Annotated in this window: 110 protein-coding genes (2 of these 110 cut by a window edge); 50 read left to right on the top strand and 60 right to left on the bottom strand. The window is 30.1% G+C overall.

From position 1 onward, the window contains the following. The 3 genes in view from B4H69_RS13845 to B4H69_RS13835 are tightly spaced (at most 56 nt apart) and all read right to left on the bottom strand, a layout consistent with a single transcriptional unit that may run on beyond the window. Positions 1-309, bottom strand: partial view of a hypothetical protein gene (locus tag B4H69_RS13845; RefSeq protein WP_180904448.1) — the 5' portion only. Its footprint begins 6 nt before the window's first position; only the first 309 of its 315 coding nucleotides appear in the window; the start codon lies at positions 307-309; its stop codon lies off the left edge, out of view. 2 nt (positions 310-311) lie between these two features. Further along, positions 312-758, bottom strand: coding sequence for a KTSC domain-containing protein (locus B4H69_RS13840; protein WP_038330588.1), 447 nt, complete (start codon positions 756-758; stop codon positions 312-314). 56 nt (positions 759-814) lie between these two features. Further along, positions 815-1,420 (bottom strand): hypothetical protein, encoded by a 606-nt coding sequence (locus B4H69_RS13835; protein WP_180904447.1) that lies wholly within the window; start codon positions 1,418-1,420, stop codon positions 815-817. Between the two features lie 120 nt (positions 1,421-1,540). Between B4H69_RS13835 and B4H69_RS13830 the strand changes: the two genes are divergently transcribed. From B4H69_RS13830 to B4H69_RS13810, 5 genes are all read left to right on the top strand, one after another. Beyond that, positions 1,541-2,101 (top strand): hypothetical protein, encoded by a 561-nt coding sequence (locus B4H69_RS13830; protein ID WP_180904446.1) that lies wholly within the window; start codon positions 1,541-1,543, stop codon positions 2,099-2,101. 228 nt (positions 2,102-2,329) lie between these two features. Further along, complete coding sequence (locus B4H69_RS13825; protein WP_038330593.1) at positions 2,330-2,824, top strand: GbsR/MarR family transcriptional regulator; 495 nt, start codon at positions 2,330-2,332, stop codon at positions 2,822-2,824. Between the two features lie 7 nt (positions 2,825-2,831). Next, on the top strand, positions 2,832-4,073 hold the full coding sequence (locus B4H69_RS13820; RefSeq protein ID WP_180904445.1) for an efflux RND transporter periplasmic adaptor subunit: 1,242 nt from the start codon (positions 2,832-2,834) through the stop codon (positions 4,071-4,073). Positions 4,074-4,086: 13 nt separating this feature from the next. Continuing rightward, on the top strand, positions 4,087-7,242 hold the full coding sequence (locus B4H69_RS13815) for an efflux RND transporter permease subunit (protein WP_180904444.1): 3,156 nt from the start codon (positions 4,087-4,089) through the stop codon (positions 7,240-7,242). 2 nt (positions 7,243-7,244) lie between these two features. Then, the gene (locus B4H69_RS13810; RefSeq protein ID WP_291094479.1) at positions 7,245-8,651 is read left to right on the top strand and encodes an efflux transporter outer membrane subunit; all 1,407 of its coding nucleotides are present in this window, start codon (positions 7,245-7,247) and stop codon (positions 8,649-8,651) included. Positions 8,652-8,700: 49 nt separating this feature from the next. On the opposite strand, the gene B4H69_RS13805 is transcribed toward B4H69_RS13810, so the two are convergent. The 6 genes from B4H69_RS13805 to B4H69_RS13780 all read right to left on the bottom strand — a co-directional run bounded on the left by B4H69_RS13805 (position 8,701) and on the right by B4H69_RS13780 (position 13,942). Further along, on the bottom strand, positions 8,701-9,051 hold the full coding sequence (locus B4H69_RS13805) for a hypothetical protein (protein ID WP_180904442.1): 351 nt from the start codon (positions 9,049-9,051) through the stop codon (positions 8,701-8,703). Positions 9,052-9,072: 21 nt separating this feature from the next. Then, positions 9,073-10,755 (bottom strand): RluA family pseudouridine synthase, encoded by a 1,683-nt coding sequence (locus B4H69_RS13800; protein WP_180904441.1) that lies wholly within the window; start codon positions 10,753-10,755, stop codon positions 9,073-9,075. Positions 10,756-10,856: 101 nt separating this feature from the next. Then, the gene (locus tag B4H69_RS13795) at positions 10,857-11,684 is read right to left on the bottom strand and encodes a hypothetical protein (protein ID WP_236688212.1); all 828 of its coding nucleotides are present in this window, start codon (positions 11,682-11,684) and stop codon (positions 10,857-10,859) included. Between the two features lie 105 nt (positions 11,685-11,789). Further along, the gene (locus B4H69_RS13790) at positions 11,790-12,554 is read right to left on the bottom strand and encodes a hypothetical protein (RefSeq protein WP_180904440.1); all 765 of its coding nucleotides are present in this window, start codon (positions 12,552-12,554) and stop codon (positions 11,790-11,792) included. Positions 12,555-12,561: 7 nt separating this feature from the next. Next, on the bottom strand, positions 12,562-13,449 hold the full coding sequence (locus tag B4H69_RS13785) for a glycosyltransferase (protein WP_180904439.1): 888 nt from the start codon (positions 13,447-13,449) through the stop codon (positions 12,562-12,564). After that, a complete protein-coding gene (locus B4H69_RS13780) occupies positions 13,409-13,942 on the bottom strand; it encodes a methyltransferase (RefSeq protein ID WP_180904438.1) in 534 nt (177 codons plus the stop codon). Before B4H69_RS13780 ends, B4H69_RS13785 begins: the two co-directional genes overlap by 41 nt. Positions 13,943-14,031: 89 nt before the next feature. Here B4H69_RS13780 and B4H69_RS13775 point away from each other — a divergent pair, with 89 nt between their 5' ends. The 7 genes from B4H69_RS13775 to B4H69_RS13745 all read left to right on the top strand — a co-directional run bounded on the left by B4H69_RS13775 (position 14,032) and on the right by B4H69_RS13745 (position 24,906). After that, the gene (locus B4H69_RS13775; RefSeq protein WP_038335734.1) at positions 14,032-14,424 is read left to right on the top strand and encodes a hypothetical protein; all 393 of its coding nucleotides are present in this window, start codon (positions 14,032-14,034) and stop codon (positions 14,422-14,424) included. Positions 14,425-14,470: 46 nt separating this feature from the next. Continuing rightward, on the top strand, positions 14,471-14,962 hold the full coding sequence (locus B4H69_RS13770; protein WP_180904437.1) for a nuclear transport factor 2 family protein: 492 nt from the start codon (positions 14,471-14,473) through the stop codon (positions 14,960-14,962). 305 nt (positions 14,963-15,267) lie between these two features. Then, positions 15,268-16,737, top strand: coding sequence for a histidine kinase (locus tag B4H69_RS13765; RefSeq protein ID WP_291094470.1), 1,470 nt, complete (start codon positions 15,268-15,270; stop codon positions 16,735-16,737). Positions 16,738-16,873: 136 nt separating this feature from the next. After that, on the top strand, positions 16,874-19,378 hold the full coding sequence (locus tag B4H69_RS13760; RefSeq protein WP_291094510.1) for a zinc-dependent metalloprotease: 2,505 nt from the start codon (positions 16,874-16,876) through the stop codon (positions 19,376-19,378). Between the two features lie 9 nt (positions 19,379-19,387). Continuing rightward, entirely contained in the window at positions 19,388-22,756 is a 3,369-nt protein-coding gene (locus tag B4H69_RS13755; RefSeq protein WP_291094468.1) for a SusC/RagA family TonB-linked outer membrane protein, read from the top strand. A gap of 12 nt (positions 22,757-22,768) precedes the next feature. Beyond that, positions 22,769-24,088, top strand: coding sequence for a RagB/SusD family nutrient uptake outer membrane protein (locus tag B4H69_RS13750; protein WP_280035633.1), 1,320 nt, complete (start codon positions 22,769-22,771; stop codon positions 24,086-24,088). Between the two features lie 56 nt (positions 24,089-24,144). Next, positions 24,145-24,906, top strand: a complete 762-nt coding sequence (locus B4H69_RS13745) for a LytR/AlgR family response regulator transcription factor (RefSeq protein WP_291094466.1) — start codon at positions 24,145-24,147, stop codon at positions 24,904-24,906. Positions 24,907-25,026: 120 nt separating this feature from the next. Here the strand turns inward: B4H69_RS13745 and B4H69_RS13740 are convergent, their stop codons facing one another. The 3 genes from B4H69_RS13740 to B4H69_RS13730 all read right to left on the bottom strand — a co-directional run bounded on the left by B4H69_RS13740 (position 25,027) and on the right by B4H69_RS13730 (position 27,335). Continuing rightward, complete coding sequence (locus B4H69_RS13740; RefSeq protein ID WP_180904431.1) at positions 25,027-25,290, bottom strand: hypothetical protein; 264 nt, start codon at positions 25,288-25,290, stop codon at positions 25,027-25,029. Continuing rightward, positions 25,278-26,372 carry a hypothetical protein gene (locus tag B4H69_RS13735; RefSeq protein WP_180904430.1) on the bottom strand — a complete coding sequence of 365 codons (1,095 nt, stop codon included), beginning with the start codon at positions 26,370-26,372 and terminating at the stop codon, positions 25,278-25,280. The genes B4H69_RS13740 and B4H69_RS13735 overlap by 13 nt, the downstream gene beginning before the upstream one ends. 123 nt (positions 26,373-26,495) lie before the next feature. Further along, positions 26,496-27,335, bottom strand: coding sequence for an aldo/keto reductase (locus tag B4H69_RS13730; protein ID WP_180904429.1), 840 nt, complete (start codon positions 27,333-27,335; stop codon positions 26,496-26,498). 169 nt (positions 27,336-27,504) lie between these two features. Between B4H69_RS13730 and B4H69_RS13725 the strand changes: the two genes are divergently transcribed. The 4 genes from B4H69_RS13725 (at position 27,505) to B4H69_RS13710 (ending at position 30,838) form a co-directional block, all read left to right on the top strand. After that, entirely contained in the window at positions 27,505-27,807 is a 303-nt protein-coding gene (locus B4H69_RS13725) for a hypothetical protein (protein ID WP_038334436.1), read from the top strand. Positions 27,808-27,812: 5 nt separating this feature from the next. Continuing rightward, the gene (locus B4H69_RS13720; protein ID WP_180904428.1) at positions 27,813-28,295 is read left to right on the top strand and encodes a hypothetical protein; all 483 of its coding nucleotides are present in this window, start codon (positions 27,813-27,815) and stop codon (positions 28,293-28,295) included. Positions 28,296-28,319: 24 nt separating this feature from the next. Then, positions 28,320-29,123, top strand: a complete 804-nt coding sequence (locus tag B4H69_RS13715) for a helix-turn-helix domain-containing protein (RefSeq protein ID WP_180904427.1) — start codon at positions 28,320-28,322, stop codon at positions 29,121-29,123. A gap of 62 nt (positions 29,124-29,185) precedes the next feature. Then, a complete protein-coding gene (locus tag B4H69_RS13710) occupies positions 29,186-30,838 on the top strand; it encodes an alpha/beta hydrolase-fold protein (RefSeq protein ID WP_291094461.1) in 1,653 nt (550 codons plus the stop codon). A gap of 2 nt (positions 30,839-30,840) precedes the next feature. Here the strand turns inward: B4H69_RS13710 and B4H69_RS13705 are convergent, their stop codons facing one another. Further along, a complete protein-coding gene (locus B4H69_RS13705) occupies positions 30,841-31,992 on the bottom strand; it encodes an FAD-dependent monooxygenase (RefSeq protein ID WP_291094459.1) in 1,152 nt (383 codons plus the stop codon). A gap of 96 nt (positions 31,993-32,088) precedes the next feature. After that, a complete protein-coding gene (locus B4H69_RS13700; RefSeq protein ID WP_038334410.1) occupies positions 32,089-33,471 on the bottom strand; it encodes a dipeptidase in 1,383 nt (460 codons plus the stop codon). Positions 33,472-33,582: 111 nt separating this feature from the next. Between B4H69_RS13700 and B4H69_RS13695 the strand changes: the two genes are divergently transcribed. Further along, positions 33,583-33,897 (top strand): DUF4286 family protein, encoded by a 315-nt coding sequence (locus B4H69_RS13695; protein WP_180904424.1) that lies wholly within the window; start codon positions 33,583-33,585, stop codon positions 33,895-33,897. Positions 33,898-33,940: 43 nt separating this feature from the next. Here B4H69_RS13695 and hemL read toward each other — a convergent pair whose 3' ends face one another. Both hemL and B4H69_RS13685 read right to left on the bottom strand, forming a co-directional pair. Next, positions 33,941-35,224, bottom strand: coding sequence for a glutamate-1-semialdehyde 2,1-aminomutase (hemL, locus tag B4H69_RS13690; RefSeq protein ID WP_180904423.1), 1,284 nt, complete (start codon positions 35,222-35,224; stop codon positions 33,941-33,943). A gap of 62 nt (positions 35,225-35,286) precedes the next feature. Beyond that, positions 35,287-38,733, bottom strand: coding sequence for an ATP-dependent helicase (locus B4H69_RS13685; RefSeq protein WP_180904422.1), 3,447 nt, complete (start codon positions 38,731-38,733; stop codon positions 35,287-35,289). 357 nt (positions 38,734-39,090) lie between these two features. Here B4H69_RS13685 and B4H69_RS13680 point away from each other — a divergent pair, with 357 nt between their 5' ends. Next, on the top strand, positions 39,091-40,263 hold the full coding sequence (locus tag B4H69_RS13680) for a T9SS type A sorting domain-containing protein (RefSeq protein WP_180904421.1): 1,173 nt from the start codon (positions 39,091-39,093) through the stop codon (positions 40,261-40,263). Between the two features lie 42 nt (positions 40,264-40,305). Here the strand turns inward: B4H69_RS13680 and B4H69_RS13675 are convergent, their stop codons facing one another. Then, positions 40,306-41,118 carry a DUF4846 domain-containing protein gene (locus B4H69_RS13675; RefSeq protein WP_180904420.1) on the bottom strand — a complete coding sequence of 271 codons (813 nt, stop codon included), beginning with the start codon at positions 41,116-41,118 and terminating at the stop codon, positions 40,306-40,308. Next, positions 41,119-41,496, bottom strand: coding sequence for a VOC family protein (locus B4H69_RS13670; RefSeq protein WP_180904419.1), 378 nt, complete (start codon positions 41,494-41,496; stop codon positions 41,119-41,121). Between the two features lie 327 nt (positions 41,497-41,823). On the opposite strand from B4H69_RS13670, the gene B4H69_RS13665 reads away from it, so the two are divergent. After that, positions 41,824-42,330 carry a hypothetical protein gene (locus B4H69_RS13665; RefSeq protein ID WP_180904418.1) on the top strand — a complete coding sequence of 169 codons (507 nt, stop codon included), beginning with the start codon at positions 41,824-41,826 and terminating at the stop codon, positions 42,328-42,330. Positions 42,331-42,534: 204 nt separating this feature from the next. Then, positions 42,535-43,008 carry a hypothetical protein gene (locus B4H69_RS13660; protein WP_180904417.1) on the top strand — a complete coding sequence of 158 codons (474 nt, stop codon included), beginning with the start codon at positions 42,535-42,537 and terminating at the stop codon, positions 43,006-43,008. Between the two features lie 31 nt (positions 43,009-43,039). On the opposite strand, the gene B4H69_RS13655 is transcribed toward B4H69_RS13660, so the two are convergent. Further along, positions 43,040-43,597: a hypothetical protein gene (locus B4H69_RS13655; protein WP_180904416.1), complete on the bottom strand. Its 558-nt coding sequence runs from the start codon at positions 43,595-43,597 to the stop codon at positions 43,040-43,042. Beyond that, on the bottom strand, positions 43,597-45,591 hold the full coding sequence (gene ligA, locus B4H69_RS13650) for an NAD-dependent DNA ligase LigA (protein ID WP_291094450.1): 1,995 nt from the start codon (positions 45,589-45,591) through the stop codon (positions 43,597-43,599). The genes B4H69_RS13655 and ligA overlap by 1 nt, the downstream gene beginning before the upstream one ends. 120 nt (positions 45,592-45,711) lie before the next feature. Between ligA and B4H69_RS13645 the strand changes: the two genes are divergently transcribed. From B4H69_RS13645 to B4H69_RS13615, 7 genes are all read left to right on the top strand, one after another. Continuing rightward, a complete protein-coding gene (locus B4H69_RS13645; protein WP_125349396.1) occupies positions 45,712-45,966 on the top strand; it encodes a hypothetical protein in 255 nt (84 codons plus the stop codon). Further along, the gene (locus B4H69_RS13640) at positions 45,944-46,393 is read left to right on the top strand and encodes a hypothetical protein (protein WP_180904413.1); all 450 of its coding nucleotides are present in this window, start codon (positions 45,944-45,946) and stop codon (positions 46,391-46,393) included. Before B4H69_RS13645 ends, B4H69_RS13640 begins: the two co-directional genes overlap by 23 nt. Before the next feature lie 370 nt (positions 46,394-46,763). After that, positions 46,764-47,468 (top strand): phosphoadenylyl-sulfate reductase, encoded by a 705-nt coding sequence (locus tag B4H69_RS13635; RefSeq protein ID WP_180904412.1) that lies wholly within the window; start codon positions 46,764-46,766, stop codon positions 47,466-47,468. An 83-nt stretch (positions 47,469-47,551) separates the two neighbouring features. Beyond that, entirely contained in the window at positions 47,552-48,112 is a 561-nt protein-coding gene (locus B4H69_RS13630) for a Crp/Fnr family transcriptional regulator (RefSeq protein WP_038334366.1), read from the top strand. Positions 48,113-48,186: 74 nt separating this feature from the next. After that, a complete protein-coding gene (locus B4H69_RS13625) occupies positions 48,187-48,513 on the top strand; it encodes a DMT family transporter (RefSeq protein WP_115000591.1) in 327 nt (108 codons plus the stop codon). A gap of 27 nt (positions 48,514-48,540) precedes the next feature. Beyond that, entirely contained in the window at positions 48,541-48,684 is a 144-nt protein-coding gene (locus tag B4H69_RS13620; RefSeq protein WP_180904411.1) for a hypothetical protein, read from the top strand. A gap of 95 nt (positions 48,685-48,779) precedes the next feature. After that, positions 48,780-49,106, top strand: a complete 327-nt coding sequence (locus tag B4H69_RS13615) for a DUF493 family protein (protein WP_038334352.1) — start codon at positions 48,780-48,782, stop codon at positions 49,104-49,106. Between the two features lie 500 nt (positions 49,107-49,606). On the opposite strand, the gene B4H69_RS13610 is transcribed toward B4H69_RS13615, so the two are convergent. The 6 genes from B4H69_RS13610 to B4H69_RS13585 form a co-directional block, all read right to left on the bottom strand. Continuing rightward, positions 49,607-50,098, bottom strand: a complete 492-nt coding sequence (locus B4H69_RS13610; protein ID WP_038334348.1) for a 3'-5' exonuclease — start codon at positions 50,096-50,098, stop codon at positions 49,607-49,609. Between the two features lie 3 nt (positions 50,099-50,101). Continuing rightward, positions 50,102-51,016, bottom strand: a complete 915-nt coding sequence (gene miaA / locus B4H69_RS13605) for a tRNA (adenosine(37)-N6)-dimethylallyltransferase MiaA (protein WP_125349391.1) — start codon at positions 51,014-51,016, stop codon at positions 50,102-50,104. A 95-nt stretch (positions 51,017-51,111) separates the two neighbouring features. Further along, the gene (locus B4H69_RS13600) at positions 51,112-51,573 is read right to left on the bottom strand and encodes a MaoC family dehydratase (protein ID WP_038334338.1); all 462 of its coding nucleotides are present in this window, start codon (positions 51,571-51,573) and stop codon (positions 51,112-51,114) included. A 163-nt stretch (positions 51,574-51,736) separates the two neighbouring features. Continuing rightward, entirely contained in the window at positions 51,737-52,090 is a 354-nt protein-coding gene (locus B4H69_RS13595) for a YkvA family protein (RefSeq protein WP_115000587.1), read from the bottom strand. Between the two features lie 101 nt (positions 52,091-52,191). Then, positions 52,192-52,836 carry a peptidylprolyl isomerase gene (locus B4H69_RS13590; protein ID WP_291094444.1) on the bottom strand — a complete coding sequence of 215 codons (645 nt, stop codon included), beginning with the start codon at positions 52,834-52,836 and terminating at the stop codon, positions 52,192-52,194. Positions 52,837-52,896: 60 nt separating this feature from the next. Beyond that, entirely contained in the window at positions 52,897-53,112 is a 216-nt protein-coding gene (locus tag B4H69_RS13585; protein WP_038334324.1) for a hypothetical protein, read from the bottom strand. A 111-nt stretch (positions 53,113-53,223) separates the two neighbouring features. Between B4H69_RS13585 and B4H69_RS13580 the strand changes: the two genes are divergently transcribed. From B4H69_RS13580 to B4H69_RS13570, 3 genes are all read left to right on the top strand, one after another. Further along, positions 53,224-53,925: a DUF1826 domain-containing protein gene (locus B4H69_RS13580; RefSeq protein ID WP_180904408.1), complete on the top strand. Its 702-nt coding sequence runs from the start codon at positions 53,224-53,226 to the stop codon at positions 53,923-53,925. 60 nt (positions 53,926-53,985) lie between these two features. After that, positions 53,986-54,315 (top strand): translation initiation factor, encoded by a 330-nt coding sequence (locus B4H69_RS13575; protein WP_180904407.1) that lies wholly within the window; start codon positions 53,986-53,988, stop codon positions 54,313-54,315. Between the two features lie 64 nt (positions 54,316-54,379). Further along, positions 54,380-55,252: a nucleoside phosphorylase gene (locus B4H69_RS13570; protein ID WP_180904406.1), complete on the top strand. Its 873-nt coding sequence runs from the start codon at positions 54,380-54,382 to the stop codon at positions 55,250-55,252. 76 nt (positions 55,253-55,328) lie between these two features. Here the strand turns inward: B4H69_RS13570 and recN are convergent, their stop codons facing one another. From recN to B4H69_RS13530, 8 genes are all read right to left on the bottom strand, one after another. Beyond that, positions 55,329-56,987: a DNA repair protein RecN gene (gene recN, locus B4H69_RS13565; protein WP_180904405.1), complete on the bottom strand. Its 1,659-nt coding sequence runs from the start codon at positions 56,985-56,987 to the stop codon at positions 55,329-55,331. After that, complete coding sequence (locus tag B4H69_RS13560) at positions 56,988-57,896, bottom strand: DUF4835 family protein (protein WP_038334260.1); 909 nt, start codon at positions 57,894-57,896, stop codon at positions 56,988-56,990. Between the two features lie 8 nt (positions 57,897-57,904). After that, positions 57,905-59,104, bottom strand: coding sequence for a bifunctional phosphopantothenoylcysteine decarboxylase/phosphopantothenate--cysteine ligase CoaBC (gene coaBC / locus B4H69_RS13555; RefSeq protein WP_180904403.1), 1,200 nt, complete (start codon positions 59,102-59,104; stop codon positions 57,905-57,907). Further along, complete coding sequence (locus B4H69_RS13550; protein WP_180904402.1) at positions 59,104-59,427, bottom strand: DNA-directed RNA polymerase subunit omega; 324 nt, start codon at positions 59,425-59,427, stop codon at positions 59,104-59,106. Before B4H69_RS13550 ends, coaBC begins: the two co-directional genes overlap by 1 nt. 27 nt (positions 59,428-59,454) lie before the next feature. Beyond that, positions 59,455-60,336: an outer membrane protein assembly factor BamD gene (locus tag B4H69_RS13545; protein ID WP_180904401.1), complete on the bottom strand. Its 882-nt coding sequence runs from the start codon at positions 60,334-60,336 to the stop codon at positions 59,455-59,457. Between the two features lie 81 nt (positions 60,337-60,417). After that, entirely contained in the window at positions 60,418-60,924 is a 507-nt protein-coding gene (locus tag B4H69_RS13540; protein WP_280045600.1) for a ferritin, read from the bottom strand. Between the two features lie 12 nt (positions 60,925-60,936). Next, positions 60,937-61,815, bottom strand: a complete 879-nt coding sequence (gene dapA, locus B4H69_RS13535; protein WP_180904400.1) for a 4-hydroxy-tetrahydrodipicolinate synthase — start codon at positions 61,813-61,815, stop codon at positions 60,937-60,939. 224 nt (positions 61,816-62,039) lie between these two features. Then, on the bottom strand, positions 62,040-62,507 hold the full coding sequence (locus B4H69_RS13530; RefSeq protein WP_180904399.1) for a hypothetical protein: 468 nt from the start codon (positions 62,505-62,507) through the stop codon (positions 62,040-62,042). A 219-nt stretch (positions 62,508-62,726) separates the two neighbouring features. Between B4H69_RS13530 and B4H69_RS13525 the strand changes: the two genes are divergently transcribed. Beyond that, positions 62,727-63,383, top strand: a complete 657-nt coding sequence (locus tag B4H69_RS13525; RefSeq protein ID WP_180904398.1) for an HAD family hydrolase — start codon at positions 62,727-62,729, stop codon at positions 63,381-63,383. Between the two features lie 10 nt (positions 63,384-63,393). Here the strand turns inward: B4H69_RS13525 and B4H69_RS13520 are convergent, their stop codons facing one another. The 5 genes from B4H69_RS13520 to B4H69_RS13500 form a co-directional block, all read right to left on the bottom strand. Further along, positions 63,394-65,163, bottom strand: coding sequence for a MutS-related protein (locus B4H69_RS13520; protein WP_180904397.1), 1,770 nt, complete (start codon positions 65,161-65,163; stop codon positions 63,394-63,396). 66 nt (positions 65,164-65,229) lie between these two features. Continuing rightward, on the bottom strand, positions 65,230-65,688 hold the full coding sequence (locus tag B4H69_RS13515) for a hypothetical protein (protein ID WP_152606127.1): 459 nt from the start codon (positions 65,686-65,688) through the stop codon (positions 65,230-65,232). 9 nt (positions 65,689-65,697) lie between these two features. Beyond that, positions 65,698-66,306 carry a fumarylacetoacetate hydrolase family protein gene (locus tag B4H69_RS13510; RefSeq protein ID WP_038334221.1) on the bottom strand — a complete coding sequence of 203 codons (609 nt, stop codon included), beginning with the start codon at positions 66,304-66,306 and terminating at the stop codon, positions 65,698-65,700. A 3-nt stretch (positions 66,307-66,309) separates the two neighbouring features. Further along, positions 66,310-67,068, bottom strand: a complete 759-nt coding sequence (locus B4H69_RS13505) for a 3'-5' exonuclease (protein WP_180904396.1) — start codon at positions 67,066-67,068, stop codon at positions 66,310-66,312. After that, positions 67,065-67,805, bottom strand: a complete 741-nt coding sequence (locus B4H69_RS13500) for a CDP-alcohol phosphatidyltransferase family protein (RefSeq protein WP_221627906.1) — start codon at positions 67,803-67,805, stop codon at positions 67,065-67,067. Before B4H69_RS13500 ends, B4H69_RS13505 begins: the two co-directional genes overlap by 4 nt. A gap of 105 nt (positions 67,806-67,910) precedes the next feature. On the opposite strand from B4H69_RS13500, the gene B4H69_RS13495 reads away from it, so the two are divergent. Further along, entirely contained in the window at positions 67,911-69,011 is a 1,101-nt protein-coding gene (locus tag B4H69_RS13495) for a PorV/PorQ family protein (RefSeq protein ID WP_038334464.1), read from the top strand. A gap of 72 nt (positions 69,012-69,083) precedes the next feature. Here the strand turns inward: B4H69_RS13495 and B4H69_RS13490 are convergent, their stop codons facing one another. Continuing rightward, positions 69,084-71,510: an outer membrane beta-barrel family protein gene (locus B4H69_RS13490; protein ID WP_244957938.1), complete on the bottom strand. Its 2,427-nt coding sequence runs from the start codon at positions 71,508-71,510 to the stop codon at positions 69,084-69,086. Between the two features lie 236 nt (positions 71,511-71,746). Here B4H69_RS13490 and B4H69_RS13485 point away from each other — a divergent pair, with 236 nt between their 5' ends. After that, positions 71,747-73,507 carry a VanW family protein gene (locus B4H69_RS13485; RefSeq protein ID WP_180904395.1) on the top strand — a complete coding sequence of 587 codons (1,761 nt, stop codon included), beginning with the start codon at positions 71,747-71,749 and terminating at the stop codon, positions 73,505-73,507. Here B4H69_RS13485 and B4H69_RS13480 read toward each other — a convergent pair. The 7 genes from B4H69_RS13480 to pafA all read right to left on the bottom strand — a co-directional run bounded on the left by B4H69_RS13480 (position 73,450) and on the right by pafA (position 80,362). Then, positions 73,450-74,283: a sulfurtransferase gene (locus tag B4H69_RS13480; protein WP_244957937.1), complete on the bottom strand. Its 834-nt coding sequence runs from the start codon at positions 74,281-74,283 to the stop codon at positions 73,450-73,452. The two genes, B4H69_RS13485 and B4H69_RS13480, sit on opposite strands and share 58 nt — an antisense overlap. A 68-nt stretch (positions 74,284-74,351) precedes the next feature. Next, positions 74,352-74,789, bottom strand: coding sequence for a copper resistance protein NlpE (locus B4H69_RS13475; RefSeq protein ID WP_180904393.1), 438 nt, complete (start codon positions 74,787-74,789; stop codon positions 74,352-74,354). A 21-nt stretch (positions 74,790-74,810) separates the two neighbouring features. After that, on the bottom strand, positions 74,811-75,587 hold the full coding sequence (locus tag B4H69_RS13470) for a hypothetical protein (RefSeq protein ID WP_180904392.1): 777 nt from the start codon (positions 75,585-75,587) through the stop codon (positions 74,811-74,813). 69 nt (positions 75,588-75,656) lie between these two features. Then, a complete protein-coding gene (locus B4H69_RS13465) occupies positions 75,657-76,826 on the bottom strand; it encodes a porin (protein WP_221627905.1) in 1,170 nt (389 codons plus the stop codon). A 55-nt stretch (positions 76,827-76,881) separates the two neighbouring features. Next, complete coding sequence (locus B4H69_RS13460) at positions 76,882-77,943, bottom strand: linear amide C-N hydrolase (RefSeq protein ID WP_180904391.1); 1,062 nt, start codon at positions 77,941-77,943, stop codon at positions 76,882-76,884. An 83-nt stretch (positions 77,944-78,026) separates the two neighbouring features. Beyond that, positions 78,027-78,449, bottom strand: coding sequence for a transposase (locus B4H69_RS13455; protein WP_180904390.1), 423 nt, complete (start codon positions 78,447-78,449; stop codon positions 78,027-78,029). Positions 78,450-78,715: 266 nt separating this feature from the next. Continuing rightward, on the bottom strand, positions 78,716-80,362 hold the full coding sequence (gene pafA, locus B4H69_RS13450) for an alkaline phosphatase PafA (protein WP_180904389.1): 1,647 nt from the start codon (positions 80,360-80,362) through the stop codon (positions 78,716-78,718). Between the two features lie 103 nt (positions 80,363-80,465). On the opposite strand from pafA, the gene B4H69_RS13445 reads away from it, so the two are divergent. Then, a complete protein-coding gene (locus B4H69_RS13445; protein ID WP_280045602.1) occupies positions 80,466-80,918 on the top strand; it encodes an SRPBCC family protein in 453 nt (150 codons plus the stop codon). Between the two features lie 49 nt (positions 80,919-80,967). Here the strand turns inward: B4H69_RS13445 and B4H69_RS13440 are convergent, their stop codons facing one another. Continuing rightward, on the bottom strand, positions 80,968-81,174 hold the full coding sequence (locus B4H69_RS13440) for a hypothetical protein (RefSeq protein WP_038334195.1): 207 nt from the start codon (positions 81,172-81,174) through the stop codon (positions 80,968-80,970). A 136-nt stretch (positions 81,175-81,310) separates the two neighbouring features. Between B4H69_RS13440 and fumC the strand changes: the two genes are divergently transcribed. The 3 genes from fumC to B4H69_RS13425 all read left to right on the top strand — a co-directional run bounded on the left by fumC (position 81,311) and on the right by B4H69_RS13425 (position 83,728). Then, positions 81,311-82,708, top strand: a complete 1,398-nt coding sequence (gene fumC, locus B4H69_RS13435; protein WP_280045603.1) for a class II fumarate hydratase — start codon at positions 81,311-81,313, stop codon at positions 82,706-82,708. 130 nt (positions 82,709-82,838) lie between these two features. Then, a complete protein-coding gene (locus B4H69_RS13430; RefSeq protein ID WP_038334185.1) occupies positions 82,839-83,273 on the top strand; it encodes an antitoxin Xre/MbcA/ParS toxin-binding domain-containing protein in 435 nt (144 codons plus the stop codon). Between the two features lie 2 nt (positions 83,274-83,275). Further along, a complete protein-coding gene (locus tag B4H69_RS13425) occupies positions 83,276-83,728 on the top strand; it encodes an RES family NAD+ phosphorylase (RefSeq protein WP_280045604.1) in 453 nt (150 codons plus the stop codon). Between the two features lie 56 nt (positions 83,729-83,784). Here the strand turns inward: B4H69_RS13425 and B4H69_RS13420 are convergent, their stop codons facing one another. The 3 genes from B4H69_RS13420 to B4H69_RS13410 all read right to left on the bottom strand — a co-directional run bounded on the left by B4H69_RS13420 (position 83,785) and on the right by B4H69_RS13410 (position 88,964). Then, positions 83,785-86,193 (bottom strand): heavy metal translocating P-type ATPase, encoded by a 2,409-nt coding sequence (locus tag B4H69_RS13420; protein ID WP_291094438.1) that lies wholly within the window; start codon positions 86,191-86,193, stop codon positions 83,785-83,787. A 102-nt stretch (positions 86,194-86,295) separates the two neighbouring features. Further along, positions 86,296-87,618, bottom strand: coding sequence for a sensor histidine kinase (locus B4H69_RS13415; RefSeq protein WP_180904384.1), 1,323 nt, complete (start codon positions 87,616-87,618; stop codon positions 86,296-86,298). Continuing rightward, positions 87,618-88,964, bottom strand: coding sequence for a sigma-54-dependent transcriptional regulator (locus B4H69_RS13410; RefSeq protein ID WP_180906826.1), 1,347 nt, complete (start codon positions 88,962-88,964; stop codon positions 87,618-87,620). The genes B4H69_RS13415 and B4H69_RS13410 overlap by 1 nt, the downstream gene beginning before the upstream one ends. A 191-nt stretch (positions 88,965-89,155) precedes the next feature. Here B4H69_RS13410 and B4H69_RS13405 point away from each other — a divergent pair, with 191 nt between their 5' ends. From B4H69_RS13405 to B4H69_RS13380, 6 genes are read left to right on the top strand one after another with little or no spacing between them, the layout of a single operon-like run. Further along, positions 89,156-90,397: an efflux RND transporter periplasmic adaptor subunit gene (locus B4H69_RS13405; protein WP_180904383.1), complete on the top strand. Its 1,242-nt coding sequence runs from the start codon at positions 89,156-89,158 to the stop codon at positions 90,395-90,397. A gap of 4 nt (positions 90,398-90,401) precedes the next feature. Further along, complete coding sequence (locus B4H69_RS13400; RefSeq protein ID WP_180904382.1) at positions 90,402-91,112, top strand: ABC transporter ATP-binding protein; 711 nt, start codon at positions 90,402-90,404, stop codon at positions 91,110-91,112. A gap of 11 nt (positions 91,113-91,123) precedes the next feature. Beyond that, positions 91,124-91,942 (top strand): GIN domain-containing protein, encoded by an 819-nt coding sequence (locus tag B4H69_RS13395; protein ID WP_180904381.1) that lies wholly within the window; start codon positions 91,124-91,126, stop codon positions 91,940-91,942. 22 nt (positions 91,943-91,964) lie between these two features. Next, positions 91,965-94,385: an ABC transporter permease gene (locus tag B4H69_RS13390; RefSeq protein ID WP_180904380.1), complete on the top strand. Its 2,421-nt coding sequence runs from the start codon at positions 91,965-91,967 to the stop codon at positions 94,383-94,385. Between the two features lie 2 nt (positions 94,386-94,387). Continuing rightward, on the top strand, positions 94,388-96,787 hold the full coding sequence (locus B4H69_RS13385) for an ABC transporter permease (RefSeq protein ID WP_291094433.1): 2,400 nt from the start codon (positions 94,388-94,390) through the stop codon (positions 96,785-96,787). A gap of 10 nt (positions 96,788-96,797) precedes the next feature. Continuing rightward, on the top strand, positions 96,798-98,087 hold the full coding sequence (locus B4H69_RS13380; protein ID WP_180904378.1) for a TolC family protein: 1,290 nt from the start codon (positions 96,798-96,800) through the stop codon (positions 98,085-98,087). A gap of 57 nt (positions 98,088-98,144) precedes the next feature. Here B4H69_RS13380 and B4H69_RS13375 read toward each other — a convergent pair whose 3' ends face one another. From B4H69_RS13375 to B4H69_RS13360, 4 genes are read right to left on the bottom strand one after another with little or no spacing between them, the layout of a single operon-like run. Beyond that, on the bottom strand, positions 98,145-99,293 hold the full coding sequence (locus B4H69_RS13375) for a cytochrome-c peroxidase (RefSeq protein WP_180906825.1): 1,149 nt from the start codon (positions 99,291-99,293) through the stop codon (positions 98,145-98,147). A gap of 7 nt (positions 99,294-99,300) precedes the next feature. Beyond that, positions 99,301-100,899 (bottom strand): DUF6850 family outer membrane beta-barrel protein, encoded by a 1,599-nt coding sequence (locus B4H69_RS13370; protein ID WP_180904377.1) that lies wholly within the window; start codon positions 100,897-100,899, stop codon positions 99,301-99,303. Positions 100,900-100,912: 13 nt separating this feature from the next. Next, positions 100,913-102,241 carry a DUF4876 domain-containing protein gene (locus B4H69_RS13365; protein WP_180904376.1) on the bottom strand — a complete coding sequence of 443 codons (1,329 nt, stop codon included), beginning with the start codon at positions 102,239-102,241 and terminating at the stop codon, positions 100,913-100,915. 27 nt (positions 102,242-102,268) lie between these two features. Further along, positions 102,269-104,968: a TonB-dependent receptor gene (locus tag B4H69_RS13360; protein WP_291094430.1), complete on the bottom strand. Its 2,700-nt coding sequence runs from the start codon at positions 104,966-104,968 to the stop codon at positions 102,269-102,271. Between the two features lie 275 nt (positions 104,969-105,243). On the opposite strand from B4H69_RS13360, the gene B4H69_RS13355 reads away from it, so the two are divergent. Then, positions 105,244-105,384 (top strand): hypothetical protein, encoded by a 141-nt coding sequence (locus B4H69_RS13355; RefSeq protein WP_181816309.1) that lies wholly within the window; start codon positions 105,244-105,246, stop codon positions 105,382-105,384. 453 nt (positions 105,385-105,837) lie between these two features. Here the strand turns inward: B4H69_RS13355 and ffh are convergent, their stop codons facing one another. Further along, the gene (ffh, locus tag B4H69_RS13350) at positions 105,838-107,199 is read right to left on the bottom strand and encodes a signal recognition particle protein (RefSeq protein ID WP_291094428.1); all 1,362 of its coding nucleotides are present in this window, start codon (positions 107,197-107,199) and stop codon (positions 105,838-105,840) included. Positions 107,200-107,315: 116 nt separating this feature from the next. Here ffh and B4H69_RS13345 point away from each other — a divergent pair, with 116 nt between their 5' ends. Continuing rightward, the gene (locus tag B4H69_RS13345) at positions 107,316-107,678 is read left to right on the top strand and encodes a hypothetical protein (RefSeq protein ID WP_291094426.1); all 363 of its coding nucleotides are present in this window, start codon (positions 107,316-107,318) and stop codon (positions 107,676-107,678) included. 54 nt (positions 107,679-107,732) lie between these two features. Here B4H69_RS13345 and hemB read toward each other — a convergent pair whose 3' ends face one another. Next, positions 107,733-108,728, bottom strand: a complete 996-nt coding sequence (gene hemB, locus B4H69_RS13340) for a porphobilinogen synthase (protein WP_038334133.1) — start codon at positions 108,726-108,728, stop codon at positions 107,733-107,735. 252 nt (positions 108,729-108,980) lie between these two features. Here hemB and trmD point away from each other — a divergent pair, with 252 nt between their 5' ends. Further along, positions 108,981-109,667: a tRNA (guanosine(37)-N1)-methyltransferase TrmD gene (trmD, locus tag B4H69_RS13335; protein ID WP_115000229.1), complete on the top strand. Its 687-nt coding sequence runs from the start codon at positions 108,981-108,983 to the stop codon at positions 109,665-109,667. A 72-nt stretch (positions 109,668-109,739) separates the two neighbouring features. After that, positions 109,740-110,849, top strand: coding sequence for a DUF6438 domain-containing protein (locus B4H69_RS13330; RefSeq protein WP_291094423.1), 1,110 nt, complete (start codon positions 109,740-109,742; stop codon positions 110,847-110,849). 36 nt (positions 110,850-110,885) lie between these two features. On the opposite strand, the gene B4H69_RS13325 is transcribed toward B4H69_RS13330, so the two are convergent. From B4H69_RS13325 to B4H69_RS13315, 3 genes are all read right to left on the bottom strand, one after another. Continuing rightward, positions 110,886-111,671, bottom strand: coding sequence for an alpha/beta fold hydrolase (locus B4H69_RS13325; protein WP_125349375.1), 786 nt, complete (start codon positions 111,669-111,671; stop codon positions 110,886-110,888). A gap of 76 nt (positions 111,672-111,747) precedes the next feature. Continuing rightward, the gene (gene def / locus B4H69_RS13320) at positions 111,748-112,449 is read right to left on the bottom strand and encodes a peptide deformylase (protein WP_180904371.1); all 702 of its coding nucleotides are present in this window, start codon (positions 112,447-112,449) and stop codon (positions 111,748-111,750) included. Next, positions 112,446-112,859, bottom strand: coding sequence for a DoxX family protein (locus B4H69_RS13315; RefSeq protein WP_180904370.1), 414 nt, complete (start codon positions 112,857-112,859; stop codon positions 112,446-112,448). Before B4H69_RS13315 ends, def begins: the two co-directional genes overlap by 4 nt. Before the next feature lie 122 nt (positions 112,860-112,981). Here B4H69_RS13315 and B4H69_RS13310 point away from each other — a divergent pair, with 122 nt between their 5' ends. From B4H69_RS13310 to B4H69_RS13300, 3 genes are all read left to right on the top strand, one after another. Then, positions 112,982-113,797 (top strand): hypothetical protein, encoded by an 816-nt coding sequence (locus B4H69_RS13310; protein ID WP_180904369.1) that lies wholly within the window; start codon positions 112,982-112,984, stop codon positions 113,795-113,797. Positions 113,798-113,893: 96 nt separating this feature from the next. Further along, the gene (locus B4H69_RS13305) at positions 113,894-114,322 is read left to right on the top strand and encodes a hypothetical protein (protein ID WP_291094420.1); all 429 of its coding nucleotides are present in this window, start codon (positions 113,894-113,896) and stop codon (positions 114,320-114,322) included. A 73-nt stretch (positions 114,323-114,395) separates the two neighbouring features. Then, positions 114,396-115,343 carry the 5' portion of a putative DNA modification/repair radical SAM protein gene (locus B4H69_RS13300; protein WP_180904368.1) on the top strand. The gene runs 318 nt beyond the window's last position, so the window shows 948 of its 1,266 coding nt (coding positions 1-948); the start codon lies at positions 114,396-114,398; its stop codon lies off the right edge, out of view.

Here is a 115,343-nt window from a genome sequence, read left to right as displayed (position 1 = left end):
TTTAGAATATTCTTCTAGAAAAAAGAGATAATATTTTTCTAGAGATTTAAATCGTTTTTTACTTAATAAACTATATAAATTTACATTTTTAGCTCTATTATCTTCATATATATTAATTTTGGATAAATACTCTTCGTTAAATTTATTCCAAAATTCATTTGCTTCATCAGATAAATTAGCAGTTTTAGAGGCTAAATAACACGATATTATTTTTTCTTGGCATTCTGATAATCTTTCTTTTGAGTTGCCTGAAGAAATATATAATTTTTCGACTAGTGAGCAGATTTTTTCATTATAATATTGAGACATAATTAATCTTTCATTGCTTCACCAGCTTTTCTATGTGTAAATTTTCCATAGATATGTCTTCTAGCAAAACGGCTTGGAGAGTCAGAATTTACCATTTTGATGTACGTGTTTTTAGGAACACCGAAATATTCGTAATGATTTCCATCTAAATGTTCTACTTTCAAAATTTGTTCATCCATATAAAAATCATGAATGTTGGATTTTGCAGTTGTAATCGTATATTCTTCTTTGTTTTTTTCGTGCGTTTCAGGATTAATACTTACTAAAAAGTGGTACGCTTCGATCACAACTTTACTTTTTTCTTCGGCTTCTATTTTACCTGCTTCGTCGTTGATAAATTTATCAGGATGCGCATCTTTCATCGTATTTCTGTAAATTGTTTTCAACTCTTTTAGAGTAACATTTTTATCAACTCCAAGTAATTTTCTGTGTTCTACAACGCTTTTCATAATTATAATCCTTTTTTCGGAGTGCAAAAGTACGGATTATAAATCACGAAATACGTTTAATATCCATAAGTTTCGTTAAGATTATGATAAATAATTTTCTTTTTGTTGAGAATTTGATATTCAATGCCAATACTATCCTTGTTTACAGAAACCAATTTAGCTTGTTGAATAGGTTCGTTTTCGTATTCATATAACTTTGGATCATCAAAATTAATATTTAATGTTTCAGAAACAATGTCACTATAATCTGGTCTCGCAATATTTTGTGATTTTTCTAAAATAAGAAATTTAGATTCAGAATTGTAGATATAGGCACGTTTCTTTGCCATAACTTTTTTCATAACCACTATTTTGTATTCGTCGTTCATTTTAATGGTTTGAATTGTATCCAAATTAAATAAAAAACTAAGGATTGCAATAAACGGAATTGCCATTGGTAAAATGCTTAATCCAACTAAAGCAAAAAGCAAAAATCCATAAATTTTGATATAGATGATTTTCCAAAATTTAATAATGATGTAAAAGGTGAAAATAATCCAAGTCCAAGCTAGAATTTGATAGGTATATTCTCCTTTTAAATTCAAACCAATAAGGCTTAAACTCAACAAAAAAAGAATGAAAAGAACAGAGGAAATGATGTAGGTTTTGAGTGATTTTGGCATTTAGGTTATGATTTATTTTTTCGAATATACATTATTTATATGATTTAATCGTTTTGGATAAAACGAATTTTCTCGAATATTTTTGTAATTTTAAACAAGCTAACAGCAAACAAAATAAGTATGAAATTGAAAGACGTTCCTGAATTGAAAAATTCTATTTTAGATCTTCCTTCAAAAGAAAAGGATAAACTTCTTTTACGTCTTATCAATAAAGATGAAACCTTGGTAGAGCATTTACATTTTCAATTATTAGAAGATGAAAGTGATTTGCAGGAACGTGTAAAAAATATTTATGAAAAGATTGATTTACAGTTTAAAAAGTCTCATCACTTAATTAATCAGATTAATATAAATAGAAGTCATCGTCAATTGTTGTTGACGCTAAAAACATTGAGTGGAATTGTGAATTATCATGTTCAAATTACGAAAGATAAAGTGTCAGAATTTGAATTGAGAAAATATATCATTCAAGAATCTTTTAGTCGTTATCCTTATCTTTTTGAAACTTATACAACGGGAGATAATGCAGAAAAATTATACAACTATCAACTTGGGAGATTGAAATTGATTTTTTCTATTTTTGAAAAATTTCATGAAGATTTAAAATTTGATTACCAGAACGATGTTGATGAAATTAATAATTTTTTAACAAAAACTCCTATAAATTTCAAACCTCAATAGCTCTTTAAAACAAAAGGTTGTTTATATAATATTGTGTAAAATAATAATTAATTATGCTATAATAGCTTTATTTTTAATTTGTTTGGTCTATTTTTTGTTAGGATTTTAGGTATGAATTAACAAATTATTAATTTAATTAATTGTTAAATATCGAAAAAAGTATAGTTAGTTCTGTGTAAACCGAACTAACTATTTTATATTTGCATGGTTTTGTAGATTATACACATTATGAATATAAAAAATCAAGCATGTAATTCGGATCTTTTTTGCAGCTTTAGCGCTTTTCTGGAGAGAACCTATAGTTTTCCTCCATTGACGGCTAAATTGCAAGCATACATGATTTTAGAATCGGATGAGGAGGGGTTTACGTTTGAAGAACTTCTTGAGATTTTTAATGTTAGTAAAAGTTCCTTATCAAACTCTATTAACTACTTACTATCGATGAAACACATCGAATACATAAATAAAATTAACTCTAGAAAAAGATATTTTAGATTAAATTTTAATTATTTGACAGAGAAATTAGATTTTTTATTTGAAATGATTTCTCAAGATATAGGTTATACAAATCGAATAAAAGAACATAAACTAGCGAATAATACGCTTTCTAAAAATGTTGAAAATAGAGTAGTTGATATCTATTTGGAACATCTTAATCAAACGAAAGTGATATTAGACGAAACAATACAAAAAATAAATAAAATTCAACTAGAAAATAAGTAAAAGTAATATGAAAAACGTTAACGTTATAATGGTTGGTGCTTTGGCAATAGCTTTGAGTTCTTGTGGAAAGAAAGACAATGCTGCTGCTCAACAAGCACAAGGTCCAACACCTTATCCGGTAGTTGATGTGCCTACGAAAGTGGTGACGAGTTATGATGAATACCCTGCAAATATTCAAGGTATCGTAAATAATGATGTTCGTGCAAAAATCCAAGGATACATTACAGAAGTTTATGTTGATGAAGGTCAATATGTACAAGCTGGTCAACCTTTGTTCAAATTAGAAACAAATGTTTTAACTCAAAATGCGGATGCTTTAAAATCTGGTGTTGGTGCAGCGCAAGCTAATGTAAAAGCGGCTCAGGCTAATGTAAGTGCAGCGCAAGCGGCAGTGCAAGCAGCTCAAGTAGAGGTGAACAAATTGACTCCGTTGGTACAAAAAAACATTATTAGTAATGTACAATTAGAAACTGCAAAAGCTAATCTAGCAAAAGCACAAGCGAGTTACAATCAAGCTTTAGCTGCTAAGTCTCAAGCGCAGGCTGGTGTTACTCAAGCTCAATCAAATTACAAAGGAGCTCAAGCAAATGTAGATTATTCTGTTGTTAGAGCACCTATTAGTGGAGTGGTTGGTTCTATTAATTCTCGTCAAGGGACATTAGTTGGTCCTACGGATCAAACTCCAATTACTACAGTCTCAAATACAAGTAGAGTATATGCTTATTTCTCTATGAATGAGAAAGAATATTTAAACTTTATTTCTAAATCAGAAGGAACTACTTTAAAAGATAAATTAAATAAAATTCCAGCAGTAGAATTAGTATTAGCTAATGGAGATGTTTATCCTGAGAAAGGTAAAATACAAACTGTAACTGGTCAAATTAACCCAACAACAGGAACAATCGATTTCCGTGTTACGTTTAACAACGAGGCTAAGCTTTTGGCAAATGGTAATTCAGGACGTATTCGTGTTCCAAAAACTTATGTTGATGTATTGGTTGTACCAGAAGCTGCAACATTTGAACAGCAAGGTATGACTTATGTTTACAAAGTAACAAAAGATACAGCTTATGCAACTCCAATTACTGTTGTAGAAAGAGCGAACAATATGGCAGTTGTAAAAGACGGAGTGAAGAAAGGTGATAAAGTTGTTGCACAAGGTGTAGGTAAATTACGTGATAAAACAGCTGTTAAACCAACTCCAGCAAACTTTGATCAAATCGTAGAATCTACAAAAACGGTATTCTAAATTGTAAATAGATATGTTAAAAAAGTTTATTGAAAGACCCGTACTATCTACGGTAATTTCTATCCTTATATTGATATTGGGGATACTGGGGCTTATATCGCTTCCAGTAACACAATATCCAGATATTGCACCCTCTACTGTAAAAATTTCTGCTTCGTATCCTGGAGCAAATGCAAAGACAGTAATGGAGTCTGTAATTATTCCGATAGAGGAACAGGTGAACGGGGTTGAAGGAATGGATTATATTTCTTCTACTGCCTCTAATAACGGTTCTGCTTCTATCGATGTTGTATTTAAACCAGGTGTAGATGGAGATATCGCACAGGTAAACGTACAAAACCGTGTGGCACGTGCTACACCATTATTACCTTCGGAGGTAACTCGTTCTGGGGTTGTGACACAAAAACAACAGACATCAGCATTGATGTTTGCTTCGTTTAGTTCAACAAACCCTAAATATGATGAGATTTATCTTCAGAATTATTTGAACATCAACATTATTCCAGCCTTAAAACGTGTAAACGGTGTAGGGGATGCAACTGTGTTTGGTGCGATGACTTATTCTATGCGTATTTGGTTAGATCCTTCTCGTATGGCTAGTTATGGTTTAGTTCCTTCTGAAGTTTCTGCAGCTTTATCTCAAGAATCTCTTGAAGCTGCTGCTGGTTCGTTAGGGGAAAACTCTGGACAATCATTCCAATATACAATCACATATTCTGGACGATACAAGACAGAAGATCAATATCGTAATATTGTTATTAAATCTTTACCAAACGGACAGGTTCTTAGATTAAAAGATGTAGCGAATGTAGAATTTGGTGCTCAATCTTATGCAGGACGTTCTGCAATGGATGGAGATCCTTCTGCTGTATTTGCTGTTTATCAAACGCCAGGATCTAATGCACAAGAAATTATTGTAAACTTAAGAGCTGAGTTAGAAAAAGCTTCTAAATTATTACCAGAAGGAGTTTCTTACACTATCTTAATGGATACAAATACATTCTTAGATGCGTCTATTTCTAAAGTTGTTCACACAATGATAGAGGCGTTTATCTTAGTATTTATTGTTGTATATATTTTCTTACAAGATTTCCGTTCTACATTAGTACCATTGATTGCGGTACCAGTGTCTATTATTGGTACATTCTTTTTCCTTAATTTGGCAGGATTCTCGTTAAACTTATTAACGTTATTTGCCTTAGTACTCGCCATTGGTATTGTGGTGGATGATGCCATTGTTGTTGTGGAAGCCGTGCATGCTCGAATGGAGTCTCATCACGAAGCTCCTATGGATGCAACGAAAAATGCGATGGATGAAATTTCTGGAGCGATTATCTCAATTACATTAGTAATGTGTGCGGTGTTCGTACCAGTAACATTTATCTCAGGACCTACTGGAGTATTCTACAAACAATTTGGTATTACTTTAATTGTTGCCATTTTAATTTCGGCATTAAATGCCTTGACATTATCTCCAGCATTGTGTGCTTTATTCTTAAAACCACATCAAGAAGGAGAGCAAAAACGTAACTTTATTCAACGATTCTTTGATGCTTTCAATGCTTCATTTGATCGTATGACACATAAATATGGTAATTCATTCAAATTTTTAATTAAACACAAATGGATTTCATTCTTATTAATTATTCTTAGTGGAGTAGGAATTTGGGGTATTGGAAAAATGATGCCAACAGGTTTCGTGCCAACTGAAGATAACGGATTTATTATTGGTAATATCGAATTACCAGCGGGTGCTTCTATGGACCGTGTGTATGAAGTTGAAAAAGAATTCCAGAAAAAAATTGAAAAAATTCCTGGATTAGATAAAGCAACAATTATCTCAGGTAACTCTATTATTTCTGGAGCTGGTTCTAATTATGGTATGATGTTCATTAAATTGAAACCATTCGAAGAACGTACAACAGACGCTTTATCAGTACAATCAATCATTGGACAATTATTTGGTGCTGCAGCTCAAATTCCTGATGCTCAAATGATTTTCTTCCAACCACCATCAATTCCAGGTTTTGGTATGTCTTCTGGTTTCGAATTGAAATTATTAGATAAAACAGGTGGAGACATTGCTGATTTTGATAAAGTTGCAAAGGAATATATTGGTGCATTAATGCAACGTCCAGAAATTATGTATGCTCAAACTTCTTTAAATACAGGTTTCCCTCAATACGAAATCGATGTTAATATTGAAAGAGCAAAACAATCTGGTGTTTCAGTAAGTTCTATTTTCTCAACTTTACAAGGATATATTGGAGGATTATATGCAGCTGACTTTACACGTTTTGGTAAACAATACCGTGTGTACATTCAAGCTTCGCCAGATGATCGTATCAATGAAACAAGTTTAAATAAAATGTTCGTGAAAACGGATGCAGGTTCAATGACACCAGTTTCACAATTTGTGACTTTAAAACGTGTATATGGTCCTAACTCTGTTAACCGTTTCAACTTATTTACATCAGCTAATATTACAGGAGCTGTAAAACCAGGATTTTCTACAGGTGATGCAATTACAGCAATTAATCAAGTTTCTGAACAAACATTATCTACTTCTTATAGTACTGACTTTACAGGTCTTACTCGTGAAGAGATTAATTCAGGTTCTCAAACAGCAATGATTTTTGCTTTATGTATCGTATTCGTGTACTTTATTTTATCTGCACAATATGAATCTTATGTTTTACCATTCGCAGTATTATTATCTGTTCCTTGTGGTATGATGGGTGCATATTTATCTCAATGGTTAGCTGGATTAGAAAATAATATTTATTTCCAAATTGCCTTAATCATGTTGGTTGGTTTACTCGCCAAAAATGCCATTTTGATTGTAGAGTTTGCATTACAAAGACGTGTACACGGAATGTCAATTATTCAGGCAGCTATAGATGGAGCGAAAGCTCGTTTACGTCCAATTTTGATGACATCTTTTGCCTTCATTTTAGGATTAATGCCATTAGTATTTGCAACAGGTGTATCATCTGCTGGTAACCGTTCTGTAGCAACAGGAGCAGCATTTGGTTTATTAGTAGGTACAATTTTAGGTTTATTTGTTATTCCAGTATTGTTTGTTGTTTTCCAAACATTACAAGAAAAAGTTAAACCAATTAAATTTGATCGTCCACAAGAAGAAATTGAACATAATAATTCAATCTAAAAATGAAAAAGTACAGAATATTTAATATTACTTTAATCGCAGCTGGATTGTTTGCTGTTCAGTCTTGTTTCGTAGCAAAAGATTATCATCGTCCTGAAGCTGTTGTAAATGAAGCAAATTTCATAACAGATGTTATTGCAAAAGACAGTGCAAGTGTTGCAACTGTTTCTTGGAAACAAATTTTTACAGACACTCAATTACAAGCTTTGATTAATCAAGGTTTACAAAATAATTTAGATATACGTTCAGCACTGCAAAATATTGCAGTCGCTGAAGCGTATGCTAAACAAGGTAAAGCAGGTTATTTACCAACTTTATCTGTTGGGCCAAAATATACGTTTACAGAAAACTCTCGTAACACTCAGTTTGGTGCATTGATGTCAAAACGTGCACAAAGTCAATACGAAGTTTCAGGGAACTTAAGTTGGGAAGCAGATATTTGGGGTAAAATTAGAAGTAATCAACGTGCATCAGCTGCAACTTATTTGCAAACTGTAGAAGCGCACAAAGCGGTTAAAACACAAATTGTTGCTTCTATTGCAAATACGTATTACAACTTATTGGCTTTAGATGAGCAAAAAAGAATTTTAGATAAAACTTTAATCAACCGCGAGCAAAGTTTAGAAACAACGAAAGCTTTGAAAGAAGCTGGTAATGTTACAGAAGTTGCAGTTAACCAAACGGAAGCGCAATTGTTCAATGTGAAATCATTATTGGTTGACGTTGAAAATGGAATTAAGATGAACGAAAATGTGATGAGTATTTTGTTAGGAACAAATCCTCAATCTATTAATCGTACAAACTTAGCTTCTCAAAAAATTGACGAAAAATTATCTGTTGGTGTTCCAGCTCAATTATTAGAAAATCGTCCTGATATCAAAGCTGCAGAGTTTGGATTGATGAACGCTTTTGAGAATGTTAACGTTGCGAATGCAAGTTTTTATCCTTCTCTTTCTATTACTGCAACTGGTGGTGTACAAGGAATTGATATCGATAAATTGTTTAGTGCGCAATCTTTATTTGCGACGGTTATCGGTAGCTTAACTCAACCTTTATTACAACAACGTAAATTGCGTACGCAAAAAGAAGTCGCTTTAGCAAATCAAGAAAATGCTTTGATTAATTACAAAAGCAAAATCTTAAATGCAAGTAAAGAGGTTTCTGATGCGTTATACACATACAATGCAGCAACGAAGAAAGCTGAATATAAACAAAAAGAATATCAATTATACAATCAAGCAATTACCTATTCTGAAGAATTGTTAAACTACGGTATGGCAAACTATTTAGAAGTAATTACAGCAAGAGACAATGGGTTAAATGCTGAATTGAATGTTGTTGATGCGAAATTATCATCTTTATCATCAATGGTCGAATTGTATCGTGCTGTTGGAGGTGGATGGCAATAAGCAATTCTAATCTTAATAAAAAAACCTCTCAAATATTTGAGAGGTTTTTTTATTTTTTCAATATTTCATCAAAAAAATCTTTCGAATCGTTATCAAACGTAGGTTTTTGTAACAATAATTGAGAGATCTTTACAATTTTATCAAAATCTTGTTGAGTAAAATATTCACCAAAATGCTCGTTGCAAAAATCACCTAAATTTCCTAAAACGATATTCACTTCCTCTTCGCTCAACTCACCTTTTTGTTTCCAACGTTCACGGAACAAACTTGCTGCTAAATAAGAAGAAATATCGATCAAATCATCTATTGAAATGTTAGATCCGTTTTTCAATTTTGCCATAATCAACGTATCCATATCGCGATAAATCACTTCTCGTATTGTCAAATCTTTATTTTCCATTCTTTGTATTCTTTCACAAAATTAGAGATTAAAATTTGGTTCTACCTGAAATTTCATCAATTCTTTCGTTTTTGGATGTGTAAATTCCAAAGATTCTGCATGTAAATGTAAACGATTTGCTTTTTTTCCATATAAATCATCGCCAATAATTGGCGCATTTAGTCCTAAACGATGCGAAGCATGCATGCGCAATTGATGTGTACGACCAGTAATTGGATAAAAATAAACAAGTGTTTTATTGTCTTTTCTTAAAATGACTTCATATTTTGTTTGCGCCGTTTTTCCATATTCATAACAAACCATTTGTCGTGGTCTGTCGTCCAAATCGACACGCAAAGGCAAATCTATAAAACCGTTATCATGTTCGATATTTCCGTCTAAAAGGGCAATATAACGTTTATGAACTTTACGTTTAATGAATTGTTGTTGAAGAATTTTATGACTCTCTTTATTTAAAGCTAAAACAAGAATTCCAGAAGTTGACATATCCAAACGATGAACAATAATTGGACCTGTAGCCAACGGAAATTGATGTTTAATTCTAAGATAAACCGAATCTTTAATCTCAATTCCAGGAACCGAAAGAAACTCTTCTGGTTTATTGATAACAACCAGATCATCATCTTGATATAAAATTTCTAACTCTTCAATAATTGAATTTTGCTTCAACAATAAGTTTTCATTCAGTTCAATTCCTTGCAACATATGTCCTAAAATAGGCTCACATTTTCCTGTACAAGCTGGATAAAATTGTCCATGTTTTCTAACTTCAGACTTAGGTGAATCTCCCCACCAAAACTCAGCCATACAAATTGGTTCTAAATCATTTTGAAACGCATATTGCAATAATTTGGGTGCAGCACATTCTCCGGCAGCAGCTGGAGGTTGTTGAAAAACAGTGTTCGAAAAAATCTCTAATAATCCTTTTTCTTGCTTAAACTTATTCAAGAACTGATATTGATTAAATAATTGATTTTGAAGTGAATTAGATTTTGTTTTTCGTTCTTCTTTTAAAGAACTGATTTTATTCTCAAAAACATTTATTTCGTTTAATAAAAGCTGTTTTTCAGCATCAAGTTTTTCACTCAAAACTCTGAATTCATATTTATCACGTAAACTTTGTTTTACTAAATCTTCTTCAAAAAATTTAATTTCTTCTTCAGATAAAGTTGATAAAATTGTTTCGCGTTGAGCTTTTCGATCTTTTTTATTTGATTTTAAAAGTTGTTTTCCTTCTTCAATTTTTAATTTAGAATTGATTTCAAATTGAAGAAAATCTTCTTTAAGTTGTAGATAGTTTTGATTATTCTCTAATGATTCTAAAATACGATTGATTTCATTCAAACGTTCTTCTTGTTCTAAGAAAAAACCATTTTTATTCAACATATCAAAAACAGGTGGAACAAAAACTTTGTGCTGATTAGTATTAGCCAATTTCCCCGAAACAGCTGCTAAATAACCAATTTTGTTCTCCTGATTTCGAACAACTAAAACTCCAAACATTTTACCAATTGGAGTAGAAAATACGTCATTTTCTAAACCAAAATTATGTTCAAAATCGATTTGATTTTCCAAGTATTCTTGTACCTCTTTACATGCTTGTTTTGCAATTTCAGTTGGTTCATAATAAAATGGATAATCAAACTTTTCGGGAAGTTCGTATGTTGTAATTGATTGTTTAAAATATTGAAAATAACTGGACATTTGTTTCTTTAAAATCGATGCAAAGATACAGTTTAAGGTATAATTTTAGAAAAGAATAGTTATAAAACACGAAAAAGAGCTTGATTTATCAAGCTCTTTTTTTAATCATCTATCGTATCTTTTTTAATAACTTTTGTATTATTTGGGACTTTTCCGTATAAAAAGTCGAGATATATTTTACTATAAGAATTAAATAATTGGAGTAATTTGAAATAATTTACATCATTCAATTCTATTTTAGATTCGGTATTCGTTAATGCATTATCAATGAAATCTCTGATTTTGAATTTCGGAATTTTTAAATCATTTGTGAAATAATCATCACCAAAATAATTTTTGATTTTTGTAATTTTATCATACTTATCTTCATAATCTAGTAATGCTTTTCGTTGTTTTGCTTTGCCAGAAAAAACATCATAAATACGTCCAATATCCAACCTCGTCAACGTAATATCTCCACTCAAAAATCCAGCTTTCAACGAAGATGTATCTTTTATAGGTTTGATATCAGGATTAACGCCAAGACTTTTATAAAGTTTTGTTACAACATCAGCTTTTTTTCCATTTTTTACATCTTTTTCAAGAATACCTGTCAACTTTTGACCAATATATGCGGTATTCAATTGAATTGTCTGAACAGCTAAATGGACTACAATTGTTTGTTTATTGAACAAATTTGGTCTTAAGATAATTAGTCGATTTTCATACCAATCAGATTGTATTTTTAGCGTGTCATTTACTTTTGCTTGAATAAGAAAAGTTCCTGTAAAATTAGAAATTGTTGTATGATTTGTTCTCAGATTTGTAACGTAAACTCCTTCTGCTGTATCGTCAGAATCATCAATAATAATGTTTCCCTGAACCCATTTTTCTTGTGCAAAAATAAAATTCGATAACAGCAATATTAGAATGGTAAATAGTGATTTCAATTGTTCTTGATTATACGTTTAATTATTTGTACGAAGATAAGTCTTAATAAATTAGCATCAATTTTGTTAACGTTTATTGGCTAAATTTTAAAAATCTATTAAGAATTATTGATTTTTGTTTTGATTTAATTCATTCAAATAATCTTTCGCATAAGATTCTAAATCAATCATTATCGTACCAAATTGTCTACTCAAAACTTTTTCTTGGAGCGGATAACGCGCATTAACATAATATAAAAATTCTTCTATTTTATATTCAGGAATTTGTAATTGATTTGTATAAAAATCTGTTGGATAATAATGTTTAACTTCTTGAACAAGAGAAAGTTTTGTTTCGTAGTTACGTACACGGCGTTGCTCACGATAAAAACCATTCATATGACCAATTAATCGAACAGGATTTAAAACATCCATTGGTTTGAATTTGGCAATATCTCTTTTAGGTTCTAAATCTCGTAAACGTTGATCAAGTCCCATTTTATCGTACAAATCTGTTTTATTATCCGTATGATATTTGGGTTGTAAAGGACCTTTACCAATTGTTGCACCACTCAATTCAATTGTTTCAATATCCAAATGTGCTTGTAAAAAACCTTTGTTGTAAATATTTTGATTGATTACAATTTTTCTAGGAATCAAAAAATCTGCTTCAAACAAAATTGTATCGCCAACATTTGCTTGGATAGAATAATAGCCCGAAGGGCTTGTATATGTCTTACTTTCTGATGTCAGATTTTCTATACGAGCACCAGAAACCGAGGAAATATAATCGTTTCCTTCGTCTACAACCACAGAACCAGTAATCAACTTATTTTGCGCAAAGCTGATGAATGGAAAGATAAATAGCGTGTATGTTAACCAATATCGCATGTTAGATTTAACCTTTTATTTTTTGTTTCATTTTCGACCAACGATAATTTCGGATGAATTTCTCTTGATCTCGATTTACCATTTTTTTTGTACCATTGGTTTTAGCTTCAAAAAAACCTTTCAAATAATACAAAATATATGTGGGTTTCTTTTTACGTAAAGCCAATTTTGTGCCAGCAATTAATGTAATCCAAAATCCATAACCTAATGCATAATAAGCTGCACCTTGTTTGTAAAGCGCCGATTTATTGTAACTAGCACCAGTTGGTTTTAGATGTTTGATGTGTAAAGATTCGTCTGTAACAACTTTCCAACCATAATATTTGCACAACAATTCGTCTACTGTATCCCAACCCATATGCGCGCGTAATCCACCAATTTTTTCGTAACATTTTTTTCGATAACCCTTAAATGCACCACGAATATGGTCTTTATCTGTCAGATTTTCTAGAATCCAATTCCCGTCTTTGTCAATATACGCAAAACCACCAACCATTGCAATGTCTTCATCTTGATTAAAATGAGTTAAAATAGTCTCAAAATAATTAAACGGAATATCTAAATCTGCATCCAATTTAACAATAATATCATAATTTGGATCAATGATTTCATAACCTTTCAAGAAAGCTTGTATCACTTTACTTCCAGGCTGATGTTCACCTTTCGATAAGATATTTCTTAATTTGATGAACGGATATTTAGCTGTAAATTCTTCTACAATTTGTTGTGTTTTATCAGTTGAATGATCGTTTACAACAATCACTTCATAGGGCAAAACAGTTTGATTAACGAGAGAATTTAGCGTAATCGCAATAAAATCTTCTTCGTTATGTGCAGGTATAACAATAGAGTATTTAGTAAGTAAAGTCTTTTTTTCGTTCTGCGTAGACAGCATAATATCTTGGTGTAATTCTTCTTAATAAGGGTCTTATTCCCAGTTTGTTTGATGGATGCGTCCATTTGTGACGATGTATCACATTCCATCCAGCTTTTTCCATTAACATGTCAAATTGCCAATCTTCAAATTCGTGATAATGTACATCTCGCACATCATTTTGATTACGATAAGCAGGCGAAAACCACAAACGCATCGGAATTGAAGCTAATAATTTATCTCCAGGCAAATTTCTCAACACTTCCATTGGATTGACTAAATGTTCTAAAATTTCTAAAGCCGTCACAAAGTTAGCATCATAATTTTGCAAATCCTTATAATAATAGTCCAAATCGTCGCCATTTGTATTTTTTACATCAAAACCATTTTCTAACATCACATCTGTAAAAGGATTTTTGATTCCCAAATCAAGGATTTTATCAGTAGGTTGAGCAAATTTTTTCAGCAAAGCTAAGGTTTCATTGTATCTTTTTTGTGGATATACTTTGTACATTGTGTTAGTTGTTTTCGGATGATAAATTTAATCATCTATTTTAATATTGTTCGTTTCTATTTTAATTTTTTTTATTGCAAATTTGTCAGATGAAAACGATCGGATATTATCGATTACGAAACAAAAATAAAGTAGAAGGTTTTGCGAAGGAGATTGATGGAGTAACCTATTTTAAAGGTTATAATGAATTTTCTTGGCACGAAAATGCTTTGCAATTTGATACCATAGATATTGGAATAGATATATTGGATAAACGAAATCGACGATTATTTACCAATGATATTGTGTTATATAAAGTTTCTAAAAAGCCATTTTTACGTACAGGTTTTGTCGTTTACGAACCAAAACTGAAAGAATTTGGAATCGTAGATCAACAAAGTTTTCATTTTACACCTTTCTATGTTGAAGGTTTGTGTTTGTTCGATCATGATAAACTCGAAGTGATTTCTCATTTATTTACGAAGAAAGAAAAGACTAAATAACTTATTCGGATAGATTTTTGATAATAGATTTTAAAAATCTATTATAATGAAAAAAATAATCACGCCTTTATTATTTTGTTCAGCAGTTTTGCTTTCTATTCAAATGATGAGTTGCACGAAGAATACTGAACCTAAAACTGAATCTGCGAAAGTTAATTCAAATTCTGAAATTGAATCAAACAAAAAAATCGTTCTTGATTTTTACCAACAAATGTTTGGTGATAAGGATTTAACGGCGGTTGATAAATATATTGCTCCAGAATATATTCAGCACAATCCTAATGTAGCAGATGGTTCTGAAGCATTCAAAAAAGCTGCAGAAGGGTGGTTCAAAGGAGCTCCAAAAACCAAAATTGATGTACAACATATTGCAGCAGAAGGAGATTTGGTTTTCTTGCATATCAAAAATATAAATCCAGATGGTTCGCTAAAATCAACAATTGATATTTTTAGACTAAAAGATGGTAAAATTGTTGAACATTGGGATGTGCATCAAGATGTTCCGAAAGAATCTGCCAATCCACATCCAATGTTCTAAATGACGCTTAAAAGATAAATAAATCTCCCAAAAGGGAGATTTTTAGTTTATATAATATTGTCAATTATTTGAAAATTATCATTTTATGATAAATGTTCTCTTATTTTTTAGATTAAAAAGCTTCCCTTAGTTTTGCAAAAAAAATTAGTTTGTCTTTTCGATTTCGAGTCCATTTATCCAATAAATCCATTTATGTTATAGCGCTTATTGTAAGTGTTATTGCTGTGTTTGCTCTTGTTATATTGAGTTTTTTGATTAATAAAGAAAGTCAAAAAAATAATGATGAGTTTGTCAAAAAAAGTTTTTTGAGGAAATATGAAGCAGTTGAATTTGAGTTTAAAAACATCGAAGAATATCAAGAAGTTTTAAAAAAAGTTGTTAAAAAGACAAATGAAAAAAATGTAGCAGATCATTTTTTGGTTTTGAATGAATTAAATTCAAATCGAAAGTTAATTCGCCATGATTGGTTTTCTATTCATTCTCCAGAAACAAATTATTTTCCTGATGAATCAATCCTTTCAAAAGCTATCAATCAACCAAATATTAAAGAATTTCAATCGATATATACTACAAAAAATCAACAGATTGATAATTTTTTATTGGATTATAAAGACACGTTGTATTGGGTAAATTACGATTCTATTAAGTTGTCTGATGGACAAAATATGTATTACGGTTCGACGATTAATCTGTTTGATTTGTATAATTTTTTTACGACAGTTGATGCAACTTCGTCCAATTATATGTATGTTTTCAATAAAGATGGAATTTGTATTACGCATCCTGATGAAAAATTTATTGGGAAAAATGTTTTCAATTTTACAGATATTCAGCCAAACGATACGATAACGAGCACAATTAATTCTAATTTTTCACAAGATTTATATACGTTGAATGATGCTTCGTCCGAGTTTATAAAAGATACGGATATTAAGCGTTTTATAAAACCTTTACACACCAAAAATTTTGATGGATATATTGTCGTGAATCATTTGAGTTATATCATTGATGAAAATGTAGAACGAACTAAATTTTATATAGGTTTTATTTTCTTAGGGACTGTTTTTTTAATTATAATTATCTTTTTGTTATTCAATAAAATAACATCTAAAACATACAAGGAAAAAGCGTTTGTAATCGAAGAAAAAAATAGGTTGTTAATTGAAAACGAAAAGATTAAAAACGCGAATACTCTAACGCAATTACAACAATTAAAGAATCAAATTAATCCACATTTTTTATTCAATTCCTTGAATTCTCTTTATATGTTAATTGGTTTGAACAAAGAGAATGCGCAGAAATTCACGATGAATCTTTCTAAAATTTACCGATATCTTATTGTTCCGCCAAAGGAAAATGTTGTTTTGGTACAAAGAGAATTGGATTTTATTGCGCAATACATGGATTTACATAAAAGTAGATTTTCGGAAGAATTGATTTTTGATTTACAAATCGAAGATTCTAAATGTTTAGAAAAAAACATTCCCTATTTAGCATTACAGATTGTTGTAGAAAACGCAATAAAACATAATATTGCTACAATTGATCAACCTTTGACTATAAATATTGTTGTAAAATCTGATTTGATTATCGTCAAAAATATTTTTCAGAAAAAAAATAAAGCAACAGAAAATGAGAAATTTGGTTTAAACTATTTACAAAAAATCTATCATTTTTATCAAGTTGATAATTTCTCAACAAAAGTAGAAAATGAAGATTTTATTTGTTTTTTACCTTATATCGAACCAAAATATCCATTCACTCCAAAAAACTAACCACTCACTCCAAAAAACTATTATTATAAGAAAACTGCGCTTAAGTTTATGCCATAATTAATGATAATTTAATGTTCGAATGAGTCATAATAAGGAAAGAAAGAATTATAAATTAGCACTATATCTTGGTTTGGCAATGTCTTCGGCTGTTGTTTACGGACAAAAAAAAGAGGATAAAAAAGCTGAAAAAGATAAAACAGAGAAAAAGGATTCTACTGTAACGAAAGTTAAAAAAATAGATGAATTAATCAAGAAAGGAAGCTACAAGAAAGGTTTGTTTAATACCATTCAAGTAAAAACTGATATCTATTTCGAGATTCCAGATAGTTTATTTGGACGTCAATTTTTGGTGGTGAATAAATTGTCCCAAGTTCCGATGGAAGTGAATGAAGCGGGCTTGAATAAAGGAATGAATTACGAAAACAAAGTAATTTCTTTTTATCATGATAAAGTGGCTAAAAAAGTGTGGGTTAAAACAATTGTCCCACAAGTTTCTTCGCCTAAAAATGACGCAATTACAGCTTCTGTAAAAGATAATTTTTCAGAATCGATTATTGAGGTTTTTGATATAGAAGCTCAAAACAACGATTCGACAGCAGTTGCGATTAAAGTGAACAAAATTTTTGATGGAAATCAAAAAAGTTTTAATGATGTATTAACGAACATAGGTTTAGGAGGTTCGGTAAAGGCAAATCTATCATATGTGGAAAATGTGAAAACGTTTCCAGAGAACATTGTGGTTAAGTCTCAGTTAACGACAAGTGTAAATGAAGGAGGGGTAGATTTGGCTGTTACCTTGGGTGTTACAAGTAATATTGTTTTACTTTCGACGACTCCTATGCAACCTAGGTTAGCAGATAATCGTGTAGGATATTTCACAGAAAAACATTGGTTTTTTAATGATGCTCAACACAAAATGGAAGATCAACGCTTTATTACAAAATGGCGTTTTGAACCAAAAGATGAGGATAAAGAAAAATATCTAAAAGGTGAATTAGTAGAACCTAAAAAACCAATTATTTATTATATCGATCCTTCAACACCAAAACAATGGCGTCAAAAAATTATTGCAGGTGTACACGATTGGCAAGTTGCTTTTGAACAAGCTGGTTTCAAAAATGCAATTATTGCAAAAGAACCAACTGCTNNTGACGATGTACGTTATTCGGTAATTACGTATGCAGCTTCTCCAAAATCGAATGCAATGGGACCTTCTGTTGTTGATCCGCGTAGTGGTGAAATTTTAGAAGCTGATATTATTTGGTGGCACAATGTAATGACTTCTTTGCATGATTGGATGCGTATTCAAACTGGTCCAATTGATCCAAAAGCAAGAGGAAATAAATTTAGTGACGAACATATGGGAGAAGCAATTCGATTTGTATCATCTCACGAAGTTGGTCATACATTTGGTCTGAAACATAATATGGGCGCTTCTTTTTCTTATCCAGTAGAATCTTTACGTTCGAAAGAATTTACGGATAAAATGGGTGGAACTGCGCCATCTATTATGGATTATGCGCGTTACAATTATGTAGCACAGCCAGAAGATGGTGTTACAGCGATTACTCCAAAAATCGGTTTGTATGATAAATATGCAATCGAGTGGGGATATCGTTGGTTCCCGAATCAAGAAACAGAGAAAGCTTTGCTTCGTAAAATGATTGAAAAGCACGAAGATGATCCAATGTACTTCTATGGAGAACAACAAAGCTATTTAAGTACAATTGATCCGCGTTCTCAATCTGAAGATTTAGGTGATGATGCTATTTTGGCAAGTGAATATGGTATGAAAAATCTAAAACGTGTCTCAGAAAATATTTTGAAATGGACGTATGAAGATGGAAAAAGCTATATCAATACAGGGAAATTATATTACCAAACTATCGGACAATGGGATTTATATTCTAATCATGTTTTAGCAAATATTGGTGGAATTTATTTGAATAATACATATTTCGGAATTGATAAAAAAGCATACGAACCGGTTCCTGCAGATATGCAACGTAAAGCGGTTAATTATTTAAACGAAAACGTAATTCAATTACCAAAATGGTTATTCTTTAATGATATTTTAGATAAAACGTATGCAATCAAAAATTCGCCAATGGGACCATATGAGCAAACGCCGTACACATTAGCGAGAGAAATGCAATATGGATTGATTTATAATTTATTTACCGACGATCGTTTATTGCGCATGTTAGAAAATGAATTGAAACACCAAGAATTAAATTCAAAAGAAAAAATATATACAGTTGAAAATTTATTTGATCAAGTAAGAAGTGCAGCTTTTGATAAAAAATCAAACTTAACAATTCTTGAAAAAATGACTCAAAAAAATTATGTTGATGCATTGATTGTTTCGACAAACAAATTATTTGAGAAAACAACTGTTGCGGGACTTACAATTGACCAAAACCTACAAGTACCAACTATCTGTAATTATTTAGACGAAGAAAAAATGGCGCGTAACATTAACTATTCTTCTATGAAAAGAGTGTCGGAAGTGACAACTTATAAAAGAGCAGAATTACAACGCGTGTTGACTTTGTTAAACAAGAAAAAGAATAATGGAGATGCGTCTACAAAAGCGCATTATGCTGATTTAATCATCCGTATTAAAGAAGCTTTAAAGTAAGATATAGAAATGAAAAAGACACTCATTCTTTTGCCACTTTTTGCGGCAAGTATTGCGTTTTCTCAAGAAAAGAGAGTGATTACAGGTTCGGTTCAAGACGAAAAATCGTTGGTTGGAATTGCTGGTGCGTCTGTTAAAATTGAAGCTCAATCAATTTCGACAAAAACAGATCAAAAAGGAATTATAGAAAGTGTAACGGTTGGTACTGTTACAGATGAAGATGGTTTCTTTTCATTAGAGGTTCCAGCTGGTACAAAATCTGTATTGATTAGTTATTTAGGTTATGATTCTAAATTAGTTGAACTTTCTACCGATTTAGCAACATATCATGTGAGCTTAAAATCAACTTCAGGTGAAGTTCTTCCAGAAAATAATGATCTGAAAGAAGTTGTTGTTACAGGTTATCAAAAAATCGAAAAACGTAAACTAACATCGGCAGTATCAACTGTAAAAATGGATGATATTCAACAAGCTGGTGTTGCTAGTGTTGATCAATTGTTAAGCGGACAAATTGCTGGTGTAGCTGTTTCTACAGAAACTGGTTCGCCTGGTTCTCCTAGTAAAATTAGAATTCGTGGAACAGCTTCTCTTTCTGGCCCTCAAGATCCGTTATGGGTAATTGATGGTTTGCCATTAGAAGGAAATGATGTGCCAAACTTTAGCGATAAAGATAACATCGATCAATTACAAAACTTTTCTATCGCTGGATTAAATCCAAACGATATCGAAGATATTACAATCCTTAAAGATGCTGCTGCAACGGCTATTTATGGAGCAAGAGCTGCAAATGGTGTAATTTCTATTACAACAAAACGTGGTAAAAAAGGCGCTATGACGGTTAATTTTTCTGCGAATACATTTGTAACGGCTCGTCCTGATTTTTGTCGTTTTAATTNNCGTCCTGATTTTGGTCGTTTAAATTTATTAAATGCTTCACAGAAAGTTGATCTTGAATTAATGCTTGCTAGTCGAGATGATTTAACGTATCGTACTGATAAAGGCGAAGTCATGCGAATTTTACAAAAGAATGGTCAATTAAATGCTTTACGAAATGGAGGATTTAATTCTTTAGATCTTATCACGCAAAATCAAATTAATTCTTTACGAAATAATACAACCGATTGGGGGAAATTATTGTATCGTAATGCAATTAATACACAATATGGTTTGAGTATATCTGGAGGAAATGATCGTTCTGATTATTACTTCTCATTAGGATATTATGATGAGCAAGGAACTACGATCGGAACTGGTTTTGAACGTTATAATCTTACTTTAAAAAACAATTATAAACTTAACGATAAATTAGATGTAGGGATTTCTATTTTTGCAACTTCAAGTGATAAAAAATCTTTTGTAACAGATGCAGATGCGTCTATCAATCCAATTAATTATTCACGAAATGCGAATCCATATTTATCTCCATTTAATGCAGATGGTTCTTATCGTTATGACAACGATATTGATGGATTTGAAGATCGTTCTGTTCCTTTCAATTTTATCGAAGAAAGAGAAAATACAAATTATACATTAAAAAACCGTTCGTTAAAAGGTATTATTGATCTTAATTATCAATTAGCAAAAGGTTTAAAATTAACATCTCAATTCGGAATTCAGTACGATAGTAACAAAACAGAAAAATACGCAGAACAAGAAACTTATTTTACGCGTAAAATGAAAGAAGGAACGCGTTATTATAAATCTGGACAATATTTGTATTTCTTACCAGACGGAGGAGTTAAACAAAATTGGGACAACGAATTTTTTCAATATAACTGGAAGCTTCAAGGTACATATAGTACAACGATTAACAATCGTCACGAAATTGACTTGATGGCTGGAACAGAAATTCGTCATACTCAAAACGAAACGACTTTAACGCGTGCTTTTGGTTACAATAAAATAACTAAAACAGGAACGCCAATCGTTTTCCCAAATTCAAGTTCTGCAGCTGACAAACGTTACGAAACGTACAGAGAAATGCCTACGGATGAGAATGCTTATGTATCTACATTTGCAACAGCTTCGTATACATTAGACAGAAAATATACAGTTTTTGGTAGTGTTCGTTATGATGGTACAAATTTATTCGGAGTTAATAAAAAATATAAATACTTACCAATTTGGGCAGTTTCTGCTTCTTGGTTAGTTTCGAAAGAATCGTTTATGGAGAATGTTGATTTTATTTCGAATCTTCGTTTACGCGCTTCTTATGGTTTACAAGGAAATATTGATCGTAATACTTCTCCTTTCTTTATTGGAGAATATAACGATGCAACAATTTTGCCAGGTAATAAAGAAGATATTATCAATGCGATTAATTTACCGAATGATTTGTTGCGTTGGGAAAAAACAACGAATACAAATGTTGGATTAGATTTAGGTCTTTTCAAAAATCGTATCAACCTTGCCGTTGATGTTTACAATCGTAAAGGAACAGATATGATTAGTATGCGCGAAACGCCATTAGAAACAGGTTTTGAGTATACAATGGTGAACTGGGGAGAGTTGACAAACAAAGGTTTTGAGATTGCTTTAACAACACGCAACATTGATAAGAAAAACTTTAAATGGTCGACAACAATTAATTTTGCGCACAATAAGAGTAAAGTTCTTAAAGAGCAAGAACGTGAAAATAGTTTAATTCCATCTCGCGAAGGTTTACCTGTAAATGCAATTTTTGCTTTAAAAACAGCTGGATTTGATGAATACGGAAATCCAATGTTTTGGAAAGGAGATGAAAAAGTATCAGCAAAAGAATTCTTTGCTTTATATGATTTATACGAAGATTTTTTACCAGGAGAATTTGTTGATTCCAAATTAACAAGCGAAGAAAAACGTAAATTATTTACATACATCGGAGATCGCGATCCTAAATTTACAGGAGGTATTATCAATAATTTCAAAATTCACAATTTTGATTTAACGATTTCTGCAGCGTTCAATTTAAAACAAACGGTGATGAAAACGCCTTCTTATCGTGGAATGGAATTGGATCCGGGTCGTAATTATACGCAAGATATTTTCGAGGCAGGTTCTACACTTCCAGGAATTACAAGTCCAATTAAAGGCGATAACGATAGCTGGATGGCGAACAAATGGTTTGCAGGAAACAATGCAAATGCGTACAATTTATTAGACATTTGGGCGAAAGAAATTAGTTATATGCGAATCAGTAGCATTCGTCTTGGTTATACTTTACCAAACAAATATGCTGAGGTTGTCGGTTTCAAAAGTGCTCGTTTTAGCTTAGAAGGACGTAATTTATTTGTATTTAGTAATGGATACAAAGGTTATTTTGATCCAGAAACTTATGGAAATATTTATGCACAACCAATTGCAAAATCTGTAACAATAGGACTTAATGTTTCTTTCTAAATTTTAAATCAAATGAAAAAAATATTTTTATTATTAAGCATAGTTGCAGTTAGCTTTACAGCAGTTAGTTGTGATAATTATTTGGATATTGAACCAGATGGAAAAGTAATTCCAAAAACGGTAGAAGATTATCGAATGGTATTAACAAATGCTTATTCAAAATATCCAACACACAAGTCGTTGACAGCTTTACGCACGGATGAGGTTACATTGAATGAATATTCGAATGACTTTATTTCTTACCGTGAAATTGCACAATGGAAGGATACAAATCCAGATCAGATCTCAATTCAATTTCCTTGGGTTAGTTTTTATACAGTGATTTTTTATGCCAATCAAATCATCAATGAAGGACCAAAAACAATGGAAAATTCTGCTGAAAAAGATCAATTATTAGCAGAAGCTTATGCGTTACGTGCTTATGCGTATTTTGATTTGGTGAATTTATACGGAAAACCATATAATTCGGCAACAGCAAGTACAGACAAAGGTGTTCCTTTAAATTTAAAAGTAGATTTAGAAGCAACGCTTAAACCTTCATCTGTTCAAGAAGTTTATAATCATATTGAGTCTGATTTAGCGCAAGCAACAAAGTTGATGAAAATGGATCAGCAATTAGCTGGATTAAATTATAGATTCTCAAATGCAGCTTTAAATGCTTTAGAAGCAAGAATCGCTTTGTATAAAAATGAATGGCAAAAAGCAATTGATTTTTCTGATTCAACACTAAAAATCAAAGGTGATTTAGTGAATTTGAACACAACAAAACAAGTTCCAAATCACTACACATCTGCCGAATCTATTTTAGCTTTAGACAATACATTAAATCCCGCTGTGCAATATATGGCGTATGTCTCGCCAGAATTATTAAACAGTTATGATACTCAAAATGATTTACGTTTTCCGCTTTATTTTGAGAAAAGTGGATCAAAATATAAAGTGATTAAAGGTGGAAGTTCAGAGTTCAAAACATCTTTCCGTGTAGCTGAATTATATTTTATCAAAGCTGAATCATATTTGAAATTAAACAAGATAGATCAAGCAAAAGCAACTTTGTTTTCGGTTTTACAAAATCGTTATACAACAACTGGTTTTGCAAAATTACAAACTGAAATTTCTGCGATGAATTCTACTGAATTGATGAAGTTTATTTTAGATGAACGTTTCAGAGAATTTGCATTGGAAGGACAGCGTTGGTATGATTTACGTCGAGCAAATCAAAAACAAATTATACATCAAATTTCAGGTAAAGAGTATATTTTACAAGAAAATGATGTTCGTTATACAATAGAAATTCCACAAGCAGCTAAGCTCAATAATCCTCATTTATAACATTTTTAGACCGTCTTTATTCATCATTTAGACGGTTTTTTTATACTTTTGCATTCATGAAAATTGCAATTGTAGAGGACGAATTATTGGCGGTTACTTATCTAAAAAATCTGTTAGAGAAGCAATCGATTGTTGCTATTTCTTCGATTACAATTTTGCGTTCAACAAAGCAAGCAACGGAGTTTTTTAGAGAAAATTCGGTTGATTTAATCTTCATGGATATTCATTTGGGTGATGGTAAAAGTTTTGAGATTTTTCAGGAAGTTGAGATTCTAACGCCAATTATTTTTATCACTGCTTATGATGAATATGCGATGAAAGTATTCAAACATTTTACAATTGATTATATTCTGAAACCCTTTGAAGTAGAGGAATTACATATTGCATTGCAAAAATTTAAAACAATTCGTACAAGTTTTGATATTTCGCCAACATTACAATCTATTGCTGTTTTAGAAAATTCTCCGTCCGAGATTATGCATCGTTTTTTGGTAACTAACGGAAACAAATTACGTTCGGTAGAAGAACACGAGATTGCTTATTTTTTTGCTTCGGGAAAACATCTTTTTATAAAAACGAAAGATGATCAAACCTATATTTATGATGACACAATAAAGGATATTATAAATAAATTGGATGAGACTATTTTCTTCAAAATCAATCGAAAGTTTATTGTTCACATTGATGCAATTACTGAAATAATAAAACATTCAAGTCAAAAAATTGAAATTCATCTTCAACCAAAATCAGAAACTGAACAAGCTATTTTTATCAGCAAAACGCAGATTAATAGTTGGATGGATTGGATGAATAGATAAAAAAAATCTCACAAATGTGAGATTTTAATTAACTTATGATTTTACTTTTTATTAAAATTGTCATTTCGAGTGAAATTCTGTAAGAATTTTGTATCGAGAAAAAGATTTTAAAATATTAGTTTATAAATTTTCCAACATCAAGATAATTTCACTTTCGATGCGTTGCATCATTTCAGGCGAAATTTCGATTTGATGTTTTACATTTTCGATAGTATTGTACGTCAATTCTCCCGTTTTCAAATTCAAATTATATTCAATTTGTCCTTCCCAAGAATTACTCGATTCGTAAAATGAAACCATTTCAAAAGGTAATCTTGGCAAAAGTTCACCAAAATGTTCTTCTAATTTGATTCGATTTTCTTGATTAATTGTTAGTTTTTCCATGATTTAATAATCATTGCATTAGCAGAAGTTTCGTAGAAAATAATCGCTAATAATTGTAAAAATTCAGCATGATTTAGCTTTCCAGCAACCACTTCATCAATATCTGCCTCGTAATATTCTTCAATTGTTTTATTCATCAAGGCTTTAAAATTCTCCAACGGAATATTTTGATCTTTCAATTCATTTAATAAATAATTATCCGAAGCTAAAAAGTCTGCACGAGTTCCGAAAATTGGAGATTTACGAATATTTAATGCATTATGAAAAGTTTGCGAAATCAAAACGCCACGTTCCAATTCTTCAAATTCCCAACCTTTACGAACTCTCCTCGGATTATTTTCATAAAAAATATGGTTGTGAAAAGCGTGAATATGTTTCGCAATATCCGTATTGGTATGTAAATAAAGGAACTGCAAAATCGAACTAAACAAATGGTTTGCGTTCAGATTTGATGGATAATATGTGTACAATAATGGATAATGAAACAATGTTGTGTACAACGGTGAAAAACTATCAATAATATTTAAATTCAATACATTTATTCCTTCAAAATCTACTTTCTGATTCGTTTGATAATAATTAATTCCAGCCAAATAAATGTCCTCATAGCTCAATTCAAACTGATTAAGATACGCTCCAATCTGTTTGAAAAAAGAAGTATTTAAATTATGATTTGTAACTAATTTATATTGTTTATTTTCAAATTCTTTAATAAAATCTAATTTAAACTCAGACTTTAAATTATCATTGATAACTTTATCGAAATCAAATGCTTTCTTTCTAATTATATTAACATAAATTTCGTTGTATGTATAAATAATTTGCTTGATTGGTGCTGTGTCTAAAGCTTCAAAAGGATTGATGTCAGCATTTGGCGTAGCATACAATGTAAACAAACGACGAAATTCTTGCTGAATCTTTTCTTCTTCCGCAAACATATTCATCAACTGATTGGTGTTCGCAGCAATAATACTTTCACCTAAAAAAAATAAAATACCAGCTTTCAAATCTTCATCAAAACCACATCTTTCAAGGGTTTGATCAAAATAAGTTTTGAATGGATTTTCAGGATTTTGGCTCATATCGAATAATTTTATTTTATCATTTAAAAAAGTAAAAGTATTGATTTTTTGAAGATTTAAAACGAAAAAACCTCTGTAAAACAGAGGTTTTTAAAATTTATTTTAGTGAATTCGTTTAACTTGTTAAAATTCAACCATTGAAGGATTCAATCCAGAAAAACCATCTGCAGGCATTTCATCAATCGTTTTTACATCTTCTGCGCTCAATTTGAAATTATTTGAAGTTAAATTTGCTTCAATATTTTTTTCTGAAGAGGAGCGAGGAAGCGGTAAAATTTCTTTCGCCAAACAATAATTAATACAAATTTGACCAACCGAAACATTGTATTTATCCGCCAAAGAAACAATTAATTCGTTCTCCAAAATTCTTCCTGAACCAAGTGGACTCCATGCTTCAACCAATAAATTGTGTTGTTTACAAAAATCTACCAATTCTGGTTGTGAATGCCCAGGATGAATCTCAATTTGATTAACCATAGGTTTGATTTCAGCCGTTTCAAATAAAGCTTCCAAATGATTGATATTGAAATTACTTACACCAATTGACTTTGCTTTTCCAGATTTGTAAATTTCCTCGAAAGCTCGCCAAGTTCCAGCATTCAATTCTGCCCAAGTATCAGGAAATTGCGTTTCATTTGCAGGCCAATGAATCAAATATAAATCCAAATAATCAGTCTGTAAATCTGTTAAAGTTTGCTCAAATGCAGCCATTGCTTTTTCGTAACCACGCTCAGTATTCCAACATTTAGACGTTATAAATAATTTGCTACGATCTACATTTTCAGCTTTCAGAACTGCGCCAATTTCTTTTTCATTTTTGTAGATTGCTGCTGTGTCAATATGAGTATATCCTTTTTCTAGCGCTATTTTTAGAGGTTCTGTAACTTTTTCACCTTCTAATAACCATGTTCCAAATCCGATTGCAGGAATTTCGATTCCATTTGATAGTTTAAAGTTTTCCATTTTTTCAATATTTATGTATTCAAATTTATCTTAAAACAACCAATTTCAATAATTAGTAGACGTTAATTCTTATGTTAAAACTCATTTATAGAAATCTTAAATTTAATTGTTTGTTAATAAAATAGTTCTATATTTATTCTCGAAATGTGAATGGAAAAAATATAAAAAAATGACACAATTTACAGGTACGATTGAGGATTTTATGAATACGCATGAAGAATTTATTAATGCTTTGATTCTGAAAAAAATCAATCAACAAGTTGTATTAGATAAGAAAGAAGAGAAAGAAATTCAGCAAAATGAATTTATTCAACAAAAATTAGATGATTTAAAAGAATATCTAACAGATTTGTTCGAAAATGAATTTGGTGATTGGGAAATTACAATGGATTTAGAATCTTTTGAACAAGAATTTGATAAGCATTTTCAAATTTCGAAGCAAGAATTAGAAGATAATGTGCTGTTGAAGTAGATGTTATGGAAGAAAAACAGATTTTATATATAGATTTCGCGACTTTGAGACAATCGTATATAGAAGTCAAAAAATTTCTAGAAAAAGCATCTTATGAAAAGGTTGATAATTCTAATATCCTAATTGAACAAGATTTAGGGTTTTGTGGTGATGACACTTATTTTTTAATTGAAGAGTTTGTTGAGAAATATAATTTGGATTTTTCTAAATTTAATTTTTCAGAACATTTTTTGTCAGAAGGAGAATCAGCGAATGGATTCCAAGTTCTATTCAATATGGTTTTACTTCCGTTATATTTTCTGTTTTGGTTGGTCAAAGAATTTACTTTTGATTTGATTAACTTAAATAAATATTTGATTAAGATTGTGAAATTATTTTCAATTAATCAAAGAGAAACTCTTGATATGAGTTTTGGAGATTTGTTAACTTCTTATCTTAATAAAAAATATACGTTAAGAAGTAATGTAAAATTCGTTTTACATTACTGATAGTATCTAGATTAAAAATTTTTAATGTTCACAACATTTAAACCTACTAAAGAAGTTTTAAAAAAGTATATTGATTATTATTATGTTGATATTAAACATGATAATACATTAACTATATACGATTGCTTTCCTCATTATAACAATACGATTTCAGTTTATAAATCGCATCAATATATAAAGGGGAATTCTGTTTACAAACAAAATGGAATTCCTCTTCAAATTTTTACTCCATTAAGATCAGATGTTTTACAGATTCAACAAATTGGTTCTGTTGAACGTTTTGTAATTGTTTTTAAACCTTTTGGAATTAATCAATTTCTGACTAATATAGATTTTTCAAGTATTATAGATGATTTAAACTTTTTTGATGAAGAAGAGTGTAATCATTTGTTTAATCATATAAAATCTGAGGAATTTGTTTCGATAATTGAGTCTATTTTATTGAACAAAATGAATAGAATTGAAAATGTAATTATAGAAAATTCAATAGATTATATTTTCAAACATTATGATGATTTTACAGTTAATCAACTTGCTGAATATTTAGGTTTTAGTCGAAAACATATCAATAGGGTTTTCAAAGAAAATATTGGAGTTTCTATTAAAAACTTTCATGAAATCGTTTTATTTAGAAAAACAGTTGAAGAGAAATTATTACATAATCCTGATGAAACATTTACGTCGATTGCGCATAAATTAAATTTTACGGATCAATCTCATTTTAATCGGTTGTATAAAAAATTTGTTTCTGAATCGCCGAATCAATTTTATAAAAATGGTGAATTAATAGGAGAGGAAGATACTTTTTGGAGATTTTATAAAGATTAAAATGTCCCAATTTTACAAGTTTATTAGGGTTGTTGATGGTATTTTTATACAAAATTCAACCCATGAAAAATTATATCTTTATACTTATCGCATTATTATCCATACAAGTTTTTAGCCAAGAAACATATTCTAGTTTAATTTCAAAAGCTGAAAAGCTAATTGAAGAAGACAAAAAGGAATTAGCTTTAGATTATTATACAAAAGCATTTAATCTACATAAAGATAGTATCACTAATTTTGATTTATATGATGCGGCTGAACTTTCTAACAAAATTGGTCAATCAAACCAATCATTTTATTTTTTAGAAAAGTTAATTCAAAGAAATCCAAAACTATATCCAGGTTGGTATTTTATTTTGGATAAAGATTCGAAAGTTAAATTCAAAAATCTATTAAACGATAAACGTTGGCAGAATTTAGAAGAAACTTCAAATAAAATATCTAAAAGATTTTATGATAGTATTCAATTGACAAATGATGAATTTTTTAGAACTAAGAAATTAACAAATTTAGAGATTAATGATAAGAAAGAACTTTATAAAAGTTTGAGAAATTCTTCATCATATTTACCGAAAAAAAAACAAAATTATTCTATTTTCTTTTCAATTAATGATACTTTAAAGTCATCATATTTTGTTCATTTACCTAAAAATTATAATCCGGAGAAAAAATATCCTATGCTTATTTTTCTTCATGGAGCTGTATTTTTCAGTGAATTTGAAAAATTTTCTACTGATGAAGATTTGAAAGGTTGGAATAGATTTTATACTAAATATGCGGATCAGCACGATGTTATTTTAGTTTTTCCTAAAGCTGATAAACGTTATAATTGGATGACAGAAAAAGGATTTTATATGGTTCCAGAAATTGTTCGTCAAATAAAATCTACGATTAATGTCGATGATAATAAAGTCTTTTTGACGGGACATTCTAATGGAGCAACAGGTTCGTTTAATTATTTAGTAAAACAACCAACTTATTTTGCAGGTTTTTATGGCTTTAATACGCAGCCAATTGTACGAACAGGAGGCACATTTATTCAAAATGCATTGAATCATTCTTATATAAATTTTTCAACAGATTTGGATTATTATTTTCCACCACAAGCTAATGATGATTTAACTGCATTGATGCAATCATTAAATATTGATTATAAAGATTATCGATACAATGGTTATCCACATTGGTTTCCAGAATTTAATGGTTCAGAGCCCGCGTTTAAAATATTGTTTGATGATTTATTGGATAGAAAAAGAAATCCTTTTCCGAATAAATTAATTTGGGAAACTGATGATGTAAAATACGGAAAAATTGATTGGATAGAAATCACAAAATTAGATACTATTTCATCTAAAAAAGAGTGGCAAAAAAACTATAATTTCAAAATAACAAAATGGTTAGAATATGATGATAATGACAGTTTGCAAGTAAAAGATGTGGACAAAATGGCTTTTAATTTTCCTCGTAAATCAGGTCAAATCAAAGCAAATTATTCAAAAAATAGATTCGATATTGAAACATCTTCTATAAAATCATTTCGATTATATATTTCTCCTGAAATGATTAATCTGAACAAAAAATTAAAAGTCTATGCCAATAATGAATTGATTTACAATCAAAAAGTAGATTGCAATCCATCTTTTATGCAAGAAAATTTCAATAAAAATATGGACAAAGTACAACTTTGGATTAATTACATTGATTTTGAATTATAACCCTAAACCCTCATAAAATCTTCTTCTAACAAGTCTTCTAAAGGACTTTGCATCAAAGATTGTGGTAAATTTCGGAAAGCAAAATTTCGGAGATTCATTAAGAATTTATTGTCAACTTGAGCAACTTTCCCAGCCAAACGAGAAGTGTCAATAATATAATGTGTACGTTTCAAACGGCGTAAATTGTAATGCTCAAAAGCTAACAAAACATCAGTATCTTTTTTGATTAATTCATCATACAAAACACAAACATCTTCCACCGCCATACATGCGCCTTGTCCCATGTTTGGTGTGGTTGCATGTGCTGCATCTCCAATTAACAATACACGATTAAATGCATAATTATTAATCGGTTTTATGTCCATAATTGGCGTAGCAATTATACTTTCTGGATTTGTTTTTTGTAAAGTATTTCTGATTTGTCCCGAATAATCTTTGAATTGATTTTTAATATCACTCAACGTATAGTTGTAAACTTCAGAATTTAGTTTTGTATTGACACAAGCATACCAATAAATTTGATGATTGATAAGAGGTGTCAATCCAAAACGACCATTTGGGCCCCATGTTTCGATACTCTTTTTTGAATTGTAAGATTTATCCTCTACAATAGCACGCCAACAAATATAACCCGCATAACGAGGCGTCGACTGTTTTAACAATTGTTGACGAATTATAGAATTTATTCCATCAGCACCAATCAAATAATCGCCTTCGGTAGAAGTTCCATCTTCAAAATAAAGGACAACTTTTTCAAAACTTTGTTCAAAGAATTTTATTTTTTTTGACGTTTTAATTTTATTCGAATCAATTTTTGAAACTAAATAATGATGTAAATCTGCGCGATGAATGGCAAAATTTTCGTTGTTGTAGTTTTTTCTCAATCGTTCGGTATCGGCTTTTAAAATTGTTTTTTCTTTCCAATCTTGAATTTCAAAATCTTCTAGCATATGTCCCAAAGGCGCAACTTCTTCCGCTAAACCAAGAATTTCAAATGCTTTCATTGCATTAGAGGCCAAACCAAAACCAGTACCAATTCCACGAACTTCTGGCGAAGCCTCGAAAATTTCGTAGTCATAATTTAAATCTTGCAAAGCTTTTGCTAAAGTTAAACCTGCAATTCCTGCACCAGCGATTAAGAATTTTTTACTCATTGATAAAAATAAAGTTCAAAATTAATCATTCTACTATAAACCAAAAAGAAAAGCGAATCAATTTGATTCGCTTTTCAGAAGTTATTTTGTCGAAAATTATTGTTCGTTAAAATATTTGTAGAAATATGGAATAGTTTCGATTCCTTTATAGAAATTGAATAAACCATAATGTTCGTTAGGAGAGTGGATAACGTCAGAGTTTAACCCAAATCCCATTAAAACAGATTTTGTTCCTAATTCTTCTTCGAATAAAGCAACAATTGGAATAGATCCTCCAGCTCTTTCAGCTAACGCTTCTTTCTCAAAAGTTTCAGCTAATGCTTTTTTAGCAGCGATAAAACCTGGGTGATTTGTTGGTAAAATATAAGGTTTACCTCCGTGATGTGGCTTTACTTTAACTTCTACTGAAGATGGCGCTAATGTTGGGAAATAATCTGCAAATTGTTTTGTTACAACCTCAGGGTCTTGTCCTGGAACCAAACGCATTGAAATTTTAGCATAAGCATGAGAAGGAATAACTGTTTTAGCACCTTCGCCAATGTATCCTCCCCAAATTCCGTTTACATCTAAAGTAGGACGAATAGACGCTCTCTCGATTGTAGAAAAACCTTCTTCTCCTTGAATATCAGCAATACCGATAGATTTTTTGTATTCTTCAACATCAAATGGAATTTTAGCTAAATCAGCTCTTTCATCTTCAGTTAATTCAAGAATTGGCTCGTAAAAACCTGGAATTGTAATGTGACCTTTTTCATTGATTAATTTTCCAATCATTGTTGCTAAAACATTAATCGGATTTGGAACAGCTCCACCATAAACACCAGAGTGCATATCGCGATTAGCTCCTTTTACCTCAACTTCTACATAAGATAAACCACGTAAACCAACTGAAATAGAAGGTTGTTCGTTTGAAATCATAGAAGTATCAGAAATCAAAATCACATCATTTTTTAATTTCTCTTTATTGTTTTTAACGAAATTTACTAATGAAGGAGAACCAACTTCTTCTTCACCTTCGATCATAAATTTAACGTTACAAGGTAATTCGTTTGATTTGTTTAAAGCCTCAAAAGCTTTAACGTGCATAAACATTTGACCTTTATCATCAGCAGAACCACGAGCGAAAATTGCTCCGTCAGGATGAATTTCTGTCTTTTTGATTACTGGCTCGTATGGTCCAGATTCCCATAATTCTAAAGGATCAGCTGGTTGTACATCGTAATGTCCGTAAACTAAAACAGTTGGTTTTGAAGCGTCAACTATTTTTTCTCCGTAAACAACAGGAAAACCTTCTGTTTCGCATACTTCAACATTATCAGCACCTGCTTCTTTTAAATATTTTGCAACCATTTCGGCAGCATCATTTACGTCTTGTGTGTAGGCTGGATCAGCACTAACTGAAGGAATTTTAAGTAATTCGATTAATTCATCAAGAAAACGTTGTTTATTCTCTTGTATAAATTGTTGCGTATTGTTCATCTTTGTTTGTTATGAATAATAGGTAAATTTAAAAATAAAATCTTGATTAGACTTTCTTTTTCAAGAAAAATATAATGCGAAAACCTTTGTATCTTTGCAAAAAATTAGAGAATGATATTATATAATACAACTTTTATTGTTGAACAAGAGGTGCATGACGATTGGTTTGAGTGGATTCAGAAAGAGCATATTAATGATTATTTGAAATCAAATTGTTTTATTGGCGCTCGTTTAGGAAAAATAACTTCTCATGTAGAACCAGGAGCGGTTTCTTATTCTTTACAATTATTTGTGAATGATGAATTGACTTTAGATAAATTCAAGAATAATTTTTTATCAGAAATCAAGCAAAAAAGTTTGCAAAAATATGCGACAAAAGTGCTAAGTTTCGAAAGTGAAATGGAACATATTGGAGATTATAATTAAACAAAAAAATGCAGTAGTTTTCTACTGCATTTTTTGTTTATGATTAACCTTCGAAGCTTCTTACAGCGTCTAATGTTTTATTGATTTCTGTATCTTTAATCGCATCAGAAATAAACCAAGTTTCGTATCCAGAAGGAGCAATATAAACTTCGTTTGTCAACAAATGATGGAAAAATTTATTGAATCTTTCGTGGTTACATTTTTTTACATCTGTAAAGTTTTTGATTTCTGTTTGTTCAGTAAAGAACACAGACATCATCGATCCTAAACGATTGATATGATTTGGAATTCCTTTTTCTGTAAAGATTTTAGAAATTTCATTATCCAAAGTTTCTGTAGCGTTATCAATACGATTAAATAATTCTCTATCATTATTAATAATATTCAAAGTTGTGATACCCGCACGCATCGCAATTGGATTCCCAGATAATGTTCCCGCTTGATAAACAGGACCAAGAGGAGCAAGGTGATTCATGATTTCGCGACGAGCAGCAAAAGCTCCAACAGGGAAACCTCCACCAATTACTTTACCAAATGTTACGATATCCGCATTGATGTTTAAACGTTCTTGCGAACCTCCCATTGCTTGACGGAAACCTGTCATTACCTCATCAAAAATTAATAAAGCACCGTTCGCATCACAGATTTGTCTCAAACCTTCTAAGAATCCTTTTTCTGGAACAATACATCCCATGTTTCCTGCAATTGGCTCAACAATAATAGCTGCAATTTCGTCTTTATTTTGTTCGAATAAAGCTTTTACATCTTCCAAATTATTGTATTCTGCCAACAACGTATCTTTCGCTGTTCCTTGCGTTACACCTGGAGAATTTGGATTTCCAAAAGTTGCAGCACCAGAACCAGCTTTAATCAAAAATGAATCAGAATGTCCGTGGTAACAACCTTCAAATTTTACAATTTTATCACGATTTGTATAACCTCTTGCCAAACGAATTGCCGACATACATGCTTCTGTACCAGAGTTCACCATACGAACCATGTCAATATTTGGAACAACAGACGTGATTAATTTCGCAATTTCAGTTTCCAATTCAGTTGGTGTACCAAAAGAAAAACCATTTTTCATTTGTTCAACAGTCGCATTCAAAACTCGCGGATCTGTATGTCCAATAATCATTGGTCCCCAAGAATTGATGTAATCCACATAAGCACGTCCATCTTCATCATAAATATAAGCACCTTCGGCTTTTTTGATAAAAATCGGCGTTCCTCCAACAGATTTGAATGCACGAACAGGAGAATTTACACCTCCCGGAATATATTCTTGCGCGTCTTTGAATAATGCGCTACTTCTTTGATACAACATAATTTTCTAAAAATAGTTGCACAAATTTACTGAATCTTAAATGAATTAAGAAGTGATTTTAATTAGATTGTCAGTTTATGAGTAGATTTATTTTCTAAATAATCAATTAAGGTTTTAATTAAATGATTTTCTTTCAAAATGGCTTGATTTCCAATCAAAAATAATTGTTCTTTTGCACGCGTTAACGCAACATTCAGCTTTCTATCTACATTTCCTTGATCGTTCATATTCACCAAGGCGTTCAATTGCGAATGATACGTCACAGCAAAACTATACAGAATAATATCGCGCTGACTCCCTTGATAACGTTCCACTGTATCAACCGTAATTTGTTCCTGATTTGGAATATTTGCTAATTCTAATTTTTGTTTAATCAACGCAATTTGATTTCTAAAAGGCGCAATAATTCCAATTGTTTTCTTTGGATCAAATGGTTTTTGATTGATTTCGTATAAATGAATAATTTCTTGTACAAATTTCACAATCAAATCGGCTTCTTGCACATTCGTTGAAGGCAAATAAGGATTTTCGTCAACATTGATAAACGCAAAACGATGATTTGTAATAAAGTTTTGTAAATCATTTGCTTGATTATAATGTTCAAAATGTAAATCTGCACGTTGACGATTTAAGCTTTGTTTTATTTCATCGTTCAAATTTGGAATATCAAAAGCTACATTTAATTTTCCATCATAAAAATAATTGTTCGGAAAATCTGCGATTTCAGCATGCATTCTTCCTTGATACGTTAATTGATCAAAAGCATTTTCGTAATTATTTCGTTCACAGAATTCATACAAACGCTCGAAAATAGAGTTTTTACGGTTAATTAAACCAATATTTTCTAATAATTCGTTATTCGTTTTTGCTAATTCAGGATTCTGTAAAACGATTGCAGGTAATTGTTTGTGGTCACCAATCATGATAAAACGTTCTGCTTTTGGTAGAATTCCAACAATTTGTGGTTCTAAAATTTGTGAAGCTTCATCAATAATAATTGTATCAAATTTCTTTAATTTTAGAATATCATTTTTACTTGAAATTGAAGCAACTGTCGAAACAAAAATGCGTTGTTTACGAATAATATCTTGAATCGTTTTTCTCGAAAATTTTTCTCCTTTTTGTTCTAAATCAGCATCTTTTTGCTCGATGATTTTATTCAATAAGTTTGAATGAAATTCGGGAGAAGTAGACAATTCATTCCCAATTCTGATAAATTTTTGTTCAATTTGATTAGAAATCGCCGAATTGATTGATTCACATAATTCATCAACCGCACGATTTGTATACGCCAAAAGCAAAATATTACAATCCTGTTTTTCATAAATTTCTTTTACCAATTCTTTGATGATAATCGATGTTTTTCCTGTTCCCGGAGGTCCATTCAACAAAAAATAATCTTTTGCGGAAAGTGCTTTTTTCAGAATTCGATTTTGTTCATCCGAAAGATTTGAATTAAAATAATCATAATCCATTTGACTTTTTGGAATAGACTGTGTTAAAATCAAATCTTTTTTCGCTTTAGAAGAATGAATTAATCCATACAAATTTCGGTACATCGAAACAAAAGAAGAATCCATAAAATCTCGTTCTAATGCCCATTTTCCTGTTGAATCAAACGAATCAAAAAAGCGTGTATTAGGTTGTTGATAACGAAAACGCAACACAATAAATTCTCTCGAAATACTTTTGATCGTACATTTAAAAACCTGATTTGTTAAAACAGAATCTTTTGATTCATTTCTTGGGTACAAAATACAAATATCACCTTCGCGAATCGAAATAAAATCATTCGCAGGATTGGTTCTTTTTAGCTTGATTTCACGTTTTGGGCCAGAAATATGATTTTCTACAATTTCTAAATCATAAATAATCTCGAAATTATTGTTTTTTTCTTCGAAAGTATTCAGCCACAAACTCGCCAAACCATTGTTGGAAGTCGATTGTCCCAAACCAAGTTTCGCCATATATTGCTCTTTCGCAATGAAATTCGTAAAAGAGTAGAAGTAAGCCTTTTCTAATGGCGAACTATTTTTGATCGGATAGATAAATTTATCCAATTGCTCTTCTAAAATTTCTTTGAAACGAGGATTAATTTTTCGCTTGATAAAATTCGCAGGTTTTATCGAATAAATCGTTGATTCAATATCGGTTAATGTATGATTTGCTAAACGATTTTCATTGATAATTATTCGATTTCGTAAATCAAAAATACGTTGAACTCGCGCTAAAGTTGGCACATCAAAACGTAAATTTCCTTGATATACTTTCGAATAGAAAATATAACCTTCGGTGTTTTTTGTGACATCTTTAAACTCTAAATCATACAAAACACCAATAATTTGGTAATATAAAAAGAGCTGCGTCGCATGATTTGGCTTGACACTTTTTCCGTCATCAGGAAAAGGTGCACCACCAGATTTCAGCTCGATAATTTTATTTTTTCCTTCGGGGTTAATATCCAATAAATCCAAACGACCTTGAATTCCGTATTGTTCGCACAAAAATGAAGGTTCAATTAATGCGCGATCCAACGAAATATCATATTGTGGAAAATCCTCGGTCAACACTTTTTGAATACGATTAAAATGACCTTTTGCTTCCAAGTAATAATCTTTCAAATCTTGCGGATTCGTCAAATCGTTGCAAGCCGTATATTCTAATGGGTAATTTTTAAAATCATTCTTAAAAATCTCATTAAAATCAGTATTTTCAATGTTTTCCGTTGAAAAATGATCGACAACTGAATTGGCAAAATTTCCTAATCGAATATGTTTGCTGTTTGGCGCTTCTTCAAATTTTTTCTGAATATAATGTAATTCGGAAGTTCCATAATCTTGAAAACATTCAGCAATTGCCGAAATATCAACCAAATAATCAGGTTCGAGAATGATAAAACGTGGATGATAAATTCCTTCTTCATCAATCGTCGAATTGACTAAATTTAATTGCGCACCAATCCAAAAATCCTCAATAGAAGTAAAGTTTTCGTTTACACCATCTTCATCAATTTGAACTGTAATATTTTCTTCTGTTTCATTGTCTTCATGATCGCAAATCAAACAATCTCGCTTGATTTCAATCACTTGAACACGCAATTTTTTTACTCGATTTCGAGTAAGAATTTTGTTGGTATAAAATTCTTTTTCAGGAAAATAATAAATAATTTCTGCCGGAATCATTACTTCATATATCGAGGAAATAAAATCCGCAACATATTTATAATGTGTAAAATATTCGTGTTCTGTCGGTTCGTATTTCTCGCTCAGAATTCGTTGAGCCGTTTTACGAAACGAATGAATTTTAGTTGAAACTTGATATTGATTACAGATAAAAGATAGTTTCGAGAAAAAGTTAGAAAACTGTAAGGCTTCGTTTTTTGTCAACTCAAACGCAATATTTTCAACCAAACGTTTTAAATCTAAATATTTAGAATTGATTGGTTTATTGGCAAGTTGAATGTTTAAAACTTCATTTAGCAGTTGATTTCCTATTTCTTCTCGATTCACGGCGATTAATTTGGTGTAAAATTAAGATTTATTCTTCATTAAATTTTAACTCAATTTAATATAGACGTTGTAATAAATACTTAAAAACGTTTATTAATGATTATAAATTTTATATTTGATTAAAGCCTAAAAATATTATTATGAAACAAGTTTTATTTTCTTTAATTACAATTGTATCTATAAATGCTATAGCTCAAAATCAGTCGATTGAATGGGTAAAAAAAAATTGATGAATCTATATTTAATCAATTAGAATTTACAAAAATTTATCAATCTCAAACCAATAAATCCTTTTATTTTAATCAGTTTTATAGTGAAAGGTTTGGTCCAGATGGAAATCCTGTACAATATGGTATTTTGACAAAAGTAAGTGCAAATGGAAATTTAGAGTGGACTAAAAAACAAGACAATTTGCGGTATCTAGATTTTGTAATTACCAATAATGAATTATTTACTTTAAGCACTCCATTAAATCAAAATTCATCTCAAAATTTTAATATTTACAGATACAATCTTGATGGTCATTTAATTTCTAGTTTGCCAATAAATGTTACTAATGATATTACTTTAACTAGTGTAGTTTTAACAAATGATAATAGCTATTTATTAGCAGGACAAAAAGTAGATTCGCAATATGAAAAGGTGAAAGTTTATTTGATGAAAGTTAATAAGAAGGGACAAAAAGTATGGGAGAAAGTAATAGGGGATGCTGATGATAATGCGATAACTTCAATATCTTCATCAAAAAATGGTGATATCTTTTTTAGTGGATATATTTATAATAGTTCACAAGTAAATCCTACTAATTTAGAATGGACTGTTAAATTGTCAAATAAAGGAGATATTATTTGGAGTAAAGTCACAGCAGGAATACATCCAGAAATTAATAAAGTTATTGTTACAGAAAGTAAAGATGGTGGTTGTATTACATTAACAACATCTTTAGAAGGTAAAGCAGAAGTAAATAAATATGATAAGAATGGAAATCAACAATGGATAAAATCATTTGACACTGGTTATTCATCTGTTAAATTTAACCCTAGCAATATATTTGAAGATAATAATAAAATTGTATTCGGAGGTATTTTTGAAAGTAATAATGAAAGTAAGATTGAAGCACTTTATTTAGATCAGAATGGTAATTTATTGAATAATTTCACTTTAGGTATAAAAGAACCTTCTTATTATATGAATGCAATTCTTTCAAATACATTTGATGAAGGATTATCTATCTTAGATAAAAATTATAATGGTGACATTAATTTAAGCAAAATAAATTCAAAAAAACAGGATCAAAATATTAAGAATATTACAATCGCTCCTAATCCTGCTACAGATTATATAAATATTCAACCTTTAAGTGGAAAAAATACAATTTTGATAAAAAATTCTATAGGTAAAGAAGTATTAAAAATAGAATCAAATAAAGAAAAAGAAAATATTAATATTTCGAAACTTCAAAAAGGAATTTATTTTATTTCAATTAGTGGAGAAAGTAAATTAGAAAATTATTTATTAATGAAAAAATAAGATGATTTTAAGAACTCGAAATACTTTCGAGTTCTTATTTTTTTACCACGTTTTCCAATCATCACTTGTAAACAACCATTCTGGAGTTTTAATTTTACCTTGTTGCACTTTATACCAAGGATTTAATTTTTTATCCATCGGATTATTAAGAATCTGAATTTCTTGCGCAGGCATATAACTTTGAGCAAGTAAAACAATTTTTTCACCTTGTTTATTCTTTGCTAAATCGACTACCATAATCGCGTGTCCATAAGGATTTCCTTGTTGCAAAAGAATATCTCCAATTTTTATCTGTTCAAAATTCACCGATTTCAATTGACTTTTCAAAGAAGCTGTATTCGCATAACTGAACACATTTTCTAAATATTTCCAATAATTTTCTGGTGAATAATCTCCATTTGCAAAATCAGTAAATTTGCGTGGTTTTCCGTCCGATAAAAAGTTGAAAGAGATTTCATCATAACGCTTTTGTTGGTAGAGATAATCAGCTCTCAAACGCATTGTTGCATCTGCACATTGATGTAAATCTTTGTTTCCAATCGGTAAATCAATCACCGCATTGTACACATTATTTTCAGGTTTTTCTTTTCCATTATAATATTTTACAAGTGTTCCAAAGTCTTTTAATTGCAAATGTTGTAGAAAATAGCCGAATTCATTTTGATTATAATTTTCTCTTTGAAAACCTTTTGGTACGGAATATCGATCAATTATTTTATTCTCTTTTTCGTTGATAAAACTTTCTTTCTCAACAATTTTTTGAATTGAATCTTGATGATTTTTAGAATTCGTTGAATTTTCATCTTTACAACTGAAGATGAAAAATGGAAATATGAAGCAGATATATTTTTTCAATTATTTAATTCTAATAGATGAGACAATGACAACAAATCCATCAGGATCTAAGAATGAAATTCCGTTATCATTCCAATATGGATTTTTAGATTTTATTGGTTTGATATGATGAAGTTCTAAACGCTCAATTATTTCGTCATATTCTTGTTGTGTCGTTGGATAAAATACCAAACAATCATCCTCATCAAAGTGATGATCGATATTTTCGTGAGTTGTTGTAAATTCTAAATGCCAGCTTAAATCTGGTTTTCCAATAAAAATACCATCATAACCATTGTGATTTTGAAATTCTCCAAGGATTTCAAAATTCAAAACTTTAATATAGAAATCTTTTATTTCTTTGAGTTGATTGATATGTCGAGCGACTCTAAATTGCATAAAATTCACTATTATTATTGATTGAAAATTAGTATATTTTATTGAATTTTATGGAAATATTTAATGATGCTCAAACAAAATCGATATACAAAACTTTTTATCTGTTCGCTCTGTGTTTTTATTATAGGAATATTCTCGACTGGATATGGCTATAATTTGGATTATAACAAAAACGATTATGCTGTATATTTTTTACTAGTTGGATTTCTTTTTATCATTATGGGATTTATAATCGGTGTATTTAGTTTAATAAAAGGATTTGTAAAAATATATCGAAAATAAACACTCTAATTTTACTCATATAGTTTATATAAAATATTGATTTAGATGAAAAAAATAATATTCTTTTTCGTACTTGTTACATTTTCTGTGATGACTTCTTTTGCTCAGAAAAATGACAAAGTTAAAAGTGAAGAAATTAAAGTAATCAGAGCAAATTTTAGTCGAATTAATTCGATTAAAAATTGGACAAAAATAAAAGAAGTTGAAACTGATGATTCTACGGAAGGTGGTTTTATAAATTATTATTTTTTGAACGATAAATTAGAAAAAATTGTGGTACGAAAATTTGGAGAATCTGGTCAATATTTGGCTGAGTATTATTTGTTGAATAATAAATTGTCTTTCGTTTTTGAACAAGATACAACTTATAATTTTCCTTTGTATTGGAAAGAATTTAATGATAAAAAATCGAAAATTGAAGAATTTCGTTATTATTTTGAAGATAGAAAATTGATTCTTTTTATAGGAAAATCTAAAAATTATAAGACTGAAAGTGAAAATACTTTAGTTGAATTTGATGAATTAATTAAGATGAAAAATAATTCTAAATAAATGATTTATAATAGTTATATTACAATTTGATTAACTTGTTTTATGTTCAAACTATATCCGTATCATTCTTGTTCTTTAGTGTTATTGTTTCTATTAATTAATACACAACATTTTTGGATTCATGAAACTGGAATTTTCGCGATTGTTTTATATTTAATAGAACTTATTTTATTCATAGGATTAATTATTTCTACAATACTAAAGTTGTATAAATATTTTGATGATGATGAAAGAAATTTCAAAAAAGGAATACCTGTCTTTATTAGCATTATTGTTTTGACTTTAATTTTTCTATATCCATCAGGAATAATTACTGATAATACAATTTATGGTAAGGATAAATTATTTGCTTTTAGTGAAGGAACAGCAAGTTGCGGTATCAGCTATCATTTTAAATCAGATAGTATTTATATTGTAAATTCGTTTTGCTTTTTCCCATCACGAGAAATTGGTAAATACTATCTGAAAAATGACACAATATATTTTGATACTATTACTAATAAACAATATAAATTTGGAACAATAAATAGAAAAGATTCCATTTTAGAATTATATTATTTAGAACCTCGAACATTCAATTTTGACACATTGAAAGTAGATTCCACTATTATTAAAAGGAAAATTGAAAATTCAAAAAGTCATAGTTTTAATATCTCAGAAATAAATAATCTTGAATAAAAAAATCCGTCAATTGACGGATTTTATCTTTTTAATACACTTCTTCTTTTTTGAAGAAAACTGTGTCATTTCCTTTTCTAAATTTCAGTTCCGAATATCGAATCGTGTAATCATCAGACATTCCGTAAGTTTCTAAAATAAAATTATCTTTGAAACGATAATTTCTATTGGTTCTATGTTTTGCATTCGAGCCTAATTCTTCTTTCAAACTCAGTGTTTCTGGAGAAATTTTGAAACGTGGATCAGTTTCTATTCTATTAATAATGGTATTGACATCGGCAGAATCCATAATCAAAACTGTTTCTTGTTTCATGTTTTTAATTCCAGAAATATCTGTCGAAACAATTTTTAGATTTCCTTTAAACCCAATTCCAGCTTGGTGTAAATCGGTTTTCAAATCATCATTAGAATACATTTGACTTCTGTAACCATATTTCACCATCGGAATCATCACAATAAAAAATATCGCAAGTGAAACTATCATTGCAGATTTGTTGTAGCCTGCCATTCGCAATCCATAATAGATAAATGGAATCAAAATCAATAATACAATTCCGAATATAATGACAGCAATTAATCCTGATTCCATTAGCCGTTAATCATATTTAAAAATTCGTCTTCTGTCAACACGACAACTGTTCCAATTTCTTCTGTTTTTTTCAATTTACTTCCAGCTTTATCGCCAGCAACCAAGAAATTTAAGTTTTTAGAAACTGCAGAAATATTTTTCCCGCCATGATCTTCCACCATTTTTTGTGCATCAGTACGATTGAATTTAGTCAAAGTTCCTGTAAACAAAAACGTTTTGCCTTCCAAAGAATCTGACAAAGGTTTTGCTTCTTCGCCAATCTCGAAATTCAATCCATAATCGCGTAAACGTTGAATCAAAATCTGATGTTGTTCTTCTTTAAAATATTCCTTAATCGAAATTGCAATTTTTTCTCCAACATCCGTTACAGAAACCAATTCTTCCATTGTAGCATTCATCAAACGATCAATAGTTTGAAAATGTTTGACTAATTTTTTTGCAACCGTTTCACCAACATGACGAATTCCAATCGCATACAATACCTTTTCGAAAGGTTGCTCTTTAGATTTTTCGACAGAATTAATAATATTTTGAGCAGATTTTTCAGCCATTCTTTCTAAAGGCAAAATATCTTCTTTTTGTAAAGTATAAAAATCAGCAATGTTATTTAACAAATTTGCTTTGTGTAACAAAACCGCTGTTTCGCCACCAATACTCTCAATATCCATTGCTTTTCGAGAAACAAAATGTTCTAATTTTCCAATAATTTGCGGTTCGCAACCATTCTCATTTGGACAATAATGTTGCGCTTCGCCTTCGTTACGAATTAATTCTGTTCCGCAAGAAGGACAATTTTTAATGAATTCGATTTCTTCCGTTCCAGGTTGGCGAACATCAGTATTGACACCGACAATTTTCGGAATAATTTCGCCTCCTTTTTCCACATAAACCATATCACCAATGCGGATATCCAACTTTTTAATAATATCTTCGTTGTGGACAGAAGCACGTTTTACGATTGTTCCAGCCAAAGAAACAGGCGCAAGATTCGCAACAGGCGTAATCGCTCCAGTTCGACCAACTTGATAATCGATGCTCAATAATTCGGTTTCGGCAGCTTCAGCTTTGAATTTATACGCCATTGCCCAACGCGGAGATTTTGCTGTATAACCTAATTCATCTTGTTGCGAAAAAGAATTCACTTTGATAACAATTCCGTCCGTTTCGTAAGGTAAATTTTTGCGTTCGATATCCCAATGATCTACAAAAGCCAAAACTTCTTCCAAAGAAGTACATAATTTTGACGTATGCGGAATCTTAAAACCTAATTCATCAGCGGCTTGTAGCATTTCCCATTGCGTAGAATAAGGCAAATTATTTCCGATAAAATAATACGGAAAACATTGTAAACCACGTTTCGCAACTTCGGTATTATCTTGTAATTTTAATGATCCAGAAGCCGTATTTCGAGGATTTGCATACAATTCTAAACCATTATTAGCGCGTTCTTCATTAATTGAAGCAAATTTATTGAGCGGAATTGTAATTTCGCCACGCATATAAAATCGTTCAGGATAATTTCCTTTCAATTTTAAAGGAACAGATTGTATTGTACGAATATTATTCGTGATTTCATCACCTTGTGTTCCATCTCCACGCGTTACAGCCTGCGTCAATTCGCCGTTTTCGTACAAAATAGAAATCGAAGCGCCATCATATTTCAATTCGCAAACAAATTCTACTTTTTCACCTAATGTTTTCTCAATTCGTTTTTCCCAATCTTGCAAATCTTCAACTGAATATGAATTGTCTAACGAATACATTCTGAATTCGTGTGTAATCGTCGGAAAATTTTTTGTAACCATTCCACCAACGCGTTGTGTAGGGGAGTTTACATCAAAAAAGATAGGATTTTCGTCTTCTAATCGTTTCAATTCTTTCAATTTCAAATCAAATTCGAAATCAGAAATTGTCGGATTATCTAAAACGTAATAATTGTAATTATGCTGAGTAAGCTCTTCTCGAAGCGCTAAAATTTTGTCTTGTATTTCCATTTTAAAAATGTTACTGAACAAAGATAAACACTTGAATTAATACGAACAATTTTTAAAATAATTTGGATTGATTTATATTTAGGAATATTTATTGCAACGTTTACTAAAAAATAATCAACTATGAATAATTTATTGGAAGTTTTGGATACAAAATCAAAAGGTTTTGAAAATACAGTTTCTATCGTAACAACTGGAGCAGCAGCAGGAATTGCAATTTCGAAAGCGATTAATAAGAACGAAAAAATTGGAGCTGTTGTGGGAGTAGGAGTAGGCTTGCTGGTTTATGCAATGTTTAGTCCTCAAAACAAATTAAAAAAAGAGAATAAAAAACTGGAAAAGCAAATAGAAGAGTTTGAAGCTAAATTGGAAAAATAATCTGTTTTTATATGTAAGTATTTTAACTTATTTGGTGAGTTTAATTTTACCTGTTCACTTATTAAGAAGTATTGATTTTATTGAATATTATTCTGGAAATTCTAGAACAGAATATTTAGGAATTGCATATCTAATATTAGGATATATAACGATATCAGAGTTGCCAATTGATTTTATATGTTGGTTAGGGAACTTTACATTATTATTATCTTGGATTTTTTATAAGAAAAAAATAGGATTAATATTAGGTATTATCGCTGTTATTCAAATGTCATTATACGGAATTAATCATTTGTCAAGATTAGATATTTTACAAATACATGAATATGATTTACCACTTTTTGGTTATTGGATTTGGTTATTTTCATCCATTTTTGTTCTAATTTATCATTACAAAAAATATAAACAAAAAAGTCAAACTTTGTAAAGTTTGACTTTTTTGTTTTATGATATTCATAATTTTTTCTCGAAGATGATTAGATAGATTTTATTTTTATGATATTTTAAATGTTTTTATCTTAATAATTATATTGATTTTTGAGATAATTAATAATTTGAACTCTTCAAAAACCTCTATTTAATACCAATTTGGACTGATTTTCTTCTTTTTTATGAATATGATAATTTATTCTCGTAGATGATTTAAGTATAAATAAAATTTGCTTATATAATTTATTGATTCTATATTGCATTAAATCTATAAAATTAATCGAGATTAGTTTTGTTTAGAAAGTTGGAATTTATAATTTTGTTAAAAATAATTACTCTATAAAAACTATAGAGGTTATATATGCAAAATGAATCAACTAAAAGAAATATTAGAGGAAGTAATAGCACAGTCAAGTTTAGAAGAAAAATTATTGTTTTTGAATAATAACGTTAAAGAAAAGATAGTTTTTTCGACAAGTTTTGGTTTCGAAGATCAAGTTATTTCTCATGCTATTTTGAGTCAAAAATTAGATAATATTGAGATATTCACTTTAGATACAGGACGTGTTTTTCAGGAAACGTACAATACGTGGAACAAAACGGAATTGAAATATCAAACCAAGATTAAACCATTTTATCCCCCAACAGAGGAGTTAGAAAAATTTGTTGAAGAAAATGGAATTAATCCTTTTTATGATTCGGTTGATTTGAGAAAACAATGTTGCTATATCAGAAAAGTAATTCCTCTGAATCGTGCATTAAAAGAAGCATCAGTTTGGATTACAGGTTTGCGCGCAGAGCAATCGAATAATCGACATGATATGCTCGAAATAGAGTTTGATGAAGAAAAACAATTATTCAAATTCAATCCATTGATTGATTTTACAACAGAGAATTGTTTTGAGTATTTGAAAGAAAATAGAGTTCCTTATAACCCACTACACGATAAGGGCTTCATAAGTATTGGTTGTGCTCCTTGCACACGTGCTATAAACGAAGGCGATGATTTTCGTGCTGGTAGATGGTGGTGGGAAGATAATAGTAAAAAAGAATGCGGTCTACATGCAAAGTAGATTTCAGGTGTTAATTTAATTTGAATGACTCAGCCTATTTTAGGTTGAGTTTTTTGTTTACTTTTACTAGACAAGTTTCAATAATGGAAATAGAACAAATCTTAGATCAAATTTCACCACTTTCCTCGCAGTCTATTCAATTGATTGCAGATAAAATGCAACTGATTCAATTACCAAAAAACACCACGCTTATTGATGCCGATAAAGTTGAAAAAAAGCTATATTTCATCAAAAAAGGAATTGTTCGCGCGTATATAATTGATGATGGAAAAGAAATTACGTTTTGGTTTGGGAAAGAAGGCGATTTGATTTTATCGATGCGAAGTTATGTCGAAAATAAAATTAGTTACGAAACAATTGAATTGATGGAAGATTGCGAGTTATATGAAATTAAATCTTCTGATTTACAGTTATTTTATGCAACTAATTTAGAGATTGCAAATTGGGGAAGAAAACTTGCTGAAATTGAATTGATAAAAACTGAAGAGCGTTTTATTTCTAGGCAACTGGGAACGGCGATTGATCGTTATAAAAAATTGTTAGAAGAAAATCCAAGTTTGATTAATCGTGTGCAATTAGGTTATATCGCGTCGTATTTAGGGATTTCCCAAGTGACATTAAGTAGAATTCGCGCCGAAATTTAAGCGAATAATTTTTTAACATTTGTAAAAAAATACTATTTTTTTCTAATTCATCTTTGCATCAAAATATTAACAAAATGAATTGGATTTTATTGATTTTAGGAGGATTATTCGAGATCGGATTTACATCGTCTTTAGGAAAAGCCAAAGAAACAACAGGCTCAGAAATGTATATGTGGTACGGCGCTTTCGCAGTGTGTTTGGTCGTAAGTATGGCATTGTTAATCAAAGCAACACAAACTTTACCTTTGGGAACTGCTTATGCTGTTTGGACTGGAATTGGTGCTGTTGGAACAGTTTTAATCGGAATTTTTGTATTCAAAGAACCTGCTAATTTTTGGAGAATATTCTTTATTTTTACATTAATTAGTTCAATTGTAGGATTAAAATTTGTTTCGCATTAATGAACGAAGAAATTACAATAAAAAGAGTTGAAGAAAAACACATTACAGAAGGAAAAGAATATTTCAGCGATTAATTTCTATTTAAAGAATGGTTTCGAAAAATTCGATCAACATATTTTCAGACTTGGTGATGATGAACAAATAGATTATATGATGAGATTGAAATTATAAGATTTATAATATGTCAAAATGTCTTATTAATTCTATATTTTATCAATAATGTGAAGTGGTATTGTTTTTGACATTGTAACAAAAAAATAATAGATATGGACACAAATAGAGATTATACATTCGAAGAAATACCAGATAGCTCTCACAATGAGCAAGATTTTTATGCAAAATTCAAAGAAAGATTAGATGATGTACAAAAATTTCCAACAGATTATTTGTTCAAATTCATTTATCCTTCAAGTGAAGAAACGATGAAAAAAATCAAAGATATTTTTGCAGGAACGAATGCTGAATTTGATTACAAAGCTTCAAAAAATAGAAAATATACATCTATTTCGATTAAACTTTATGTGATTGATGCGGATACAGTAATCAATTATTACAAAGAAGTTTCGAAGATAGAAGGCGTTATTATGTTATAAGAAAAGGTTGCAAATGCAACCTTTTTTTATGTTTTTAAAAAGAGTAGGGGAGGAATCAATTTTTCAATTTTGAAATTAATGTTCCCAGAGTAACCCTCTTTATTATGTTAAATACATAATGTGATTATTTTACTTCTTCGATAAAAATCCAATTGAAATCAATTTTTTAAATTATTAATTTTTTTTTCAACTTGTAAAGGTTTATCAGAACTAAATTTCAGTTTAAACTTCATTTTATAAAATTTTGAAAGTTAATTTTCAAAATTTTGCATTCTCAATTCATTTCATAAAATCAACTTATTTAGAATAGAATTTTTGCTTTATTAAATTTTCTTAGAAAAGTGAATTATTAAAGTTGTTATTAATCAATTTTAAATACTTGTAAATAATTGTAAATACTTACAAATATTTGTAAATGGTTATATTACTGAATGTGAATTTATTGTAATTTTTGTAAAAATTATTTTTAAACGATTAATCAGATAAATTTTTAGTAAAAACTATTTTAATAAGTATAATTGAGCACAAACTTTTGCATCAGATAAAGCTTCATGATGGTTGAGTTGAAGATTAAATCGGCGAGCACAATCGGATAATTTTGTAGGAACAATTCCTTTCTGTTTGAAAATTCTGTATGTACATTCCCACTTTTCGGCAAGGTTAAGTTGAGAGTAATTGAGGCTATAAAACTCCATTGTATTCTTCAAAACAGAACGATCAAACGATTCGTTATGTGCAACAACAAGCTGATTTTGTAAACGATGTTTGATTTCAAAATAGACGTCTTCAAAACTTGGTGCATCAATTGTGTCTTCGGGACGAATTCCATGAACCAAAATATTATGATAATTATATTGATTTTGTGGTGGTTGAATTAACGTGTAATACTCGTCTGTAATCACATTATCTGTCACAGTTACAATTCCAACCGCGCAAGCAGAATTACGATAATTGTTTGCAGTTTCGAAATCGATGGCAACAAAATTTTCCATAATTTATATTTTGTTCGATATAAAATTAATGATATTTTCTTGTTCGAAAGGAGAAAACCAATTGACAGTTTCATCTTTTTTGAACCATGTCATTTGACGTTTTGCAAAACGTCTTGTATTCTTTTTGATTTCTTCTATTGCAAAATCCAATGTAATTTTCTCTTCAAAAAAGTCGAACAATTCTCGATAACCAACAGTTTGCAAAGCATTCAAATCTTTTAAAGGAAATAAATTTTTTGCTTCATTTAATAAACCTTCGTTCATCATAATATCAACTCGACGATTGATTCGGTCGTACATTTCTTCGCGAGGAAGTTCTAAACCGATTTTAATTATGTTAAATGGACGTTTGTTCAAATCTTGATTTCTGAAGTTAGAGAAAGGTAAACCCGAAGATCTAAAAATTTCTAAAGCACGTGTTACACGCTGTTTATTGAAAATATCAACTTCTTCAAAATACTTTGGATCGACTTCTTGCAATTCTTTTTGCAATTTTTCAATTCCAAATTCAGCAAGCTCATTATTCAAATCTTCTCTAATTTTAGGATTAACATCAGGAAATTCGTCAAAGCCAACTGTGATCGCTTTTTCATATAAACCAGATCCACCAACCATGACGCAAATGTCATTTGTTTTGAAATAATTATTCAAAAAAGCTAAGCCATCACGCTCAAAATCACCAACCGAATATTTTTCGTGAATAGAAATATTTTGAATAAAATGATGCTTCACTTCAGTCAATTCTTCCTCAGAAGGAACAGCAGTTCCTATCTTCATTTCTTTGAAAAATTGACGACTATCACAAGAAATAATTTCGGATTGAAAATGTTTTGCAACTTCTATTGCCAAATTGGTTTTACCAATTGCAGTTGGTCCAACAATAGAAATTAAGGTTTTATTATTTTGAATTTTTTGCATGTTATATGAAATCGAGCGCAAGATACTTCGATATTTTATGAAAAGAAAAAGCTTCTATAAAAAATAGAAGCTTTGTAAATTATATTGATCTTTAATTAATCATTAAAGTGGTAAAGGAAAACCACATCAGCCGTATAAGCAGGTTTCGGATTATCTTTAATTTCTAAATTTGCTTCGATGACAACTTTTGCAATTCCTCTCAAATTAGTAATAGATTTCAATTTTGCAGTTAATCTTACCTCACTATCAACCAAAACAGCTTGTCCAAATCTCAAATTTTCAATTCCATAATTGATTAACATTTTGATGTTGCGCACTTCCGCAATTTGATCCCACAAATGTGGAATTAAAGATAGCGTTAAATAACCATGCGCTATTGTTTTTTTGAAAGGTCCTTCGTTAGCTGCTTTTTCAGGATCTGTATGAATCCATTGATGATCTAAAGTTGCATCAGCAAAGCGATTGATTTGTTCTTGATTTATTATATGCCAGTCAGATTTACCGATTTCTTTACCTTCGAAAGCTTTGTATTCATCGAAATTATTAATAATTACCATTATTCAGGTGTTTTAGTTTTTAGTATTGTATTGCTCAAATCTAATGAATAATCGTCAGATAATAAATTTTATTTATGAGAAAGAGAGCATTTTTTGAATAATCTAAAAATAAAAAATCCGACTGAAAATTCAATCGGATTTTTTATAGCTATTTAATTTATTGCTACTCAATAATTTTTGCATCTTCAACATTTGCATAGGCTCTTTGCGTATCTCTCCATGCAAGATATTTAATAATTTCTTTGTTGAAATATTTCATTCCAAAAAGTAAAATCCCAAAATCATCTATCAAACCAAAAGGTCCAAATAGCGCTTCTGGAATAATATCAATAGGAGAAATAATGTATAAAGTTGCTACAAATCCAAGAAATAAATTCATGTTGTCAGGTTTATAACTTCCTTTTTTGTAATCACCTAACATATTGAAAAAAGCCTTTACTTTTTCAAAAAAAGATTTGTCTTTTTGAGCTGCCATTGCTGCTTCTCCAGCGACTTTAAAGAATTTTGATTTTTTCATTTCACAAAATATGTTTTAAAAACGTATTATGTATTACAAAGTACATGTCAAAACATTTAAATTGATTTTTGTGTCATGTTAAAACTTTATGTTACATTGTTTTACTTGTTTTTCTTTTTCAGTTTAATGATTTTTGCATTCAATATTCTGTCAAGCTTTGGATATCTTTCGCGCATTAATTTTGTGCTGTTAAAAATTTCTTCATCTTCCATTGTTTGTCCAGCGTAACCATCATACAAACTTTCTACAACATTCATTCCGTTCACCACTTTTCCAAAACTTGGAAAACCTACTACATCATTGGAATTGATTGTATCCAAACGATGATTATCTTTCAGATTAATAAACAAATCCAAATCTCTTGAGTTTTTTCCTGCGCGCGCAAAACTCAAAGCTCCTTTACTATTTCCAGCAATAACAGGTTCATCTTCTACAATAAACTTTTTCCATTGATTTGAAACAATTGTGTCAGTATTTCCAAATTGTGCAACAAAATTCGGAACAACGCGATAAAAAGTACCATCTTCGAAAAAATTGTACTTAACCAATTGATAAAAACGATCAACAGCTTTTGGCGATAATTTTCTTTCAACTTCGATATCAATATTTCCTTTTGTTGTTTCAAATCGAGCAACAAAATTTTCTGGTGCTTGTTTCTTTGTCCATTTTTTACGAAAAACCGTCTTGCTAGAAGTACAAGCCGAAAACGTAATAAGTGTAAATAATGCTAGAGTAATTTGTTTCATGTTTTAATTTTGTGGATTAAACTTAAACAAAAAACGACACTTAGCGTAAGTGTCGTTTCATTATTTTTGCAATTCTTGTTCAATTTTAAAAAACCATTCTGTTTTCTGGTTATAAACTTCCGCTTCGGCAAGCATATAATGGGCTTCTTTGGTTTCCTCATACTTCACGCGATCCATAGTTTCTGGATTGAAAGGTGGTAAAGGTTGCACTTCTGCGCTAAAAGTTTTGGTGTGGCCTTTATATGTAAATGTTTTGGTGATAATTTCTTTTTCCATTGTCTTTTAATCTTTGGTAAAAATACAACTTTTGTAAAGGAGAATTTGCATTCGGAATAATTTAATTTTTAGGCTGAATTATTTTTCGATAAATAGTAATTTTGCGGTTATATGATTGCTCAAAATAATTCTAATCAACAACAAGTTTTAGTTGTTTCTTCGTTTGATGAACTTGTATATACAGCTTTTTCTGGGAAAAATAATGCGATAAATTGGCAACGAAATTTGGAAGGTGATTTTGAGGAAATTGTGAATCAATTGATTTTAAAAGATGATATTACTGTTGTTTCTATTGATGATTTGAATGATTTAGATTTATCTAAAGAAGGAATTAAAGCGAGAAATATTTTGATTAATGATTTACAACAATTAACTGTTTTTGGCGCTTCGCCAACTTTAAACTTACTAAAATGCTACGAACGTGATACTGAATTTGATTTTATTTCAACAGATGTTTATTCATTTCATGTTGATCGTTCACCAATTCCTACGGATACTTTTTTGTGTACTTACTATGGCGCTTCCAGTGATATTGTTGCGAATGAAGATGTTGAACAAAAAATTTTGATTCCTGAAATTAGAGAAAATTTATTCAAATTATATGATGGACATATTGATGGATTTGAAGATTTTCTGAAAGAATATTTCTTTGATTTGCATTATCAAATTCGTCCAGGTGTAGAACCAATTAATTTAGGATTAGGAAATCTTTGGCGATTGGCAGTTGATCATCCAGAACAAAAAGTTTTGCCTTGCGTACATCGCGCACCGAAAGAAAATAAAGATGAATATCGATTATTGTTAATCTGTTAGTGTTTGAATTGATTTAACTAATATTTTGTAATTTTGAAATGTAATAAATGAAGTTAAAAAATGGATTTACAAGATCAATTAAAAAATCTTTTTCCCGATCATATACCTGAGCTAGAAGAAGTATCAAATGAAGAACAACATGAGTTATGGATTCAGAAAGAACCTCTAATTTGTAAGTTTGAGAAACGAAAAGGGAAAGTAAATACAATTATAGAAGGTTACGAAGGAGAAACAGAAGATTTCAAACTTTTAGCAAAAGAAATTAAGCAATTTTTGGGTGTTGGAGGGAGTTTTAAAGACGAACAAATCATCATTCAAGGAGATTATCGCGACAAGATTATGGCTTTCCTGAAAGATAAAGGATTTAAAGTGAAAAGAGTAGGAGGTTAACATTTTCTTTGCAATTTTTACTGATAAAAATCGTATATTGTTCTCTTATTTTTAATTTTAAATCATGAGTAAAGCAGCATCAGAATTAGTTTTAAATGCAGACGGAAGTGTTTACCATTGTAATATAAGACCAGAGCATTTAGCAGATACTATTATAACTGTTGGTGATCCGAATCGTGTCGAAAAAGTTTCAAGACATTTTGATACAATCGAGCACACAGCAAGCAAAAGAGAAATTGTAACGCATACAGGAACGTTGAATGGTAAACGTTTAACAGTTATTTCGACTGGTATGGGTACGGATAATATTGATATCGTTTTATCTGAGTTAGACGCTTTGGCTAACATCGATTTAGAAACTGGTGAGATCAAAAAAGATTTCAGAAAATTATCATTTGTTCGTATGGGAACTTCTGGAGCTTTACAGGCAGATATTCCTGTAGATAGTTTCGTTATTGGTTCTCACGGTTTAGGTTTAGATGGACTTTTACATTATTATGTTGGGAGCGAAGCGGTGATGAATAAAGAGGTAGAAGATGCTTTTATCAAACATGTAGATTGGTCGTCGAATAAAGCTCGTCCATATTTAGTAAAAGGATCTGATTTATTGTTAGATAAATTGGCTTCTGAAAAAACGATTCAAGGAGTAACGGCTACAGCTTGTGGTTTTTATGGACCTCAAGGGCGTTATTTGAGATTGCAACCAAATCCAGCTGATATTAATGAGCGTTTAACAACTTTTAATTACGAAGGTTTAAGAATCTCTAATTTCGAGATGGAAACTTCTGCAATCTATGGATTATCAGCGATGATGGGACACGAAGCGTTATCAATAAATGCAATTGTTGCGAATAGAATTTTAGGTGAATTTAGTGCCGATTCTTACAAAGCAGTTGATGCAATGATTGAATATTCGCTGGAAAAGTTAACGAAATAATTTCAGATTTATACAAAACAAAAGCTCGAGAATTTTCTCGAGCTTTTTTGATATTATATGATCTAGAATTTTAATTTTAATTCAAATTCATTAATTCTTTTGCTTGATTGATTGCTGCATCTGTTAATTCTGAACCAGAAATCATTTGAGCAATTTCTTCTAAACGTTGTTGTTGAGAAAGTTCTATCACATTTGTTTGTGTCGTTTCGTCAACAACTTCTTTGTAAACTTTTAGCTGATAATTTCCTTTTGAAGCAACTTGTGGCAAATGCGTAATTACTAAAAGTTGCATATTTTCAGCCATTGTTTGCATTACTTTTCCTGTTTCATTCGCAACTTTTCCAGAAATTCCTGTATCAATTTCATCTAAAATCAACGTTGGTAAATGTTGATGAGTTGCCAATAATTTTTTAATCGCTAACATCAATCGAGACCGTTCTCCACCAGAAACAGATTTCTCAAAAATACGAGGTTCCATTCCTTTATTTGCTGAGAATAGAAACAAAACTTCATCTTTTCCAGTTGCTGTAAAATCTGTTGTTTCGTTTAATTGAATGGTTAATTGAGAATTTTCCATTCCCAATTGTGACAACGTATTCAAGATATTTTTTCGGATAATTTCGATAGAAGAAATTCTATTTTTTCTAATTTTAATTACTTGTTTTTCAAGTTTTTCTGAAATTGAATTCAATTCTTTATTTAAGTGAATAATTAAATCACTCAAATTATCAAAACCAGAAGTTTGACTTTCTAATTCGTCACGTTTTGCAATTAATTCTTCAACAGAAATCACATTATGTTTACGCAATAATTTATGAATCAAATCGTAACGATCTGTAATTTCTTGTAATCTTTCAGGATTAATTTCAGTCGAATCTATCAAACTACTCATTTCACCAGAAATATCTTGCAATTCTATTTTAGAAGAAATTAATCGTTCGTAAATAGAATTGTATTGCGAATTATAATCCGAAATTTTATTCAATTTATTGCTTGCTTCATTCAATTGAGAAATGATTCCCATCTCTGGATGTTCCAAAAATTGGTAAGTTTCATTCAAAGTCGAAATAATTTCTTCTACGTTTGACAAAGATTTTATTTCGATTTCCAATTCCTCTAATTCTTCATTTTTTAGCGAAGCATTGTTCAATTCTTCCCACAAATGCAATTTATACTCTAAATCTTGTGATTGATTTTCTAATGAATTTTGAGCGTCTTTTATCTTTTTCTTTGTTGAAATATAATGGTTAAAATCCTTCTTATATTCTTTCAACAAGTCTTTATTTTCTCCATAAATATCCAACATCGAAAGTTGAAAATCAGCTTCAAAAATTTTAGGTGTATTAAATTGAGAATGAATATCAATCAATAATTCTGATAATTCTTGTAAAATAGAGACTTTAACAGGCGTATCATTGATAAAAGCACGCGATTTCCCAGAAGGTAATAATTCTCTTCTCAAAATAGATTCGTCTTCATAATCTAAATCATTCTCTTCGAAAAAATCATTTAATTCAAGATTTTTAATCTCAAAAACAGCTTCGATAATACATTTTTCATCAACATTTTTCAAGGCTTTTAAATCGGCACGTTCGCCTAAAACTAATTTTAAAGCACCTAACAAAATCGATTTTCCAGCACCAGTTTCACCGGTAATTGTGGTCATACCTTGATGAAAATCAATCTCCAATTGATCGATAATGGCGAAATTATTAACGCGAAGAGTTTTTAACATTTACTTTTTCAATTTATTCCAATAATTGTCGTTGTATTTTGGCGCGATTGAATTTAAAATTCCTTTCAGTTTCTCGATATTCACCGTCGAAACCTGTCCGCCTGAAAATACTTGACTAATTTCGCTATTTTTTGCTGTTAAGAAAAGTTCTAAAGGATAAAATTGAGAATAATTTCCTCTTTGGTAAAATTCTAACTGCAATAGAGTATTTCCAATAGCATTTTTACCACGAACTTCGTTCTCAGACATAATGTCTAAGCCGTTTCTATGATATTGATAGATGATATTTCGAAGTGTTGAATTATCCGATTTTAAAATATTGTTAATTAAGGCTGTACGCGATTTTATTCCATCTAATTCGCTCCAACCAGAGAAATTATTGTTCGCTTGACCGAAATCTGCAATTTTCTTCGCCATTTTGAAATACTCTGTTCCGCCTTCTTTCGCAAATGTATCTGCATCATATCCCAAAACTAAATAAATGTAATACGTCAATACATCTGTCAAATTTTTTCCACTGAATTTTCGATCATTGAAAATTAACTCTTCAGATTCTTGGTATTGAAACGTAAAATTATCGTCAGATAAATTAAGAACAGGCGTATAGTACGTTGAGTTAAAAACAGGACGACGAGATTGTACTAAAATCGTACCTTTCATTCTGTTTCCCTCTCGTTCAATTATATTAATGACGAAACTAGCTTCAATTCTTTCGTATGTTTTTAAACGATCATTTGTCCATTTTGTTGAATTAATAAACGTTTTTAATGATCTTTCTAAAGTTTGATAAACCTGTGTATTAGATCCTTGAACTTGAGAATAATCGACTTTTACATCTGCAATAATATTTTGTGAGAAAGCCGAAATAGCTAAACACGACGAAAAGAAAATTGAGGCTAATTTCTTCATAATAAATTTTATAACTTATTTAAAATGACATTCAAAATATCTTTTGCGACATCTGTTTTTGATTTAGCATCAAATTGTTGCATTGATAAATCTTTGTCAATAATTGTAATTTTGTTTGTATTCTTCTGAAAACCAGCTTCTTTATCTTGCATCGAATTAAGAACAATAAAATCAAGACTCTTTTTGGCTAATTTTTTCTTTGCATATTCTTCTTCGTTATTCGTTTCTAATGCAAAACCAACCAATAATTGATGTGTTTTGATTTCGCCTAACGATTTTAGAATATCAGGATTTTTCACCAATTCGATAATTAAATTATCATCGTTTTCTTTCTTAATTTTTTGCTCAGCCATTTCTTTTGGACGATAATCTGCAACAGCCGCCGACATTACCACAACATCAGCATCAGCAAAATTAGCGTGCATCGCTTCGTACATATCACGAGCAGAAACAACATTTATTCGATCTATAGGAAAACCTGCAACAGATTCGTGACTTGGACCACTAACCAAGGTAACTTTTGCACCCAAATTAGCAGCAGCTTTCGCAATTTCGAATCCCATTTTTCCCGAAGAATAATTACCTATAAAACGAACAGGATCTAAGTTTTCGTATGTAGGACCAGCAGAAACTACTACTTTTTTTCCGTGAAGTGGGAGAGTAGCTTCGATTGTACTTTCCAGAAACGCAATAATGTTTTCAGGTTCAGCCATTCTGCCTTCTCCAACCAATCCACTTGCTAATTCACCAGCTTCAGCAGGAATACAAATATTTCCGAAAGATTCTAATTTAACAATATTTTCTAAAGTTGATGGATGTTTGTACATATCCAAATCCATTGCTGGAGCAAAATATACAGGACATTTAGCTGAAAGATAAGTTGCTAAAACCAAATTATCACATGTTCCATCTGCCATGTGTGACAACGTATTTGCTGTGCAAGGTGCAATAATCATATAATCTGCCCAAAGTGCATATTCTACATGATTATTCCAATCACCTTTATCACCAAAAAATTCCCATTCGACTGGATGTTTGGAAAGTGTGGAAAGTGTAAGTGGAGTAACGAAATTTTGAGCTTCTGGTGTCATAATAACTTTGACATCAGCTCCTTTTTTGATAAGCGCTCTAACAAGAAAAGCGGCTTTGTAGGCCGCTATTCCGGCAGCAACTGCCAAAAGAATTTTTTTACTATGTAAAACAGACATTATTTATCCTCATTTGGATTTCTGTAATATATGTCATTGTCTAACCATTCCTTAATCGCAATAGAAGTCGGTTTAGGTAATCTTTCGTAGAATTTTGAAACTTCTATTTGCTCTCTGTTTTCAAAAACTTCTTCTAAAGAATCTGTATGTGCAGCAAACTCATCCAATTTCTGAATTAATTCAGTTTTCATTTCTTGGTTGATTTGTTCTGCTCTTTTACCCATAATTACAATCGATTCGTATAAGTTTCCTGTTTTCTCATCGATTTTATTACGATCATAAGTTTGTGTTGTTGGTGCTGCACCGATATCCTTGAAATTCATAATGAAAGAATTTTATATATTTTACTATTATTTATTATTTTGCTCTTTGCTTAATTCAGCTTGATCAGCTTCAAATTTCTTTTTAGCTAATTCTATATCAGCTAATTGTTTTTTAGTATCCACCATATCTTTGTCGATTTTCTCCATCAATTTATCAGCTTCTGCTTTAAATTTTGTTTGTGGATAATATCTTGTTAACAATAGATATTGCGTTCTGGCATCTTGTAAACGTAAATCTTTGTTCTCGATACGAGAGAAATTTAACGCCAATTCTGTTTTAGAACGTAATGAATACATCATTGCTTCTTCACGAAATTTAGAATCTGGATATTCATCAACCATATTGTCAAAAGAAACTCCAGCAGCCTTATATTTCATTGTTTTGTAATAAACTTTAGAAATTTCGAAAGACTTTAATTCTAATTTTTGTCTAAGTTCTGTAATATAATTATTCGCTTCTGCAACGTGTGCTGATTCTGGATACGAATTGATAAATCCTTGTAACTCACTGATTGCTGTGTACGTACTTGTTTGATCCAAGTCATATTTTGGCGAATCTTTGTAATAAGAAAATGCCGATTTGAATAAAGCTTCTTCTGCACGGCTATCCATAGGATAAGCTCCTGCAAAGCTTTTGAATTGATGTCCTGCTAAACGGAAACTTTTTTCGTTAAAGTTACCTTGTGCCATATTATAGGCAATGTCCGCAGATTTTTCTGTTCCTACAAATGATGTAGAAATTTTTTCATACAATTCGTTTGCCAAATCATATTTACCATCTTGATACAATTGTGTAGCCAATGTAAAGATTTCGTCTTTATCCGTACTTTTCATCGCTTTGTTATAGGTCTTGTTACAAGACACTAAAGAAGCGCCAATTAAAACTACTAAGCTTAGTTTTTTAAACATTCTGCAAATTTAATAAAATTTGAGGACTAAAGTATAAAATATTTTTTTCTTATCCTCTTAATAAAATCTCAAAGTTTTGATTTATTCCGCTGTTGTGTCTGTACTTAATGTAACTATATCACGATCAAATAGATATAAACCTCCTTTGTCAGATCCAATCATTTCTAGCTTATCTAAGATATTTCTTGCTAATTTTTCTTCTTCAATTTGCTCAGAAACATACCATTGCAAGAAATTGTGAGTTGAATAATCTCTTTCTTCTAATGTTAAGCCTACAATGTCGTTAATTGATTCAGATACAAAGCATTCGTGGTTTAAAATTGCAGTAAAAACTTCTTTCAATGTTGTGAAATCTTGTTTTGGTTCTTCAATTTGTGGAACAAACGCTTTTCCGCCTCTTTCGTTAATAAATTTAATTAATTTTAACATATGCATACGTTCTTCGTCTGCATGCGAGTACAAGAAATTTGCAGTTCCTTCTAAACCTTTCACTTCAGCCCAAGAAGCCATAGCTAAATATAATTGAGAAGAATCTCCTTCTAATTTGATTTGTTTGTTTAATGCGTCTAATATTGTATCTTTTATCATAGCTTTATTTTTTTAGATGTTTGATAATAATTGGTTAATTTTTGTTGTCAAATTAGCTGATGCTGGAACTAAAGGTAATCTTGTAAATGGTTTACAAACTCCTTTTTTATCTAAAACAGCTTTTATTCCGCAAGGATTTCCTTCCTCGAAGATAGCACGTGTAATTTCTACAACTTTGTAATGACCTTCGTAAGCAGCAACAACTTCTTTGTTGATTGCTTTACGAATCATATCTGTAAAAACAGTTGGAACACCTTGTCCGATAACAGAAATAACACCAGAACCTCCAGCTAAAGTCATTGGTACAGCGAATTCATCATCACCAGAAATAATATTGAAATCTTCGCGTGTGTTTTTACGAATAATATCTGTTGATTGTAAGAAATCTGGTGAAGCTTCTTTAATTGCAACAATATTTTTGAATTCATTTGCTAAACGAATTGTTGTATCTGCTGAGATATTAGAACCCGTTCTACCAGGAACATTATACAAAATAATGTTGGCATCTGTACTTTCTGCAATCGCTTTATAATGTTGGTAAATTCCTTCTTGATTAGGTTTATTATAATATGGAGAAACCGTAAGAACTGCGATATAATCACTCAAATCTGTTTCTTTATATTCATTAATAACTTCTGCCGTATTGTTACCTCCAATACCCAAAACCATCGGAACACGATTAGCATTCGCTTTCTTTATTGTTTCGATTACCTGTTTCTTTTCATCCTTTGTAAGTGTTGCTGCTTCTGCAGTAGTTCCTAAAATAACTAAATATTCAACACCGCCATCGATACTATAGTTTACTAAATTTTCTAATGCAGCATAATCTACGGTACCATCTTGTTGAAAAGGCGTAACCAAAGCAACTCCTGTCCCAATTAATTGTTTCATCTTCTATAAATGTTATTAAATCTAATACTAAGTTAAAATTCGGAATTATATCTTGAATAATCAAATAATAGTGTTAATCTATAATTGGTCTTAGATAAAATCCAAAATTATTCAAAAATAACGATTAATTCAGAGGAATAAAATTAATTTGTGTATAGATTATATGATTTTACTTATAAAAAAAGCCACTCAAGTGAGTGGCTTACTATATTTTTAACGTTTGATTAGTTAAATGTGTATTTAAATCCTAAAGAAAAACGACCAGCTTCGAAGTTAGAATCGTTTGTTAAATTCCACCAAGGTTTCCAATCAAAATGTAAAGCCAAAGGAGCAGAAGGGATTTTGTATTCTAAACCAGCTTGCGGACGAATTGCAAAATAAGTTTTGTCCTCAAATTTACCTCCATCTACAAAAGATAATTGAGGTCCTACACCTACATACCATCCTAATCCATTTGCACCAGAAAACGGTTGATTATACGTATAATCTGCACCTAAAACAGTAATGTTATCTCCAAACATAACTTGTAAGTTACCCGCATTTTTTCCATCAAAAGAGTGTTTGAATTGTGGACCTACTAATGTTTCACCGTCTCCTAAATCTACAACAACACCTAAAGCATTTTTATAGTTTTGAGCATTTACTTGAGAAATTCCTAATGCCATTACAGCTACTAATAATACTTTTTTCATTTTTATTAAATTTTCAGTTTTTAACTTTGTTATGCCAAGAATTTTACAAAAAGCGTGCAAATGTTATCTTAATGTTAAGTTTTAACATAAGTATTGTTGTTTGGTTTCGGATACAATCCTTTATATCAGTAATATAATCGATTAATTTAAAATCATTCTAAAGTTTAAACTTTTACATCATTCTCTTAAAAAAGTTAATTTTGTAGAAACAAAACAATAATGATTAAAACTGTAATTTTCGATATGGACGGCGTAATCGTCGATACAGAACCAGTACATAAATATGCTTATTTCGAACATTATATAGAACTGAATATTCCGGTTACTGAAGAATTATTTGCCACATTTACAGGACAATCTACAAAAAATGTTTATCAAATCTTAAAAGATAAATTCAATTTGAAAGATGAAGTGAACGATTTAGTTCTTAGAAAACGTACTATTTTTAATGAAGCTTTTGATACAAAACCAGATTTGTATTTGATTGATGGTGTTGAGAGGTTGATTAGAGATTTATACAATAATGGAATTGAATTGATTTTGGCTTCATCGGCTTCAAAATCGACAATCGATCGTGTTTTTAATCGTTTTGAGTTGAATCAATATTTTACGCATAAAGTTTCTGGCGAAAACTTTCCGAAATCAAAACCAGATCCAGCCATTTTTCTGCATGCCGCTGATTTAGCAAAGTCCGAACATAGCGAATGTATTGTTATCGAAGATAGTAAAAATGGAGTAGAAGCGGCTTTACGAGCAAGTTTGTATTGTTTGGGTTACAAAAGTGTAAATTCGAAACAACAAGATATTTCAAAAGCAAATTGTATTGTTGATGATTTTAATGCGATTGATGCGAATTTTATCAAAGAATTAAATTAACAATTTAAGATTAATCAATAATTCTAAATTGTTTCATTAAGAAAATGGCATTCATCATTTTGGTTGTGCCTTTTCTTAATTTATAATCCGAATAATAATTGTTGTCCACGTTTTTTAATTCGAAACAATAATTAATAATATGATCCGGATTTTCACTTTCCATTTTCGTTAATTCCAAATCATGTGTCGCAATAAAACCAATCAATTTTGTGGGAGATTTGATTAATTTTTCTAAAAATTTCTGCGAACCAATCAGTTTATCTTCAGAATTTGTTCCTTTTAAAATTTCATCTAAAATGATGATTTGTGGTTGATTATTTTCTAAACGTTCAATTAATATTTTCAATTTATTGATTTCATTTTTGAAATAAGAATCGCCAGAAGACAGATTATCAACCGTTCTGATGCTTGTAAATAAATCCATTGGGTAAAATGACATTTTTTCTGCACTCACTTTTGAGCCATTCATTGCCAAAACCAAATTAGTTCCAACTGTTCTCAAAAAAGTACTTTTCCCGGCCATATTTGCACCTGTAATAATCGCAATATTGTTTGGACGATTGGTTTCAAAATCATTTTTTACAACTGTTTTTTCATCTAATAAAGGATGAAAACCATTCGTAATTTTTAACGCAAAAGGCTCGTCTACAATTTCTGGAAAAGTAAACGATTTGTATTTATCATTAAACAAAGCAAACGATACAAAAGCCTCTAATTTCGCCAATTCATCTAACCAAGATTTGATTTGATGAACCGTTTTTTGAACTTCATTTTCAAATTTTATCGAATAATGTAATCGCCATAAGAAAAACGTATTCAACACAAAGCCTACAATCGGGAAATTTGCAGCATCTAAAGTTTCTTTTGTTGACGAAATTGTCTTGATTAAATCCGATGATTTGAAAGGATGTACAAACTTATTTTTAATTTCAGTGTTTAGTTTTGATTCAAAATTTTCATTTTCAATATGTCGAAAAACTTCATATAAATTATCCAATTCATCTGCTTTCATCGTTGTATAAGCTGCTATTCGTCGAAGTTGTTGTTTATAAAACATGGAAATTGCATTCGAAATAATAACTGCTCCCAAAATCCAGTAAAAAACAATTTCTTTCGGAAAACCAATAATTGCTAAAGCGATAAAGCACAAAATATTCAAAACAGAAATGATGATAGGAAATAATTTTATTGAATCAGTATTAAATACCCGATTTTCGAACACAAAAATTGAAGATTGATTCATGTTTAATCGCTTTGTAAACGTCAAAAATGTCACAATCCAATTTCTTTTTTCAGCCAATTCTTCAAAAGCATTTTGTCTATCAATAATTTCAGATTTGTTTAAAATCAAATTCGATAAAAAATGTTTGAGCTGTAAATTACCAATACGAGTTTGCGTTTTATTGATTCGATTGAAGATCGAATTTCCTTCCAGAATATCTAAATCTTTGTTGTAAACATTATTGAACTGAGAATTATCTTCAACAAATTGATCGATAGAATTATCAGTTTTTATTTGATTAATAATTTCTAATGCTTGGATGGAATAATTAAGTTGCGAAGAAATTTTAGAAGTTTTAACTACTAAAATGATAAAAACAATAAATAAAATAGAAGAAATAATCAAATATAAATTGTTGCTCGACGTAACATAAAGCAAGAAAAATACAACTGAAATAATAAATGCAATAAGCCTGATATTGCTAATTCTATTCTTTTTCGATTTCAATAAATCAAAATCATTTTGTAGTTTTTCTTCAATTTTTATATAGTCTTCCATTTTTAATTTTATTTCTGATTAAAGGTAGTGGTATAAACAATAAAAGAGCGAAATTTCGCTCTTTTATTATTTTTTAACTTCTTGAAATTGTTTTTCTGTAATTATTCCTTTTTCAACCATTTTAGAAAGCCAATCAATAATTTCCTGCTTTTCTTTAGATTTTAATTGTGAAAGATTAATTGTTGAATAATTTCCAATATCATTTTCTATTCCATATTTCTCAGTTATAGCATCCAAATAATCTATATAAGCTTTTTCAAAGTGATATTTTTCTGCCATTATTTTTGAATAAACCATTAAAGAATCTGTTCTACCTTCAAAATTTGAATCTTTTAAATGATAAAATAATTCTGAATAAGCTTCTTCATCACCAAGTTTCTTCACTTTTGTAGTAATCGAATCGTAATTATCAGAAATTGAATTCATTGTTGTTACATTCTCGTGAATTATAGGTGTAACAATATTGTTTTCTTTTTTACAAGAAAACAATAAAAATATAATAATAAATGAAAATATGTTTTTCATTTTTAATGATTACAACACTTTTATTTCGAATACTTTTTCATCATTCAAATAACCTTCTAAGGTATCTTTTGAATTGATTTTAGAAACTCCAGCTGGCGTTCCTGTAAAAATTAAATCGCCTTTTTTCAAGGTAAAATATTTGGAACATTCCGCAATCAACGTATTGATATGAAAAATCATATCTTTTGAATTTCCTGTTTGTACGTTTTCTCCATTTCGATCTAATTTGAACGCTAAATTCTCTAAATCAAAATTTTCTTTTGGATAGAAATCCGAAGCAAATGCAGAACCATCAAAAGCTTTCGCAATTTCCCAAGGAAAACGTTTTTCTTTCAATTCTTGTTGTACATCTCTCGCAGTGAAATCAATTCCTAAACCGATTTCAGAGAAATAACGATCTGCAAATTGAGGTTGAATCATTTTTCCAACTCGATCAATTTTAATCACAATTTCCGTTTCGAAATGAACTTCTTTTGTGAAACTTGGAATTACAAAAGGAAAACCTTTTCGCAAAATTGCAGAATCAGGTTTCATGAAAAACATGGGAGATTCTGGAATTGGATTATTTAATTCTTTTGCATGTTCGACGTAATTTCGTCCGACACAAATAATTTTCATCGCTTAAAAACCGTTTTGTAATTTGATTCGAGTAAAAACTTTCTTTGTATATAAAGGGAAATCAGCATTCTGAATCCACGAATAATAACCTGGATCTTTCGCAAAAATATCCGTCACAACTTGTCCTTTATATTTACCAAACGAAATAATTTCTTGGTCTTTATCATTGTACTGAATAAATCCAGCTAAATCAGCCGTTTTACGCTGAGATGAAAATTCGCTCAAAAATTTATTGTCATTTTCAAGTTCGTCATATTTCTCGATTTGCGCCATCAAAACTTCGTAAGTCGCAATTGTGTCAGCTTCCGCAGAATGTGCATCAATCAAATCTTTATCACAATAATACTTATAAGCAGCGCTCAAATTACGAGGTTCCATTTTATGATAAATCACTTGCACATCAATTGGACGATGTTTTGATAAATCAAAATCAAAACCATTACGCAATAATTCTTCTGCCAAAAGCGGAATATCAAAGCGATTTGAATTGTATCCAGCCAAATCAGAATCTTTGATCATTTCCATAATCGCGGGCGCAAGTTCTTTGAAAGATGGCGCATCGGCAACATCTTCGTCAGAAATTCCGTGGATTAAAGTTGTTTCTGGTGGAATTGGAATTCCAGGATTAACTTTCCAAGTTTTTACTTCTTTTGAACCATCTGTCAAAGCTTTCACGATAGAGATTTCGACAATACGGTCTTTTGAAACATTAGTTCCTGTTGTTTCTAAATCAAAGAAACAGATATTTTTAGTTAATTTCATTTTGTAATTTCTTTTCTGAAAATGATTGAGATGATGATGTACAATAAGATGATTAGCGGAATTGCTGCAACTTGCAACCAAGCCACTAAACCTAATGTAATGATTAAGAAAATGTATTTATAATAATTTTCTGCCCAACTCAATCCTTTAAATTTTAAGGCAAATAATGGTAAATCGACAATTAATAAAACACTAAATACAATAGAAACGACAATTAATAAATACGGATCAACAGAAGGATTTATAATTTGTCCATTATTGTAATAGATAGAAAATAATGAGAAAATAAATAAGGTATTCGACGGCGTTGCTAAACCTTTGAAATACGTTGCTTGATCTTCATCTAAATTAAATTTTGCTAAACGTAACGCCGAAAAAGCTGGAACTAAAAAAGCAAATAAAGAAATTGCAGCAATTTTTAAATTCTCATTTTCATAAATAAAATCGGTTGAAAAATGATTAAACATCGAAAATAACATCAATCCTGGCACAACTCCAAACGAAATACAATCTGCCAAAGAATCCAATTCTTTTCCAATCGGGCTACCAATATTCATTAATCGTGCAACCATTCCGTCCAAAAAATCGGCAACCAACGAAATCAACATCAAAACCATCACGATTGTAACTGTGGTAGTTGTGATTTGAGCATTACTCGAAATCATGAAAATGGCTGATAATACACCACACGAAAGATTAAGTAGTGTTAGAAAATTTGGAATTGTAAATAATTTCATAAATGAATTTTTCATCACAAAAGTACAAACAAAAATTAATCTGAATCCTTTTTAAACACAATAAAACCACTATTTTTGAGTTTTTATATTCGTAATTCATCAATTTTGAAAAAGACATTCCTTATATTATCTGTTCTGGCAAGTCAATTTGCTTTTTCTCAAACCACACGCAAATATTCGAACGAGTTTTTGAATATTGGTGCAGATGCGCGCTCGTTTGCAATGGGTAATGCGGTTGTGGCGAATATTGGAAATGCAAATGCGGCTTATTGGAATCCTGCTGGATTAACAGAAATTACCTACGATTGGGAAGCTGCGGCGATGCATGCTGAATATTTTCAGTCAATTGCGAAATTTGATTATGCAGCGGTTGCAATTCCGTTGAGAGAAAGTAATTCTACGATTGCATTTTCGTTTACTCGTTTTGGTGTTGATGATATTCTGAATACGACAGAATTAATTGATAATCAAGGAAATATTAATTACGATAAAATCTCAAAATTTTCTACAGCAGATTACGCTTTGACGATGTCTTATGCAGGAAATGTATTTAATAATAAAGATATTCAGTTTGGTGCAAATGCTAAAATTGTTTATCGACATATAGGGAAATTTGCGCAAGGATTTGGTTTCGGGATTGATCTTGGTTTGCAATATCGTACTGATAATAAAATGTATTTTGGTTTGATGGCGCGTGATATTACGACAACTTTCAATGCGTGGAGTATCAACAAAGAAAAAGTAAAAGAAATTACAGTTGATGAGCCAAGTAATGGAGGTGAGCCAACAATTTTGAATGATTTGCCAGGAGAAAATATCGAATTAACAATGCCGAAACTGCAATTTGGAGTTGGAAAACGTTTTGATTTTAATGAACGAGTTTCGTTGTTGGGAGAAGTTGATATGAATATCGAATTTCAACAAACTAATGCCGCAATTTCTGGAAAAGGATTTTCTATTTCGCCACAAGTTGGTCTTGAATTAGGTTATGATGACATGGTTTTTGTACGTGGAGGATTGAATAATTTACAGAAAATTTCGCAATTTGATGGAAAAGATAAAACTCAAATTCAGCCAAATGTTGGGGTAGGTTTCAAATACAAAGGAATTTCGATTGATTATGCTTTGACTAACTTTGGAGACAGCGGTTTGGGATTATATTCTAACATTTTTTCTGTTCGTTTCGAGATGGATAAGTGGAGATAAATTTATATAATTTGATTTTTTAATAAACAAAAAAGACTGCAATTTGCAGTCTTTTTTCATGTCATTTATTTTTTATAATCTTGATTTTATTGTACTATTTGCTTCATCAATTTGTCTTGATTTTTTCAGTTTTTGATTTCCAAATTTGTATGATAAACTAACTGAAAATTCTCTGTTGTATTGGTTTTGCCAAACATTATTGAAACTTCCATTTTCTTGTTTACCATTTATTGTTGTGACATTTGTATTCAATAAATCATAAGCTTCGAACATCAAAGTCCAATTATTCCATATTTTTTTGATATTTACATCAAAACTATGTTGTTTTCCAAGTTTCCCTAGTTCGATTTCTAAAGGTGATAGATACCAATAATTAACACCTAAAAACCAATCTTTTTTCGAAGAAAGTCGTATTGTATTATCTAATTTAAAATAAATATTCGATGCTTGACGATCAACAACATAAGTCGAAAGTTTTTCTTCAAAACCAGGTTTTTGAATATAGGTAGGATCACTATCGACAATCCCTCTATATGCTTGATACATATAAATAAACATATAATTCGCAGACCAAATTCCGTTATAAAAACTCTTATTCATTCCAACCGAAAGGTTTAATGATTTTTTGTTTCCATAATTCATTCTAATGTAACGCAAAAACTCTGTTGTTTCACCTGTTTCAAGATTTTTTACTGTTCCTTGCAAAGGCAATTGACTTGTCGCATCGTCAATATATTCAAATTCTGCATTGAAAAAATAAGCGCTTTTATACAAATAATTTAACTCTTGTTTATAAAATTTAGAACTCATCATAAATGGATTGTTCTGAATATAATTTGTCTGAGTAAGGTAAACTCTTGATGGATTTAACTCCCAAAAAGCAGGTCTACGAACGCGACTCGAAAAAGAATAACTCACATTATGATCTTGATGAATCGCATAATTTAGAGATAAATAAGGTAAAATATTGTTGTAATCATTTTTAAATGAATTATTCTTCTCAAGAATATCACCAATCGTTTTTGTAATTTCTAATCGTGTTCCAATTTTCCCTGATAACTTTTCAGAAACTTGTTTTTCAAAAGTTAAATACAATCCAGCAATGTTTTCTTTGTATAAAAAATGATTACTCAAAATTTCATCTTTGATAAAATTATCGTTCACAAAACTCTCTTGTTTAGTATCATTATCCGTTTTTGTGAATGTATAACTTCCTCCAAATAACCATGTATTTTCTTTGTTAGTTTTTAGGGTATAATCTGCATTTGCACTAAAATTATTGATAATTTGAGGTACATTTTGTCTGAAGATTTCAACATTTTCATTATCTACAGGGATTGTTGTATTTGTACTTCTCATCTCTCGTTTATAATTAAGAAAAGAAGCATTTGTAACTAATTTACTTCCCAAACTATCCGTTCTTATTTCGTGATTTAAGTTGAACGAATGATTTCTTGTTTGAGCATTTTCGAGATTAATTGTTTGATTTTTAAATTCATGATTATAAAAATTATCTAACTTAAATTTTGAATCAAAACTCTTATTGTATCTAAAATTATAGGTTAAACCAATATTCTGATTTTTAGCTAATTCATAATCAAATCCTACATTTCCGCCAACATTCTTATTTGGATCATCTACAATTCCTCTCGATTCATTGATAAAATGAGCATTTCCATTCGATAAAATATTTTTCTCTCGAGATTTGTTATTTCCAATATAAATCCCAGAATTAATTGCCAATTTATCTTTTCTATAGTTTAAACCAGCATTCAATCTTTGACTATTAAAATAAGCCTGTTGATCTACAATTCTCACATTTCCATTCAAACCGTTTGTTGTCGTCGTTTTCATCACAATATTAATGACTCCAGTATTTGCTTCAACAGAAAATTCACTTCCAGGCGTTGTAATGACTTCAATTTTCTGAATATTTTCTGATGGTGTATTTTTCAACATTTCTATCACAGCTTCATTATCCATATTAGATTTTCGTCCGTTGATGTAAATAATAACGTCAGATTTATTCAGAATTTTAAGATTTTTCCCATCTGTAGAAGAAACTAAAGGCGTTTGTTTAAGCAGATTAAACGCGTCATTTCCTTTTGCAACAGGAGAATTTGAAACATCGAAAACAAATCGATCAGCTTTTTTCTGAAAAACTTTTTTAGCAATTACAACTTCTTTCAAATCAATATTTGGCATATTAATTTTGAATGATTTTGTTAATTCAGCATTAATTTCTATTTTTTCTTTATAAATCGTATCAAAATTTACCAAAATCGCAAAATCATACTTTCCAGCTTCAACTTGTTCAAAAACAAAATTTCCTTGTTCGTCTGTAACATTTGATAGTTCAGATTTTTCATTCAATAAAACAATTTCAGCTAAAGAAATAGGATTATTATCTTTTTCATTCAATACTTTACCTGAAAATTTTGTTTGCGCCATAACGGTGCAACTCAAGCATAATGCAGATATATAAAATAGATGTTTCATAGTGTTAATTTTATTATAGACGTTAATTCTTTTAAATAGTTACATGACAAAAACTATATTTTTATCAAAATTGTAATTTTATTCATCAAATAACTTTTACAAATCTATATAAAATATACTACTATGCAAAACAAAGTACTAAAATAAATTAAGATATTTAATAATCACTAATATTAATAATTATTGGAAGTCAAAATTTTTATAATTTTATAAATCAACAACCTAAATCTACTATTTTGAGTCAACCAGAACTTATAGAACAACATAGTTTTACGAAAAGTCTTATTTTTAAATTAAAATCTTCTGTTTTAATTGGTCTTCGTGGGCTGAAAAATATTCAAGATAATCCTACAAAATTTCAATTTGATTCAAAATTAATTGATCAACCGATTATTGCATTTTCTGAAAGTGAACTTTGGAATCCAAATGACACAAAAGAAAATTGGATTTTAACAGCTGGTAAAATTCAGAATCTTCGAATTGCTTCTCAAAAAATTAATGGTTTAGAAATTAAAGCCAACGAAACATTTAGCTTTTGGAAACATATTGGTAATCCAAATTATGGTCAAGGTTATGTGGTTGGTCGAGAAATAAAGGAAGGTTGCATTGTACCAACGATTGCTGGAGGTTTGTGCCAATTATCTAATGCGTTGTATGATGCGGCTTTGAACGCAAATTTCGAAATTATTGAGCGTCATAAACATACCAAAATCATACAAGGTTCGTTGGCGGAAAAGGATCGCGATGCGACTGTAAAATGGAATTATATTGATTTACGTTTTCGTTCGGCTTATGATTTTAGAATCGAAACTGAATTAACTTCTACTCATTTAATTGTTCGCTATAAAAGTCAAAATAAAGATTTAAAATTATCAGAAAATATTGATAGTAAATTGGCTTTCAATTTTTTAAATGATTGTTATTCGTGTGGAAACGATAGTTGTCATCAACATGAAGATCAATCACATAAAAATCAACATATTAAAACGACGACTTATATTTTGGATGAAAAATGGCCAGAATATGATGCATATATTTCGAAAAATATAAATGAGAATGATCGTTTTATATTTTCGATGAAAAAGAATTTTTTCGTCAAAACGAATCGCTATAATTGGAGTTTTTCTTCTCATAAAGATAGCAAGACAACTTTATTTTCTGGAATTTATAGAGCTTTGAAATTACGATTTTCCAAAAATAAAAATCCATTCGAACTATCATTACAACTAGATGAAAAAATAGCAAATTCTGCTTCAAAATTAATTCCAATCGAAAGTACTCATTTAGTTATTAGTCAAAATTTATTGCCCTTTATTTATAAAAAAGGAATGTTAGGAGGAAGAACTTTTGATGTTTTAATGACAAGATTACCTATTGAAACCTTGCACGAAAGATTGGATTATTCACATTTCATTTATCCAGAAAGTAAGACTTTGAAAGATTTTAGAGCAAATAAAAATTTAATTGATTTAGAAAATAATGCGTTAAACATAGCGCAAAGAATTATAAGTCCACATACAGATATTCAGAAAATGTTTCAACATAAAATTGTGAAACTTGATTGGAATATTGAACAAAATTTGAATCAAAAAACTGGGAATAAAATTCTTTTTCCTGCTTCTGCAGTTGGTAGAAAAGGAGCATATGAAATGCAAAAATTAGCGAAAGAACTCAATCTACAACTTGTAATTCTTGGGCGAAATCTCGAAATGAATAATTTTTGGCAAAATATACAAATTGAAAAATTTAGTGGAAATTATGATGAAATTGGCTTAATCATTTATCCAACAATTATCGAAAATCAACCACGTCAACCTATAAAAGCTGTTTCTTATGGAATTCCAATTATTACAACAACCGCTTGTGGTTTACAAGATAGTGAAAATGTAAAAGTTGTAAAATTAAATGATTATAATTCGTTGAAAAAAGAAGTCGAAAATTATCTTTCAATCGGTAAGTTTTCGTCAGCGCCCCATTCAGACCAAGAACCATCATAAACTTTTACCTCATCAAAACCGGCAATTGTTGAAGCTAAGGCTAGGATAGAAGCTGTAATTCCAGAACCGCATGAAAAAATATTTTCTTTAGATGAATCTGTAAATTTTTCGAAAATTGCTTTCAGTTCTTCTTTTGATTTATATGTTGTGTCAGTCAAAACATTTTCAAAAAATAAATTCTTAGAAGTTGGAATATGTCCGCTTCGTAAACCTTGTCTTGGCTCCGGAGAAGTGCCCTTGAAACGCCCTTCTGATCGAGCATCTATAATCATTTTCGAATCATCATTTATTGCATTTAACATAACTTGTGTGTCAGCAAACCAATTCGATTGAAAATCAGCAATAAAGTTACCTTTTACAGTAGGTTGAAAATAAGTAGAAGTTGTGTCAAAATTATTTTCTTGCCAAAGAGGCGATCCGCCATCTAAAACATATACTTCTTTGTGACCCATTGCTTTGAACATCCACCAAACTCTCGGACTCGAATAAACACCCCAACGATCATAACAAACAATGATAGAATCTTGATTAATGGCTAAATTTTGAGCTTCTTTTGTGAAAATTTCTTCATCAACAAGTGTATGAGGAAATTGCGAAGAATGATCAGAAAATTTCCCTTCCAAATCAAAGAAAAGAGAATTCGGAATTAATTTTAATTCTTGATCTTTTATTGATTGTCCAACTTTATCAATCGTGCAATCTAAAATAATTAAATTTTTAAGATGCAAATTATCTTGTAATTCTTGTGCTGATATGATTGGTGTATTGAAAGTCATTTCTAATTTATTTTTATAAAAGTAAAAAAACGCAACCATATTTGGCTACGTTTTCTTATTTATCTTACTTATTTTTTCTTTAACTGATAATTTTGTGCTAAAGCTCCAGTAATTTCATTTCCTTCTAAATCTAATTGGAATAAAATATTTTCTCCAACTTTATATCGTTTATATTCATCGTCTTTCGTTTTTAAAGAAATTGAATTACCATCATCAGTCCAAGTAATGTTACCTTGATTCTCAACCTTCAGATTTTTATCGATATATTCTTCTGTTAAGGTATATGTATTATCTTGATTTAAGGTTAATTCTGTTTTAATACCTTCACAATCAGCGCAAGGAATCACGCCTTCATAAGTTCCGTCCCAATCTAAAGCAGATTGAGAAGTTGAATCATCGATTTTTTGTGATGACTTATTTTCAGTAGCAGGAGTACTTTCAGTCTTTTTTTCGCAAGCTGTGAATAATATGCCAGTAAAAGCACATAATACAAATAATTTTTTCATAATATATTTATTTTAAGGTTATTATTTTAAGTTAAAGCCAACTTTTATCATTGGTCCAAACATATCCATATCATAAACAAAATTGGAATTATTACTTCCTTTTTCGTAGTCCATACTTATGATTTGATACCCCGCCATTGCGTAAAATAAATTAGAGAATTGATAACCAGCCAATCCTTCTAATTGCCAAGCTAATTTTGATCCAATTCCAAATCCTCCAATTTCTCCAGAAACATTATACAAAAACTTTTTGTTTGGTAAATTTCTTGTTCTTGCAACCAACATAGGATCTACCCACGTTTTAGAAATACTGCGATCTAGATGCATTGTTTGACCTGTTTTAGGATTGATCATATTTACATCAAATCCAGATTTAATATTTACAAGGTTCATACTAATTCCAGCTTCTAACCAAGGAGTTATTTTTCTCAATAAACCAACTTCAAAAGAGAATTGTTTTGCTGTTAATTTACCATCCAAAACTAAAGGATCTTTTTTAACATTTGCAGCTAAAGAAGCATAAATAATATCGGATGTAATTACCCAATCTTTGTTCTCAGCTTCGAAAGTTAACATTCCGGCAAATTTCAAATGCTCAAAAAAGTCTGACGGAGATTGACTTACATGTACATTCGGAAGTCGAGAAACACTCGCTTTTCCTTTCATATGAGGCAACATCATATTTGGCTCTACTTTGAAATGCCAAGAATTATCTGGTTGAATTGAGTCTTGAGCAAAAGTTTGAGTACTTGATGCTAATAGAATTAAAAATGTGCTTTTTTGAAAAAAGTTAAACATAATTTTTTAAGTTTCGTTTTATAAATTATTTCAAATAATAGAGAGAAAAGTTAAGTTAGTTATGGTTTATTATAGGTTAAGTTTCTTGTTAAATTGTCTAGATAAATCTAGTTTCATTCCCAATGTAAAAACACTTTGTTCTTTTTTACCAGCATAATTTTTACCAAAAGAGATGCGCTGTTCTGTATACAATTGTACATATTTCATCGGATAATATTCTAACCCGGTAATCAAATCACTTCGTCTGAATTTTTTATCAATACTAATATTTTCAACAGATTTTTTTGTTTCAAGAACATATAAATTATAACCTCCTAAAATTGAAAATTTATTTAGTTTATATTTCATAGCAGTTTCAAAACCTTTTGCATCAAAAACATAAGAAGGATTAATTGTATTTTCAGATTGATATGAAATAGGCGTAAAATCTCCATTTTGTTGTAAGATTCCAAGTAGACTAACATCAAATTGTTTACTCGTATATTTTGAACCAATTGAATAAAAAGTTGGATGTCCAGATAAACCTAAAATATGATTATCATCAATTAAGTTTTGAGCTATAAAAGCACGGTTAAATGCAGCTCCAATACTAATATTTTGATTTAATTCTAATTGAGCAGAAAAACCAAAACCATCAATAATTTTATCATCATTTCCACCTTTTGTTTGGATTTGAGCACCAAATTGAAAAGCTTTAATTTTATTTCTGTAAATTATTGATTGATCTGCTCGTCCTGTTCCTAGCAAACCTCCATCTGTTCCACCTGTAAAAGTTGCAGAAGCGCGTCCTCCAAATACATTAAAACGATCTGTATAAGCTGTAACATCTCGGTAAACACTCCATTGTTTACCAAATGTTATTTTACCATATTTAGACAAATCAATTCCTAAGTAACCTAAGCGATTACCAAAAACTTGTTGTTTTTGTTCTGAAACAATTGCCAAAAGATCACTATCTAGATTTCCATCAACATTAAACGACGAGTTTCCTTTGAACATATTTATTTGCAATTCAACACCAGCTACAAATGCAATATTTCCTTTTTTTAGATTAATTTCAATTCCAGCACGAGAGGCATTCTCTTGTAGCTCCATTACTTTATCATGCACAGCAAGATGACCTCTCAAACTAGTGTAAGGTCTTATCGAAATATCAATTGTATCATTCGATTGTTGAGCATTAACAATAAATCCAAATAATAGAAAGGCAGGTATAAAATGTTTGTTATTGGCAATCATATTGAATGTTGATTTAAAGCAATTTGGCAAAAAAAATATTGATTAATTTTTCGATCTAAATTCCAACAAATGTAAATGGTTTTGCATCACTAAAAAGTTGAGAAGTTTCGCCAGCATATGCTTCATTTTTACTTACGCTTAATCGTTTTGTTTTTGCATTTTTACTAAAATCAATTTTCTTTAAATCAACCCAAAATGTATTTGGAGTTTTTGTAGTTTCAAAGTAATAAACAAGATTTTTATGATCAGAAACTGATCTCCATCTTGTAGATGATATGTTAGGTTCTGCTTCTGAAGAAATTCCTAACGGAACCGATACATTTCTAATAACACTAAAAACACTTGCAATAGAAGTACGAGTATCAGCGGTTTGTGGAATCGCATTTATGTAATATGATGCTCTTACGTAACGATCAGCAGCTCTGTTAGTTCCTGGTAACATGATTGTTCCTGGAATTCCTTTCCAATATTGATTAATTGCTAATTGCTCATCAAAAACTGGAGAATTTGTCATTACTGTATAAGATGGATCGTGGTGTATTTTTAATTTACCATTTACATATTCGAAAATTGCATTGTCTCCATTTGCATCAGAAATTGAAAGATGTAAAGTTGTAAATTTTTGAGTACCTGGAATATAATCAGAAACAATTACAAATTTTTCTTTTCTCAAATCATCCACAGCTTCTTTTACTGTAGCATAATTATCTAAAACATATTGTGCCCAAGCTGCAATGGTAACACCTGGTTTTGTTCCTTTTGGATTAAATTGCGGATACTGACTTTCTACTAACCACAAAACATTTGCAACAAGTCCTTTTTCGTTCATGCCATCTGTTGTCGCAATATCCCAAGCACTTGCAATTACACTTCCGTATTTTGAAGTCCATTTTTCCGAAGCATTTCCGACATTACCAGATCGATCTAGACCTCTAGGAAAAACCCAAATATTTGCATCAATTTCATCTTTCCAATCCATAGAACGAGCTGTGATTACAGTATTTTCTGGACCTTTATAGACAACTCTTGTGCATGCATCTACTTGTGGAGATAATAAAAAAAATAGGTTGGTAGAGAATAATGTCAAAGTTAATTTACTTAAAAAAGTCTTTTTCATTATGATGTATTTAGATTGTTAAAATTATTAATTTAATTGGAGAAAATTATACTCTTTTACTAATATTGTGCAGAATATTAGAATTAATTGTATTTAATTATCCATTTATACAATGTTGTTTTTGGAATATTATAACGTTCTATAATTTCTCTCTTACTCATTTTTTCATTTTTAATCTGATCTAAAATAAAATCAATAACCTCTTTCGTGTAAATATTCTTTCTGAATTTTGGCAACGAATTATCATTTGTTTTTTTATTGGTTTTATTCGTTATAACAGGACTATACAACATGAGATGTTGAGAATATAATCTAAACAAATCATATTCTAATAACTTCGACCATCGAAGAAGTAAATCGGAATCTAAACTTGATTTGTTATACATTTCCTCAATTTGATCTTCTTGACATTTAAAGAAATTTAAGATTCTTCCAGTATCTATTTCTTTTACTTGAACAACATTCTTAATAAAACTACCAATATGTATTTCTCTAAAATTTTTCATGATCTTGTAATAATTACGTTCTATTACAAATCAACGAAAAATGTTGATTTATCCTTTAAAACAAATCCCTCATTAATCCCTCTTATTTATATTTTTTTCATTATCAATGATATAAATTCCTGATTTACTAAAATTACGTAATAGATGTTAATCGTTAATTTCTTTAATTCTAAAAAGTAAATAATTGAAATAGAATAAATAATAATTATAGTAACAAAAAAAACGCAACTAATTAAGTTGCGTTTTTAGAATTATCTTTTATAAGATTATTTTGGATTTGTAACCTCAGAAACTGGCTGACCAATATTTCCGTTTGGCTCTTCGATATGTAGCAAAGCTGCAACTGTAGGAGCGATGTCTGTCATAAATACACGGTTGTTGTTTTTACCATGTTTTATTCCCCAACCCATCAAAACAAATGGAATGTGAGCATCGTAAGAACCCCAAGTTCCGTGCGTTGTTCCACCAGAATTTTGTTTTCCTCCGTACCATTGTGGCTCTAAAATATAAGTGATAGCGCCGCTACGTTTACGATTATAACCATTGATCATGCGTTCTTTGATAATCGTAGGAATAGAAGCTTCTCCAATTTTGTCCATATCAGCAACAAAAGAAACAGCATCTACTTTTTGCATAAATTTTACGATTTCTTCTTTGATATCTTCTTCGTCTAATTTATTTTGTTCGATTGTTTGATAATTCAAATGAACCTGATAATTTGTCAATGAACGTACAATATCAGCAGCTTTGAATTTCTCTTGTAATTTAGCGTTCAATGCTTTTTTTACTTCTCCAGTTGGGAAATATCCAGCATTTCCTTTTTTATCTTGGAAATATTTTGGATTATGAGCTCCACCATGATCTGCAGTTAAGAAAACTAAATATTGTCCTTTTCCAACTTTTTGGTCTAAGTGATTAAATAATTGTTCCAAATCTTTATCTAAACGCAAATACGTATCCTCAGCTTCGATTGTATTTGGAGAAAATTGATGTCCAACATAATCAGTAGAAGAAAAACTAACTGCTAAGAAATCTGTAATTCCTTTCTCATTTTGACCTAATTTTTCGTTATCAATAATTTCAATCGCGATATCTTTTGTCAACGAATTTCCGAAAGGAGTAGAGCGAATCAAACCTAAACCATTGTCTTTTTTCAACGCTTTCAAATCATAAGGAAATTGCATTTTATCTAATCCTTTATAATTTTCGCGGTATGGATTTCCATCTTTTTCACTTTGTACATATGTATTAATCGGATAAAGTGTATTCCATTTGTCTAAATATTTTTCAGCAACTTTTTTATCATTGAATTTTTGTAACCATTTTGGTAATTCTTTCATATAAAATGTACTCGAAATCCAATTTCCAGATTCTCCATCAAACCAAAAAGCAGCATCAGCAAAATGTCCTGCAGGTAAAATTCCTCCACGATCTTTTAACGAAACTCCATATACTTTTGAACGAAAATTAGTTGCTAATTTTAATTGATCAGTAACTGTAGATGTCAACAAGTTTTTTGGAGACATTTTTCCAGCTTTTGAAGAAGTACCAACCCCATTTACAGCGTCATCTTGCGTACAATACATTTCTTGTCCTGTTGCTTGAATGATAAAATCGTTCCCAGCAATTCCATGAATAGCAGGTACAGAACCTGTATAAATAGAACTATGACCAATAGCTGTATAAGTAGGTATATAAGGAATATAGGTATTTTCGTTGCTAAAACCTTCGTTTAACATACGATTGAAACCTCCTGTAGAATATCTATCTTGGTAACGATATAAATAATCCCATCGCATTTGATCGACAACGATACCAACTACTAGTTTTGGACGGCTAACCTCTTGTTGCGCATATAGCGAAAGACCAGCAAATAATCCTAAAACACTTAAAAAAGTCTTATTAAATTTCATTTTAAAAATTTTACAATAGCAAATGTAACAATTAAATTTTGGGCTAAATTTAAATAATAATTAAAAAATTAGTAAATTAAACAAAATCATAAAAAAATAGAGTATGAGTGCAAAGCCTGTAGAAATAGTAGAAATTTTTGATGTTTCAATTGACAAAGTGTGGAATGCCTTAACAACAAAAGCTGCTTTTGATAAATGGTATTTTGATATTGAGAAGTTTGTTCCAGAAGTTGGATTTGAGTTTGAATTTTATGGCGGATCGTATTTACATCATTGTAAAATAGTAGAAGTAGAGCCGACTAAATTGTTAGCTTATACGTGGAAATATCCTGTCTACGAAGGAAATTCTATTGTTACATTTATTTTGGATGAATTAACAGATGAAATTGTTCCGCAAACAAAATTAACGCTGATTCATGAAGGAATTGAAACTTTTCCGCCTGATGATAAGAATTTTTCGCGCGAAAGTTTTGAAGCTGGTTGGACAGAAATTATCCGAATTAGTTTGAAAAATTATTTGGAAGGAAATTATGAAGAAGATTCGAAAGTAGAATAAATAAAAAAAGGAACTTCGTCAAGTTCCTTTTAATTTTTTTTACAGCTTATTATTTTTTGAATAATACTGTGATTCCTTCTTGATTTGGTAAAATCGGACGAGGATCTTCTGCTGTTACTATTCCTGCTTTTTCTTTTCTTAAATTCGCAACCCAAAATGGAATCCAAGAAATAGCCATCGTTGCAAAAAAGATGATACCCCAGAATCCGCATAAAGCGATTGTTAAGAATAATAAGAAACCTAAAAATTGAATCATGATTTTATTTTTATGTGATACAAACTTAGTAAATAAAATTTATAGAAATACTAACATTAATCACTTTTCTTTCATCAAACGATTTCTTAAATTTGTGAGATAAGTAAACAATATATAAATAATAAAAAATACCAAAATGGAATACAGAATTGAGAAAGACACCATGGGGGAAGTAAAAGTTCCTGCCAATAAATATTGGGGTGCTCAAACAGAACGTTCTCGTAACAACTTTAAAATTGGTCCTGCGGCTTCTATGCCTCACGAAATTGTAGAAGGTTTCGCTTATCTTAAGAAAGCTGCTGCTTATGCAAATGCTGAATTAGGTGTTTTACCTGTTGAAAAACGTGATGCTATTGCTGCTGTTTGTGACGAAATTTTAGCAGGAAAATTAGATGATCAATTTCCTTTAGTAATTTGGCAAACAGGTTCAGGAACTCAATCTAATATGAATGTTAATGAAGTTGTTGCTAATCGTGCGCAAGTTTTAGCTGGATTCAAAATTGGAGAAGGTGAACCAGTTCTTAAAGCGAATGACGACGTTAACAAATCTCAATCTTCTAATGATACTTTCCCAACAGGTATGCACATTGCTGCTTACAAAGCTGTTGTTGAAGTAACAATTCCAGGTGTTGAGCAATTACGTGATACGCTAGCTAAGAAAGCTGAAGAATTTAAATCTGTTGTAAAAATTGGTCGTACACACTTAATGGATGCAACGCCATTAACTTTAGGTCAAGAAATTTCTGGATATGTAGCACAATTAAACCACGGTTTAAAAGCTTTAAGAAATACATTAGAACATTTATCTGAAGTTGCTTTAGGTGGTACTGCTGTAGGTACAGGTCTTAACACGCCAGAAGGATACGATGTTTTAGTTGCTAAATACATTGCTGAATTTACAGGACATCCATTTGTAACAGCAGAAAATAAATTCGAAGCATTAGCTGCTCACGATGCAATCGTAGAAACTCACGGAGCTTTGAAACAATTAGCTGTTTCATTAAACAAAATTGCTAATGACGTTCGTATGTTAGCTTCTGGACCTCGTTCAGGTATCGGAGAAATTATCATTCCAGAAAACGAACCAGGGTCTTCTATCATGCCAGGTAAAGTAAATCCTACTCAATGTGAGGCTTTAACTATGGTTGCTGCTCAAGTTATGGGTAACGATGTTGCGATTACAATTGGAGGAACTCAAGGTCATTACGAATTGAATGTTTTCAAACCAGTTATGGCTGCAAACTTCTTGCAATCTGCACGTTTATTAGGAGATGCTTGTGTGTCTTTTGATGAGCATTGTGCACAAGGAATTGAACCAAATTACGCTCGTATTAAAGAATTAGTTGATAATTCATTAATGTTAGTTACAGCGCTTAATACAAAAATTGGTTACTACAAAGCTGCTGAAATTGCTCAAACAGCTCACAAAAATAACTCTACGTTAAAAGAAACTGCAATCGCATTAGGATATGTAACTGCGGAAGAATTTGACGAATGGGTGAAACCAGAAGATATGGTTGGTTCTTTGAAATAAGAAATTTTAAATCATTATATCACAGAGAGGTTACTTAGGTAACCTCTTTTTTTTGTTAAATTTATTTAAATTTGAGAAAAAGTTCCTTTCATAAGAGGAAAAATTGTAACTTTAGTAAAAGTTTAAAATTATGGCAACTGTTAAACTAAAAAAATACGAACAAATCATAAATGAAATCCCTGAAGTAAGAGATTTTACAAGTGTTTATTTTTACGTAAATCGTTATAATATTGATCAAAAATACATTCAATATCTTGATGAATTATCAACGCTAAAAGACGAAATAATCTCAAGTTGGTTAAATATCACAACGCGTACATACAGAAATTACAAAACAAAAGATGTATCTCTTAAAGACAATACAAAAGAGCATATTGTTTTATTGATTTCTTTATACAAGCATGGTTTGGAGGTTTTCAATACGAAAGATGATTTTGAGAAATGGTTAACAACGCCTAATGTTTTGTTAGATAAAAAATCACCAGCAGATTTTCTTGATACAGTTTCAGGTCTCAAATTTATCGATAATCGTTTAACTGCGATAGAGTACGGCGAAAACGTGTAATAATGTTAGTTTTCAATATTCGTAAAGCGAGATATTCAAAATCATTACAAGCTTCTGGAGTTGCCAACAGATGGAATAAAAATGATGAATTTGTTATTTACACAGGAAGTTCTCGTGCGCTCTCAACCTTAGAATTGGTGGTGCATCGAAGTTCTATTAGCATTGATAATTCGTACAAATTATTAGTGATAGAAATTGACTGCGAAGAAGATGAGATTTATGAAATTAAGAAGTCTAAATTACCTAAAAATTGGCAATCTGTAGAGGCTTATCCCGAGTTACAAGAAATTGGTTCTGTTTGGTATCAAGATTTTAAATATTTGGTTATGAAAGTTCCATCGTCAATTATTCCAAAAGAGTATAATTATTTAATAAATACAAAACATCCTGATTTTTCTTCAAAGGTTAAAATCAAAGAATTAGAAGATTATAATTGGGATGATCGTTTATTATAAAACAAAAAAATCGACTAAATATTTAGTCGATTTTTTTATGAATATTTTAGAGATTATTAAATCTTTTTATACTTTAACAATAAACTATTTGTTACAACACTTACACTACTCAAAGCCATTGCAGCACCAGCAATCATAGGATCTAACAAAAATCCATTAATTGGATAAAGGACTCCAGCAGCAATTGGAATTCCGATTACATTGTAAATAAATGCCCAAAATAAATTTTGATGAATTGTTTTGACAGTCTGCGTTGAAAGATTGATCGCATGATCGATTTTTGTCAAATCTCCTCCAATCAACGTAACTTCTGCCACATCAATCGCAATATCAGAACCATTACCCATTGCAATCGAAACATCTGCCTGAGCCAACGCTGCACTATCATTAATTCCATCACCAACCATTGCGACAACTTTTCCTTTTTGTTGCAAATCTTTGATAATATTCATTTTATCATTTGGCAAAGCATTTGCGACAACTTGATCAATTCCGACTTGTTTAGCAATCGCATTTGCCGAGAATTCGTTGTCACCAGTTACCATCCAAACTTCAATTCCTTTTTCATGAAAAGCTTTAATAGCTTCAACAGATGTTGTTTTTATTTCATCAGAAATTCCAATTAATCCCAAAACTTTTTCATCATTTCCAAAGAAAGAAGTGGTATAATTTTTAGTCGCAAAATCTTGAATAGCTTGTTTTACATTTTCATCAATTTGAATATTTAATTCAGTAATCCAACTTGTTTTTCCAACATAATAAGTGTCATTTAAAATATTAGCTTTCAATCCTTTTCCAGATATATCTTCAATTTTTAGTTCAGGTAAAATATCTTGTTTTCCAATATGTTCTGTAATCGCTTTTGCCAAAGGATGTTGCGAATTATTTTCGATTATATAAAGCACATTTTTAGCAGAATCATCAAACCAAATCAATTCTTGAACTTTCGGTTTTCCTTCGGTAATTGTTCCTGTTTTATCTAAAATAATTGTATCAATTTTCTTTGCTAATTCTAAACTTTCGGCATTTTTGATCAAAATTCCTTGTTCAGCACCTTTTCCCATTCCAACCATAATTGCAGTTGGGGTTGCTAAACCAAGCGCACAAGGACAAGCAATAACCAAAACGGTAATCATCGATAAAAGCGCCATTGTAAAAGCATTTTCTTGACCTACAACTAACCAAGTAATGAACGTTAGAATTGCAATAATAATTACAATCGGGACAAAAACACCTGCAATTTTGTCTACCAATTGTTGAACTGGCGCTTTACTTCCTTGTGCATTTTTAACCGATTGAATAATTTGAGCCAAAAGTGTATCATTCCCTACTTTCAAGGCTTTATATTGAATAGGAGAGTTTTGGTTTAAAGTTCCTGAAAAAACATTCGCATCAATTCCTTTTTCGACTGGAATTGGTTCTCCTGTCAATGAACTTTCATCGATAAAAGATTCTCCCGAAACAATAATTCCATCAACCGCAATTTTATCTCCAGGTTTTGCAACAATCAAATCACCAATTTGTACATCTTCAATTTTCACTTCAACCTGATTTCCATCTATTACAACTAATACAGTATTAGGTTGTAATCCGATTAATTTCTTGATCGCTTCGGAAGTATTTCCTTTCGCACGTTCTTCCATCAATTTACCAATCAAGATAAAAACGATGATTAAACCAGCAGCTTCAAAATAAGGATGCGCGTGCAAACCTTTGCTGTGCCAATATTCTGGAAATAATGTATTGAAAACACTAAAAATATAAGCAACACTAGTGCTTAGCGCGACTAAAGTGTCCATATTAGCCGATTTATTTTTCAATTGTTTCCAAGCACCTACGAAAAATTGTTGTCCAAAAATGAAAAGAATTGGCGTAGAAAATGCCCACATAATGTAATTTCCGTAAGGCATATCCATAAAAAACATTCCAACAATAAATAAAGGAACTCCAAAAATTAAAGCCCAAATTACTCTATTTTTCAGCGTTTTGTATTTTTCTTCGTGAAGTTGTTCTATTTCTTCATCTTGATTTTTAGACTCATCAATCACCAAATCATATCCAACTTCTACTAAAGCATTTTTCAAATTTTCTGGAGAAACAAGAGTAGGAATATACTCGATTTTTCCCATTCCATTTCCATAATTCACTTCTGCATTTACGACACCCAATTGACGATTAAGATTCGCTTGAGAACTACTCGCACACGAAGCACACGTCATATTGAGAACGGGATAAGATTTTTCCNNTTCGACAGAATCTATTTTGAAGTTATTTTGCTTTAAAGTTTCATAGATTTTAGGGGAAACTTTCCATAATTTTTTTGCCGAAACGTTAATCGTTTTAGCATCTAAATTCACAGTATATTCATCAAGATTTTCTATTTCAGAAAGTAATTTATTGATGAGTTCAACATCTTTTTCTGAATTCAAATTGATAATCGGTATAGTAAGTGTTTGTGCATTCATAACAGTAATTTTCTAGGACAAATTTCCAAAGATTATGGCGAGAAAGTATTATATAATTAGAAGTTAAAGTTACACTTTTTACCAATTGTTCAGCTTCTTCAGTTACTTTAAAATTATATTAAAACGTTTTACACCATCATTTTGTTGATAATACAAATAACCTTTGTGCGCTTCTATAATGTTTTTGGAAAGTGTTAAGCCAATTCCTGCACCATCTTTTCGAGTTGTATAAAAAGGTAAAAATATTTTGGAAATGATTTCTTCATCAATCAATTGTCCAGAATCTTGAATAATAATTTGCAATCGATTATCAGTTTGTTTCGATGAAATTTCAATAGATTTAGTTTCTACATTTTCTAATGAATAAATCGCATTTTTGATTAAGTTAATCAAAACTTGTTCAAATAAGATACGATCAATTTCAACTTCAATATTTTGTGGAATTAAATTCTGAAAAACAATATTTTTTTGATGAAATTCAGCCGAAAAAGATTGTTCAATTCCTTGGACAATTTCATATAAATTTTGAGTTGATTTAACAGGGTTTGGTAACATGGTCAATTGGCGATATTGCTCTACAAATGTCTGTAAATGCTGACTTCTATTCATAATTGTGTCTAAACTCAAACGAATATCATCATAATCATTCTTATCTAAATTGTCAGTTTCAAAATAAGTTTTTGTGGTATTTGCTAATGAATAAATCGGCGTCAAAGAATTGATAATTTCATGCGCAATGACTTTCATAATATTCATCCAAGCCTCTTTTTCAGTGGAATCAATCACACGTTGAATCGAATCGATAAAAATAATCGCATATTCATCATGCGCAATCAACGTTTTTGTGTTCTGAATCAGATAAGTTTGTCGCTCTTCATCATTAATTTGTATGTCAATTGTACTTTTAAAATCATCAAATTCTTTATTTTCTAAAGTTTCACAAAACTGTGGAATCAATTTTTTTAGATAATTCCACGAACTTGATTTTGGAACGCTAAATATTAGTTGAAAATGATGATTGATAAATATAATTTTTCGATCATTTTCTTCTTTTTTAAGAATCAAAAAACCAAACGGAACGGCATTCAATAATTGATGATAAATGATTTCTTTAGACGAATTTAAAACGTGTTCTTCTTTAATTTTATGATATAATTTTAATGCAGAATTGTCTTTTTTATATTGATTTTGATTAATATTTAAGCTAAAGTCATTGTACAATAAAGCATCTATAATTTTCTGATTTTTAGAAAGATAATTTTTAGAAAAATGAATTATTTCCGTAATCGAAACAATTGTAATAATACATACAAATGTAAATGAAAACCAATAATTTTTGATTCCAATAAAAGCCAACATAAACAAAACAAATGCTAAAAAAAGTATTCTGAATACTAACTGAAAAATAAGAGAATTGCGTTTCATTATTTATAATTCGTAATGTTATATTTTTCTAATTTTCGATATAAAGCAGCACGAGAAACACCTAAATTTTCGGCTGTTTTACTAATATTTCCTTCAAAAAAATGTAAACGTTCTACAATTTTATTTCGCTCTATTTCGTTCAAATTATTTGAATTATCTGTAATTTTTTGAGGAATAAATGTTGTGAAACCTAAATTTTCAATCGTAATTTCATTTTCTTCAGCCAAAATAACCGCACGTTCAATTCTATTTTGCAATTCTCGAATGTTTCCGTTCCAATCGTAGTTTTCTAATTGATACAAAATTTGTTCATTAATAACTGGTTTTTCGACCTCATATTTATCAGCATAAAGTTCTAAAAAATAATCAATCAAAGGTTTAATATCTTCTTTTCGTTCACTAAGATTCGGCATTGTAACCGAAATTGTATTGATTCGATAATATAAATCTTCTCTAAAATGACCTTCTTTTACTGAATTTTCAAGATTCACATTCGTAGCAACAATTATACGAACATCAACTTTTCTTGGTGAACTTTCTCCCAAACGAATAATTTCTTTATTCTGAATGACTTGCAAAAGTTTTGCTTGCAAATGATTTGGTAAATTTCCAATTTCATCTAAAAAAATCGTTCCATTATTTGCAGCTTCAAATCGACCAATTGTATCTTCTTTCGCATCGGTAAACGCACCTTTTTTATATCCAAACAACTCACTTTCAAATAAATTCTCATTCAAAGAACCTAAATCAACATGAATAAATTTTTCATTATTTCGAGTAGAATTTTCGTGAATTGATTTTGCCAAAATTGATTTACCTGTTCCATTTTCACCTAAAATTAAGATTGTTGCATCAGTTTTTGCAATTTTATTGGTGATTTTATACACTTTTTCGATACTCGGAGAATTTCCATAAAAAAACTTATTTTCTTTCGATTCTTTTATTTGCTTCGATTTTCTACGCTGTTTTATCTCTTCTTTTATAAGATCAACCAACTTATCATTATCCCAAGGTTTTAAAATATAATCAATCGCACCCAATTTTAAACCTTCAACTGCAGTTTCTACACTTCCATAGGAAGTCATCAAAATTACTTTCGTTTTTGGTTGCGCATGTTGAATCTCTTTCAGCCAAAAAATTCCTTCTTTTCCATCTTCATAACCTGTTCTAAAATTCATGTCCATTAAAACAACATCAATTTCATTTTCTACCAAGATTTGTGGAATCTTTTTAGGATCAGAACAAGTGATAATAGTTTCGAATTGACGTTTCAAAAGTAGACGACTTGCAATTAATATTTCTTCTTGATCGTCTAAAATCAGTATAGTGGCTAAAGTTTTCTTCATATTCAGTTTTGTCATGTGTCCGTTTCTGAACAAATAAGTGTTCGCTTTCGGACAGTCTATTTTTTATATAATTTTTTAAAAGAATTGATTTCAACGCTTTAAGAAATTATAAATTTTAGGCACATTTATTACGTATTGATAATTAGTAAAATAACCATAAATAAACGGCTGTTTGGTAAATTTAATAAATAATGGATACGAAAATCAATCAAAAAAATAAAAAATATAAACGCCTCGGAATAATTGCTGCAACGACCATTATTTTAGGTGGTTCGAGTTTTTATTTGATGAATCCACCGCGAACTTTAACTGTAAGTGCAAATGAATTGATGATAAAAGACGTTTCTGAAGATTATTTTGAAGATTTTGTTGTTTTTCAGGCACAAATAGAACCAATTAATTCAATCTTTATCAATGTGATAGAAGGTGGTTCTGTTCAAGAAATATTTGTAGAAAATGGAGAAATGGTCACAAAAGGTTTGCCAATTGCACGATTATACAATCCGAATACGGAACTTAATTTTTTGACACAAGAAACGGCAATTATCGAGCAAATGAATCAATTAAATGTTGCAAAATTATCTATTCGGAATCAAGAATTGGATCTATCAAAGGATTTTGTAGGAATTGAACACGATTTTAATCAATCAAAATTAGATTATGAATTGAACCAAAAACTGTATGATAGGGAAGTGTTAGCGAAAAATGAATGGGAAAATACAAAGGAAAAAATGCGCTACCAGCAAGAACGAAAAGCAATTATTCAGAAAAGTTTGGTTAAGGAACGTGAATCAAATTCGATTCAATTAAAACAAATTAATGAAGCTTTATCTATCATGCAAAAAAGTTTGGTAACACTTCGAAAAAACAAACAAAATTTTTTGGTTCTAGCGCCTGAAACTGGTCGTTTAAGCTCTTTTGAAGCGACATTAGGACAATCAATAGAAGCAGGAAAAAGTATTGGAAAAGTGGATATTCTAAGCGGATATAAATTAGTTGCAATGGTAGATGAATATTATTTGGATCGAATACAGGAAAATCAATATGGACAAATCGAAATTAAAGGAAAAATCATAAAAGTAAAAGTGACTAAGATTTCTCCAGAAATAAAAAGTGGAAAATTTAAAACAGAATTAGAATTTATTGATAAAATTCCTGAAAATTTACAAGAAGGTTTATCCGTAGGAGTAAAGTTGATTTTATCCGAAAAAGAAAAGAAATTAGTTATTCCGAAAGGATCCTTTTATACAACGACACAAGGGAAGTGGATTTTTGTTATCAATAACGATAAAGCAATACGTAGAAAAATTGAATTAGGTAGAGAAAATCCGAGTGTTTACGAAGTGATTTCAGGATTAAAAACAAATGAAAAAGTAATTATTTCGAATTACGAAGATTATAAAGAAGTACAAGAATTAACAATAAAAAAATAACATCATGATTAAAATAGAAAACTTATCAAAAATATTTATTACAGAAGATGTTCAAACAAAAGCTTTGAATGGGATTAATTTAACAATCAATTCTGGAGAATTTATTTCCATCATGGGACCTTCGGGTTGTGGAAAATCTACATTATTGAATATTATTGGATTATTGGATTCTTTCAATGGAGGAAGTTATGCGTTGAATAATCTTGAAATGTCTAATGCAAACGAATCGAAACGTTCTCAAGTTAGAAAAGAAAATATAGGATTTATTTTCCAAAATTTCAACTTAATTGATGAATTATCAGTTTATGATAACATCGAATTGCCTTTGATTTATTCTAAAGTTTCGAGCTCAGAACGAAAAAAACGAGTACAAGAAATTGCAGAAAAATTAAATATTGTTCATCGTTTACAACATTATCCACAGCAACTTTCTGGTGGTCAACAACAACGTGTTGCAGTTGCAAGAGCCTTGGTGATTAATCCTAAAATAATTTTGGCTGATGAACCAACAGGAAATTTGGATAGTATCAATGGAAATGAAGTGATGGAGCTTTTGACCGATTTACATGCGCAAGGTTCTACAATTTTGATGGTAACGCATTCAGCTCATGACGCGGCTTATTCTGATAAAATTATTACCATGAAAGATGGTGAAATTCTTTCTGAAAAAATGAATCAGAAAAATGTAAATGTTTTTGAGAAAACTAAAATTTAAATTGACAAACCATGAAAAATTATATTCTTCTATTGTTCAATTTGACAACAATCTTATTGAATGCTCAAGTTACAGAATCAAGAAATATTGAAAATTTTAACGAAATTATAGGTAAATCAGGCGTAAATATCAATTATTATAACTCAGATTCTCCAAAAGTAATTGTCGAGACAGATAAAAAAGAAAATTTAAATTACATTATTACAAGTACAAAAAATAATGTTTTAGAAGTTTATATAGATACTAAAAACCAACCAAATGTTACAATTTCAAAGATTGATATAAGTGTTTATGGTATAGCTTTAGAAAAGATTTCGATGACTTCTGGCTCAAAAATTTCGTTTGAAGATAATTTTAAATCAAATGTATTGAGAATTAAAGAAACTTCAGGAGCACAAATCGTTTTTAAATCTCTAAAAACCGATCATTTAGAGATTGATTTGTCGTCTGGTGCTCAATTGAATGGAAATATCACCTCTAAAACTATAACTTCTAAAATGAGTTCTGGATCTATTTGGGAATCAAAAATCAATTCAGAAAATACAACGATTAATATCTCAAATGGAGCAATAGTTTCTTTAAAAGGAGAAACTAAACAATTAGATATAAAGGCGACAAGTGGATCCATTTCAGACTTGAAAAAACTGAATGCAACAAGAGCAAATTTGATAGCAAATAATGCTTCTTCAATTACAAGTTGGGTTTCAGAAAAACTTTTAGTAGATGCAAATACGGCTAGTAAAATTACGATAAAAGGTTTACCAACTGATATAACAATTCAGCGTGATAAGCTTTCTAAAGTTTTGAATGAAAATGGTGATTCTTATTAATTCGAAAAAAATAATATAATCGATGCTAAAAAATTGGTTTAAAATATATTTAAGAAATACGATCAAGAACAAAGGGTTTACATTTCTTACAATTCTTGGTTTAGCTATCGGAATTGCTGGTGTTATTTTTTCGACTTTATATTGGAAAGATGAAACGAGTTACGATAAATGGAATCCAAATATTGATCGCGTATTTGAAACATTAACTGTATTTCAAAAAGGTGGTGAAACTTGGCCTACAAGTGTTGAACCTTTGCCTCGTTACTTAAAAGAAAAATCAGATAAGATAGAAAGTTATTGCTGGTTTGAAGGTTGGTATGGACAAGAAACTTTTTACGTAGATAATAAAAAAGTTTATGTTACTGGAATTACTAGTACAGATCAGAATTTTTTTGATTTTATTCCATTCAAGTTTGTAAAAGGAAGTGTAGATGATTTTCGAAAAAATAGATATGGTGTTGCATTAGAAGAAAAAGAAGCAGCTAAAATTTTTGGTACTGAAAATCCTGTTGGAAAAACTTTGACAACTTTTGATGGTAGAAAAATGCCTATTTATGGAGTTTTTAAAACAAACAAGTATACTAGTTTTCAACCTAAAATGGTTATTTCAAATATCTATACGCGTTTAGAAGACACAAAAGATCAATGGGGTAATTATGGTTCTGGATTATTTATCAAATTAAAAAATACTGCTGATAAAGAAGAAGTTGAAAAATTAGGAACACAACTTTTTTATGAAAATAATACTTTAAAAAATGCAAAAAACGAAGGGATACCTGTAAAAGAATTTGTAAAGATTTATGAACCAGTAACAGTAAAGTTTCAATCATTAAACGACTCAAGATTAAATGCAAAATTTTCTCGATTACCAGAAGGAATGGGAAACAAACTATTCTTACAAATCAATTTAGGGTTATCTTATTTAATCTTAATCTTATCGATTATCAATTATATAAATCTTTCGACTGCACAAGCAATTAGAAGAGCGAAAGAAGTTGGAATAAGAAAAGTTGTTGGTGCTACAAAAAGAAATATTGTTTTACAATTTATCATAGAAACTACAATAACTACAGTTTTGTCATTTATTGTTGCATTAGCTTTTGTTGAAGTTTTTTTGCCTACATATAATCAATTAATTGATAAAAATTTAGAATTGTATATTACTTCGTTTATTCCATATTTGATTGTAATTTTTGTAATCGTAGTTGTTATTGCTGGAATTTTTCCTGCTATTTATGTTTCAAATTTTAAAGAACTGAACGTTTTAAAAGGTAATTTTTCAAGAAGTAAAAATGGAATTTGGTTACGAAATGGAATGTTGATTTTACAATTTTCAATTGCTACATTCTTTATTGTAGCAGGAACTCTTGTTATTCAACAAATGAATTACATTTCAAAAAAAGATTTAGGTTTCTCAGGTAATCAAGTAATCAGTATTCCATTTAAAAGACAAGATTTAGCTGATAAAAAGTTTGATTTTTATAACAGTTTCAAACAAGATTTACTAAAAATTAAAGGTGTACAAGCTGTAAATGCTACTGCATTCAAGTTTGGTTCTCTTGGAGCTATGTCTAATACAAGTTTTCGAGTAAAAGAAAAACAATTGGTGACAGATAATATGGGAATTGATTTTGGTTTTTTGGATATGATGAAAATTCAATTGAAAGAAGGAAGAGATTTAAATCCAATGATTTCGTCCGATACAATTTCGAATGTATTAATAAATGAAACCGCGAAAAAATATTTTGGAGAAACGTTGAAACTGAATGATGAATTTGAATGGAATGGACAAAAATTGAAGCTTATTGGTGTAACAAAAGATTTCAATTTAGGAGAACCGCAAAATAAAATACGACCAATGATGTTTTTCCATTTTAAAGTTGTTGATTGGTTATCGTACAATTTACAAGATGTTTTGGTTAAGGTAGATACTGATAATACAAAACAGACCATAGATAATATCGAGAAGTTTTGGAAAGCTAAAGTTGATCAAGATTATCCTTTCGAATATGAATTTGTAGACAAACAGTTTGCGCGTTCGTATGAAAATTACACAAAACAAGAAAAGATGTTCAAGATCTTAAATGTTATTGTGATAACAATCGCATTATTTGGATTGTTTGCGCTTTCGTCATACACAATCGAACGTAAATACAAAGAAATAGCCATTCGTAAAGTTTTAGGCGCAGAAACGTCTTCTTTACTACGAATTTTATCCAAACAATATATCTATTTCGCATTCATAGGTTTTGCTCTTGCGATTTTACCAAGTTATTTTCTGATGCAAAAATGGTTAGAAAACTTTGCTTATCGCATTGATATTTCAATCTGGATTTATGTATTTGCTTTCATTTTATTATTGAGTTTAACCTTAATTGTTGTTTTAATAAAAGCTTATTCTGCTACTCGAATCAATAGTTTAAATTATCTGAAATACGAATAAATATGCTTAATAATTGGCTTAAAATATATTTTAGAAATACAATCAAGAACAAAGGATTTACATTTCTTACGATTCTTGGCTTGGCAATCGGAATTGCTGGTGTCATTTTTTCGACCTTGTATTGGAAAGATGAAACGAGTTACGATCAATGGAATCCTGAAAAAGATAGAATTTTTGAATTAATCACATTTTTAAAACCTGACTTACAAATAGCTTCTACAACTGGTCCAATGGCGGAGTTGGTAAAAGAAAAATCGGATAAAATTGAAGAAACTTTGTTCTATCAACCTGGTTATTCATCAGAACTTTATATCATTAATCAGAAGAAAGAATTATTAAATAAAATTGCAATCACAGGGAATAATTTCTTCGATTTTTTTCCATTTGATTTTGTCCAAGGAAATAAAGAACAATTCAAGAATAATAGAAATGCAGTTGCGATTGAAGAGCAAGAAGCAAAACGAATTTTTGGAAATGAAAATCCTATCAATAAACAAATCAAAAATCTTAATGGAGAAATTTTAACCATTTATGGTGTTTATCAATTGAAAAATAATTCAGGGTTTTTACCTAAATATGTAATTTCTTCACCAAATCTCAATATTGATGATTGGAATAATTTTACCTATGCTTTATTGATTAAATTAAAAAATCCTAATGATAAAGAAGTTGTAGAAAAATCTATTAATAAGATTTATTATGAAAATATTGTACAGAGATATGCTAAATTAAGAGGAATTTCTGTCGATGAATACATTAAAACATCGGGGTTAACGAAAGGATATTTACAACCAATAACAGATAGTCGTTTGAAAGCAGAAGTGACAGGATTTCCAGAAGACAAAGGAAATCTTAATTTCCTGAAAATTAATCTGGGTTTGTCAATTCTAATTTTATTGCTTTCAATTATCAATTACATCAATCTTTCGATAGCACAAACTATTCGTCGCGCGAAAGAGGTTGGAATCCGAAAAGTTTTAGGAGCTTCAAAGCAAAATGTCATTTGGCAATTTTTGTTCGAAACTGCGATTACAACGTTTTTTTCTGTTCTTTTAGCACTTACATTGGTAGAAATAGGATTGTCAAGTTATAATATATTGATTAATAAAAATTTATCAATTAATCTCATTGAATTTGTTCCTTATCTAGTTTTAATTTTTTTAATCGTTATTCTTTTTGCCGGTATTTTTCCTGCGATTTATGTTTCAAATTTTAAAGAATTGAATGTTTTGAAAGGGAATTTCTCAAGAAGCAAAAATGGAATTTGGATTAGAAATTTGATGTTAATTATTCAGTTTACAATTGCTACTTTCTTTATTGTTGCTGGAAGTTTAGTGACAGAACAAGTAAATTATATGAGTAAAAAAGATCTTGGTTTTTCTGGTGATCAAATTATAAATCTTACGTTGAGAAGATATGATTTAGGAGAAAAACGTTTAGATTTTTATAAAGTAATCAAACAAGATTTATTGAAGATAAAAGGAGTGAAAAATGTAAATGCTACAGCATTTAAGTTTGGAAATAATGCAATGAATTCTTCTACAATGAGATTTCAGGATAAAAGTATTCAAATTCAAAATGTTCCAGTTGATTACAATTTCTTATCAATGATGAAAGTTAAGCTGAAAAACGGAAGAGATTTCAATTCAAAAATCACTTCAGATATGGTTAATAACATCATTTTGAACGAAACAGCGATGAATGAATTAGGAAATTTATCAATTGGAGATCAAGTTGATTGGAACGAATATAAGTTTAATATTATTGGAGTTGTAAAAGATTTCAATATTGGTAGTCCAGAAAATAAAATTCCTCCAATGATGCTTATCAACGTAAATACAGTCGATTGGTTGCAAAATAATCTTAGTCAAATTTATATCAAAGTTGATGCAGAAAATACAAGCGAAACAATTGCTGCAATCGAGAAGTTTTGGAAAGCCAAAGTTGATCAAGATTATCCGTTCGAATATGAATTTATCGACAAACAGTTTGCACGTTCGTATGAAAATTACACAAAACAAGAAAAAATGTTCAAGATATTGAATGTTATTGTGATAACAATCGCATTATTTGGATTGTTTGCACTTTCTTCATACACAATCGAACGTAAATACAAAGAAATCGCCATTCGAAAAGTTTTAGGCGCAGAAACATCTTCTTTACTACGAATTTTATCAAAACAATACATCTATTTCGCATTTATAGGTTTTGCACTTGCAATTTTACCAAGTTATTTTTTGATGCAAAAATGGTTAGAAAACTTTGCTTATCGCATTGATATCTCAATCTGGATTTATGTGTTTGCTTTTGTTTTATTATTGAGTTTAACCTTAATTGTTGTTTTAATAAAAGCTTATTCTGCTACTCGAATCAATAGTTTAAATTACCTGAAATACGAATAATTCTCTGTTTATGAATGCTAAATATTTTTTATTAATGGTTGTGCTTTTCTCATTTTTGGGAAAAGCGCAAAACCTAACGTTAGAAGATTGTTTGAATTTAGGGAGAGAAAATCAACCTGATTTTAAAATTCAGTCGATAAAAATTGATCAAAAAGTGAAAACAAAACGTTCTTTTGCTTCGCAATTTTTACCAACTATTGATGCTTCAGTTTCTCATGCATATAATTTTGGTTCATCAATTGACCCTTCAACTAACACAAGAGAACCTTCTAATATTCAATCAGATAATTTATCAATTAATGCTCAAATTAATTTGTTTGATTTTTCTAAATTAAATCAAACAACAATTCAAAACTATGATATCGAATTAGAAAAACTTGAATTGAAAACAATTCAAAATCAATATGATTTGTTGGTTTTAGAAAAATATATGGCGGTTTTGGCTTTGCAAGAATGGCAAAATGTTTTGAAATCTCAAATGGAAAATTCTCAGATACAATTTGTTCGAATTTCGAAAGAAGTAAAAGAAGGGAAGCGTCCGAAAAGTGATTTTTATGATATTCAAGTTATCGTTCTTCAAGAACAAAATGATTTAGAAAAATCTAAACATGATGAAATTATAAGTAAAACTGAATTGATTCAATTACTGAATATTACAAGTGTTTCACCAGAAAATATGGTGTTACAACAACCTTTATTAGATGAAATAAATCTGAATGAATTCAATTTTTCAACTTATCCATCTATTGAAAAATTTGAGTTGAATACAAAGAAAATCAATGAAGAATATAAGCAGTTATTTGGGAAATATGTACCAAGTTTATTTTTAAATTATTCATACGGAACTTTTTATGCGCAGAAAATTAAGAGTTTAGCAGATACAAATTTTCAATTTGGAAATCAATTAAAAGACAACAAAAGCCAATATATTGGATTGAATCTTTCTATTCCGATTTATTCGAGAGGAAATACAGCGCAACAACGTGAATTGAAAAAAATTGAATTGCAATTGAATGAAGCGCAAAAAAATAAAGAAGAAAAACGTTTAAATGATTTGGTCAATCTTGAATTAAAAAAACTGAATTTATTGGAAGATTTGACGAAATCTTTAATTGAAATTGTAAAAGCTTCTGAACAATCTTTTCAAACTACAGAAACAAAATATAAGTTTGATAAAGTTGATGCTTCGGTTTACAAATCGTCTAAAAATCAAGTATTGCAATCAAAATACAATGAACTCAATAATAATTTGAGTCAAGTATTTATTCAAAATCAATTAAAAATTTTAGTTGATAATTAAACTATCCAGAACAAAAAACGACTCAATTTATTGAGTCGTTTTGCTATTTATAAGTTGTTATTTATTTGGTAATTGCGGTGGACGCATTTTGTATTGATTCTGTTTCAAACTCATCAAAAAAGCTTCTAACGCATCCATTTCCGAAGCAGTTAAATTCAATTTCTGAACTAACTCTGTTGTTTTTGGAAATAATGAATCATTTTTCTGTTTTTCATTTGGTTGAAAATGAAACATTCCGGCATTGTACATATTGATTACGCCACGAATTGTAGGGAAAAGTCCGTTGTGCATATAAGGTGCATTTTGAGGAACTTCTCGTAATGAAGGTGTTTTGAATTCACCAACATTTTTAGCCAATTTAGTTGTATTGTATAAACCTAAATCTTCGTATTCTCGACCATAATATGTCAAACCAATATTATGAAATTTATTATCCGAAAAATACGCTGTATTATGACAATTGATGCAACGCGCTTTTGTGCGGAAAAGATGTAAACCTTCAATTTCTTGATCAGTTAATTCATCCGATTTTCCTGCAATAAATTTATCAAATCTATTTTTTGGAGATAAAATTGTACGTTCAAAGGTTGCAATCGCTTTTGTAATACGGTCATTCGTTACTTTTTCGTCTCCAAAAGCGGCTTTAAATAATTCTTTGTAACCATTAATTTCAGCAATTCTTTTTGTTGCAAAATCAATGTGATGATTCATTTCTTTTTTATCACGTATCGGAAATTCAGCTTGTTCTTCCAATGTTTTTGCACGACCATCCCAAAACATTACTTTTGAGTAAGCAACATTCATCAAACTCGGCGAATTACGCGCTCCCAATTGACGATCTTCACCATAAGGCACACGACGACCATCGCCCCAATTCAACTCAGGATCGTGGCAATTTGCACAAGAAATTTGATTTGAATTTGATAAACGAGGATCAAAAAATAAGGATTTTCCTAACTCAGCTTTCTCTTTAGAATATGGATTATCTTTAGGAAAAGGAACTTCGCCTAATGTACCAATATCTTCAAAACCATCTTTCAAAACACTTTCGTCCACAGTTGGTTTTGGCCATTTTGACTGATCTCCGCTACTATACAATGTACGTAATTCGGTAACTGTATAACCTTGATCGATTATTTTGTTACTGTTAAACGCATAAAATAGAGTAGTCGCACCAAATGCAACGATTGGAAGCATTTTTTTCATCTTCATTCTAATAATTTAATTGAATTCCGAAATTCATTAAATACGTATTATCTGTATTGATTTCGGAAAAATTGCTCTTATTTGTTGCAAATATACCTTTTAACTGCGTATATAGTTCGATAGTTTTGTAGTTTTTTACCGGTAAAATATAACGAATGGACGTTGAAGCATCAAAATGATTGGTTGTATTGTACGCATAATCATAAGCCGCAACATTGTTGTAAAAAGTATCTTCGTTGATTCCAGTCATTTTTGTATAATCAAAATAAGAATCCAACAATGCATAATAATTAAAAGCTAAACCGACATTTAATTTCGAATTATTCTTCAACATCAAATCTTTATTTCCATAAATACCAACATCCAACGATTTAATTTTCATGTCGTAAATCGCTAAAGCATCATAATATTTGTTCTGATTATAGCTTGTTTTGAAACCAAGAAAATAATTCATTTTTGTAAGATCACGATTTGCTAAATTAACATCTAAAATTAGATTTTGTAAGCGATTTTGATAATTCATTCCGCCAATAGAAACATCGTAATTTTCGCCATCTTTTCTCGAAAAATCTAAACGTGCATTGATTGTATTGTTATCAAATTTTGTCATAAAATTCGCATAAGCAAAATGCTCGTTGGTATCCCAAACATAGATAAAGAACTTATCTTCTTTGGTTTTGCTATCATACATTCGCTGTTGATTTTCTTGGTAATTGTAACCTAAAATCAACCTTGTATTGTCTGAACTAAATTGATATCCACCACCGATTTTTGAAATGATATTTCGTGTAAAATATTCGTAGATTGTTTTTTCGTTATTAATTGAATTTCTCAATGGGTTATTAATTTCGCGACCATAACCTGCCATGTAACGCAAATAGGTACTCGAATTTTCTTCTACATCTTGATTTCTACCTTTATACTTTAGACTATAATCTTTATCTTTTCGACCATATGCACCCAAAACAAAAATCTGATGTCCATCAAAAATTTGATAACCAACTTGAATTTCTCCAACCAATTGATTGTTTTTAATCTCTGGACGAGGATCTAATTTACGCGCCATTTTGTTGACATTCAATTCGGCTTTAGCAGCTAATGTTAAGTTTCCAAAATTTTTCGAAACTCCACCACGAATCAAATATTGTTGATTATCCCAATCTGCTGCACGCGGAACGTAGAAATATTGAGGAGAAAGCACTTGTTGTTCATCTGTACGCTCGTCAGAAAGATTCCATGATAAATTTTTTTCATTGAATTTCTGTAGGTCAATCATTCCAAAAATTCTAAAACCATTTTCTGTTGTGTACAAACCTTCGCTCAAAAAACCATAACGATTTGTTTCTTCGGCTGTTTGTTTACGCGCAAATTGATTGTTTTTATGACTGAAATAAATTCCAGTATGCGTATAATCTTTAATCGGTAAAGAATGTGTCGCAACAGGTAATTGCCAATTTAAATCCTTTATAACTTGTTCAGCTTCGTTAGAAGTTACTTTTATCGAATCATTTTCTTGTGCAAATGATGTACTTCCGAAAAGTAAACACGCAAAAGAAACAATTTTCAACAATTTGTTATCGTATGTTGTTAAATCAATTGATTTCATGTTTTTTTAATTTCTATTGCGCAAAAATCTTTGGTTCAGCTTTGATGTTTACAAAATCGTTTGTAGAATTGTTTGTATCCTTCAAAATTATACGACCATTAATTGTTTTTTGAGTTTTACGAATAATGGATGTTGATGTATAAGAACCCGCTGTTAAATAAGCATAACCAGCATCTTGTTTATTTTGTAGTTTTTTAGGAACCAATTTAGTTCCCATATCTTGAGTTGTTTCTACAGCATCTAAAATAAAATCATTCGGCAATTGTAAATATTGATACGTTGTTTTATTTGACGGATTTTTTACCTTACCAAAACCATTTATTTCATTTTCATCAGCTCTAAAAAGAATATAAGCTTGACGACCTAAATTGTCTAATAATAAATCTTTATTTCCATTTGCCCACCACACAATATCTAAATCGGGAACAGCAGGATTTTGAATATCATACGAATATTGAGAACCTAAATAACTCGTCATATTTACCTCAAAATCGGCGTTTGATAAGTCGACCGTTAACTCTGGTTTTAGAATTTCGATCACTTTACCATTTGCATCGGTATAATTTCCTTTATGATTTATCGCCGTTTGCGCAATTGTTATACTTTGACCTGGTTGAACTGGATAAGTCGTTCCATTTCCTGGAATACGAACCGCATTCGAAACATAAACATAGCCCGTATTCGCTTCAGCACCTTTTGTATTTCCTTCACCTTTGGACCAATCTAATTGCCCATTTGCTTGAGAATATGATTGAGATTCGACTGTATTAGCACCAAATAATTGCGCAAAAATTAAACCATCTGCATAAATTACTTCATTCGAATTGTTGTAAATCTCAATAAATTGATCTCTAAACAAAGCGCCTTCTTTGATATCAGAACCTCCGTAATAGATTTGTTTTAAAATTAAACCACCAATTATTTTAGCCGAATTCAACTCGATAGCAATTGAAATATTTGAAGAATTTACACTCACATTTTGCGCAGATCCATTAAATTCAATATTATCTTCTGTTCCAGCATCATATCCAAATAAAGTTTCAAACTCTGTTGGAGTCAAGGAAAAACTAACATTCACTGAATATGTTCCTGGAATTAATTGAGGAAAAACCGCTTCACCATTACTGTTGGTAACTGCTTCATACGTCATTCCTGTTTGTGTATTTTTAAGAATTGTTTTTGCATTTACAGGTAATTTTGAAGCATCAAAATCACTATCAAAAGTAACCTTTGTTGTAAATGTAACGGGTTGAACCGCTGAATTTCCAAAATCATCATCAGAACAAGAATTAAATAATAAACTTGCTAAAATAGGAGTGAGAAGTATATATTTTTTTAACATAATAATCTTTTTTGATCTTGTTTAGAATTAGAAAGTATATTCAATTTTACCTCCCAATGAAAATTTTGCTATTTTTGAAACAATTCTTTCACCAGAATCGTTGATATAAGTAGGTTTTAAGCCTAAAACATTTGTTGTATAAACAGATACTTTGAATCCATTTAAGAAATCTTTGGAAATACGTAAATGGAAATTATGCAATGAATTTTGTAATTCTGCTAATGTTTTTTGTGGCGCTTTAATCAAATGTCCGTACAAATCTGTATTTCCTTGATCTTCGACAGGAATTGCATGATAAACAGAATTTTCATCCAAATATCCTATTGGATTTCTATTGTTGTATTTATCATGATTTTGAATAAAAATGTGTTCTGTACGAAGAGATAAAATCAATCCAACTTTTTTCAAATGATAATTAAAATTTGTTCCAAACATTAAAGCTTCATCATTCGATTTTGGATTATAATAGACAGCATATTTTTCTTTTGCTAAAACATTTGTAGAAGCTTCATATTCATAAACAGGCTTATTATTTGTTGTTTTTGTGTACGAACCATTCACCGAAATATCTAAATTTAAAGGTTTGATTCGGTTAAAATTCATAAACATTTCGATACCTTTATCCTTCGATTCTAAGTTATTTTCTAAAGTATTATAAATAATTTGATAAGCTTCTTTTCCAGTTACAGAATAGGTTGGAGTAGAAGTAGACGTGTCCACACTAATTGTAGAACCTTCTAAAGTTGCTGCATGATAAACTTTTGAAATACCATCTTTCAATTGATTATAATATCCTGTTACATTTAATGATCCGAAAGGCAAATTAACATCAAAACCTATTTCTGAATTGTAAGATCTACTTGGTTTCAAATTTAAATTATTTCCTTCCAAAAGAAACGTTTCAATCCAGCCATATTGCTTATTATTGACATAATAAATTCCGTCTCCCAACAAACGATCGTAAATTCGATCTCCCGTAAATAGTTGATTCAACGAAGGTGCTTTAGAAGCAATTCCGTATCCACCACGAATTCTAAACACTTTATTGAACGCGTAAGATGTATTTATACGCGGTTGAAATGTGTTATTTCCATATTGATTATCGAATCTAAAACCTAAATCTAACTTGAAAACATTATCATTTTCGCCAAATTTCACAATTCTATCTTCTGCATAAACAGACAATTGCCATTGCGTTTTGGTGTTTTTGAAATTATAATCACGATAACCCAAACCACCTTTTGCTCCACTTAATGTATAATAATTAGGCGTTGTATTTTCGTCCGTATATGTTCCGCGACCTTTGTTAGAGCTTGATCGAGAAGATAAACCAACAGAAAAAGTATGGTTCCAATTGTTTTTAGATTCGTAATTTTTTACACCTTCTATATTTAAGAAAGTAGACATCGGAATTCCTTCTACATTTTTGACAAATGTATATTGATTTGGTAAAAATATCGCATCCGAAATTCCATTTTCCGTAGAAGTTGTGACCGCAGCAGTTGCGACATTATTCCAACGTTCTTCTTTCGAATTTTGCTTCTCATAATTGATGTTTGCGTCAACATTTAAAGCATCAATCCAATCTTTTTTCAAGTTCCATTTCAGATTATTAGATAATCGAATCGTGAACTTATCATTCTTTATTTTAGGATCCGAAATATCATCTGGATCATATTTTATTTTATCATTATTGATTGCAAAACTTCCTTCTAAAGTATTAACCAATGTATTGATTTTGTTCGATGATTTCCACGCAGCATTTGTTGTAATACGATTATAGGATTTCAAATTATCGCGAACATCTTCATTAGAAGCCAAATAATTCCCCGACAAACTCAAGAAATTTCTATCATTAAGCTTGAAACCTTTTGATATATTATATTCTGTTGTCGCATCTAACATCGAAATAGAAGCGCGTAGGGGAGTTGAACCAACTTTAGAATTGATAATGATTAGTCCTGAAGTTAAATCACCATATTTTGCAGGAGCAATTCCTTGAATAATTTTTACTTCATCGATATTAGCCGTTGTAATTTGACGCAAATCGACACCATAGCTTGGATTGTTAAAATCATTGAAACCACCACCATTTAAAGAGGTAAACGCTTGCATATTTTCATTGTTTGAAATTGGAATATCATTGACTACAATCGACGTCCCAAACGCTTTATTCTGAAAATAATCTTTGCGATCACTATTTGTATTACTTGACAAACTTCCTGATAATCCCAAATTATTTGAAGAAATCGCAGTTCTAAAAACAACATTTTTGAATTCGTTGTTGTTAAAATCCATTGTAACTTGTCCTGGTAATTGTTGCAAAACTTCGTTTAACGAAAACGCTTGCACATTTTCTATTGCTTCTTTACCAAGCGTAATTTCTGAATATTCCTTTTTCTTTTTCGGGAAAATATCAACTTGTTCCAAACGTAAAGTTTGATTGTATAAGACAATCGAAACATTATTTTCTGAAGAGTCTACAACAATTTCTTGTGTTTCTTTTCCTTTTTGAGAAAAAGACAAATTAGTATTCTCGTTCGTTAATTCTATTGTAAAAAAACCGTCCGAATTTGTTTGTGTCCATCGTTTGGTTTGAGGATCCTGAACCTGAACATTAGATAATTTTTGACCATTTTCATCCGTCACAGTACCAGTTAAAATTCGTTGGGCATTTACAAAACTAAATGTACCCAATAGTGAGAGCGCTAATAAACCTTTTTTCATCAATAAGAAAATTGTGTTGCAAATTTATTTTAAACTAATCTAAATAGCAATAGAACAAAAATCATATTTTAATAAAACATTAAATATTAATCAAAAGAAGCAATGTTATTAGGTCATAGATTATGTTAAATAGAAAGTGATTGAATTTATCGATTTTAGAGAAAGAAGAATGTATATCTATAAAAGGGATAATCAGAATAAATGGTAAATATTTATTGATAAAGAATAATCGAAATGAATGGGAATTATCTGGAGGAAGATTATAACCAAATGAATTGCCAGAAGAAACTCTTGAACGTGAAATTTATGAAGAATTAAATATAAAGTGTAAAGTTTCAAAAATTGTTAATTCTTGGGTTTTTGAGGTTGCTCCAAATAAAACTATATTTATTGTAACCGGTACAATGAAATTATAATAAGCAAAGAACATTCAAATTTTAGATTATTTAATCTAGAATAATTAGAACATATGGATATTCCAAAAAGGATATCTAAACTCTATAAAAAATATCTGTCTAGGAGATTCTTTAATTTTCTTATTTAACATAATATATATTATAACATTATTATTTCTATGAAATATTAATGTTAATAATCTTTATTATGTTAAATTGAATAACCTTATACCACTAACTTTTATATTTAATGTTTAGTTAAACGTTTTTTATTTAAATTTATAATTAACAAATAAATAGATGTATGAAACATTTTATCTTACTTTTTATAACAGCTTTCGACTCATACATCTACGACTTTGATTTTGGATCAATCCTACGTTGATGGTTCAAACTTAACGTTTACGAAGCAAAAATAAAATCTATAAAAAAACCTCCAATAATTTGGAGGTTTTTAGTTATATATAATTGTTATTACATTTTTGGCATTCCTGGGAATCCACCTGCTGGCATATTTTTAGACATTGTTTCCATCATCTTTTTACCATTTGCAGAATTCATAAATTTCATCATTTTACCCATTTCAGAGAATTGTTTCAATAATTGATTCACTTCTTGTAAAGATGTTCCAGAACCAGCTGCAATTCTTTTCTTACGAGAATTATCAATAATATTTGGATTTTGACGCTCTTTTTTCGTCATTGAGTGAATAATCGCTTCAACACCTTTAAAAGCATTGTCGTCAATATCTACATCTTTCAACGCTTTTCCAGCACCAGGAATCATTCCAACCAAATCTTTCATATTACCCATACGTTTGATTTGCTGAATTTGTTTTAAGAAATCATCAAAATCGAAGCTATTTTTGGCAATTTTCTTTTGTAAACGTTTTGCTTCTTCTTCGTCAAATTGCTCTTGAGCACGCTCTACTAACGAAACAACGTCACCCATTCCCAAAATACGATCAGCCATACGTTCTGGATAGAAAACATCTAAAGCTTCCATTTTCTCACCAGTAGAAATAAATTTGATAGGCTTGTCAACAACAGTTCTAATCGTTAAAGCAGCTCCACCACGAGTATCACCATCTAATTTTGTTAAAACAACTCCATTATAATTCAATACTTCATTGAAGGCTTTTGCAGTATTCACAGCATCTTGACCTGTCATAGAATCTACAACAAATAAAGTTTCGGTTGGATTAACTGTTTGGTGAACGCGACGAATTTCATCCATCATTTGTTCATCAATTGCCAAACGACCAGCTGTATCGACAATAATTACATTATTTCCGTTTTGTTTTGCTTGTGCAATCGCTGATTGAGCAATTTCTACAGGATTTTTGTTTTCTAAATCAGCATAAACATCCACACCAATTTGCTCTCCTAAAACTTGCAACTGATTGATGGCAGCTGGACGATAAACGTCACCAGCAACTAATAATACTTTTTTGTTTTTCTTAGTTCTAAGGAAATTAGCTAATTTACCAGAAAAAGTTGTTTTACCAGAACCCTGTAAACCAGCAATCAAAATAATTGTCGGATTATCGTCTACTTTCAGTTCAGTAACCTCACCTCCCATTAATTTTGCTAATTCATCATGAACAATTTTTACCATTAATTGTCCAGGATTAAGCGACGTAATTACGTTTTCACCTAAAGCCTTTTCTTTTACCGTATTTGTAAAATCTTTTGCAACTTTATAACTAACATCGGCATCAACAAGGGCTCTACGCACCTCTTTTACGGTTTCTGCAACGTTAATTTCTGTAATTTGTCCTTTTCCTTTTAAGGTATGTAATGCTTTATCTAATTTATCCTGAAGATTTTGAAACATTTTGAGTCAATTTTAGGACACAAATATAAAAAAATTATACCGAATAATATAAATTCACACAACAAGGTATACAATTGATTAATAATGTTTAAATTGCCAACTCAAATTTTGGTTGAATGAAAAAAGGTTTAGTACTATTTTTATTCTTTGTTACTGGGGTGGTTTTCAGTCAAACAAAGAATAATAAAACTTATTATTTTTTTTCCATCGCTTATGGACAAGATAATGAAGTTTATGTAACAGATGTTTATGAAGCAAGCATCGATAACAAAGATATCTATGGCAAACTGGCAGATAGATATACAAAGTTTCAGAATTATTTATTAAAAAATGGAACGATTAGTTCTTTAAAAGAAATTCAAACGGGTTACGAAAAGAATTATCAGAAAAAAGAACAAGCAGAAGCTGAACAAAAATACTTTCTATCTACATTAGAAAAACAACAATTTACAGCGAAAATGGTTAATTATTCGCTTTAAAACACAAAAAACCACTTCAAATGAAGTGGTTTTTTATTTCTTTTTTGAACTAATTTATTGATCATTCAATAATCTTGCAGCTTCTTTTGCAAAGTAAGTTGAAATCAGGTCTGCTCCAGCTCTTTTGAAACAAGTTAAAGACTCTAAAATAACTTTATCATTATCTAACCAACCTTTTTCTACAGCAGCTTTTATCATCGCATATTCACCTGAAACCTGATAAACAGAAACTGGAACTTGTAAATTATCTTTCACTAGTTTCACAATATCTAAATAAGCCATTCCTGGTTTTACCATCAAAATATCTGCACCTTCTTCTACATCTGCAATTGCTTCGCGCAACGCTTCTTGTGAATTATGGTAATCCATTTGATAGGTTTTTTTATCTTTCGGAATTTCTTGAGAATCAACTGGTGCAGAATCTAAAGCAGTACGGAAAGGTCCATAAAAAGACGATGCATATTTCGCAGCATACGTCATAATTCCTACATTATGAAAACCGTTTTCCTCCAACGCAGCACGCATCGCTCCTATTCGACCATCCATCATATCAGAAGGCGCAACAAAATCTGCACCAGCTTCTGCATGAGACAACGTCATTTTTACCAAAGCGTCAACAGTTTCATCATTAATAACTTCTCCATTTTTGATGATTCCGTCGTGACCATAAATTGAATATGGATCTAAGGCAACATCAGGCATTACAATCATTTCTGGAACTGCATCTTTAATTGCTTTGATTGTATTTTGCATCAATCCGTTTGGATTCCAAGCCTCTTTACCTGTATTATCTTTTAAGTTATCACTAACTTTACAATATATGTTAACTGATTTTATACCTAAATCCCAAATTTCTTTTACTTCTTTTACAGTATTGTCAAGAGATTGGCGGTAAATACCTGGCATTGCAGCAATTTCTTCTTTCACACCTTCTCCTTCAGCCATAAAAATTGGTAAAATAAAATCGTTTGGTGACAAATGATTTTCGCGAATCATACTACGAATTGATTCATTTTTGCGTAGTCGTCTATGTCTGTTATATAAAAACATTTGATTAAAATTTTAGACAAATTTACTCGATTTCATTTGAATAAGGCTAATGAATAATATCAATTATATTTATTAATTTTAAAAGAAAATCAATCATTTGAATAATCAGTTAAAATATTTATCATTCATTATATTATTTGGATTAATTTCTTGCAAAATCACAAGAAGAATTTATTAATTCTGTTAAAACAATCAAATTCAAAAAATAGATTTAAACTTGCGCAAACGTAGCTAAACAAATATCTTTGTAGCATGCGAATAGATATTATCACTGTTTTACCCGAATTATTAGTTAGTCCATTTTCTGCCTCGATTATGAAACGTGCGCAAGACAAAGGTTTAGCTGAAATTCATGTTCACGATTTGAGAGATTTTGGAAAAGGACGTTATCGTCATGTAGATGATTATCCGTACGGAGGAACTTCTGGAATGGTGATTATGTGCGAGCCTTTGGACAAAATGATTTCGAAATTGAAAGATGAACGTACGTATGATGAAATTATTTATTTGACGCCAGATGGTGAAACGTTGAATCAAACAATTGCGAATGATTTATCGTTGAAAGGAAATCTTATGATGATTTGTGGACATTACAAAGGTATCGATCAACGTATTCGAGATATGTATGTTACAAGAGAAATTTCGATTGGTGATTATGTACTTTCGGGTGGTGAATTTGGTGCAATTATTTTGGCTGATTCTATTATTCGATTGTTACCTGGAGTAATTGGTGATGAGACTTCTGCCCTTTCAGATTCGTTTCAAGATGATTTGTTGGCGCCACCAATTTACACACGTCCAGCCGAATATAAAGGTCTTAAAGTTCCTGATGTTTTACTTTCTGGTAACTTTCCTAAAATAGAGGAATGGCTACATGAACAAGCAATTGAACGTACAAAAGAGCGTCGCCCAGATTTGTTGGAAAAAAGATCAAAATAAACTAAAAAAGCTTCTAATTAGGAAGCTTTTTTTCATAAATAATTTATTGTATCTTAATTCAATATATTATTTATGAAATACATCTATTTTTTTATACTTATATTATCTTTTAATTCTTGTAAAAATAATTCCGAAGCTGACAATAAATTATTAGAACAAATACAAGGTGTCTGGTCAACTAAAATGGTAGTTTTAGATCCAGTTATTTATAAATTCGATCAGGATTCAATATATAATAATAAAGGATATTATGATGGTATCTATGAAACTTATGGAATTCGAGAGCATAAAAAATTTATACCTACTAAATTTTTAGGTAATTCAATCAAATTCTATGTAAGAGATTCAACAGTTCATTATTTTGATTCTATCAATAGACCAAAACCATTTTTTAAAATTTTATCAATAAATAAAGAAGAAATGGTTATCAAATATAATAATGATTCTAGTCTTGATACACTTGGAAGAAGAGATAATAATACCAAAACTCCATTAGATTATGATCAAATTATCTATACGACAAGTGGTTGTTATGGAAGTTGTAGTATAATAAATATCGCTATTCAAAAAAATGGAACTATTATTAGTGCTAATGAAGCTTTTAATGGAAAAAAGGGCGTTTTTGAAGGTAAATTAGATAAAAAATTTCATCAATTTTTAGAGCAGAAAATTAATGACGCAGAATTACTTTCATTAAAAGATAATTATGAAGAACAAATTACAGATCAATCAGAAGATTTGTTACTTGTCATAAAGAAGGATAAAATTATAAAATCGATACGTGTTTATGCTTATCCTATAAATTCTTCTTATTCGAGTTTGGAATTAGCTCTTATTTATTCAGGTTCTATAATGAATGATCAAAAGAAATACCATGAATCTGAATACTTCCCACTACTCAGTTTAATCAATATTAATGGAAAACAATTAAGCAAAGCACAAACTTTCTTATTTTGGACAGAATTAATGAAGCATCCTTCAAATAAACTATCAATAAAAAATCAACAAACTTATAAAACAGAATTTTATTACTATTATTTTGGTGAAGAATTAGGAGAAATTAATCCTTGTAAATTACTTACTATAAAAGGAAATGGTCAACAATTTGAATTAACTTTTGAAAATAATCAAAAACATTATTACGATTTAGGATATAATTTTATACAACGATATATAGACTAAAAAAAGCTTCCTAATTGGAAGCTTTTTTAATATTTTTTATTTAATTCGATGAATATATTCAATTACTTTATCGTTAAAAATTTGTGGTTGATCGACATTCACGACATGTCCACAATCTTCGATAACAATCAATTCTGAATGTTTAGTATGTGCTTTTGTTAATTCCTGAATCGAAGGCAAAAACATATGATCTTCTGCTCCCATCACATATAAAGTCGGAATATTCAATTCAACTTTTCGAAACCATTTTAGCAATGGATTTACATCCGCAGTAAGTTTAAACCATTTCAAAAATTCTTTTTGATACAATTTTTTCGCTTCATTGATAAATAATAACCTTGATTCCTTGTGCGTATTTTTTGGCATTATAGCGAAAGCAAAAATTCGATACAAGATCAAATAAGGCAACATATGTTTGAAAGTATTTCCAACATTAATCAAAAATTGACATTGAAAATTAATTTTCATAATTGCACCTCCCATCACCATTGATTTGAATCGCTCCGAATAATCTTCTGCCAATTGTCGAATTACAATCGTTCCCAAAGACATCCCAACAAAATGCGTTTTATCAATATTTAAATGATCTAAAACATCAATGACATCTTTTGAAACCGATTTGAAAGTATAACGTTTTTCGAAAAGCGCTTTCAAGTTTTTCTTAGAACGTCCGTGTCCTCTCAAATCCATTAACAAAACATTAAAATGTTTGCGAAATTCACGCAATTGTTTGAACCAAATCGTAGAACTTCCTCCTGCTCCATGAACAAAAGTAACCCATTCTGTACTCGTTGGATGATTATATGTAGTGTATGCTAACAATTTTCTAAATAAGTTTTTCGCAAAATTAAACTAAAAACTATGCCAAACATAATAATTACTAGGTTTTAAGAAATTTTTAATCTTCATCATCGTCGTCATCTATAAAAGAACCAGTCTTTTTCAAGTAAAAAACATCGTTCATTACTTCTGCTTTCACATAATTTAGCTCTTCTTGCTCTTTCATTCGATCCGTAAATAACGTTCCTGTTAAATGATCGTATTCGTGCTGAAAAATAACCGCTGTAAAACCTTCTACCGTTTCATCATGAAAATTTCCATCCAAATCATAATACTCCAATCGAAGAACCAAGCTTCTAAACACTTTTCCGAAAATATCAGGAATCGACAAACAACCTTCGCGACCGTGACGAACAATGTCCGAATACCAAGTAATTTTTGGATTGATAATAAACTCAAAAGGTTCACCTTCTTTATCAAAACGTTGTACCCAAACCGCGTTGCGATTAATCCCAATTTGTGGAGCTGCAATTCCAACACCTTTACTTGCTTCGTCTTGTACAGTCGCATACATACGATCGGCCAATAATTTGATTAACGGATCTTTTGGATCAATATCAATAGAAGTTGATTTTAAGATTTTTGTATCTGCATCCGAAGTCGTTAATAAAACACGAAAAGGATCATAGGAATTCTTTTCTTTTATTAATGTCGTTTCTGTCTTTGTTAATGGCGTATAAACAATGTTTTTCATATTTTTTGATTGAGCAAATAATGCAGAAGAACAAATCAATAAGCTATAGGTTAATGTTTTTATCATTTTTTAAGGATCAATTTGTCTAAAGAATATTTTCCTGCGCCTGATAAAAATATAACTAAATAATTGATTAAATAGAATAATCCCAATTCTTTTTTACCAAAATCATGATCTGCATGCACGATAAATACAGCAACTAACATCGTAATGATAAGTGGAATAACGGCTAAACGAGTAAATAATCCGACCAAAACTAAAAAAGCACAAAGAATTTCTGCAAAAACCGTTAAACCCAAAGATATTTCTGGTCCAAGTCCAATTGGATCACCAAATTCAAAATTACCATTGATTAATTTTTGCAATTTTCCGAATCCATGTGTAAACATAAATCCACCAGCAGCTAAACGTACTAATAACAATGACAAATCGATAAATGCAGGTTGATTACCTAAAAGTTTAAATTTTGTGCTCATTTTTTTATTTTTTTTCAAATATAAGTTCTAGTTTTTACGTTCACCTTTAAATAGATCAAGAAATTTACATTTTTGGATTAATTTTGGTTAATCTTTCTATTCAAGAATAAAAAATACAACATATGTTAAAAAACATTGCCTTAATTACCATATTATTTTCAGGTTTTGCATTTGCTCAAAAATCTGAATTACAACAAAATGATGTTTTAGGAAATCCAACTTTTATCGAAGAATCGATGCAAAAAGCACGTATTCGCATGAAGTTTATCGAAGGTTATGAAACCGAATATTACACAAAATCAACGTATAATAAAGATGGAAATCCAACAAAACGTGATTATTTTGATGAAGCTGGAAATAAAACTTTTGCTGAAACATTTAATTACAATGAATCAAATAAATTGATTTCGAGAGAAATGAAAAACAATGACGAAAGTTTAGTTTTCAATTTTGATTACGAATATACAACAGATGGTTATATCGTGACGAAAAGCGAAAATGATGTCAATGTTTCTAAAACGGAATATAAATTAGATCAAAATCAGAATGTAACTTACGAAAGAGAAACTAATTTATTGGAAGATTCGGATGTTTTTATAGAGAAAACGTTTCAATATCAAAATGGATTTTTAGTCAAAACATTGGTGAAATATAATCAAGGAACTTATACGTTGAATTATAAAAATGACGCAAAAGGCAATCCAATAGAGGAAACTTATGTAGACAAAGACAATAAACAAGTCAATAAATATGTTCGAAAATTTGATGAAAACAATAATATTATCGAAGAAACAGTGCTTGATGAAACAGGAAAAGTAAAGAATATTTCCACGATTAAATATCAATACGATAATCACAAAAATTGGATCAAACGAACACAATTCGTCAAAGATATTGATCAACCAATTTCAAATACAACAAGAACAATACGTTATTAGAAATACAAGAGCCAAGTTAATTTGGCTCTAATTTATTTGATTATTTAACTAAATGTTTTTAAATTTATTCAAATCAATTATTTAACTTCATCTATTATGATCAATAATGTGCAAGAATTTAATCGACTTTTTCAGTTATATCAAAAAGATAATCGTTTCAATTTGTACATAAATGATTATCCTAAAAATGAATTTTTGATTCAATTTTATTCAGATGAAATTGAAGATTTAAATTTGGAATATGTTGATATTAATTCAAATTCTATCAAAAAAATACATGATTATCGTGCAAAATTAAGTGATTTTTTTCAACCCGAAGAACTTCCAACATTAGAGATTAAATCAATTTCAGGTTATTTTAGTCATTTTGATTTCTATTTTATGACCAATGAAAAAACCTTTTTATTTAACTATATTCACCGCGATTTTTTGTCTCAATTAATTGATATTCTTCTTGCTGAATTAGATTGTAGTTTTATCAGCCGATTAAAGACTGAACTTTTAATCAATTTAGAATATGATTAATTTTTTTGTTAAACTTTTTTCAGCGACATTGTTTGACTTTTAAAAGAATTCTTTTTGCATAAAGCAAAGTAAAATGAATTTTGATCGAATTAATGAAAAGTTGAGCATCTTAGCAGATGCAGCGAAGTATGATGTTTCGTGTTCATCGAGCGGAAGTAAAAGACAAAACCAAAACAAAGGCTTAGGAAATGCATCTATGTCGGGGATTTGCCATTCGTTTACAGAAGATGGTCGATGCGTTTCTTTACTCAAAATTCTATTAACGAATCATTGTATTTATGATTGTGCTTTTTGCGTTTCTCGAAAAAGTAATGATGTAAAACGTGCTGCTTTTACAGTGCAAGAAGTGGTTGATTTAACGATTAATTTTTATCGTCGAAATTATATTGAAGGTTTATTCTTAAGTTCTGGAATTTTCAAAAATACTGATTTCACGATGGAACGCTTGCTTTTGATTGCGAAAAAGTTACGTCTTGAAGAGAATTTTAATGGATATATTCATCTCAAAACGATTCCTGGAGCGAGTGATGAATTATTGAAAGAAGCTGGTTTATATGCTGATCGAATGTCCATAAATCTCGAAATGCCAACAGAAGAAGGACTTAAATTAGTTGCACCAGAAAAATCACACGAAGATGTAAAAAAACCTTTAGGATTTATTCATCAACAACGAGTTGAGTTTAATGCTGAACGAAAATTAATCAAATCTACTCCAACCTTTGTTCCTGCTGGGCAATCTACACAAATGGTAATTGGTGCAACGCCCGAAAATGATATGCAAATTATGTATACAGCAAATCAATATTACAATGATTTCCAGTTGAAACGTGTATATTATTCAGGTTTTATTCCAATCAATCACAATGATAATATGTTTCCGTCTATCGGAACTCAACCACCTTTGTTACGAGAGAATAGACTGTATCAAACAGATTGGTTAATGCGTTTTTATCAATTTGATGTTACGGAGATTCTTAATCAACAAAATCCTCATTTGGATACTGATATCGATCCAAAATTG

Source organism: Empedobacter sp. UBA6745 (assembly GCF_002453775.1).
In the GTDB taxonomy this organism is placed as follows: domain Bacteria; phylum Bacteroidota; class Bacteroidia; order Flavobacteriales; family Weeksellaceae; genus Empedobacter; species Empedobacter falsenii_C.
This window is presented reverse-complemented; position numbering and strand designations above follow the sequence as displayed.

Bases quoted from the DNA above. Each gene is read 5' to 3' on its own strand.
- dapA (WP_180904400.1), bottom strand. From the start codon at position 61,815: ATGAAACAATTAATTGGGACAGGAGTTGCTTTGGTTACGCCTTTTCAA.
- B4H69_RS13840 (WP_038330588.1), bottom strand. From the start codon at position 758: ATGAAAAGCGTTGTAGAACACAGAAAATTACTTGGAGTTGATAAAAAT.
- B4H69_RS13395 (WP_180904381.1), top strand. From the start codon at position 91,124: ATGAAAAATTATATTCTTCTATTGTTCAATTTGACAACAATCTTATTG.
- B4H69_RS13615 (WP_038334352.1), top strand. From the start codon at position 48,780: ATGGACACAAATAGAGATTATACATTCGAAGAAATACCAGATAGCTCT.
- B4H69_RS13580 (WP_180904408.1), top strand. From the start codon at position 53,224: ATGATTGCTCAAAATAATTCTAATCAACAACAAGTTTTAGTTGTTTCT.
- B4H69_RS13715 (WP_180904427.1), top strand. From the start codon at position 28,320: ATGTTCACAACATTTAAACCTACTAAAGAAGTTTTAAAAAAGTATATT.
- def (WP_180904371.1), bottom strand. From the start codon at position 112,449: ATGATAAAAACATTAACCTATAGCTTATTGATTTGTTCTTCTGCATTA.
- B4H69_RS13815 (WP_180904444.1), top strand. From the start codon at position 4,087: ATGTTAAAAAAGTTTATTGAAAGACCCGTACTATCTACGGTAATTTCT.
- B4H69_RS13445 (WP_280045602.1), top strand. From the start codon at position 80,466: ATGAGTGCAAAGCCTGTAGAAATAGTAGAAATTTTTGATGTTTCAATT.
- B4H69_RS13725 (WP_038334436.1), top strand. From the start codon at position 27,505: ATGACACAATTTACAGGTACGATTGAGGATTTTATGAATACGCATGAA.
- B4H69_RS13720 (WP_180904428.1), top strand. From the start codon at position 27,813: ATGGAAGAAAAACAGATTTTATATATAGATTTCGCGACTTTGAGACAA.
- B4H69_RS13745 (WP_291094466.1), top strand. From the start codon at position 24,145: ATGAAAATTGCAATTGTAGAGGACGAATTATTGGCGGTTACTTATCTA.
- B4H69_RS13430 (WP_038334185.1), top strand. From the start codon at position 82,839: ATGGCAACTGTTAAACTAAAAAAATACGAACAAATCATAAATGAAATC.
- B4H69_RS13475 (WP_180904393.1), bottom strand. From the start codon at position 74,789: ATGAAAAAATTATTTGTATTATGTGCTTTTACTGGCATATTATTCACA.
- B4H69_RS13345 (WP_291094426.1), top strand. From the start codon at position 107,316: ATGAAAAAAGGTTTAGTACTATTTTTATTCTTTGTTACTGGGGTGGTT.
- B4H69_RS13460 (WP_180904391.1), bottom strand. From the start codon at position 77,943: ATGAAAAAGACTTTTTTAAGTAAATTAACTTTGACATTATTCTCTACC.
- pafA (WP_180904389.1), bottom strand. From the start codon at position 80,362: ATGAAATTTAATAAGACTTTTTTAAGTGTTTTAGGATTATTTGCTGGT.
- ffh (WP_291094428.1), bottom strand. From the start codon at position 107,199: ATGTTTCAAAATCTTCAGGATAAATTAGATAAAGCATTACATACCTTA.
- B4H69_RS13330 (WP_291094423.1), top strand. From the start codon at position 109,740: ATGAAATACATCTATTTTTTTATACTTATATTATCTTTTAATTCTTGT.
- B4H69_RS13730 (WP_180904429.1), bottom strand. From the start codon at position 27,335: ATGGAAAACTTTAAACTATCAAATGGAATCGAAATTCCTGCAATCGGA.
- B4H69_RS13410 (WP_180906826.1), bottom strand. From the start codon at position 88,964: ATGAAGAAAACTTTAGCCACTATACTGATTTTAGACGATCAAGAAGAA.
- B4H69_RS13520 (WP_180904397.1), bottom strand. From the start codon at position 65,163: ATGGAAGACTATATAAAAATTGAAGAAAAACTACAAAATGATTTTGAT.
- B4H69_RS13390 (WP_180904380.1), top strand. From the start codon at position 91,965: ATGCTAAAAAATTGGTTTAAAATATATTTAAGAAATACGATCAAGAAC.
- fumC (WP_280045603.1), top strand. From the start codon at position 81,311: ATGGAATACAGAATTGAGAAAGACACCATGGGGGAAGTAAAAGTTCCT.
- B4H69_RS13440 (WP_038334195.1), bottom strand. From the start codon at position 81,174: ATGATTCAATTTTTAGGTTTCTTATTATTCTTAACAATCGCTTTATGC.
- B4H69_RS13515 (WP_152606127.1), bottom strand. From the start codon at position 65,688: ATGAAAAACATATTTTCATTTATTATTATATTTTTATTGTTTTCTTGT.
- B4H69_RS13585 (WP_038334324.1), bottom strand. From the start codon at position 53,112: ATGGAAAAAGAAATTATCACCAAAACATTTACATATAAAGGCCACACC.
- B4H69_RS13595 (WP_115000587.1), bottom strand. From the start codon at position 52,090: ATGAAAAAATCAAAATTCTTTAAAGTCGCTGGAGAAGCAGCAATGGCA.
- B4H69_RS13700 (WP_038334410.1), bottom strand. From the start codon at position 33,471: ATGAACAATACGCAACAATTTATACAAGAGAATAAACAACGTTTTCTT.
- B4H69_RS13645 (WP_125349396.1), top strand. From the start codon at position 45,712: ATGAATAATTTATTGGAAGTTTTGGATACAAAATCAAAAGGTTTTGAA.
- B4H69_RS13465 (WP_221627905.1), bottom strand. From the start codon at position 76,826: ATGATTGCCAATAACAAACATTTTATACCTGCCTTTCTATTATTTGGA.
- B4H69_RS13830 (WP_180904446.1), top strand. From the start codon at position 1,541: ATGAAATTGAAAGACGTTCCTGAATTGAAAAATTCTATTTTAGATCTT.
- B4H69_RS13750 (WP_280035633.1), top strand. From the start codon at position 22,769: ATGAAAAAAATATTTTTATTATTAAGCATAGTTGCAGTTAGCTTTACA.
- B4H69_RS13470 (WP_180904392.1), bottom strand. From the start codon at position 75,587: ATGTTTAACTTTTTTCAAAAAAGCACATTTTTAATTCTATTAGCATCA.
- B4H69_RS13365 (WP_180904376.1), bottom strand. From the start codon at position 102,241: ATGTTAAAAAAATATATACTTCTCACTCCTATTTTAGCAAGTTTATTA.
- B4H69_RS13360 (WP_291094430.1), bottom strand. From the start codon at position 104,968: ATGAAAAAAGGTTTATTAGCGCTCTCACTATTGGGTACATTTAGTTTT.
- B4H69_RS13530 (WP_180904399.1), bottom strand. From the start codon at position 62,507: ATGAAAAAAGTATTATTAGTAGCTGTAATGGCATTAGGAATTTCTCAA.
- B4H69_RS13770 (WP_180904437.1), top strand. From the start codon at position 14,471: ATGAAAAAAATAATCACGCCTTTATTATTTTGTTCAGCAGTTTTGCTT.
- B4H69_RS13540 (WP_280045600.1), bottom strand. From the start codon at position 60,924: ATGATAAAAGATACAATATTAGACGCATTAAACAAACAAATCAAATTA.
- B4H69_RS13705 (WP_291094459.1), bottom strand. From the start codon at position 31,992: ATGAGTAAAAAATTCTTAATCGCTGGTGCAGGAATTGCAGGTTTAACT.
- B4H69_RS13635 (WP_180904412.1), top strand. From the start codon at position 46,764: ATGAATCAACTAAAAGAAATATTAGAGGAAGTAATAGCACAGTCAAGT.
- B4H69_RS13740 (WP_180904431.1), bottom strand. From the start codon at position 25,290: ATGGAAAAACTAACAATTAATCAAGAAAATCGAATCAAATTAGAAGAA.
- B4H69_RS13800 (WP_180904441.1), bottom strand. From the start codon at position 10,755: ATGTCCAGTTATTTTCAATATTTTAAACAATCAATTACAACATACGAA.
- B4H69_RS13525 (WP_180904398.1), top strand. From the start codon at position 62,727: ATGATTAAAACTGTAATTTTCGATATGGACGGCGTAATCGTCGATACA.
- B4H69_RS13780 (WP_180904438.1), bottom strand. From the start codon at position 13,942: ATGTACAAAGTATATCCACAAAAAAGATACAATGAAACCTTAGCTTTG.
- ligA (WP_291094450.1), bottom strand. From the start codon at position 45,591: ATGGAAATACAAGACAAAATTTTAGCGCTTCGAGAAGAGCTTACTCAG.
- B4H69_RS13545 (WP_180904401.1), bottom strand. From the start codon at position 60,336: ATGTTTAAAAAACTAAGCTTAGTAGTTTTAATTGGCGCTTCTTTAGTG.
- B4H69_RS13810 (WP_291094479.1), top strand. From the start codon at position 7,245: ATGAAAAAGTACAGAATATTTAATATTACTTTAATCGCAGCTGGATTG.
- B4H69_RS13500 (WP_221627906.1), bottom strand. From the start codon at position 67,805: ATGAAATTATTTACAATTCCAAATTTTCTAACACTACTTAATCTTTCG.
- B4H69_RS13710 (WP_291094461.1), top strand. From the start codon at position 29,186: ATGAAAAATTATATCTTTATACTTATCGCATTATTATCCATACAAGTT.
- B4H69_RS13695 (WP_180904424.1), top strand. From the start codon at position 33,583: ATGATATTATATAATACAACTTTTATTGTTGAACAAGAGGTGCATGAC.
- B4H69_RS13510 (WP_038334221.1), bottom strand. From the start codon at position 66,306: ATGAAAATTATTTGTGTCGGACGAAATTACGTCGAACATGCAAAAGAA.
- B4H69_RS13825 (WP_038330593.1), top strand. From the start codon at position 2,330: ATGAATATAAAAAATCAAGCATGTAATTCGGATCTTTTTTGCAGCTTT.
- B4H69_RS13505 (WP_180904396.1), bottom strand. From the start codon at position 67,068: ATGAAATTAACTAAAAATATCTGTTTCTTTGATTTAGAAACAACAGGA.
- B4H69_RS13590 (WP_291094444.1), bottom strand. From the start codon at position 52,836: ATGAAACAAATTACTCTAGCATTATTTACACTTATTACGTTTTCGGCT.
- B4H69_RS13570 (WP_180904406.1), top strand. From the start codon at position 54,380: ATGAGTAAAGCAGCATCAGAATTAGTTTTAAATGCAGACGGAAGTGTT.
- miaA (WP_125349391.1), bottom strand. From the start codon at position 51,016: ATGCAAAAAATTCAAAATAATAAAACCTTAATTTCTATTGTTGGACCA.
- B4H69_RS13480 (WP_244957937.1), bottom strand. From the start codon at position 74,283: ATGACTTTCAATACACCAATCATATCAGCACAAGAATTACAAGATAAT.
- B4H69_RS13400 (WP_180904382.1), top strand. From the start codon at position 90,402: ATGATTAAAATAGAAAACTTATCAAAAATATTTATTACAGAAGATGTT.
- trmD (WP_115000229.1), top strand. From the start codon at position 108,981: ATGCGAATAGATATTATCACTGTTTTACCCGAATTATTAGTTAGTCCA.
- B4H69_RS13315 (WP_180904370.1), bottom strand. From the start codon at position 112,859: ATGAGCACAAAATTTAAACTTTTAGGTAATCAACCTGCATTTATCGAT.
- B4H69_RS13785 (WP_180904439.1), bottom strand. From the start codon at position 13,449: ATGCTGTCTACGCAGAACGAAAAAAAGACTTTACTTACTAAATACTCT.
- B4H69_RS13790 (WP_180904440.1), bottom strand. From the start codon at position 12,554: ATGCGATATTGGTTAACATACACGCTATTTATCTTTCCATTCATCAGC.
- B4H69_RS13610 (WP_038334348.1), bottom strand. From the start codon at position 50,098: ATGGAAAATTTTGTTGCCATCGATTTCGAAACTGCAAACAATTATCGT.
- B4H69_RS13305 (WP_291094420.1), top strand. From the start codon at position 113,894: ATGATCAATAATGTGCAAGAATTTAATCGACTTTTTCAGTTATATCAA.
- recN (WP_180904405.1), bottom strand. From the start codon at position 56,987: ATGTTAAAAACTCTTCGCGTTAATAATTTCGCCATTATCGATCAATTG.
- B4H69_RS13405 (WP_180904383.1), top strand. From the start codon at position 89,156: ATGGATACGAAAATCAATCAAAAAAATAAAAAATATAAACGCCTCGGA.
- B4H69_RS13805 (WP_180904442.1), bottom strand. From the start codon at position 9,051: ATGGAAAATAAAGATTTGACAATACGAGAAGTGATTTATCGCGATATG.
- B4H69_RS13375 (WP_180906825.1), bottom strand. From the start codon at position 99,293: ATGAAAAAAATGCTTCCAATCGTTGCATTTGGTGCGACTACTCTATTT.
- B4H69_RS13425 (WP_280045604.1), top strand. From the start codon at position 83,276: ATGTTAGTTTTCAATATTCGTAAAGCGAGATATTCAAAATCATTACAA.
- B4H69_RS13310 (WP_180904369.1), top strand. From the start codon at position 112,982: ATGTTAAAAAACATTGCCTTAATTACCATATTATTTTCAGGTTTTGCA.
- B4H69_RS13550 (WP_180904402.1), bottom strand. From the start codon at position 59,427: ATGAATTTCAAGGATATCGGTGCAGCACCAACAACACAAACTTATGAT.
- B4H69_RS13820 (WP_180904445.1), top strand. From the start codon at position 2,832: ATGAAAAACGTTAACGTTATAATGGTTGGTGCTTTGGCAATAGCTTTG.
- B4H69_RS13575 (WP_180904407.1), top strand. From the start codon at position 53,986: ATGGATTTACAAGATCAATTAAAAAATCTTTTTCCCGATCATATACCT.
- B4H69_RS13665 (WP_180904418.1), top strand. From the start codon at position 41,824: ATGAAAAAAATAATATTCTTTTTCGTACTTGTTACATTTTCTGTGATG.
- B4H69_RS13490 (WP_244957938.1), bottom strand. From the start codon at position 71,510: ATGAAACATCTATTTTATATATCTGCATTATGCTTGAGTTGCACCGTT.
- hemL (WP_180904423.1), bottom strand. From the start codon at position 35,224: ATGTTGTATCAAAGAAGTAGCGCATTATTCAAAGACGCGCAAGAATAT.
- B4H69_RS13600 (WP_038334338.1), bottom strand. From the start codon at position 51,573: ATGGTAATTATTAATAATTTCGATGAATACAAAGCTTTCGAAGGTAAA.
- B4H69_RS13625 (WP_115000591.1), top strand. From the start codon at position 48,187: ATGAATTGGATTTTATTGATTTTAGGAGGATTATTCGAGATCGGATTT.
- B4H69_RS13775 (WP_038335734.1), top strand. From the start codon at position 14,032: ATGAAAACGATCGGATATTATCGATTACGAAACAAAAATAAAGTAGAA.
- B4H69_RS13655 (WP_180904416.1), bottom strand. From the start codon at position 43,597: ATGGAATCAGGATTAATTGCTGTCATTATATTCGGAATTGTATTATTG.
- B4H69_RS13415 (WP_180904384.1), bottom strand. From the start codon at position 87,618: ATGAAACGCAATTCTCTTATTTTTCAGTTAGTATTCAGAATACTTTTT.
- B4H69_RS13670 (WP_180904419.1), bottom strand. From the start codon at position 41,496: ATGCAATTTAGAGTCGCTCGACATATCAATCAACTCAAAGAAATAAAA.
- B4H69_RS13735 (WP_180904430.1), bottom strand. From the start codon at position 26,372: ATGAGCCAAAATCCTGAAAATCCATTCAAAACTTATTTTGATCAAACC.
- B4H69_RS13385 (WP_291094433.1), top strand. From the start codon at position 94,388: ATGCTTAATAATTGGCTTAAAATATATTTTAGAAATACAATCAAGAAC.
- B4H69_RS13835 (WP_180904447.1), bottom strand. From the start codon at position 1,420: ATGCCAAAATCACTCAAAACCTACATCATTTCCTCTGTTCTTTTCATT.
- coaBC (WP_180904403.1), bottom strand. From the start codon at position 59,104: ATGTCTGTTTTACATAGTAAAAAAATTCTTTTGGCAGTTGCTGCCGGA.
- B4H69_RS13455 (WP_180904390.1), bottom strand. From the start codon at position 78,449: ATGAAAAATTTTAGAGAAATACATATTGGTAGTTTTATTAAGAATGTT.
- B4H69_RS13370 (WP_180904377.1), bottom strand. From the start codon at position 100,899: ATGAAATCAATTGATTTAACAACATACGATAACAAATTGTTGAAAATT.
- B4H69_RS13630 (WP_038334366.1), top strand. From the start codon at position 47,552: ATGGAAATAGAACAAATCTTAGATCAAATTTCACCACTTTCCTCGCAG.
- B4H69_RS13560 (WP_038334260.1), bottom strand. From the start codon at position 57,896: ATGAAGAAATTAGCCTCAATTTTCTTTTCGTCGTGTTTAGCTATTTCG.
- B4H69_RS13380 (WP_180904378.1), top strand. From the start codon at position 96,798: ATGAATGCTAAATATTTTTTATTAATGGTTGTGCTTTTCTCATTTTTG.
- hemB (WP_038334133.1), bottom strand. From the start codon at position 108,728: ATGTTTTTATATAACAGACATAGACGACTACGCAAAAATGAATCAATT.